Source organism: Micromonospora sonchi, from assembly GCF_014646235.1.
Lineage (GTDB): Bacteria > Actinomycetota > Actinomycetes > Mycobacteriales > Micromonosporaceae > Micromonospora > Micromonospora sonchi.
This window is the reverse complement of sequence record NZ_BMNB01000012.1, coordinates 56,603-169,600: the sequence shown is the minus strand read 5'-3', so window position 1 is coordinate 169,600 and position 112,998 is coordinate 56,603. Positions and strand designations below refer to the sequence as shown.

The following is a 112,998-nucleotide window of genomic DNA, read 5'->3' as shown; positions in this document are numbered from 1 at the left end:
TAAGAGGGGGCCCTTCCTCTACACGAGGCGTTAAAAGGGGGCCCTTCCTTTCAGCCAAGCTCGGTGGCGGTCAGTAGGGCGTGGATGTGTAGGTCGGCGGCGAGCGCGGGTGGGCAGTCGCCGACGATGGTGGAGGTGCCGACCGGCTCGGCGCCCCGGGCCGCGCAGATGTCGTAGAGGGCGCGCACCTGGGCGGCGGTCGCCACCCAGTCATCGACCACCAGCACCCGGTCGCCGGGGCCGAGGTGCCGGTCCCGCACGGCCAGGTCGACTCGCCGGCCACGGAAGTCGGGCGGGCTCTGCGCCCAGGTCAGGGGGCCGGTGGGCAGCCGTCCGTCGCCTGGCTTGTGTGCCGGGACGAAACCCACGCCGAGCGCCGTGGCGGCCAGTGGGCCGAGCAGGAAGCCGGTGACCGCGGGGGCGACGACGACGGTGGGCCGGGCCGAGCGGAACGGGGCGACCAGCGCCGGGCCCAGCGCGGCGAGCGTCACCGGATCCCGCCACCAGCCGGAGATGTCACTGACCAGGTGACTTGCGCCGGGATCGGGATCGACCCAGCGGAACAGTTCGACGAGGCGCTCTCTCAGCTCAGCGGCCATGGCACCTATCGTGCGCCAGGTCGCGCCAGGTGCCGGACCGGCCGGCCCACCTCGGATCGGATGATCGGCTTCACGTATCACCGCAATTACGGTCATATCGCCATGATCACGTTGACTTCCGAAGTGCTTCTCTCGTTATGGTCCGACCCGATTTGATCCGTTGATGAAAGGACGGGCCGGTGGCAGGTAGGCACTCCCGTACCCGCAGGCTGACGCCGACTGGTCTCGCGGCCAGTGCCGCGGTGGCCGTCGCCCTTGCCGTCGGGGGCACCGTCGGCGCCGTGCACCTGACCGCCGGCGCGGAGCCTGCCCGGCCGCCCGCAGTAGACCTTGGACCCAGCGTCGACCCGTACGACCCGGCGACCCCGAGCGGCAGCGCGTCGCCGAGTGCCAGCGCGTCGCCGAGCGCGACCGGCTCGCCGAGCGCCAGCGCGACGGCGGGTCCGGTGCCGTCGCGGACCGCGACGGCACCGTCGCGCAGCAAGCCGCGTACGCCCAGTCCGAAGCCGACGCCCAGCGCGAAGAAGACGACGGCTCGCCCGGTGGTCGAGACCGGCTCGTGCGGCGCCTCCTTCTACTGGCAGGGGCAGATGACCGCCAACGGCGAGACGTTCAACCCGGAGGAGTTGACGGCCGCCCACAAGACGCTGCCCTTCAACACCAGGGTGAAGGTGACCAACCCGGCCAACGGCAAGTCGGTCACGGTGCGGATCAACGACCGGGGCCCGTTCATCGAGGGACGCTGCCTGGACCTGTCCCGGGCCGCGTTCGCTCAGATCGCCTCGCTCGACCTCGGCCACATCACCGTTCGGTACGAAGTGCTCGGCTGAGCCGATGCCGAGCGGCGTTCGGGTTCTGGCCGCGGCCCTCGCGGCCAGAACCCGCTCGTCCGACGGGTCAGGGTCATTCTTTCCGTCCCGACCATCGGGCATGCTGTCGCATGTACGCACGCAAATCCTCCAGCCGGGCCGTGGCCCGCTGAGTCCCGGATCCCGCGCCGGCCTCGGCGCGGCCCTCGTCCTGCTCGCGATGGTCGCGGCGCTGGAGTGGGCGGACGGCCGGTCGGCGAACTACATCGCGTTGATGGTGGCGGCCCCGTTCCTGGCCGGGGCGCTGGCGTCCTGGCAGATCGTGCTGGGGGTCGGGGCCGTCGCGTCCTTCCTCGGGGCGGCCTTCGCGCTGGCCGAGCGGCCGGTCTCGGTCTCCGCCGCGGTGGCCTTGGCCGGCATCGTCCTGGGCACCGGCATCGCGGCGGCGGTGGCGGCAGTACGCGAGCGGCAGGCCGAGCAGATCGCCGAGCTGTCGAAGCTCGCGGCGGTCGCGCAGCAGGCGGTGCTGCGCCCGCTCGGTCCCCGGGTGGGCAGCCTCTCCGTGGCCGGGCGCTACATCTCCTCGACGGCCAAGGCGGAGATCGGCGGTGACCTGTACGAGGTGATCGACACCCCGTACGGAGTCCGCATGATCATCGGCGACGTGTGCGGCAAGGGACTGGGGGCGGTCCGGCTGGCCAGCATCGTGCTGGGCTCGTACCGGCACGTGGCGTACGAGCGGGCCGACCTGCGAGCCGTGGTGGCGGACCTGGACCGGGCGGTGGCCCGCAGCGTGGGCGACGAGGACTTCGTCACCGCGGCGCTGGTCGAGGAGCGGGGCGGCACCCTCACCATCGTCAACTGCGGACATCCGGCGCCGTTGCTGCTGCGTGGTGGCGAGGTGATCCCGATGGAGCCGCCGGCACCGGCACCGCCGTTGGGCTTCATGCCGGTGGTCCGGCCCAGGGTGGAGCGGCTGGAACCGGGCGACCGGCTGCTGCTGTTCACCGATGGGCTGGGCGAGGCGCGCCGGGACGGCGAATTCTTCCCCACCGCCGACCGGGCCTGGCGGCTGCTCGGGCACGGCACGGTCGCCGACGGCCTGGCCTCACTGGAGACCGCCCTGGTCGAGTGGGTGCACGGCCGGCTCGACGACGACATCGCGCTGGTCCTGATGGAGTACACGGGTTCGCCGAGCGGGGCGACCGCAGTGGTGCCGAGCTGGGAGGTCGGCGCGACCGAGGGCTGATCCACCGCCCGCAGGGGGTGGGGCCGCCGGGTGGCGGCCGTGCGCGAGGGGTCGGTAGCTGAGCCACAGGTGGGTGATCGCCGTCACTTCGGTGGGGTGGCTTGTCGCTTCCTACTTATGAGTAATAGAGTCGGGGTTACTGATCGGTAACACCTGTCCGGAAGCGGGGCCAGCCACATGACCCACTACAAGAGCAACCTTCGGGACCTCGAGTTCAACCTGTTCGAGGTGTTCGGGGCGGACCGGGCGTTCGGCCAGGAGCCGTACTCCGACCTCGACGTCGACACCGCGCGCAGCTTTCTCGCCGAGGTCGACCGCCTGGCCCGGGAGGACCTGGCCGCGAGCTACCAGGACAGCGATCGCAACCCACCGGTCTTCGACCCGGCCACGCACACCGCGCCGCTGCCGGAGTCGTTCAAGAAGTCGTACCGGGCGTTCATGGAGTCCGAGTTCTGGCGCCTGGACCTGCCCCCGGAGTTGGACGGCACCAACGCACCCCGCGCGCTGTGGTGGGCCCTCGCCGAGCTGGTCCTCGGCTCGAACGCCCCGGTCTGGATGTACGCCTCCGGCCCGTCCTTCGCGCACGTGCTGCACGTCGAGGGCACCGAGCAGCAGAAGAAGTGGGCCAAGCTGTTCATCGACAAGCAGTGGGGATCGACCATGGTCCTCACCGAGCCGGACGCCGGCTCGGACGTCGGCGCCGGCCGTGCCCGGGCCATCCCGCAGCCGGACGGCTCGTGGCACATCGAGGGCGTCAAGCGCTTCATCACCTCCGGTGAGCACGACCTGAGCGACAACATCGTCCACTACGTGCTGGCCCGTCCGGTCGGCGTGGAGGGCGTCGGCGGCCCGGGCACCAAGGGCCTGTCGCTGTTCGTCGTGCCGAAGTACCACTTCGACGAGAACACCGGCGAGTTGGGCGAGCGCAACGGTGTCTTCGCCACCAACGTCGAGCACAAGATGGGTCTGAAGGTCTCCAACACCTGCGAGCTGACCTTCGGCGAGCACGGCGTACCAGCCAAGGGCTGGCTGCTGGGCGAGAAGCACGACGGCATCCGGCAGATGTTCATGATCATCGAGTACGCCCGGATGATGGTCGGCACCAAGGCGATCGCCACCCTCTCCAGCGGGTACCTGAACGCCCTGGAGTACGCCAAGAACCGGGTGCAGGGTGCCGACCTGACCCGGTCGGCGGACAAGACCGCCCCCCGCGTCACCATCACCGCGCACCCGGACGTGCGGCGCTCGCTGCTGCTGCAGAAGTCGTACGCCGAGGGTCTGCGGGCCCTGGTCCTCTACACCGCCTCCTGGCAGGACCGGATCGCCATCGCCGAGGCGGCCGGCGACGAGCCGGCCATCAAGCTGGCCAAGCGGGTCAACGACCTGCTGCTTCCGCTGGTCAAGGGCGTCGGCTCGGAGCGGGCGTACGAGCTGCTCGGGCACGAGTCGCTACAGACCTTCGGTGGTTCCGGCTTCCTCCAGGACTACCCGGTGGAGCAGTACGTCCGGGACGCCAAGATCGACACCCTGTACGAGGGCACCACGGCGATCCAGAGCCTCGACCTGATCTTCCGGAAGATCGTCCGGGACAACGGCAAGGCCCTGATGACGGTGGCCGGTGAGATCCAGGAGTTCATCACCAGCGAGGCCGGCAACGGCCAGCTCAAGGAGGAGCGCCTGGCGCTCGGCAAGGCGCTCGCCGAGATCCAGACCATGCTCGGCGTGCTGACCGGCTGGCTGGGTGAGGCGCAGGGCAGCGACCCGCGCGCCCTGTACAAGGTCGGGCTGAGCAGCCGGCGATTCCTGCTGGCGATCGGTGACCTGGTCGTCGGCTGGCTGTTGCAGCGGCAGGCCGACGTGGCGTTGACGGCGCTGGCCGGCGAGGTCTCGGCCACGGACCAGGCGTTCTACACCGGGAAGGTGGCCGCGGCCCGGTTCTTCGCCCGCGAGGTGCTGCCCCGCATCGGCGCCGACCGACGGATCATCGAGGCTACCGACCTGGACGTCATGGACCTCCCGGAGGAGGCCTTCTGACGCTCGGGTGACTTGAGACCGACCAGTGTCGTTGCGGTGCGGCTGCCCGATTCTAGGGCAGCCGCACCCGTCTCAGGTGTTCGCCGCACGCCGACGCGGGTAACCCCGCGGCGGACGGGTAACCGTCGCGGACCAGTCAGATGCACGCCCAGAGCAACCGCACGGGGGAGTGCCGCGCACATGGGCATCGGTAGTGGAATCTTCCTGATCGCGATCGGCGCGATCCTGACCTTCGCCATCAGGGCAAACGTCTGGTGGGTCGACCTGCGCGCGGTCGGTTGGGTCTTCATCCTGGCCGGACTGGGCGTCCTGCTCACCACGCTCTGGTTCTGGCAGGACCGCCGCAAGCGGGCCCGGACACTGATCGTGGAGGAGAACCGGCTCTCGCATCCGACGGCCATGATGCCGCCACCTCCCGATCCGCCGCCGCCGACCGCACCACCGAGCTGAGGCGAGCCCACCGACCACCGCACGCGGCTGATTTCGACCTCAGCCACGTGCGGTGTGTCGCGTGCTGATCGGGGCCGTGCCCCGGCCCAGTTCCGCCCAGGGCCCCGCCAGCCGGTGCACGACCAGGTCGCTGGTGCGCAGTCCGCCCGGATCGGCGTTGAGAGGGTCGAGCAGCTCCGACAGGAGCGAGACGCCGGGATTGTGCGCGATGAGCAGCATGGTGGCCGTGCTTGATTCCACCCCACGCAGCAGCGTCAACAGCTCGTCCGGATGCGCTTCGTACGCCTGCTGCTCGTAGCGCACCACCGGCACCGGACCGGTCGGGCCGCCCTCCGGTGGCGAACCGGTCATGCCCATCTCCACCTCGTGCCAGGTCTGCCGGGTGCGCAACGCCGCCGAGCAGAGCACCACGTCCGGCAGCAGCCCGTGGCGGGCCAGCCAGGCGCCCGCCGCCCTGGCGTCGGCACGTCCCCGGGCGGCCAACGGGCGGTCCGCGTCGGGACCGTCCGGTGTGGGTGGTTCAGCCTTGGCGTGCCGGAGCAGCACGAGTGTGCGTTCGGCAACCGGGTTGTGCGTCATGTGCTCAGCTTGCCCGATTGGCGATATCCGTGCCGGGGTAAGTCCCTCGATGCCGCAACCGTCATCCATGGCCGCGGCGAAGTGATTGCCAGCGCGAGTTGCCGAGGAGACGACGAAATGGGTATCGGTGGCAGTATCTTCCTGATCGCGGTCGGTGCGATCTTCGCGTTCGCCGTGCAGGCGGACCTTGGTTGGCTCAATCTGAACGTCGTCGGCTGGGTGCTGATGCTCGCCGGGGTCGCCGGCCTGATCGTGACGCTGCACTTCTGGAACTCGCGTCGGCGTGCGGTGGTCGCCCCGGCCCCTGCCGAGCGGGTGGTCACCGAGCGCGCCGTGCCGGTCCAGAACGACCGGGTGGTGCAGGAGTACCGCGAGGTGCGCCGGCCCGGTCCGACGGTCTGACCTTCCTGTCGGCGGCAGTGGGACGTCCCACTGTCGCCGCTCTCGTCCGACCCCGGGACCACGCCTCAGGCGAACAGCGCGAAGTAGATGGCGATGTGGTGACAGATCGCCGCCACCAGGGTGCAGGCGTGGAAGAACTCGTGATGACCGAAGACGGTGGGCCACGGGTTCGGTCGGCGTAGCGCGTAGAAGACCGCGCCGACCGTGTAGATCCCGCCACCGACGATGAGCAGCACCAGCGCGGTGACCCCGCCCTGGTGGAGGATGTCCGGCAGCATCGCCACCGACACCCAGCCGAGGGCCAGGTAGAGCGGTGCGGAGACCCAGCGTGAGGCGTGCGGCCAGATCAGTTTGAGCGCCACCCCCGCCACGGCCCCACCCCAGACCACCGACAGCATGACCACTGACGCGGGGGTCTCCAGCAGCAGCACGCAGAACGGCGTGTACGTGCCGGCGATGAACAGGAAGATCATGGAGTGGTCCATCCGCCGCATGACCTGGAAGCCGCGTGTCGACCACACCCGACGGTGATAGAGGGCACTGGTGCCGAAGAGGCCGCAGACGGTCAGGCTGTAGACAGCGCAGACCATCAGGGGGGTCCAGCCGGGACGGGCGGCGGCGATCGAACAGAGCACGATGCCGCAGACCAGGGCGACGAAGAAGGCGTACGCGTGCAGCCAGCCGCGCATCCGAGGTTTCCCGATGTCGACCGGCTTGAGCCGGGGGCGTGCTGAGGTGGTCACAACCATCAGGTTACGGCAGCGTAGGTTACCTACGGGTAGTGGAACTGGTCACGCTTTTGGCCGGCGACCGCCGTCGACGTGAACACCGGTCCGGGATGATGGCGCAATGCGGATCCGACCGGTCGGCGCGCACGCCCTGCTGCTCGACTTCACCGCGAGCCCCGCCGAGCCGGCGCATCTCCGGTCGGCGGGCCTTGCGGCCGCGCCGCAGCCCGCCGCCGAGGTGGCCGCACTGGTGGAGGCGTGGCGGGCGGAACTCTGGCGTCGCCGGGACCGGGGTGATCTCGTCGCCACCGAGATCGTGCCGGCTGCCGCCACCGTGCTGCTGGACGGCGTACCGGATCCGGTGGCCACCGCCGACCGGATCGCCGGCTGGACACCACCGTCGCCCGCAACCACGGCCCCCGCCGACGCCGACCTGACCGAGGTGCCGGTGACGTACGACGGGGAAGACCTGCCCCGCGTGGCCGAACACTGGCGCACGGACGTGCCGGGCGTGCTGCGCCAGCTGCGACAGACCGAGTTCCGGGTGGCGTTCTGCGGCTTCGCGCCCGGCTTCGGCTACCTGACCGGCTTACCCGCCGAACTGGCCGTGCCCCGGTTGCCCACCCCCCGCACTCGGGTGCCGGCGGGCTCGGTCGCCCTGGCCGGCCCGTACGCCGGGATCTACCCCACCGCCTCCCCCGGCGGCTGGCTCCTGGTCGGCCGCACGGCGCTGACCCTGTTCAACCCACACGCCCACCCCCCGGCGCTCCTCACCCCCGGCCTCCGCGTCCGCCTGGCGGCGGCATGACGCGCCTGCGGGTGGTGCGAGCGGGAGTGTTGAGCACGGTGCAGGACCTGGGACGGGCGGGGTGGGCGCACCTCGGGGTGCCCCGCTCGGGGGCGCTCGACCCGGGGGCGCTGCGGCTGGCCAACCGCCTGGTCGGCAACCCGGAGTCGGCGGCCGGCCTGGAGATCACCCTGACCGGCTGCGACCTGCGGCCGACCCGGGCCACGACAGTGGCCGTGGTGGGCGCCGAGGCCGACGTGTGGGTGGGTGACCGCCCCGGCGACACCGGTCGGCCGCTCGCGGTGCCGGGCGGGACGATGCTGCGAATCGGTCCCGCCCGACGGGGTCTGCGTTGCTGGCTCGCGGTGGCCGGCGGGATCGCCGTCGACCCGGTGCTGGGCAGTCGGTCCACCGACACGCTGTCCGGGCTCGGGCCGGCACCGCTGCGCGACGGCGACCTGCTGCCGCTGGGTGCCCCGACCGCTCCGCCCGCGCCGGTGGACGTCACCGTGCCGGCCGCGCACCCGGCGCAACTGGACCTCGCCGTCCGGCTCGGCCCCCGACACGACTGGTTCACCCCGGCCGCGCTCGACCTGCTGTTCGGCACGGCGTACCAGGTGAGTCCGGTGAGCAACCGGGTCGGCGCGCGACTGACCGGTGCACCGCTGCCCCGCGCGGTGGCCGGGGAACTGCCCAGTGAGGGTCTCGTCCTCGGGGCGGTGCAGGTGCCGGCGGACGGTCAGCCGTTGATCTTCCTTGCCGATCACCCCGTGACCGGCGGGTATCCCGTCATCGCCGTGGTGGACGACGTGACACCGCTCGCGCAGGCCCGCCCAGGCACTACCGTCAGGTTCCATGGACCTCAACGCTGATCTCGGTGAGGGATTTGGTGCCTGGCGGCTCGGCGACGACGAGGCGCTGCTGGACCTGATCACCTCGGCCAACGTCGCCTGCGGCTTCCATGCCGGCGACCCGCCCACCATGCGCCGGGTCTGTGCCGCCGCCGCGCAGCGGCAGGTCGCCGTCGGTGCCCAGGTGGGCTACCGGGACCTCGCCGGCTTCGGCCGGCGGCACATCGCGTACGACTTCGCGGAACTGCGCGACGAGGTGCTCTACCAGCTCGGCGCGCTCAACGCGTTCTGCCGGGCGTACCGCACCCGGGTCCGCTACCTCAAGCCGCACGGCGCGCTCTACCACGCCGCCGCCCGGGACGAGGCGCAGGCGGCGGCGCTGGTCGCCGCGGTCTGCGACTACGACCCGGAACTGCCCGTGCTCTGCCCGTCCGGGTCCGTGCTGGCCCAGCTCGCCCAAGGGGCCGGACTGCGGGTGGTGGCCGAGGGCTTCGCCGACCGGAACTACCTGCCCAACGGGCAGCTGGTGCCCCGGTCCTCGCCCGACGCCCTGATCACCGATCCGCATCAGGTGGCCGGTCAGGCGGTACGCATGGCGACCGAGCGGAGCGTGATCGCCATCGACGGCACCGTCATCCCGTGCGCCGTGGAGTCCATCTGCCTGCACGGCGACACCCCCGGTGCGGTGGCCGCCGCGGAACTCGTCCGCGCCGCCCTCATCGACGCCAATACACCCCCCACCCCCTTCACCTGAAGTGCAAGGAAGGGCCCCTTATTAACGCCTGGTGTAGGTAAAGGGCCCCTTCCTAACACCGCGCAACAACGCGCAACACCGCGCGACGCCGGGCAGCGGCGCTCAGCCGGCGTCCAGGCCACGTAGGACGAGCGGGAGGCGGGCCGTGCCGTCGGCGACGACGCGTACCGGCACGCCCCAGTCCTGCCGCGTCAGGTGACAGGCCGCGTGCTCCACGTCGGCGTCGCAGGTCGCCGCCTGCGCGGTCACCTGCAGCACACCGCCGGGCACCGAGCCGTCGACCACCAGGCGGCGGGACAGTTCGGTGCCGGTACCCGCCCCCTCGACCAGCAGCTCCGGCGGCGACGCGGACACCACCAGGCGGGTCGACGGACCGTACGTCTCGTCCAGCTTCTGCCCGGGCGCCGGCGTGAAGACGACGTCCAGCACGACCTCGCCGGCGGCCAGGTCGGTCGGCTTGCGTTCGGTGCGGTGCCGAGGGCCGTCGACGGTCTGAGCCCCGGCCGCCGAGAGCGCGCCCGGCGCCAGCCGGGTGACCCGGTGTGCGGCGGACTCCACCACCAGCACCGCGCCGTCGGGGGTGAGCACCAGGTCGCTCGGTTCGCCGAGCCCGGCGGCCACGGTCGAGACCAGGTCGGTCGCCGGGTCGTAGCGGCGGACCGCGCCGTTGTACGTGTCCGCGATCAGCACCGAGCCGTCCGGCAGCGCGCAGACACCGAGCGGATGCTGCAACAACGCCTGCGCCGCCGGCCCGTCCACATGACCGAAGTCGAACAGGCCCTGGCCGACCACAGTACCCATGGTGCCGTTCTCGACGTACCGGATGGCGCTGGTCTCGCTGTCGGCGATCCAGAGTCGCGCGCCGTCGGCGGAGACGGACAGTCCGGACGGCTGGGCCAGCCATGCCTCGGTCAGCGGCCCGTCCCGCAACGCCTCGACGGTCGTGCCGGCGTACATCCCTGCGGTGCGCTTGATCGGGTCGAACCACCACAGCTGGTGGATGCCGGCCATCGCGACGATGACCTGGTCGTCGTACCAGGCGAGGTCCCAGGGGGAGGAGAGGTCGATCGAAAGCGCATCGTGCGGGTGGTCGTCGACCGTGGACCGCCACTGCCGCCCGGTGCCGGCGACGGTGACCACCTCGCCGGTGTTCAGGCGTACGCCCCGCAACAGATGGTTGACGGTGTCGGCGACCACCAGGTGGTAACCGGCGACTTCGGCGACGTGCGACGGGAGCAGGCACAGCCCCTGGGGCTCGGAGAAGGTGGCGGCGTCGGCCGCGCCGTCGGCCCGGCCCCGGCTGCCGGTGCCGATCGCGCGCACCACGGTCTCGCCGTCGTCGGCCAGCTCGACCACCCGGTGCCGGGCCGAGTCCGACACCAGCAGACCACCGTCGGGCAGGGTCACCGCCTTGCCGGGAAAGCGCAGGGTGGTCCGCGGCTCGGCCGGCGGGACGTACGGGCCGTCGCCTCGGTGCAGTGTGCCCTTGGCCTCGTGGGTGGCGATCAGGTCGTCGATGAGCCGGACCAGCCCTTCGGCGTGGCCCTCGCCGGCCATCGTGGCCACCACGTACCCCTCGGGATCGATCACCGCGAGGGTCGGCCAGGCGCGGGCCGCGTACTGCTGCCACATGTCCAGCTCGGGATCATCGAGTACGGGGTGCTGCACGCCGTACCGCTCGACGGCGGCGGCCAGGGCGTCCGGGTCCTTCTCGTGCTCGAACTTCGGCGAATGTACGCCGATCACCACGAGGACGTCGGCGTACTTCTCCTCGATCGGGCGTAGTTCGTCCAGCACGTGCAGGCAGTTGATACAGCAGAAGGTCCAGAAGTCCGCGATCGTGATCTTGCCACGAAGGTCGGCGAGCGTCAGCTGCTGCCCACCCGTGTTCAACCAGCCCCGGCCCCGAAGCTCGGGCGCCCGCACGCGTGCACTCATCAGCCCATCGTGCCCTACCAGCGGCATCGGCCGGTTCGGCGGGCGGGTGGGCCGGCACCCCCAGCCTGTTGATCGACTCCGTTTCGTAGGTATGGCGGTGTCTGATCGGTCGGGACACCGCCATTACGGCGAAACGGCGATCGGCGTTGAAAGCGGCGGGTTCACGGTTGTCCGTGAACCCGCCGTGAGCCTTTTGCGGATCAGCCGGTGGCGTCCTTCAGGCAGAGCACCGGCTCGGCCACCTTGCCGCGAAGTTCCACGACCGGCAGGGAGGGATCCGGGCACTTGTCCTTCGACGCGACCTTCGTCACCACGGTGAACGCCTCCGGCTCGCCGCAGTCGGCGACCACTGCGCTGTCGCCGGAACGCTTGACGCAGGAACCGACGGCCGGGTTGAAGGTGCCCGCCTCGTCGGAACCGCCGATCTTGCCGAGCAGTAACAGCAGGCCGAGCGGGATGGCGAGGATGAGCACCGCGGCCACCAGCACCGCGGCGAGCACCCGGCCGTTGCGTACCTTCGGCGCCGGAGCGTCCGGGGCCGGCTCGGCAACCGGCTTGAAGGCCTCGAAGCGGCCCTGATCCGGCTCGGTCGCGGGCGAACCCGGGGTCCACGGCGTGCCGGACTGCTGCGGCGCGAAGGCCGAGGTGTGGTCGGCCGGCTCAGGCCGCCCGGCCGAGCCGTAGGCCCCAGCACGCTCGGGCTGGCCGCCGAAGGAACCACCACCCGGGCCGCCGAAAGAATCAGCACCCGGACTGCCGAAGGGGTCACCACCGGGGCCGCCGAAGGAACCACCGCCCGGGCCGCCGAAGGGGTCACCACCGGGGCCGCCGAAGGAACCAGCACCCGGACCGCCGAAGGGGTCACCGCCCGAGCTGCCGAAACGGTCGCCGGACGGGGGGCCGAAGGGGTCGGCCGGCCGCTCCGGCTCGGCGTGCGGCTTGACACCGTTCATCGCTCGACTGGTCGGCGGCGCGTCGGCGAAGGCGGGCAGCCCCGGGAAGGCGGGTGCCGGGGCCGGCGAGGCAGGAGCGTTCGCAGCCGGGAAGGCGTCCGGAATGTCCCGGTCGCCGAGACGTGGATCCGGGCCCTGGTCGAACCGGGGCGAATCCCACTCCTGGGCCGACTCCGGTTGCTCGGGTTGGGCGGCCCGGCCGTACACCCGGGGCTGCGGCGGAGGCGTGCCCGCCGGCAGCGCCGCGTGGTCGGCCGGGGGCTCCACCCGGCTGGCCAGCGGCACCGACGCGCTCGCCGAGATGCCGCTGGCGTTCGTCGACGGCGGGGTCGCCCGGCCGGTGGACTCCGGAGAGGTGCGTGGCATCGGGATCGCCGGTGGCTGCGACTCGTCGTGCCGCGACTCGGGCTGCCCCCAGCTCATGCCACCGGCCGGCTGGTCGGTGGCCGGGAGCGGGCTCTGCCCGGCCTGGTCTGCCGGGAACACGGCCGGCGGGGCGTAGTCGGCGGGGGGCGTGGCGGCCAGGCTGGCGCCTGGCACCCGCTGCTCCTGGGGCGGCAGCGGCACCATGTTGGCCGGCGAGATGCCTGGGGTCGGCGCGGGCTGGTAGATCGGACCGCCGTCGGCCCGCCCCGCCTCGGACTGAGCGCCCGGCCGGGCCGCTTCGGGTTCTGCCGAGCCGGCGTTGCCCCACGCCTCGCCGGGTGCCCACGGCTGGACGTCGAGCGACGGCCGCTCGCCTGCGGTACGGGACGGCAGTGGCTCCTGCGAGGGGCTCCAGGACGGCGGCGGCCCGGAGTCGCCGGACCGCGTCGACCCGGTGGCGGGCTCGGCGGGCGTCCACGCTGCCGTCGGCGGGTTCTGCATCGGCGTCGACCACTGTGGACCCGGGTCGGCCCCGGCGCCGCTACCGGACCAGCCGGCCTGATCCGCCGGCTGTGGCGTGGCCCAGTCGGGCTGCGCCGGCCGGTCGCCGATCTGCCAGCCCTCGGCCGGCTGCTGGTCACCGGCCCATCCACCGTTGGTTGGCCCCGGTCGCTGTTCGGTGGCCCATCCCGGCTGCCCCTGCTGATCGGCCTGCCATCCGCCGGATCGGGCCGTCTCGTCCGGGGCCGGCCGGTGCGGTGCGGCGTTCGGTTGCGGCACCTGCGCCGTGGCCCGGGCCGCCGGCTCCGAGCGGACCGGTGCGGGCTGGTCGGTCTGGGCCCAGTCGGGCTTGGCCGGTTCGGGGGTGTTCGCGGCCGCGGCCCAGCCGGGCGTCTGCTGCTCGGCCTGGGGTGCGGGGGACCATTCCGGCTGGGTGCCGCCGGCCCAGGTCGCGGGCTGGCCGGACGGTGACTGGCCAGCCCAGCCCGACCCGGCCTGGCTCGGCGTCCATTCTGGTGGCTGGGTCGTGTCCGACGTGGTGGGCTCGGTCCGGGTCGGGTTGCTCTGACCGGACGCCCAGGCCGGTTGGTCCGGTGCGGAGGGTGGCCAGCGCTGGTCGGCCTGCTCACCCTGGGGCGCCCAGGACGGTTGGTTGCCGCCGGTCGTCTCCCAGGTGGCGGGGGCCGGTGACTCCGCCTGGCGGGTGGCTTGGGCGCTGCCCCACGGGTCGCCCTGCTGGTTGGCCCAGGTGGGCGTGGCTGCGTCGGACTGTGTGGGCGGTGCGGGAGCCCAGCCGAGGTCGGGGGCGCTCGTGCCATACCCGCTGTCCTGCTGAGCCGGTCCGCCGCCGCCCGGCGGCACCTCGTCCGGCTCTTGGCCGGGGCGGTGCGGGCCCTCGGACGTCATGCGTGCGCCTCCTCCATCACATGTTGGCCGCTGTCGCCGATGGTCTCGGTAGGGCAAGCCGGCTGTGCCGGCTCCCCGCACCGTATCCCGGTGGCCACCGGTGGGCCTCCGCGGAGCATCGATCGTCACTGTCCGTTGCCGGCTGGTGTCGAGATGCTTCTATCGTCTCGACCTGTCCCCGACTTGTGGACGACGACCGAGCCCCACCGTACCGGGCGCTGCGGCGGGACGGTATCCCGGTGTCAGCCGCTCGGTACGAACGCCGACGACCCGCCCGGTGGTCCGGGCGGGTCGTCGATCTGGAGGAGGCGAGCAAGGTCTGGTGGTGTCAGCGCATGTGACGCTGGGCGATGGCGAGGATCTCGTCGCGGACCGCGGGCGAACTGGCGGAGCGCAGGGCGCGCTCGATGGCGCGGGCACGGCGGTTGGCGTCGCGACGGTTCCGGATCCGCTCGATCATGCTCATGGTGGTCTCTCCTCCGGGCTATTCGGTTGTCGATCTGCCGATGCACCTATTGAACCGCAAACGCATGTCGATATCCAGCGATTGTTAGGTGAGCTTGGACACGAACCTAAGAATCTTAGGCCTGAATCATCGTTCAGCGGTGTTTTCTCGGCCAATGGCAACGGCCGGCGTGCCGGGCGTCAACCCGTTGGCACACCGGCCGTCGTCGTGCTGCGTCAGGTCCAGGCGAGCAGCGCCGCCTCCGGATCGGTGAGGAAGTCGCCCACGTCGCGCAGGAACTTCGAGCCCAGCTCGCCGTCGATGATCCGGTGGTCGAAGGAGAGCCCGAGGGTGGTGACCAGGCGCGGCTTGACCTTGCCCTTGTGGACCCAGGGCTGCTCGCGAACCGTCCCGAAGGCCAGGATCGCCGACTCGCCCGGAGGCAGGATCGGCGTGCCGGTATCCACCCCGAACACCCCGACGTTGGTGATGGTCAGAGTGCCGCCGGACATGTCGGCCGGCGAGGTCTTCCCGGCCTTGGCCGTCCGCACCAGATCGGTCAGCGCGTCGGCCAACTCGCGCAGGGTGAGCCGGCCGGCGTCCTTGACGTTCGGCACGATCAGGCCGCGCTCGGTGGCCGCCGCGATGCCCAGGTTGACGTACTCCTTGACGACGATCTCGTCGCCGGCCCAGGTCGAGTTGACCATCGGGTGCCGCTTGGCCGCCAGCAGCACCGCCTTGGCCACCAGCAGCAGCGGCGAGACCCGTACGTCGCGCCACTCCCGCCGGCCGCGCAGCCGGTCCAGGGCCTTCATCGCGCGCGTCACGTCCACGGTCAGGAACTCGGTGACGTGTGGCGCGGTGAACGCCGAGCGGGACATGTTCTCGGCGGTGAGCTTGCGTACCCCCTTGACCGGGACGCGCTGCTCGCGGTCGGCGCCGAAGTTCGCCGCCGACGGGCCCGTCGCAGTGACCGCCAGCGGCTCGGCCGCCGCCGGTGCCGAGGCCGCCCGCTGTACGTCCTCCCGGGTGATCGAGCCCAGCGGCCCGGACCCGGTCAGTGTGCGCAGGTCGACGCCGAGATCCTTGGCAAGCTTGCGCACCGGCGGCTTGGCCAGGACGGGACCACCGACCCGGGCGTCGCCGTTCACCGCCGGGGCGGGCGACACCGCGACGGCCGGAGCCGTGGCCGGTATGGCCTGGACCGGCACAACCGGAGCGAGGTCGGTCTGCACCGACGCGGGGGTGGCTCCCTTGCGGGGCCGGCGCTTGGCCGTGGTGGTCCGGGGGCCGTAGCCGACCAGGACCGCCGTGCGGCCACCCGGGGCGGGGCCGCCGATCAGGCCCGGCTCGACCGCCCCCTCCGCCGGCGCGACCTCGACGGCGGCCAGCGAGGCGGCCGAGGGGGCGGGCAGGTCGGCGGTTGACGACTCGACCGGCCCGGCGCCGGGATCGGTGTCGATCGCGATGATCGGGGTGCCGACCTCGACCGTGGTGCCTTCGGGATGGAAGATGGCCTGCACCTGGCCGGCCCACTTCGCCGGAATCTCCACGGCCGCCTTGGCCGTCTCCACCTCGACGATCGGCTGGTTCAGCTCGATCGTGTCGCCCACCTTGACCAGCCAGGCGAGGATCTCGCCCTCGGTCAGGCCCTCGCCCAGGTCGGGCAGGTTGAACCTCTTGATCCGGGACATGACGCTCACCAGCCGAAGGTGCGGTCGACGGCGTCGAGCACCCGGTCGAGGTCGGGCAGGTACTCCTCCTCCACCCGGGCGGCCGGGTAGGGCGTGTCGAAGCCGGTCACCCGCAGCACCGGCGACTCGAGGGAATAGAAGCACTCCTCGGTGATCCGGGCCGCGATCTCCGCGCCCAGGCCGACGTTGGAGGGTGCCTCGTGCACCACCACCGCGCGGCCGGTGCGCCGCACCGACTCGTACACGGCGCCGAGGTCCAGCGGGGAGAGCGTACGCAGGTCGATGACCTCCAGGTCGCGGCCGTCCTCGGCGGCGGCGGTCGCGGCGTCCAGACAGGTGCGGACCATCGGACCGTACGCCAGCAGGGTGGCGTCGGTGCCGGGCCGTGCGACGCGGGCGGCCTGCAGCGGGTACGCCTCGGCCAGCGGAGCGTCCAGGTCCACCTGCCCCTTCTCCCAGTAGCGCCGCTTCGGCTCCAGGAACACGATCGGGTCGTCCGAGGCGATGGCCTGCTGGATCATCACGTACGCGTCCTGCGGACTGGCGCAGGAGACCACCTTGAGCCCGGCGGTGTGCGCGAAGTACGCCTCGGGCGACTCCGAGTGGTGCTCCACCGCGCCGATGCCGCCGCCGAACGGGATCCGGATGACCATCGGGATGTTCAGCTTGCCGCGCGAGCGGTAGTGCATCTTCGCCACCTGCGACACGATCTGGTCGTACGCCGGGTAGACGAAGCCGTCGAACTGGATCTCGCAGACCGGCCGGTAGCCGCGGATGGCCAGGCCGACCGCGGTGCCGATGATGCCGGACTCGGCCAGCGGGGTGTCGATCACCCGCTGCTCGCCGAAGTCCTTCTGGAGGCCGTCGGTGATCCGGAAGACGCCGCCGAGTTTGCCGACGTCCTCGCCCATGATGACGACCTTCGGGTCGTTCTCCAGGGCCCTGCGCAGGCCGATGTTGAGGGCCTTGCCGAGGGTGAGCGTCTCCGTAGCCATCAGTGCGCGCTCCCCTCGAACGAGTCGAAGTACTTGTTGAACTGCGCGCGCTGCTCGTCCAGCAGCGGCGACCCGTTGGGGTAGACGTGGTCGAACATGGTGACCGGCTTTGGGTCCGGCATCGCCAGCACCCGTTCGCGCAGGTCGATCGCTTCCCGGCGGGCCTGCTCGTCGACGTCGGCGAAGAAGCCCTCGTCGGCGATCTTCGCCCGCTCCAGGAACGCCTTCATCCGGGCGATCGGGTCCTTGGCCTGCCACGCCTCGACCTCGCTGGCGATCCGGTAGCGGGTCGGGTCGTCGGAGGTGGTGTGGGCTCCCATCCGGTAGGTGTACGCCTCGATCAGGGTCGGACCCTGCCCGTTCCGGGCGTTGTCCAGCGCGTGCCGGGTGACCGCGTACGTGGCCAGCACGTCGTTGCCGTCCACCCGGATGCCGGGGAAGCCGAAGCCGGCGGCCCGCCGGTACAGCGGGACCCGGGTCTGCCGTTCCAGCGGTTCGGAAATGGCGTACTGGTTGTTCTGGCAGAAGAAGACCAGCGGGGCGTTGAACACGCTGGCCCAGACGAACGACTCGTTGACGTCGCCCTGGCTGGTGGCGCCGTCACCGAAGTAGGCGATGACCGCCTCGCCGTTCTCGCCACCGGTCCTACCGTCCATGGTGACGCCCATGGCGTACCCGGTCGCGTGCAGGGTCTGCGCCCCGATCACGATCGTGTACATGTTGAACTTGAACTCGTTCGGGTCCCAGCCGCCCTGGTCGACGCCGCGGAACAGGCCCAACGGCATGATCGGGTCGATGCCGCGGCAGTAGAGAACGCCGTGCTCCCGGTAGGTCGGGAAGGCCATGTCCTGCGCGCGCAGCGCCCGGCCGGAACCGACCTGCGCGGCCTCCTGGCCCAGCAGGCTGGCCCACAGGCCCAGTTCGCCCTGCCGTTGCAAGGCGGTGGCCTCGGCGTCCAACTTCCGGACGATTACCAGATCGCGGTAGAGGCCGCGGTACTCCTCGTCGGTGAAGTCGACGCGATACTCGGTGCCGTCCGGGCCGGTCACGCTGTCGATCCGCTCTCCGGCCGGGGTGAGCAACTGCACCAGCTCCGGGTCGCCGGTCACGGCCTTCCTGGATCGGGGTGCGGCTCGCCGGCCGCGGGTGCTGGCCCCGGGGTCGCCCTTTGCCATCCGTCTCTCCCTGTCGTGTCTGCGTCGGCACCGGGGGGTCACCCGGCCGCGCGACTCGTACGCCGGTCCCGGCTGGTGCCGGGATCGGTTCCTGGCGGCCGCGCCTGGCCCCGGTGGGGGTTGCCGCGCGGCGCGAGCCGGATTCATGGCCGAACCCGGTTCGGGAGCGCCGACGCCCAGTCGTGCCTGCCGCGTGGGTGCGCGGAGGTCGCGGCTGCGCTGCCGTCGTGGCCTCCATATTCGCATCAGCGGTGAGTCGTCCCACAGTCCGCCCGTCCCGCACCCCGGCACGGATCCGCTTCGTTACCTGAAATGCACGAGTGTCCAAAGCAACGCCGTGCGACCGAACAGGCGGTGTTCGTCACCATTCGGGTAGATACGCGTGTCGACACGCGGTGCGGGGTTGGCCTACCCAGAGTGACTGACTCAGGCTGTTCGCGCGGACTGACGAGCCAGCTGCGGCGGTCCACCGGGCCCGTAGCCGACGGTCCTGGCCAGGGGCGACGACGAGGAGCGAAGGTGTCCGAACCAGGTGAGGGTCCCGGGGTGGTGGGCCTCGGCCGGCACCGGGCACCCGGCGGCTACCGCCGGGTGGTGGGTGTGCACCGAGCCGCCCGTACCGCTGGCCCCACCCGGGGTTATCTGCTCACCGTGGCGCTGCTCGCCGGCACCGCCTCGATGCCGGTCCTTGCCGCCATCAGCACCGGTTCCGCGACGGTCGGCAGCACCGCGCTGCCGGACAGCAGTACGCCCTTCATCCCGACGCCCTCGATCGGCCCGGTGGTCATCCCGCCGCCGCCCAGCGGCGCTCCGACGGCCACCGGGTCGGCGCTGCCGTCGGCCGGACCGGTCGCCGCGCCCGTCGATCCGACGGTGGAAAAGGATCGGCCCGACCCGGTGCCCACCGTCACGTCGGTCGAACCACCGGTACGCCGACCGGAGCCACCCGCGATCTCCCCGGTGCCCTGGCCAGCCATTCCCACGCCGGAACCGTCGCCAGCGCCGCACCCGAGCCCGCCATCACCACCCGGCTCACCGTCGCCCGCGCCCGAGCCCACACCCGAGCCGAGCGCGTCCGTGGAGCCGAGTGCATCGGTGACGCCCAGCGCGTCCGTGGAGCCAAGTGCGTCGGGAGGGCCTGGGCCGCCGAAAGAGCCTGGGCCGTCGGGAGAGCCGAGCGCGCCCGCCGAGCCTGAACCGTCGTCGGAGCCGAGTGCGTCGTCGGAGCCGAGCGCGTCGGTGGAGCCGGGTGAGTCGGTCGGTCCGACCGGGCAGGTGTCCGGTCTTTTCCCGGTCGCGCTGTCCGGTTGAGCGGGGAAGGACCGTCAGTCGTCGTCGGCGAGGCGGTGGCGGTTGGCGTCGATCCAGGCATCGAGGGCGGCCGCATCGTCCGGATCGATGCCGTCGGCCATCAACTGGGCGACGGCGGCGGTCGCCGGGCTACGCCGCTCGCCCGTGGCGTAGAGCCGGGCGAACTCCGGCACCATCTCCTCGATCGCGGCGTCCGTCGAGGCCGCCGCCGGTGCGGACAACCCGCGTCGACGGGCGGCGTAACCGGCCCAGGCGCGTAGCACCCGGGGCAGCATCGCCGCGTCGTCCATGTCCAGCACGGCGCGACGGTGTACCCAGTCGAGCAGGAAGAGCCCGGCCACCGTCGGGCTCCACCGCAGCGGGTCGGCGTCCGGAAAGGTCGCCGCGTGGTCCAGCAGCAGACCCAGGCAGAAGTGCAGCGAGGCCAGCTCCGCGTCATCGACGATGGTGACCAGCCCGGCCCGGGCCGCCTCGGGAGAGGCCAGGAAACGCCGGATCTCCTCGCCCCGCTCGGCCTCCGGCAGCGGATCATCGGCTGGCGGAGGCGGTGCCGCCGCGGCGGGCAGAATCGCCAACCGGGCCCCGACCAGCGCGCGGTCCGTGGCCAGTGAACTCGCCCCGGGCAGTTGCCCCAACCGGTCGGTGACCGCCAGGTGCCGGCTCACCTCGCCCCGCACTCGGATCGGATCCTCCTCCCGGAACCAGGTCAGCTCGTCGGCCGCGCACAGCTTCCGGACCTGCTCCAGGATCACGTCGGCCGGCCCGCCGACGAAGACGTCCTTGGTGATGCCGATGTTGTGGTCGACCAGCGCCACCAGTGCGTGCTCCGGCCCGCCGGTGTCGTCGTCGTAGGCGAAGGTGGCCAGGTACGAGGTCTGGTCGCCGTAGACGTCGCCGTACGCCCAACTGCCGGTGAGGTGCACCCGGCCGAGCTGACCGGACCAGGCCGGTGCGCTGGCGCCGGGGCGTACCCGGTCCGCGCCGGTCGCGTCCGGCACCAGGGCCGCGAAGACCGCGCGGACGGTGGTCGCCGCCGCAGCCCGCCGGCGCGAGGTGGCCGCGAGGAAATTGGCGACGAATTCCCGCACCGCCGACTCCCGGTCCGTCTCGGCGATCTCGTACACACTGCCCAGCAGCGCTGCGCCGAGCATCTCCGCGTCGAGGGCCGAGTCGAGCTTGGTCACGTCGCGTGCGGCGTGCAGCACCGCCTCGTAGGGGGTTTGTGGCGTGGCCATGACCCCGACCCTACGCCGCTCACCGCCCGATCACGCGGTGAGCGGGCCGAGCCCGCTCGCGGGCGGCCGGCCTCACCGGTGGCGGGCGACCTCCAGGACGGTTCGCGCGTCGGCGTGCGCGGCGATCACCGCGCGCACCGGGGCGAGTACGGACTCGTCACCGACGGCGGCCACCGCCGCGGTCAACCGTGCCTGTGCCCGTTGCCCGGCACGCCGCGCGGCCCACCGGGCGATGGGACGGGTCAGCGCGGCCAGCAGCAGCCCCGCCAGCAGCCCACCGAGCAGCAGCAGGGTCGGCACCGGCACCTCGCCGACCATCGGGTGCCGCAGCTCGGGCAGGCCGAGGGCCCGCAGCGCGTAGCCGAGGAGCAACCAGCCCAGCCCGGCCACGGCGGCGAGGGTCACCAGCCACTGCACCCCGCCGACCAGTCGCCACCAGAACCGGGGTCGGTCCATGCCCAGGTCGGCACCGGCGACCGCGCGGTCCAGGGCGTCCGGCAGGTCGCCGAGACGGGACCGGGCCGCCATGGTCACCGCGTTCGGCCAGGCGCTCGGCAGGCCGGACCCGGCCCGCTCGGCCACCGTACGCAGGGCCAGCGCCATCGCGGACTTGTCGGCGGCGCTGGGCTCGGGCACCGAGGTCGCGGCGACCAGACTTTCCGCCGGGTCGGCCGGCGGACCGGAGAGGTGCAGCCGGCGCAGCGGATCGGGACGCAGCCGTCGCCAGAACCGGACCAGCGGCCAGCCGGTGGCCGAGGCGGCCCGATGCCGGTAGGCGTCTTCGACCGAGGCCGCCACCGTCGGCACCCCCGCCGCCGCGCTCAGCGCCCGGTTCAGCGTGCCGACGGCGGGATCGTCCGGGGCGAGCGCCGTCCCGGGTGCCCCGACCATCTCGTCCAGCGCGGCGACCACGCCGTCCACGTCCCCGGAGAGCCGGCGCAGCGCGGCCTGCCGCTCGGCGACGGTACGCTCCAGCGCCTCCCGCAGACCGTCCGGACCGTTCGGGTCCGCGACGGTGGTGGCCAGCAGCGGGACTCCGTCCAGCCCGTCGGCGTCGAGCAGCCGGCGCAGGTCGGCGAGGACCCGGGGTACGTCGGCCGGCGCCAGCCGGTCGGCCTGGTTGAGCACGACCAGGGTGACGTCGCGATGTCGGTGGAACTCCCGGAGGTAGTGGCGGTGCACCACCCGGTCGGCGTACTTCTGCGGGTCGACCACCCAGACCACGAGGTCCACCAGGCCGAGCAGTCGGTCCACCTCGAGCCGGTGCGAGTGCTGCACCGAGTCGAGGTCCGGCAGGTCGAGCAGGATCAGTCCGTGCAGCGCGAACTCGTCGTCGCCGTCCAGCACGCTCTCCCGGACGAACCGGTGCCGGGGCAGCACGCCGAGCCAGTCGAGCAACCGGCTGCCGCCGTCGAGCGGTCCCCAGACGCAGGCGTGGGCCACGCCGGTGGTGGGTCGGCGCACCCCGGCGGGCGACAGCTCCATCCGGGCCATCGCGTTGAACAGGCTCGACTTGCCGCTGCCGGTCGCGCCGGCCAGGGCCACGACGGTGTGGTCACGGGACAGCGCCAGCCGGGTCCCGGCCCGCTCGACCAGGGTGCGCGCCGGCACCAGCGCAGTGTCCGGCAGGTGCCCGTCGACGATGCCCAGGAACCGCTGCACCGCCTCCAGTCGGGCGGCCAGCTGATCGGCGTCCACCCGCCCGTCGGCCCGCAACGCCTCGCGCAGGCGTCCGCCCAGGCCGCTCACCGAATCTCCTCGCCGGGCACCGGAGCGGCGGAGCGCGGTGCCGATCTGGTCTGCTCGTTCACGGATGCTGCCGCCCCTCATCCGCCGGCGCCGCGCTGGCGAATCCGCTGTGCAGCCGGGCCGTCTCGACCCGGTCGGCCGCCCGGCGCAGCTCCGCCGCGGTCCGGGCGGCCGGTCGCGACTGCTCCGTCCGGGCCAGGTAGCGGGCGGCCTCGGCGTCCAGCAGGAACCGTACCCGCTTCAACAGGTCCTCCCGGGCCTTGCCGGCCAGCGTACGGACAGCCTGATCACCGAAGATCGCCTGAAGCACCGCCTGCCCGGCGACGGTGGTACCCGCGCCGGTGGCGACCTCCAACCCGGTCGGGATGAACGCGGTCGAGGCGAAGACCGCGATCATCACGACCAGCCCGGTGGCATTGACCGCGTACGCCGCCGTCCGGGCCACGAAGCGCCGGTCGCCGCCCTCGGCGTGGACCAGCTCCAGCACGCCACGTTGCCAGTCACGGATCAACCGCTCGACCCGTTCGGGCAGGTCGGGAGAGTGGTGGGCCAGGCCCGGTTCGAGCAGTGCGGCCCCGGCGGGGTGCGCCTTCCACCCGGTGTACGCGTGCTCGGCCGCCTCGGCCGCCACGCCGAGCAGCAGGATCGACAGCTGGGATTCGATCGCGTCGCGTAGCTGCACCGCCGGTGCCGGTCGCCGGCCGAACGCGGCCACCACCCGGTCGCGCAGCCGGCCGATCCGCGCCTCCAGCGTGCGGAGGAACTCGCTGGTGCCGATGAAATCCTGCCAGCGGGCGAGCACCTCGCCGCGGAGCATCCGGCCGTCGCGCAGCCCCTGCTCGACCGTCCGGTTCGCGGCCCGATACGCGGCTCGTACCCGGTCGTCCAAGGCGTCGGCGGCGGACACCTGCTCGTCGGCGGCCTCGGCCAGGCTCCGCACCGCGGGTTGCAGCGCGGCCAGGGCACCGCCCAGGGTCTGCCGCACCACCGCCGAGCGGGCGTCCGCGTCGGCGGCGAGCCGGGCGAACCAGTCCGCCAGCGGGGCGGTGACCCGGTCGGGCAGCAGGCCCTGCCCGTCGACCCAGGTCTCGGGTAGGACGAACAGCGGCGCCGAGCCGAGATCCTGCTCGGCGAGCATCTCGGCGAGGTGGGCGGCGACCTCGTCGGTGGCCTCCGCCGGCACCCGGTCGAGCACCAGGGCGATCGCCGCGCCGCGGGCCCGCGCGCCGTGCAGCAGCTCCCAGGGGACGGCGTCGGCGTAGCGGGCGGCGGTGGTCACGAAGAGCCAGAGGTCGGCGGCGGCGAGCAGTTGACCGGCCAGCGCGCGGTTGGCGTCGACCACCGAGTCGATGTCGGGGGCGTCCAGGAACGCCAGCCCGGGAGGCAGCGCCGGGGCGGTGACCAGGTGCAGGGTGCCCGGGTCCGCGCTGGGGTGGTTGGTACGGGTCAGACCGGGCAGCAGCTCGCCCCGGCGGAACCAGGGCGAGTCGGCCGGATTGCAGACCAGGACCGGGGACCGGGTGGTGGGTCGCAGCACTCCGACGGCGCTGACCCGGGCCTGCACCAGACTGTTGACCAGGGTCGACTTGCCGGCGCCGGTGGAACCGCCCACCACCACGAGCAGCGGCGCGTCGAGGCGGGAGAGCCGGGGCAGCAGGTAGTCGTCGAGCTGGTCGGCGAGGGCGGCGCCGATCCGCTCGGCCGGTTCGGCCGAGGGCAGGGCCAGCGAAAACCGTGCTGCCCCGATCGCGGCGCGCAGGCCGGTCAGGGCGTCGGGAAGGTGGTCGTCCCCAGTTGCGGGCCGGCCCCTCCCGGCGTCGGTGAAGCCGGTGCGGGCTGCGACGGCGGGCGCGCCGGAGAGGTGGGCGGGATCGCCGTTCGTCGTCACCGCTAAAGCGTGCCCGACCGACACAAGGTAAGACAACCAGTCCCTAGCGAGCGACAACTTGCGCCGATCCGACTCAACTTGATTTGACGATCGCGGCGGGCGTGGCACTATTGAGTCAAGTTCACTCAACTTGAGGTGGGGTCGCTGCGGGCGGCGCCCGCCGGACAGCGGCGACGGGCAGACCCGTCTGCTGCTCAACGTTACGAAGCGAGGAAGCGAAGATGGCACGTGCGGTCGGTATCGACCTCGGCACGACGAACTCCTGCGTCAGCGTTCTGGAGGGCGGTGAGCCCACCGTCATCGCCAACGCTGAGGGCTCGCGGACGACCCCGTCGATCGTCGCGTTCGCCCGCAACGGCGAGGTGCTCGTCGGCGAGGTCGCCAAGCGCCAGGCGGTGACGAACCCGGACCGGACGATCCGCTCGGTCAAGCGGGAGGTCGGCAGCAACTGGTCCGTCGACATCGACGGCAAGAAGTACACCTCGCAGGAGATCTCGGCCCGGACGCTGATGAAGCTGAAGCGCGACGCCGAGGCGTACCTGGGCGAGCAGATCACCGACGCGGTGATCACCGTCCCGGCCTACTTCAACGACGGCCAGCGCCAGGCCACCAAGGAGGCCGGTGAGATCGCCGGCTTCAACGTGCTGCGGATCGTGAACGAGCCGACCGCGGCCGCCCTGGCGTACGGGCTGGACAAGGGCTCCAAGGAGCAGACCGTCCTGGTCTTCGACCTCGGTGGCGGCACCTTCGACGTGTCGCTGCTCGAGCTGGCCGAGGGCGTCGTCGAGGTCAAGTCGACCAGCGGTGACAACCAGCTCGGCGGTGACGACTGGGACCAGCGCGTCATCGACCACCTGGTCAAGACCTTCCGCGGCGAGCACGGCATCGACCTCTCGCAGGACAAGATGGCGGTGCAGCGGCTCAAGGAGGCGGCCGAGAAGGCGAAGATCGAGCTGTCCGCCGCGACCACCACCAACATCAACCTGCCGTACATCACCGCCGGTGCCGCCGGCCCGCTGCACCTCGACGTGACGCTCAGCCGCGCCGAGTTCCAGCGGATGACGCAGGATCTGCTGGACCGCTGCAAGGTCCCGTTCGAGCAGGCCGTGAAGGACGCCGGGATCAAGATCTCCGACGTCGACCACGTCATCCTGGTCGGTGGCTCGACCCGGATGCCGGCCGTGACCGACCTGGTCAAGCAGCTCACCGGCAAGGAACCCAACAAGGGCGTCAACCCGGACGAGGTCGTCGCCGTCGGCGCCGCTCTCCAGGCCGGTGTGCTCAAGGGCGAGGTCAAGGACGTCCTGCTGCTCGACGTGACGCCGCTGAGCCTGGGCATCGAGACCAAGGGCGGCATCTTCACCAAGCTGATCGAGCGCAACACCACCATCCCGACCAAGCGGTCCGAGGTGTTCACCACCGCCGACGACAACCAGCCGTCGGTGCTCATCCAGGTCTTCCAGGGCGAGCGCGAGATCGCCGCGTACAACAAGAAGCTCGGCACCTTCGAGCTGACCGGTCTTCCGCCGGCGCCGCGCGGCGTGCCGCAGATCGAGGTCACCTTCGACATCGACGCCAACGGCATCGTCAACGTCCACGCCAAGGACCTGGGCACCGGCAAGGAACAGAAGATGACCATCACCGGCGGCTCCTCGCTGCCGAAGGATGACATCGAGCGGATGCGTCGGGACGCCGAGGAGCACGCGGAGGAGGACAAGCGCCGCCGCGACGAGGCGGAGAGCCGCAACGTGGCCGAGGCTCTGCAGTGGCAGACCGAGAAGTTCCTCGCCGAGAACGGGGACAAGCTCCCCGCCGAGAACCGCGAGAAGCTCAACGACGCCCTCGGCGAGCTACGTGGCGCGCTCGGTGGCAGCGACATCGATAAGATCAAGTCGGCGCACGAGCAGTTGGCGCAGGTCTCGCAGGAGGCGGGCTCGCTGCTCTACGCCCAGCAGGCCGAGCAGGCCCCGGCGGACGGTGCGGCCGGTGCGGGCGCGGCCGGCGGTGCCCAGGCCGGCGGCGGTACGCAGGCCGGCGGTGCCGACGACGTGGTCGACGCGGAGATCGTGGACGAGGACAAGAAGTGACGGTCCTGGTGGACTCGAACTCACAGGCAAGGGATGAGGTAGTCGAATGACGGAGAAGCCCCGAGCCGCTGACCCGGGTGACACCGGGTCGGCGCCGGGTGGTTCGGCGCCCGAGTCGACCCCCGGCGAGGCGCCGCGGGTTGTCATCCGCAACAACCGCAAGATCAACCAGACCAGCGAGCCGGACGGCGCGGCGGCCGACGCCGGCTCGGACGCCCCGGCGGAGGGTCTGGTCGAGGACGCCGAGGTCGTGGTCGACGCGATCGAGATGGAAACCACGGCGCTCAGCGACTCGGCGACCGACGGGCCGCCGGTGGTGGACTCTCCCGCAGATCCGGCGGAAGATCGGCCGGCCGGGGAATCCGGCGGGCTCGCCGCCGAGCTGGAGGCGCTCCGCGCCGAGCTGGAGGAGCGTACGCGCGACGTGCAGCGCGTGTCGGCCGAGTACGCCAACTACCGCAAGCGGGTCGAGCGCGACCGCAGCCTGGTCACCGAGCAGGCGACCGGCTCCGTGCTCGCCGCCCTGCTGCCGATCCTGGACGACCTGGACCGCGCCCGGGACCACGGCGACCTGGTCGGCCCGTTCGGCTCGGTGGCCGAGCAACTGATCACCGCGTTGGGCAAGTTCGGGCTGGCCCCGTTCGGTGAGCAGGGTGATCCGTTCGACCCGACGCGGCACGAGGCGGTGACCCACCAGACCTCGGCCGACGTCACCGAGCCGACCTGCGTGCAGGTGATGCGCCGCGGCTACCAGATCGGTGAGCGACTGCTGCGGCCCGCGCTGGTCGCGGTCGCCGATCCGGAATAGTGCACGACGGTGACCGGGCCGTCCCGACTGCCGAGCTTCGGCGGACGGGACGGCCCCGGCCCGGAGGCGGGGAGGAGGTGGACGGTTGAGTTCCAAGGACTGGATCGAGAAGGACTACTACGCGGTCCTGGGCGTGGCGAAGACCGCCCCCGCTGACGAGATCAAGAAGGCGTACCGGAAGCTGGCCCGCGAGTCGCACCCGGACCACAACCCCGGTGAGCCCGGGGCCGAGGAGCGTTTCAAGGTGGTCTCCGAGGCGTACGCGGTGCTCGGCGACGACGCCAAGCGCCGCGAGTACGACGAGATGCGTTCGCTGTTCGGCTCGGGTGCCTTCCGGCGTGGCGCCCGCCAGCCGGGCCAGCCTGGCGGTGTGCCGTTCGACGTGTCGGATCTGTTCGGTGCTGGCTCGTCCGGCGGTGGTCGGTTCGCCGGGGGTGGCATCTCGGACCTGTTCAGCTCGATCTTCTCCGGCGGCCCGGGAGGTGGGGGCGCACCCGGTCCGGCGCGTGGTCGCGACATCGAGACCGAGGTGGCGCTCGACTTCGACGACGCCGTCCAGGGAGTCACCCTGCCCCTGACGCTGCGGGCCCCCGGAGTCTGCGACACCTGTCACGGCAGCGGCGCCAAGCCGGGCACCCAGCCGCGGACCTGCCCGATCTGTCACGGCGCCGGAGTGACCACCCGAAATCAGGGGGCGTTCAGCTTCTCCGAGCCCTGCCGCAACTGTCAGGGCGTCGGCACGGTCGTCGACGAGAAGTGCCCGGAATGCCAGGGCACGGGTGGCGTCACCAAGACCCGTACGCTCAACGTCCGTTTTCCGGCCGGAGTGGCCGACGGGCAGCGGATCCGACTGGCCGGCCGGGGTGAGCCGGGCGAGCGCGGCGGCCCGGCGGGCGACCTGTTCGTGCACGTCAAGGTCCGGCCGGACGAGCTGTTCGGGCGCACCGGCGACGACCTCACCCTGACCGTCCCGATCACGTTCGCGGAGGCGGTGCTCGGCACCGACCTGCGGGTGCCGACCCTCGACGGCGCGGTCACCCTGCGGGTGCCGCCGGGCACGCCGAGCGGACGGATCCTGCGGGCCCGGGGCAAGGGCGTGGTGCGCCGGGACGGTCAGGCCGGTGACCTGCTCATCACGCTCGACGTGGTGGTGCCGGCGCAGCTGTCCGCCGAGGCCCGGACGGCCCTGGAGACCTTCGCCGCGCAGACCCCGCCGGCCGGGCGGGAACATCTCGACGCGCGGGTGCGTCGGTTTGGTTGATCGGTGAAGCGGTGCGGAGGTGAGTGGGATGACGGACGGGTTCGTCGGTTCGGATGACCCTGCCTACGAGGTCAAGGTGCTGATGATCTCGGTCGCGGCGCGGATGGCGGGGATGCATCCGCAGACGCTGCGCCAATACGACCGGCTCGGCCTGGTGCAGGCGGGTCGGGCGGCCGGAGGTGGGCGGCGGTACAGCGTTCGGGACGTGGTGCTGCTGCGCGAGGTGCAGCGGCTCAGCCAGGACGACGGGGTGAACCTCGCCGGGATCAAGCGGATCATCGGCCTGGAGCGGCTGTTGGAGCAGGCCCAGCAGCGGGTCGCCGAGATGGAGGCCGAACTGGAGGCGGCGTACCGCCGAGTGGCCGAACTCGAGTCGCTGGCTCGCTTCCCCGGCCGCGACCTGGTGCCGACCAACCAGACCTCCACCGCCCTGGTGGTTTGGCGTCCCCGCCGCAGCCCGGGTCGCTGACCTGCGCTTTTCGCCGGGTTCCGGTGGGGCGTGATGGTGGTGTGGCCCCACCGTGCCCGGCTCCGGGACCCACGTAACAGGGCGCGCAGGGCTGGGGGCGAGGCCGCGTCCTCACCTTGGCAACGTCGCGCAGGACACCGCAACTGGCGCCCTTCCGCGCAAGACACCGCAACTGGCGGCCTCAACCGGTCTGGATACCCCGACATGCCGCAGCCCGCGCCGCTCACCGGTCCGGATACCCCGATATGCCGTAACCTGCGCCGGCCTCACCGGTCCGGATACCCCGATATGCCGTAACCTGCGCGGCCATCACCTCTGATGAAGCGCTGCCACGCCTGGACCAGCGCAGCCTATTGCCGGTTTCCCTCAGCGGGATCAACCGGAGGGGTCATCAGCCCTGCTCGTCGCCCTCTGTGGGGCGGGGCGGGCGGTTGTGTCGCGCCCACTCGTCCACCTCGTCCGCGTCCCAGACCGTCGTACCGATCAGCCGGGCCAGCGGCTCAGGGAAGCCGGGTCGGCGAGTGATCTGGAGAACGCGCTGCCGCGACACGCCGAACAGAGCAGCCAGCTCGCCCGGTCCGTACAAGCGCGGTCGCTTCACGCCCTGACCGTACAGTGAGACCCTTTACGATTGCTACTTAGAGATTGACAAGGGCTTCGTGGGCGGGCGGTAGCTCGGGCTGGACATGGCCGACCTGACCCGCCTCGGTCCGGAGCCGCCCGACCCACTGGTGATGCATGTGCGTTTTCCTCGGCTGGGTCCGCAAGCCGACCCGGTGACCGCCTCCGATCGGGGGTGATCGCGGTCTGACCTGATCGCATTCCGGAAAAACCCGAGCGGGGAACGGGTTGGCTTCGTTAGCCTTCAGGAGTCAGGAGCAAACTATCTCAAACCGGACTCCGATCTGGCGGGAAGCATGACGGAAGCGGCGAAGAAGGTGGCCGAAGACGCGGAGCACCGGCTCGACAGCCTGGCTGAGGACGTTCGGCGGCGATTCGACCGGATTCTCAAGGGGCGCTTCTCCGACCAGGTCAAGGCCGGCAGGTTCAGCGACCAGGCCGGCAGGCTCGGCGACCGTGATCCCAGTGAGAGCGACCATGGGGGCCGGGGCGGCCGGGGCGGCCACGGGGTCGGGCAGGCGCGTACCGATCAGCATCGCCGGGAGCGGGGCGGATCGCGCTGATCGATCCGTTGATGACGTGCGGGCCGGGAGCCACGGGGGGTCCCGGCCCGTTCGCCGTCAACGACGGAATCCTCGTGCGGAACGTCTTCCTCCGTACCAAAATCTGGGACGCTCTCCGCTTGATCCACGCAGTTTCGGGGAAGTTGCTGCCTCACGGGCGCGCTGACACCGCAACTTCGCCGAAGTTGCGTGGATCAAGCGGGCCTGCGAGCCGGCGGGCAGTCGGGCCGGCGGGCAGTCGGGCCGGCGGGTTGAGGGCCGGGAACGGGCTAGAGGCGGCGGTTTTCGCGGACCAGGCCGCCCTCGCACCACTCGCGGTAGACGAACATCTCCGGCCGGGTCAGCAGCACCCGGCTGTTGTGCGCCCAGTTGCGCATCAGCTCGTCACCGTTGCGTTCGGCCTGATCGACCAGTTTGCGGAAGCGCCGCTTCGGATGGGCCCGGAAGTTCGTCCGGATCCCGTCGGCGGCGTAGATGTAGAGGCAGTGCAGGGCGAACCGGCGGGCCGGGCAGTTCGGGTCCATCGCCAACTCGAACAGCGTGCCGATCAGCCGATCGCCGGAGACCAACAGGTCCCAGTCCGGTGGCATGGAAGCCAACGGGACCGAATCGGGGTGGTACGCCCACGCGCGCAACTCCGCCGGGGTCGGATCGACGGGGTTGGCGAAGCCGTGGAACGTTGACTCCTGCACGCTCACCGGCCAACCTTCCGCTCTGCCCGCGGGGGAGTGGCCCTCCTCCGCGAACCCTGGCTGCTGGGGCGACACCGTAGCGCGGTACCGGTGAGTATGGGTAGCCCCTACGAGGAGCAATTCTCCGATCCGTTGGCGCGGCCGGGTCACCCGGACGGCCGACCGAGCAAAATCAGGCTGGTCCGGCGGCCGATGCCGTCCTGGTCTGCTGGATCGCCGCGCGTGCCCGCAGCCACCGCTTGAACCAGGTGAGGTCCGGCAGCCGGGCGAGCATCGGCCCGGCCACCACTGTGATCAGCACGTACGTCGCCGCGAGCGCGGCCAGCTCCGGGGTGACGCTGCCGGCGCCCACCGCGAGCCCGGCGATGACGATGGAGAACTCACCTCGGGGCACCAGGGCCAGGCCGGCCCGCCAGCGACCCGGTTCAGCGATGCCCACCCGCCGTGCCGCCAGGTACCCGGTCAGCGTCTTGGTCGCCATGGTGACCACCGCCAGCAGCAGCGCCGGCAGCAGCACCGGCGGGATGTGTCGCGGGTCGGTGGCCAGCCCGAAGAAGACGAAGAAGACGGCGGCGAACAAATCGCGCACCGGGGTCAGCAGTTCGGTGGCGTGGTGGGCCACCGGCCCGGAGAGCGCGATTCCGACCAGGAACGCGCCCACCGCAGCCGACACCTGGAGCTTCGCCGCGACCCCGGCCACGAGCAGGGTCAGGCCGAGCACCCCGAGCAGCAGCGATTCGGAGTTGTCGACGGACATGGCCCTCGAGATGAGCTTGCCGTAGCGGATGGCGACCACCAGCACGGTGACCACGGTCAGCACGGCGACTCCGAGGGCGACACCGCCCCGCACGAACCCGACCCCGGCTAGCAGCGCGGTCGCCAGCGGCAGGTAGAACGCCATCGCCAGGTCCTCGACCACCAGCACCGAGAGGATCACCGGCGTCTCCCGGTTGCCGAGCCGGCCCAGGTCGGCCAGGATCTTGGCGATCACCCCGGAAGAGGAGACCCAGGTGATCCCGGCGAGTACCACCGCGCCGACCCAGTTCCAGCCGAGCAGCAGGGCGAACGCCGCGCCCGGCAGCGCGTTGAGCACCGCGTCGATCGACCCGGCCAGGGCGGCCGACCGCAGGTTGCCGACCAACTCGACGGCTGAGTATTCGAGGCCGAGCATCAGCAGCAGCAGGATCACGCCGATTTCCGCACCGATGGCGAAGAACTCCTCGCTGGCGTGCAGTTCCAGGATGCCGCCGTGGCCGAGCGTGAGCCCCGCGAGCAGGTACAGCGGGATCGGTGACAGGCCGATCCGGCGACCGAGTCGGCCGAGCAGTCCGAGCAGGAACAGCAGCGCGCCGACCTGGATGAGCAGGCTCGTGAAGTCGTGCACCCCGGTCAGCCAGCCGGGTCGTCGTTGGCGAAGGTCGCGCTCGCCCCGTCCAGACCCTGCCGGTTGCCGACCACCACCACCACGTCGCCGGCCTTGAAGCGGAAGGCCGGTGCCGGCGAGACGATCACCTCATCGGCACGCAGGACGGCCACGATCGAGGCACCCGTACGGCTGCGTATCTGCGCGTCGCCCATTGGTCGGTCGACGTAGGCCGAGGAGGCGGGGATGACGATCTGCTCGGTGAGCAGCCCGGCGGCCTGCTCGCGCAGCCCGGAGAGTTGCCCGAGGATCAGCGACGCGCCGAGGAGGTCGGCCAACACCGTCGCCTCGTCGTCGGTGAGCGGAATGTCCGCAGCGCAGCCGTCCGGGTCGTCCGGGTCGTAGAGCACCAGGTTGCGTTGACCGCTGCGGTGGGAGACGACCCCCAACCGGCGGCCGGATTCCGTCATCATGTCGTGACGTACGCCGATTCCCGGCAGGGCCGTCTGTTCCACGCGTACTCGCACGGCCTCAGGCTACTTACACGTGGAGGCGCAATGGTTTCCCGCCGGGCTCGTCGGGTGGTCGCACTTGTTCTGGTGGCTGCCGTGTCGGGCTGTTCGATCGGGGACATCCGCCGGACCCCGCCCGCACCGCCGTCGGCCAGCGTCAAGCCTTCCGAATCGGCTGACCTGCCGCCGACCATCGATCCCGTCGCGGAGGTCCGCCGTCATCGACTCGCAGTCCCGCAGCGGTACGACCGGCCGCACGTGGAGTTCGTCGACGCCGAGCTGGGGTACGCCCTCTTCGCCGCCTGCGACGGCCAGCCGTCCGGCCCGGACTGCCCCGCGCTGCTCTGGTCGACCCGGGATGGCGGCCGGTCCTGGCAGCGGCTGCGCCACCCGAGGCCGATCGCCGACGAGCAGCAGATGTACACCGCGCCGGGCGTGCTGGCCCTGCTGGCGAAGCCGCATGGCTGGTGGACGTCCACCGACGGCGGCCGAAGCTTCCGACACAGCCCGAGCGAGGCCGATCCCCCGCAGTGGCAGGCCGCTCAGGGGCGGTTCCAGCTCGTCCAAGGCACGGGAAAGGTTGGCCGGTGGACCGGCACCAAACTGCGCCCGCTGCCCACCCAACCGCGGCTGCCCGCGCTGAACACGGTGCTCGAACTCGACGGGCGCAGCGTGTCGTCGGGTGGTACGGAGTTCGACGGACCGCTGGTGGCGGCCGGGGCGGGCGAGGACGGCCGGCCGTACGCGGCGATCTCCTGGAACGAGGGGAGGAGTTGGCAGGAGACCCCGGTGCCCGAGTTCGATGGCGAAGTGGGGGTGCTCCGGGTGAAGGCGGTGTCCGATGGGCTCTGGCTGGTCGGTGAGCGACCCGACCGGATCAGCTTCCCGGCGCTGTGGCGGCTTGCCGGCCAGTCCTGGCAGCGAGTACGAGCCGAGGGGCAGCCGGAGTCGGGACAGGCCGTTCCGCTGGGCGCCGGAGTGGTGGCGGTGATCAGCCCGCGCGGCGCGGGAGCGCTGGTCGGCGGCCGGTACGTCGATCTGCCCTGGCCGGTGACCGCCGAGCACCACCTACAGCTGTTGCCCGACGGCACCCTGGTGGCCAGTGGGCCGGAGAGCGTTCTGCTCGGCACCGGCCACTTCGGCGACCGCACCTGGGCGGCGGTGGTCATCGAGACCGACTGACACGACGAGTGGTGTAGGTCACAGCGGTAGGGTTGAGTGGAATAGGCTCAAGTCTGGTTCTGTCGGTACCAGTGGACACACCGAAGCAGGGGAGCCCATGAACACCGAACGTCTCACCACCAAGAGTCGCGAGACCATCACCGCTGCCGTAGCCCTGGCCAACCAGCGCGGGCACGCCACCGTGGAGCCGTGGCACCTGCTGCTGTCGCTGCTGGACACCGAAGGGTCGACCGCTGCCGGTCTGCTGCGCGCCGTCGGGGCCGACCCCGCCGAGCTGCGCCGGGCCGCCCAGCGCGCCATCGACGCGCTGCCCGCCGCCCGGGGCTCCAGCATCGCCGAGCCGACCTTGGCCCGCGAGTTCGTCAACGCCATCGGCGCCGCCGAGCAGATCGCCCGCCCGCTCGGCGACGAGTACACCTCGACCGAGCACCTGCTGGCCGGGCTGGCCCGGGTCGGCGGCGCCGTCTCCGGTGCGCTGAAGGCCGCGGGCGCCACCGAGGAGAATCTCGTCGCTGCCTTCCCGACGGTGCGCGGCGGAGACCGCCGGGTCACCACCGCCGACCCGGAGCAGACCTACCAGGCTCTGGCCAAGTACGGCGTCGACCTGACCGCGAGCGCCCGGGACGGCAAGATCGACCCGGTGATCGGCCGCGACTCCGAGATCCGCCGCGTGATCCAGGTGCTGTCCCGGCGTACCAAGAACAACCCGGTGCTGATCGGCGAGCCCGGCGTCGGCAAGACCGCCATCGTCGAAGGGCTGGCCCAGCGGATCGTCGCCGGTGACGTGCCCGAGTCGTTGCGCGACAAGAAGCTGGTTTCGCTCGACCTCGGCGCGATGGTGGCCGGCGCCCAGTACCGGGGCCAGTTCGAGGAGCGGCTCAAGTCCGTCCTGGAGGAGATCAAGAACTCCGACGGGCAGGTCATCACCTTCCTCGACGAGCTGCACACCGTCGTCGGCGCGGGCAAGGGCGAGGGCTCGATGGACGCCGGCAACATGCTCAAGCCGATGCTGGCCCGTGGTGAGCTGCGGATGGTCGGCGCGACCACGCTGGACGAGTACCGCGAACACATCGAGAAGGACCCGGCCCTGGAGCGCCGCTTCCAGCCGGTGCTGGTCGGCGAGCCCACCGTCGAGGACACCATCGGCATCCTGCGCGGGCTCAAGGAGCGCTACGAGGTGCACCACGGCGTACGCATCACCGACGCGGCCCTGGTCGCCGCCGCCGCTCTCTCCGACCGGTACATCACGGACCGGTTCCTGCCCGACAAGGCGATCGACCTGGTCGACGAGTCCGCGTCCCGGCTCCGGATGGAGATCGACTCCCGGCCGGTCGAGGTGGACGAAATCGAGCGGGCGGTGCGCCGGCTGGAGATCGAGGAGATGGCGCTGGCCAAGGAGCCGGACGCCGCCTCCGCCGAGCGCCTCGAACGGCTGCGCAAGGAGCTGGCCGACAAGCGTGAGCAGCTCACCGCGCTCTCCGAGCGCTGGCAGTTGGAGAAGAGCCACATCACCAAGCTCTCCACCGCCAAGGAGGAGCTGGAGCGGCTCGGCGGCGAGGCCGAGCGGGCCGAGCGCGACGGCGAGCTGGAGCGCGCCGCCGAGCTGCGGTACGGGCGCATCCCCGCGCTCAAGGCCGACCTGGCCAGGGCCGAGGAGGAACTGGCCCGGCTCCAGTCCGACGGCGCGATGCTCAAGGAGGAGGTCGGCGCCGACGACATCGCCGCCGTGGTCGCCGCCTGGACCGGCATCCCCGCCGGCCGGCTGCTTGAGGGGGAGACCGCCAAGTTGCTGCGGATGGAGGAGTCGCTGGGCGAGCGCGTGGTCGGCCAGACCGAGGCGGTCGGCGCGGTCGCCGACGCGGTCCGCCGCGCCCGGGCCGGCGTGGCCGACCCGGACCGACCCACCGGCAGCTTCCTCTTCCTCGGCCCGACCGGTGTCGGCAAGACCGAGCTGGCCAAGGCGCTCGCCGAGTTCCTCTTCGACGACGAGCGGGCGATGGTCCGCATCGACATGAGCGAGTACGGCGAGAAGCACTCGGTGGCCCGCCTGGTCGGTGCCCCGCCCGGCTACGTCGGGTACGAGGAGGGCGGCCAGCTCACCGAGGCGGTGCGCCGCCGGCCGTACTCGGTGATCCTGCTGGACGAGGTGGAGAAGGCCCACCCGGACGTCTTCGACCTCCTGCTCCAGGTGCTCGACGACGGCCGGCTCACCGACGGTCAGGGCCGCACGGTCGACTTCCGTAACGCGATCCTGATCCTCACCTCGAACCTCGGCTCGGGCGTGATCAGCGATCTGACGCTCGCCGAGGAGCAGCGCCGGGAGGGCGTCCTCGCGGTGGTCCGGTCGCACTTCAAGCCGGAGTTCCTCAACCGGCTCGACGACATCGTGGTCTTCGCCGCCCTCCGGGGCGACGACCTGCGGGCCATCGTGGACATTCAGCTGTCGCGGCTGCGGAACCGTCTTACGGACCGCCGGTTGACGCTGGACGTCACCGACGCCGCGGGCACCTGGCTCGCCGAGCACGGGTACGACCCGATCTACGGCGCCCGGCCGCTGCGCCGGCTGGTCCAGTCCGCGATCGGTGACCAGCTCGCCAAGGCCCTGCTCAGCGGCCAGATCCGCGACGGCGACACGGTGCGGGTCGAGCTCGCCGAGTCGAAGGACGGCCTGTCGGTGACCACCGGGTGACGGCCGCCGTGCTGCGCGCCCCGGCGGTCGGGGCCAGGATGGAAGCATGTTCGGGAGGGGAACGAAGAAGGACTCCGGGTTGGCGGCGGCCATCGCGCGACTCGCTGACGCCGAGACGGTCGCGTTCGGCCGGGTGGGACTCGCGGGGTCGCTGCTCCCGGAGACCGAGGCGTACCAGCGGGTGGCGGCGGCCATCGCCGAACAGCCCGACGAGGTACGCGAACAGCTCGACCGGCTGCTCTCAGCCAGTGCACCGGCGGGCCGGGTGTACGCCGCCACGCTGCTGGAGCGGCTCGACCCGGCGGCCGGCTGGGCGGCCTGGACCGCGCTGCGAGACGACCCGGCGGAGCTGTCGACCATGACCGGGTGCGTCATGGGCGCCACCACGGTGGGCGAGTACGCCGTGGAACGGCTCGCCGAAGCGTGATCCATTTGCCCGGTCGGCTCCGTATGATCGGCGCTGCCGACCCTCGCGCGTGGGCCGTACCGTCCGTGCCATGACCGTTACTGACGAGTCCCCCGGCGCCCTGCCCCCACTCCGACCACCTCGTCCCGCGACCGTCACCGTCGCCTTCTGGCTACAGCTCGCCGCGGCGGCGGTCCTACTCGGACTCGTCGTTCTGGTGGTCGTCGAGGCCGTCCAGTGGGACGCGGCGATCGACCGGGCCGCGCGGCGGGTGCCGGACGCCGACCCGAACGAGGTACGCGGGGAGCGCTGGAGCAGCATCGGCATGTCGGCCGTGCTGGGCGTACTGCTGTTGCTGCTCGCGCTCGCGATGGCGCTGACCGCGCAACCGGTACGCCGGGGCAGCAACGTCGCCCGGATCGTGGTTTTCGTGGCCGGCGGTGCCCATCTGCTGTTCTGCGTCGTGCCCTGCTGCTTCGGCGCGCTGCTGTTTCCGTTCGATCCCGGGGTGGGCCTCGCCGAGGAGCCCTACGCCGACGACCTGTCGCCGGAGGACGGCTTCTGGCAGGAGTCGGACTTCAGCAAGGCGCTGTACGGCGAGACGAACCCGTTCGGCGACGTGTTCTTTCCGCTGGCCGGTTTCAGCGCGGTGACGGTGCTGCTGCTCACCCTGGCCGTGGTGCTGCTGCTGACGGTTCCACCGGCGCACCGCTGGTTCGTGCCGGCGACCGAAGCGGCCGGCCCCCGGCCGCCGATCCCCGGGCACGACAGCCCTCACCTCGCCAGCTACCCCATTCCCCTCGGCTATCCCGTTGCGCCGGGCTACCCCGTTGGGCCGGGCTACCCCGTTGGGCCGGGCTATCCCGTTGGGCCGGGCTACCCGGTTCCGCCCGGTTATCCCGTTGGGCCGGGCTACCCGGTCGGGCCTGGCTATCCCGTTGGGCCGGGCTACCCGGTTGCGCCCGGTTATCCCGTTGGGCCGGGCTACCCGGTTGCGCCCGGTTATCCCGTCGGACCGGACTATTCGCTGCCCGGCTACCCCGGCCCTGGCTATGGAAGCTGCCCGGACCCCGCCGCGCACGGCGTGCCGAACCAGCCCACCCCGCCCACCCAGTCGCCGCCGTCCGCGTCGTCCGGATCCGCGCCGTCGGCTCCGCCTCCTGGCGAGGGCGCTCCTGGCGAGGGCGCTGCTGGTGAGGCCGCTTCCGGCGGCGGGTCGGACGGTGGTGATCAGCCCGGCGAACGTTGACGGAGGCCACACCGGTTGGCGAGCCGGACGGCAGGCACAGATCATGGGTTGACAGCTTCGCCGACATGCCACGGGAGGTGACCGGATGGACGGGGCGACAGTCCTGGTGGCCGCGCTCGGGGTCCTGGTCGGCCTGGTCGTCGTCGCGGCCCTCGTGGGCCGGTGGCGCAGGTCCGACAGCGCCTCCCGGAAGCGGCGCGGCGACGGGCCACCGGGCGACCCGCGCCGGATCGGCGTCGGCGACATCGTCGAGATCGGCGACGAGTCGTACCCGGTGCGCGGCTCGATCCGCCTGGTCGAGGGTGAGTGGCGCTGGGCCGAGCACCTGTTCGACGACCCGGGTGGCCGGCGGCGGCTCTCGGTGGCGGAGGACCCCGAGTTCGAGTTGGTGCTCTGGCACCCGGAGCCGGGCGTCGTCGGCACGCCCGGTGCCCCGGTCGTCGAGTTCGCCGGCCGGCGATACAGCTGGCACGAGTCCGGCCAGGCACGGTACACCGCCACCGGTGCCACCGGGCTCGCTCCGAACGGCACCATGCGCTACCACGACTACCGGGCACCGGGCGGTGCCCGGCTCACCTTCGAGGCGTATGGCGAGGCGGGCTGGACGGCGGCGTGGGGCGAACGGCTGGATCTCGCCGATGTGGCCGTCCACCCCCAGCGCCGAGCCGGCTGACCCCCGGCGTCGGCCGTCCGGCTGAGCCGAAACGGGCTCCGGAGCCGGCGACGCAGCGTCCGGCTGGCGTCGCGCCGTGCCGAAATGGCCTGGTACCGATACCGTGAAGCGCGTTCCAGGAAGGGAGAGAGATGGGCGATCCTCAGAGCACGCCGGCCCGGATTCGGCCGAGCGTGGTGACGATATCCACGTACCTGTTGTTGCTGTTCGCAATCTGTCAACTCATCGGCGTGATCATTTCGCTGGCTACCATCGGCACCGTTCGTAAGGTGACGGAGGAGGCGTACCGGGGCTCCACCACCGAGGGAATGGAGAACATCGCCGACCTCGTGGTGATCGTCGGGGTCGGCACCGCCATCTTCACGCTGGTGGTCTCGCTCGCGCTGTTCGGCTTGGGCCTGATGAACCTGCGCGGCAAGAACGGTGCGCGGATCGCCACCTGGATCGTCGGCGGCATCATGTGCTGCTGCGTCGGCTTCGGCGTGCTCAGCGGAGTGGCCGGCGGCATCAGCACACCGGGCGGAACCAGCGGCGACATGCCGAGTCAAGCGGAGGTCCAGCGTCAGCTCGAGGAGGCTCTGCCGTCCTGGGTCACCCCGGTCAGCACGCTGCTCGGCGTGATCAGCCTGATCTCGTTGCTGGCGGCGCTGATCCTGCTGGCGCTGCCGAAGGCCAACGAGTTCTTCCGCAAGCCGACCCAGCAGTGGGAGCCCCCGATGCCCGGTGGCAGCTACCCGGGTCAGCCCGGCTACCCGCCGGCGCCGGGCCAGCCGGGCTACCCACCGGCGCCGGGCTACCCCGGTACCTCGGGGCAGCCGGGCTACCCACCCACCTCCGGCCAGCCCGGCGAGCAGCCGCCACCCACCGACCGGCCCGGCTGATCGCCGGTGAGTTGACCGCGACTGCGACGGTCCCTCCGAGTAGGTTGCATCCGAACACGCCTACCGGAGGGATTCGTCGTGTCGTACCCCGAACAGGCACCCGCCCGGCGGCCGGGCGTGGTCGTGCTGGCCGTGGTGGTGCTGGCCGTGATGACGCTCGGCGCACTCGGGTACGCCGTGGCCGGCCTGAGCACCATCGGCGGCACCGTGGCCCGATTCCGTACGGCAGCCGCCGGCACCTCGGCCGACGCCGGCCAGATCGACGCGGTCGTCACCCTGCTGCGGGGCTCGGTCGTGCTGTCGGCGGTGCTGAGCCTGCTCGCGGGTCTTCTCCTCATCGGCCTGGCGCTCGGGCTGGCCGCCGGACGACCCGGCGCTCGGGTCGCCACCTGGGTGGTCGCCGGGCTCGGCCTGCTGCTCGGCTGTTGCGGGATCGTGGCCCTGGTCGTGCAACGCGCCGCGCCCCTGGACTTCGGCGACGATCGGGCCGCCGCCGAGCTGGTCAGCCTGATCGCCGACGCCCATCCGTCGTGGTGGATTCCGCTCACCGCGACCCTTTCGGTCGCCCAGGTGCTCGGTTACCTTGTGGTAGCCGCGCTGCTGGCGACCCCGTCGTCCAACGTCTGGTTCCGCCGGAGCCCGGCACCGCCGTCGGGTCATCAACCGCCGGCACCGCCCGCTTACCCGCCGTCGGGTCAGCATCCGCTGGCACCGCCTGGCTACCCGCCGATGGGTCAGCAACCGCCGCACCAGCCCTACCCGCCGCCCGGGGCGCCGCCGTCGTTCCCCTACCCGCCGAGGTGATGCAGGCCGTGACGCCCGATCCCATGACGCCCGACCCACCGTTCGGCGAGCGCTGGGCGTTGATCACCGGGGCGACCGCGGGCATCGGGGCGGCGTTCGCCGAGCGACTCGCCTCCGACGGTTGGCACCTGGTGCTCGTCGCCAGGGACGCGGGCCGGCTCGCCGCGCAGGCGGCCGAGTTGACCGGCCGGCACGGGGTCGAGACCGAGACGATCGCCGCCGATCTGTCCACCGACGACGGTTGCGCCCGGGTCGAGCGGCGACTGGGCGACGCGCCGCCCGTGGAACTGCTCGTCAACAACGCCGGCATCAGTTTGAACACCCCGTTCCTCCGCTCGTCGTCCGAAGACGAGGCCCGACTGCTCCGGCTCAACGTGCACGCGGTGCTGCGGCTGACCCTCGCCGCCCTGCGTACGATGACCGAGCGACGCAGCGGGGCAGTGATTAATGTCTCTTCCGTGGCGGGTTTTGGTGCGGTCATGCCGGGCTCGACGTACTCCGCCAGCAAGGCATGGGTCACCAACTTCAGCGAGTCGGTCGGCCAGTCCGCCCGCCCTTTCGGCGTACGCGTGATGGCGCTCTGTCCCGGCTACACCCGCACCGAGTTTCACCAGCGGGCCGGCATCGACATGTCGAAAACCCCGGAATGGATGTGGCTCAGCGCGCCGGCCGTGGTCGACGAAGCCCTGCGTGACCTGCGAAAAGGCAAGCTCGTCAGTGTCCCGTCCTGGAAGTACAAACTGGCCGTGGCGGGCCTGCGCCACGCCCCTCGCCGGCTGCTCGACCGGGTTGCCCGGGACACTCGGGGCCGGATCGGTCGCGATCACGGGTGATCTGCCCACGGGCTACGGGGTTGAGCCTCGATGTCACTCGATCCGATCCGGTGATCGACGTAGCGTAACGATACATCGCCACTCATCGGTCCCCCGAAGAGTTGACCCAGGTGGCCCGCACACGTGGCACACAGACTTCCGCAGTACCCTCTATCGCCATGGGGGACCACGACGACCTGCGTAAATTCATCTCTGACCTGGCTGTGGTCCATGGCCGGGTGGTGCTCTCCTCAGGGCAGGAGGCCGACTGGTACGTCGATCTGCGTCGCGTCACGCTCCATCACCGGGCGGCACCGTTGGTGGGCCAAGTGATGCGGGAGCTGACCGCCGACTGGTCGTACGACTCGGTGGGCGGCCTGACCCTGGGCGCCGACCCGATCGCCCTGGCGATGCTGCACGCCGCCGGGCGCCCGTTGGACGCCTTCGTGGTTCGGAAGGCGGGCAAGGCGCACGGGCTGCAACGACGGATCGAAGGCCCGGATGTGGCCGGTCGTCAGGTCCTGGCGGTGGAGGACACCTCCACCACGGGCGGAAGTGTGTTGACCGCCGTTGAGGCTCTTCGCGAGGCCGGAGCCGAGGTCGTGGGGGTGGCGGTTATCGTTGATCGTGGTGCCGGCGACGCGGTGCGAGCCGCCGGATTGCCCTATCGGGCGGCCTATACGTTGGCTGACCTCGGCCTTGTGGCGTAAAAGTCTGCCGATTCGGATCTGCCGATATGCAGGCAGATCGATGCTGCTGGTGGAAGGATGGAATACGTGGGAACTGCGTTGGCCGAAATGACCATGCCTCAGATCTCGCCGCTTGCCGGCGAGCCGATCGAACGTGCCGACGCCGAGCGATTGGCCGGGGTCCTCAAGGCCCTTGCCGACCCCGCTCGGCTGCGGCTGCTAAGCCTGATCCAGTCGGCGCCAGAGGGCGAGGCGTGCGTGTGTGACTTGACCGCGCCGCTTGGCCTCTCCCAGCCGACGGTCAGCCACCACCTGCGTATCCTCACCGAGGCCGGCTTGCTGGAGCGGGAGAAGCGCGGTGTGTGGGCCTACTACCGACTGGTCCCGAGTGCGATCGCCACGATCGCCGACCTGCTCACTCCGCCGCGCAAGCGGGCCACCAAGCGGGCTCGCTGAGTCTTGACCCGCTGGTGGCTGCCCGACCGGCAGCCACCAGCGGGGATGGGCATCAGCGGACGTGGGACGTTTCGTACGTCTCCTCGGTGAGTTCCCGGGCGGCCCGGCGAAGGCGGCGACGCTCGGCGATGACCATTGCCGTGACCACGGCGACGCCGAGCAGGAACAGCGCGCCGATGGCCAGGACGTTGTCGCCGGGTGCGTGCAGATCCCGCTCGTCGGACTGCCACGGCCAGAGCGCCCGCAGGCTGCCCAACAGGGCACCGGACATCACCGCGAGAGTCATCCGGCGGTGCTCCTCCAGCAGCCACTGGAGCAGCTTGACGAAGAGCGACAGACCGATCACCATGCCGGTGGCGAAGACCGCCAGGTAGCCGAAGTCGCGCTCGTTGAGCGCGGTGATCGTCGGCTCGTAGAGGCCGACCGTCAACAGCAGGAACGACCCGGAGACGCCGGGCATCACCAGGGCGCAGACCGCGACCGCCGCCGCCACCAGCACGATCAACGGGTGCGGCGTGAGGGTGGCCTGCGGCAGGCCGGTCAGCGCGAACGCGGCCACCGCGGCGATCGCCAGCGCGACGATCTCGACCCGCCGCCACGGCGCGCCGACCATCGAGATCGGCACCAGCACCGAGGCGAGCACCAGCCCGAGGAAGAGCCCCCGGGTCTGCTCCGGGTACCCGGTGAGCAGCGGTTCCAGCGCCTTCGCGGCGATCAACAGACCGGGCAGCATGCCGATCAGGAGCGGAACGACCACCGCCCAGTGCACCTGTCGCAACTGGTGACCCGTGCGCGTCCAGCCGCGCCCGCGCGGCACGTCGGAGGCCGCGTACCGGGCGGCGCTCACCACGTGGCCGGCGGACGAGATCACCCGCTCGTAGACGCCGGTGACCAGCGCGATGGTTCCGCCACTGATTCCCGGCACAGCCTCGGCAACGCCGATGGCCGCGCCGCGCAGCACGTGACCTACCCGTTCGCCCAATGCCATGAAGATTCCGCTCCGTACGTCGCTCGACCTGACCGTGTGGCGGTTGCCACGGCGGCCCAGGCTACCGGCGGCCACGGTGCAAGGAAGGGCCCCCTGTTAACGCGTGCGGTAGAGGAAGGGCCCCCTGTCAACAACAGGGGGTGAACACGGCGACCCGCCAGGCAGGGATCAGCGGTAGTCGTCCTCGTCGGCGGCGACCACCCGGGCCTGCTCCATCGCGTCCCAGTCGGCGACCTCCAGACCGCGGCTCGGCTCGTCCTCGACCTCGGTGGCGTCGACCACCCGGGCCTGCTCGACCGCGTCGGCCGGCTCGGCCTCCAGGTCACGTTCCTCCGGGCTGAGGTGGTCGCCGGGGGCGAAGTCCTCCTCGGGCTGGCCCATTCGGTCCCTCCGGGATGTCGGTGGACGGTACCCATCCACCGTACGGGCTGCGCCTGCGCCTCGCTGGGAAGCGGCGCCGGGCGAGGGTACGCCACCGGCGGACCCGAGTCGGTCGAATCGCCCCCACCCGGGCTGTCCCCGGTGCCAGGATGGCACCGTGGGATTCCTCATCCGGCTGGCGACGACCGCCGTCGCCCTGTGGATCACCACGCTGATCGTGCCCGGGGTGGAGGTGACCGGCCGGACCGGTTACCACACTGCGCTCACCCTGATCATCGTCGCGTTGATCTTCGGGGTGGTCAACGCAGTGCTCAAGCCGGTCATCAAGGTGGTGGGCTGTGTCTTCTACCTGCTGACGCTGGGCCTGTTCGCGCTGGTGGTCAACGCCCTGCTGTTCCTGTTGACCAACTGGATCGCCCGGGCGCTCGACCTTCCGTTCCACGTCGACGGTTTCTGGCCGGCCTTCTGGGGGGCGATCGTGATGGCGGTGGTCACCTGGCTGATCAGCGTGGTGGTACCGGATTCCACAGACCGGCGGTAGACCGGCGGTGAACCAGCCCGGTTGTGCCCGGCCGGTCCAGCTACGGGATACTGCCCGCGGAGGACAGCGCGGTCCGGCGCACCCGTGGAGACCAGACGGTCGCACGGCCGACCGCCCATGAAAATCGGGCGGCCGTTCGGCGACCCGTCCGAAGAGATCCAGGCGGCCGTATGGCCGGCGCAAGGAGAACAGCGGCCGCACGGCCGACAGCGGCAAGTAAGGAGCGTTCGACATGCCCATCGCTTCCCCTGAGGCTTACGCCGAGATGCTGGACCGCGCCAAGGCCGGCCGGTACGCGTACCCGGCGATCAACGTGACGTCCTCGCAGACGCTGAACGCGGCGCTCAAGGGCTTCGCCGACGCGGAGAGCGACGGCATCATCCAGGTCTCCACCGGTGGTGCGGAGTACCTCTCCGGCCCCTCCGTGAAGGACATGGTCACCGGCGCGGTGGCGTTCGCCGCATACGCCCACGAGGTGGCCAAGAAGTACCCGGTCAACATCGCGCTGCACACCGACCACTGCCCGAAGGACAAGCTGGACAAGTTCGTCCGGCCGCTCATGGCCATCTCGCAGGAGCGGGTCAAGAATGGTCAGGAGCCGCTGTTCCAGTCGCACATGTGGGACGGCTCGGCCGTGCCGGTGGCGGAGAACCTGGAGATCGCCGAGCAACTCCTCGTCGAGGCCGCCAAGGGCAAGATCGTCCTGGAGATCGAGGTCGGCGTGGTCGGCGGCGAGGAGGACGGCGTCGAGAACGCCATCAACGACAAGCTCTACACCACGGTCGAGGACGGCCTCGCCATGGTCGACGCGCTCGGCCTGGGTGAGAAGGGCCGCTACATGGCGGCGCTGACCTTCGGCAACGTGCACGGCGTCTACAAGCCGGGCAACGTGAAGCTCCGTCCGGAGATCCTGAACGAGATCCAGGAGGCGGTCGGCGCGAAGTACGGCAAGGAGAAGCCGCTCAGCCTGGTCTTCCACGGCGGCTCCGGCTCGCTGCTGTCCGAGATCCGCGAGGCGCTGGACTACGGCGTGGTGAAGATGAACATCGACACCGACACGCAGTACACCTTCTCCCGCCCGGTCGCCGACCACATGTTCCGCAACTACGACGGCGTACTCAAGGTCGACGGCGAGGTCGGCAACAAGAAGATGTACGACCCCCGGGTGTGGGGCAAGGCCGCCGAGGCCGGCATGGCCGCCCGCATCGTGGAGGCCTGCGAGCACCTGCGCTCCACCGGCACCACGATGACCAAGTGACGTATCGACGCTGAAAACACGCCGAGGCGGCCGGCCCCATCTGCTCGGGCCGGCCGCCTCGGCGTCACCGGGTCAGCAGGCGGACGGCCTCGTGGACGTCGTCGGTGAGGTGCACGGTGTCCGACAGGTCGCCGAGCGGTGAGGTGGTCAGCAGCGGGCGCAGCAGAGACTCCACCGGCAACTCGGTCTTCCAGTACCTGCGGTCCAGGAAGACGTACGCGCCGCTGACGCCGTCGGTGCCGTAGTAGGTCTTGGTGGCCGCCTGGAACACCTCCTGCACGGTGCCCGCCCGGCCGGGGGCGAAGACGATCCCGCCCCGCGCCAGTCGCAGGATGGTGTCCTCGCGGATGGCGTTCGAGAAGTACTTGGCGATCCGGCCGGCGAACAGGTTCGCCGGCTCGTGGCCGTAGAGCCAGGTGGGGATGGCCAACCCGCCGCAGCTGGCCCAGTCCAGATCGCCGTTGGTCAACGCGGCCGAGTCCGCCCGGTAGGCGGTGGCCGGTTCGCTGCCGTCGCCCGGCGGGGCGATCGTCCGGCCGAACACCTCCCTGACTTTCAGCGCGGCGGCCGTGTAGCGGTCGTGGTCGGCGAAGTCCGGCGCGGTGGCGAGCAGGTCGATGGCGGCGGTGAGTTCCTCCGCCGGCCGGGTCGACAGGTACGCGCCCAGGTTTGCGGCCTCCATCACCCCCGGTCCGCCGCCGGTGACCACCAGGCGGTGAGCCCTGGCCAGTTCCCGGCCGAGCACGGCGGCCATCCGGTACGGCGCACTGCCCCGTGGCACCGCGTGCCCACCCATCACACCGACCACCGACTGCGGTCCGTGGCTGCTGAGCCAGGCGCGGGTGGCGTCGGCCAGCGCGTTGTCCACGCCGTGGTCGTGCAACCGCTGGCCGAGGGCCTCCCGGACGTCGGGTAGCGCGCCGCCGTGGGCCCGGAAGTGCGCGTACACCCGGGTGTCGTACATCGCCTCGAAACCGCCCTCGGCGAAGCCGGCCGCCAACTCCTCCGGGGTGTAGAGGTGCGGCGGCTGGGTCGGGTACGGCAGCCCGGAGAACGGCGGCACCACGTTGGCGCCCCGCCGGACCAGGTCGGCACCGACCTGGCGGGAGGCGAACCGACAGCCGACGAAGAGGGTTCCGGCCACCTCGACGTCGGTGAAGTCGGGGACGGGGTCCAGATCGAGCGCAAGCCCCTGGATGGTCAGGCCGACCAGGCTGCCGGTCGCCAGCCGTCGGTCGAGCTCCGACCGGGTCTGGATCTCGTTGGTCCAGGTGTGCGGTTCGATGACGTCTGCGGGGGGTGGAGTCGGCATCGGCTCATCCTGCCCGCCCGGCTCAACCCTGCCGGTCGCGGCCTGACGACGCGGAGAACGGACGGGGACGTGACGGACCTCTCGGCCGTTGGGCCAACGGGCTTGCCGGACCCCCTCGCGCACCCCGGTGCGAAGCGGGTTGAATGAGGCGATGCAGAACCTGTTGCCTGAGCCGCCCGCCACGCTCCTGCCCGTCAACGAAGAGGCCGACGCCATCCTGGCAGCGGCCGAGCAGGACGGCGGTGACGAGGCGTTCGCCGCGGTTGCGGCGCGGTTCCCGACGTACAGCGCGGGCTGGGCCGCGCTGGCCGCCCGGGCCCTCGCCGAGGGCCAGGTCGTTCCGGCGTACGCGTACGCCCGCACCGGCTACCACCGGGGGCTGGATCAGCTGCGCCGCAGCGGCTGGAAGGGCCATGGCCCGGTGCCGTGGTCGCACGAGCCGAACCGTGGCTTTCTGCGCTGCCTGTACGTGCTCTCCCGGGCCGCCGACGAGATCGGCGAGGCGGACGAGGCCGCCCGCTGCGCACAGTTCCTCCGCGACTGCGATCCGGCCGCCGCCGACGCGCTGGCCAGCAACTGATCCACCGCACCCGCCGATCCAGGGGATTTCGTCGTCGTGAGAGATCGACTGATGGCGCTTCCCTGGATCGGCGGCTGTGGAAGGCGTCAGAGGCCTTCGGCCACCGCCGCGGCGATCTTGAGCCAGGCGTCCCGGGTGGCCGCGGAGAGCTGGGCGTAGCGGATCGGCTCTCCGGTGTCGATGAGCCGTTCGTACGGGGCCAGCAGCACCGCCCTGGTCCGCGCGGCGAAGTGCTCCTGGATCGCGGGCAGGTCGATCTCCTTGCGGGACGGCGGCATGGAGACCACGGTGACCGCCTGCCGGACCAGCCGTTGCCGCCCGCTCTGCTCCAGGTGGTCGAGCATGCGGGCGGCCGTCTCGGCCGAGTCGTTACGCGCCGACATGGTGACCACGAGTTGGTCGGTGGCGTCCATCGCGGCCTGCCAGTTCTGCGCGCGTACGTTGTTCCCGGTGTCCACGAAGATCAGCTTGTAGAACCGGCTGACGACCTCGCGGATCTCGCCGAAAGCGGCTGCGGTGAGCATCTCGCCGCCGGTGGCCGACTCGTCGGAGGCGAGCACGTCGAACATCCCCTCGCCCTGCGAGCGGACGTACTGCGACAGGTCGCCGACCCGCCCGTGCGCGCCGTGGAACTGGCCCAGGTCGCGCAGCAGGTCCCGCACCGTACGCGAGTGGAAGTCCTGCTGGGCGCGCATGCCGAGGGTGCCCTGGGTCTCGTTGTTGTCCCAGGCCAGCACGTACCCGCCGCGATTCTGCCCGAAGGTCATCGCCAGCAGCAGGATGGCGACGGTCTTGCCCGCCCCGCCCTTCGGGTTGACCACGGTCACCTGCCGTAGCCCGCCGAAGTTGCGGCGTACCGTCTCGATGTCCCGCTTGCGTTCCAACTCGTGCCGTCCCGGTGGGAGCTTCACCAGGCCCGTCTTGTTGACCACGGCGCGGACGCCCATCGTCGCGACCGGATCAGCCGGGCGCACCTGCCGCCGCCGGGCGAAGTCCTCGGCGGTCGGCGCGCCACCCACCTCCGGATTCCAGTTCTGCTCCGCGTACGCCGGCGGGACCCGGGACGCGGTCTCGGCCGGCTGGTACGGCTGGTGCGGCAGCGGGTGAGCCGCCGGCGGCGGTACGTGCTGCTGCTGCCAGGGCACCGGGTTCCAGGCCGGCTGCGGCGGGAACGGACCGGGCGGCACTGCCGGGTACACCGACTCGGCCGGGGGTGGCGCCGGCCCGGCGTACGGCGGAACGGCTGGCCCGCTCTCCGTGACCGGCGGCGGCACCGGGCCAGGGAACTGCGGCGTGACCGGGACGGCGGAACCACCCTGCTGCGGCACGGACGCCGTGCCGTAATGCGGTGCGGGTGGCATCCCGTGCTGCGGTGCGGGTGGCGGCGGGGTGGCCGCGGAAGGTGGGTCGTCGTCTCCCACCGGGTTGACCTGCGGAGGTGCCGGCGGGCCGGGGATGGGCTGCGGCACTGGCGGCAGCGCCTGGGCCGATGCGGCCCAGACGGGCCGCGGCGGGACCCCGGATCCCTCGCCGGCCTGGACCGGTGGGGCGACCTCGGGGGCGGGACGCTGCGGCGGCTGCGCCCACGGTGACTCTGTCTGCGGACGGGGCACCCGCGGTGGGCTGCCTGCCCGGTCGTGGATGTCCGCACCGGAGTCGGTCGGGGCGCCCGTCGTGCCACCCACGTCGGCGATGGCCGTCGATTCATCGTCGCCGGGCACCGTAGACAACGGGCCGGTCTCGGCCTGGTCGGGCGTCGGGGATGGGCCGGCGTCCGTCGGGGTGCTGTTCGGGCCTGTGGTGAGCGAGGTCGGCCGGTCGAGGGTGAACGGCTGGTTCAAATCGACCTGGGAGACTCCCGGCGGGTGACCGCCGGGCCGCGGAGCCCAGCCGGAGGCGGTCGGACCCCCGCTGGTCAGCGACGGATAGTCGGCCGGCGAGGGTGGTACGGCGGAGTGGCCGGGTGCCGGATGACCGGGGTGCGGCGTCGTCGGGTGCCCGGGATACGGCGGCGTGGCCGGGTGGCCGGGGGTCGGTGGAACGGCAGGTGGCACCGGCGGCGGGGCATCCCATGGCGGTGCCGCGAGGCCGTCGATCTGATCGGGTGGCCAGAGTGGTTCGATGTCCCGTTCCGGCACCCCCTGCTGGCCGGGTGCGTGCGCCCGGTCGGCGTTCTCGTCCACCACGGTTCCTCCCCATTCCTCCTGCCGAGGATAGGCCCACCGGCCGACCCGGGCCGTCGGTGTGGCTCGGCTCAGGTCGTCCAGACCGCCCAGGCGCCCGGCTCGGTCCACCAGGACCGCTTACGGGTCAACTGCCCCTCCACACCGTCGTCCAGGTAGGGCAGCGCGACATCGTCGCGGGGCAGGACCGACACGGCCCGGCCCCGGGTCCGGCGCACCTCCAGGCGTACCCGGCGGCGGCCCAGCCTCGACCGGGTGACCACCGGTACGGCCACCGCCACCTCGACCAGACCGTCGGTCGGGTCGGCCGTGGTGAGCAGGGCGACGTCGTCGAGCCGCGCGTACCCGCCCGCGTTGCCGATGGCGCAGGCCAGCAGCGGGTCGTCGCCGTTGGACAGCACCACGTCGTCCACCTCCACCCGGCCGCGCCAGTGCAGTGGGCGTCCGTCCTCGGCGGCGGCGCCGAGCAGCGCGCCGTCCAGCGTCACCGAGCCGCCGTCGTTGCGCAGGAGATCGAGCCGGCGGGGCGTGCCGTCGAGCACCGCGGCGGCCACCGCCGCCGGATCGCGAGGGAGGCCGAGCTGCGCGGCGAGATCGTGGTGCGCCGTGCTCCGCGCCGGATCGAGCGGCAGTACGCCGACCGGCGGCAGGTCCGGCACGGTCCGGTTGCCGGCCAGGTCGGCCGGTCGACGGCTGGGCGGTGGCGCGTACCGCCGGACCAGCCGGCGCAGCACGGCGCGCAACTGTGCGTCACCGGCGATCGCGACCACGAGCCTGGTCTTGGCATCCGGATCGGGCCAGGTGAGGCCGTCCGGCCTGGGCGGGCTGTCCAGCCGGGCCAGCACCTCGTCGATCTCGGCGTCCGATCGGGCCGTTACCGTCTCGACCCGTGCACCCCGGGCGGTCAAGGCATCCGCGCAGGCCAACACGGGTACGCGGGGAGTCTCGCAGTCCTCCCGGCCTTGGGCAGCGTCGGTCGCGCCGCCGCAGCAGGCCCCGTCGCTGCCGCACCCGGCTCCCGGAGCGTCCCGCTCCGAGCCCAGGGTGAGCAGCACCACGTCGTACACCGGTAAGGCTCCTCCTGCCTATCGGCGCGACCCCTGCCGGTCGTGCCGTCACTACTTGTTAACCTGACACCCCGGGCTCGCTGACCGGTCGCCATCTGGCGCCCGAGCCTTCTGGAGGCGAAAGAGATGCCAGCGATCGTGCTCCTCGGCGCTCAGTGGGGCGACGAAGGCAAGGGCAAGGTTACCGACCTGCTGGGTGAGCGGGTCGACTACGTGGTCCGCTACTCCGGTGGCAACAACGCCGGCCACACGGTTATCACCCCCGACGGCCAGAAGTACGCCCTGCACCTGATGCCGTCGGGCGCGCTCTCCCCGAACGCGGTGATCGTCATCGGCAACGGTGTGGTGGTCGACCCGAAGGTGCTGCTCACCGAGATCGACGGGCTGGCCGAGCGCGGGGTCGACGTGTCCCGGCTGCGCATCTCCGGGGACGCGCACCTGATCATGCCGCACCACCGGGCGCTGGACCGGGTGGTCGAGCGGTACCTCGGCAGCGCGCGGATCGGCACCACCGGCCGGGGCATCGGCCCGGCGTACGGCGACAAGGTCGCCCGGATGGGGATCCGGGTGCAGGACCTGCTCGACCCGGGCATCCTGCGCAAGAAGCTGGAACTCGCGCTGCGCGAGAAGAACCAGGTGCTGTTCAAGGTCTACAACCGCAAGGCCATCGACGTCGACGCCACCATCGAGGAATACCTGGCGTACGCGGAGCGGCTGCGGCCGTACATCGCGGAGACCCGGGTGATGCTCTGGGACGCGCTGGATCGCGGTGACACCGTGCTCCTGGAGGGCGCTCAGGCCACCATGCTCGACATGGACCACGGCACGTACCCCTTCGTCACCTCGTCGAACCCGACGGCGGGCGGGGCGTGTGTGGGGACGGGTATCCCGCCCACCGCCATCACGAAGGTGATCGCGGTGAGCAAGGCGTACACCACCCGGGTCGGCTCGGGTCCGTTCCCCACCGAGCTGTTCGACGACAACGGCCAGCACCTGCGCAAGGTCGGCCGGGAGTACGGCACCACGACCGGCCGGGAGCGCCGGTGCGGCTGGTTCGACGCGGTGGTGGCCCGGTACGCCTGCCGCCTCAACGGCGTCACCGACCTGGTGATCACGAAGCTGGACGTGCTCACCGGCCTGTCGAAGGTGCCGATCTGCGTGGGCTACGAGATCAACGGCAAGCGGGTCGACGAGATGCCGATGACCCAGACCGACTTCCACCACGCCACCCCGATCTACGAGGAGCACGACGGTTGGTGGGAGGACATCACCAAGGCCCGCACCGAGGCTGAGCTGCCCGAGAACGCAAGACGCTACCTCGCCCGCATCGAGGAACTCTGCGCCACCCAGGTCTCCGTGGTAGGCGTAGGCCCCGGCCGCGAAGAAAACGTAACCCGCCACCCCCTCCTCCCCTAGCCTCCCCCGCATCGCCGGCCGGTCGCCGGGGGCGGTGGAGTTATCCACAGGGGTGGGGGTGGTTATCCACAGGGGCTTTTGTCGATCTCCGTGGACCGGGACAGTCGGTCGACGTGGATGCATTGACGGTGGTGCGACGGGTGGCCGCCACCCAGGACGGGGTGGTCACTCTTGGGCAGGCGCGGACTGCCGGATTCAGCGTGCACGAGGTGCACCGCTTGTGTCGGGCGGGTCGGTGGCGCGCGGTGGCCAGAGGTGCTTACCTGGTCGATGCCGACCTGCACGATGGTGTTCCCCGCCGGGCGCAGATCAGGGCGGCGGTGGCATCCTTCGGGCCCTCGGCCGCTGCGGTGCTGTCAACGGCCGCCGAGTTGCATCGGCTGGCCGGGCCCGGCCCGACGGACGAGATCCATCTCTCGGTCCCGAGCTGCGCTGCGAAGTCGAACCGGCGAGATCATCCCCAGGTGACCCTGCATCAACTGGTCATCGATCCGCGGCATCTCGTGCAGGTCAACGGCGTTCCCGCCACCGGGCCCGTACGCACCGTCGCTGACCTGATTCTGCGGCTGGACCGCTACTCGGCCGTGTGCCTGCTCGACTCGGGGCTCAATCAGCGGCTCGTCGTGGCGGACGATCTGTCCGAGATCCAACGACTCATCCGAGGGCGGCGTGGTGCGGTGGCGGCCCGCAACCATCTGGCCGAGGCGGATGGTCGGGCGCAGTCTCCGCTCGAGACGCGTACCCGACTGTGCTGCGTCGACGGCAAGGTGCCACCCGACGTACTCCAGCTCGAGGTGCGTGACCACGACGGCTACCTGCTCGGTGTCGGTGACCTGGGTTGGCGTCGGCACCGGATCGTCGCGGAGGCCGACGGCCGGGACGTCCACAGCACCCCGGACGCCGTCTTCGCCGACCGCCGCAGGCAGAATCGCATGCTCAACGCGGGCTGGACGGTCCTCCGCTTCACCTGGGCGGACACCCTCCGCCCCGACTACATCCCGTGGACCGTCCGGCAAGCCATGCGCGCCGCCCAACGCGGTTGATCATGAGGTTGTTGTCACTCTGCCCGGCGTGTCTCGGCAATAACTTCATGATCAACGGAGCGGGGGAGGGGGTGGGTAGGATGCCGGGTTGTGCGCGTTCTGTTGCTGGGTGGTGGGGGGCGGGAGCATGCTCTCGCGCTGCGGCTCGTCGAGGATCCGTCCGTTGAGCAGCTGATCGCGGCTCCGGGAAACCCGGGGATCGCCGCGGTGGCGGAGCTGCGTGCGGTGGAGGCCGCCGATCCGGCCGCCGTCGCTGCGCTGGCGGTCGAGGAGCAGGCCGACCTGGTGGTGATCGGGCCGGAGGCACCGTTGGTCGCCGGAGTGGCCGACGCGGTACGCGCCAAGGGCATCGCGGTGTTCGGGCCGAGCGCCGAGGCGGCCCGGCTGGAGGGGTCCAAGGCGTTCGCCAAGGACGTGATGACCGCCGCCGGCGTACCCACCGCTCGCGCGCACGCCTGCACCGAAACCGAGGATGTCGGCCTGGCGCTCGACGAGTTCGGCCCGCCGTTCGTGGTCAAGAACGACGGCCTCGCCGCCGGCAAGGGCGTCGTCGTCACCGACGACAGGGCAGCCGCACTGGGGCACGCCCGTGAGTGCGGCCGGGTGGTCGTCGAGGAGTACCTCGCCGGCCCCGAGGTCTCGCTCTTCGTGGTGACCGACGGCGAGGCGGCGGTGCCGCTGCTGCCGGCACAGGACTTCAAGCGCGCCGGTGACGGCGACACCGGGCCGAACACCGGCGGCATGGGCGCGTACGCCCCGCTGCCCTGGGCGCCGCCCGGTCTGGTCGACGAGGTGATGCGCGATGTGGTGCACCCGACCCTGGCCGAGATGCGCCGCCGGGGGACGCCCTTCGCCGGCCTGCTCTACGTCGGGCTGGCGATCACCGCGGCCGGCCCTCGGGTGATCGAGTTCAACGCCCGCTTCGGCGACCCGGAAACCCAGGTGGTGCTGGCCCTGCTGGAGACGCCGCTGGCCGGGCTGCTGCACGCCGCGGCCACCGGCACGCTGGCCGAACACCCGCCGCTGCGCTGGCGTGACGGTGCCGCCGTGACCGTGGTGGTCGCCGCCGAGGGCTACCCGGCGAAGCCGCGTACCGGCGACGTGATCGCCGGCGCGGAGCGCCCGGGGGTCATCCACGCCGGCACCACCCGCCGGGACGCCGACGGTGCGCTGCTCTCCGCCGGCGGCCGGGTCCTCTGTGGTACGGCCACCGGCCCCGACCTGGCCGCTGCCCGCGACGCCGCCTACGACTTGGTACGCGGCATCGAGCTGGCCGGATCGCACCACCGCTCGGACATCGCCGCCGCCGCGATCGACGACCGGATCGCTGTTCCATAGGGGAACATCCAGCCGCGCGTGGAATGTCGGTGCGGCGGTAAGTAACTCCGGCCGCACCGACAAGTACGGGTGTGAGACCACCTGGAGAAGCTGTGCCGGACGCGCAGCAGAGCGCCGAGGACCGACAGCGGCTGACCGACATGTTCCGCCGACATGGTGACGCGGTCTTCGCGTACGCCAGTGATCGCCTCGGCAACGATGATGCGCAGGACCTCGTGGGCGAGGTTTTCGCGGTGGCTTGGCGGCGGCTGGCCACCATCCGGCACGGCGAGGAACGCCCGTGGCTGTTCGGGGTCGCCCGACGGCCGGTGTTTCCGCTGCTGGATGGGGCGAGCTCGTCTACGTGGTCGACGGTGAACATTTCAAGGATCCCGCCCAGACGTGTGGCTCCGTCGGCATGCTGGTGGTCCCGCTCGGCAACTGACCCGTACGCCCCCGGATAATCGGCCGCCCGTGGGAGGTCGGTCCTCCCCGGTGGCGGGCGGTCGTGGCTGCCCACAGCGGTATGGTCAACCCGCCCGGACCGCCGGAAACCAGCCGGTCGGCCACCATCAGGCGTTGACACCCCGTGTCACGATCATCGTGGCCCTAACCGGCCGCCGGCTACGGGAGGGAGGATTCGGTGACCGATTTCCTCGGCGCGGCGCTGAGCTTTCCCACCGTGCTGTTCAGCTTCCTGCTGGTGGTCGTCGTCGGCTACTGGCTGCTGGTGTTGACCGGCGTGCTGGACCTCGGCGACGACCTGGACGTCGACGGCGTACCGGGTGCGGTCCTGGCCGGCCTCGGCCTCGGTGGTGTGCCCAGCGCCGTCGTCTTCTCCCTGCTCGTCGCGGTGGCGTGGTTCGTCAGCCTCGCCGGCACGGCGCTGCTCGACGGTATCGGCTTCGGCTCCGGCACCCGGATCCTCGTCTCGATCGGTGTCCTGCTGGCCGCCGCAGCCTGCGCGTGGCTGGTGACCCGGCTGGTCGCGGTGCCACTGGGTCGGCTCTTCCCGGCGGAGACGGACGCGACCCGGCACGCCTTCGTCGGCCGATTGTGCGTGGTGCGCACCGGTACGGTCACCGCCGACTTCGGTCAGGCCGAGGTGACCGCCGCGGACGGTTCGTCGGCGGTGGTGCAGATCCGGCAGCCGGGCGACGAGAAGTTGACCTCCGGTAGCTCCGCGCTGATCTACGACTACGACACCGAGGGCGAGTTCTTCTGGGTGATGCCCGCCGGACCCGCCTTCGACCCCCTGAGACATGCCCCCAAGTAACCGCCTCTGGTGAGACGCGCCGTCCGCGGATCACCCCGACGTCAACCGGGACAGCCGGATCAACCCCCACCGCCGGCCTGTCCCACGCTGCCCCTCGAGACACCTCGAAAGGAGGATGCGCGGGCACCTGCGGCTCATCCGCCGGCCGTCACCGCCCGCGCGCCCAAGTCATGGATGTCATCACCACCGGAATCGGTGTACTCCTCGCCGTCGTCCTGCTCGTCGCGCTCGGCGTGGTGTTCATGGTCAGTCGGTTGTTCCGCAAGGTCGAGCAGGGCAAAGCGCTGATCATCTCCAAGATCCGGCGGGTCGACGTGACCTTCACCGGCGCGGTCGTGCTGCCCGTACTGCACAAGGCCGAGACCATGGACATCTCGGTCAAGACGATCGACATCGAACGGACCGGCAACGAGGGCCTGATCTGTCGGGACAACATCCGCGCCGACATCCGGATCACCTTCTTCGTCCGGGTCAACAAGACGATTGAGGACGTCGTCAAGGTGGCGCAGGCGATAGGCACCGCGCGGGCCAGCGACCGGGAGACGTTGCAGGAACTGTTCAACGCGAAGTTCTCCGAGGCGCTGAAGACGGTCGGTAAGCAACTCGACTTCGTCGACCTCTACACCAAGCGCGACGAGTTCCGGGACCAGATCATCCGGGTGATCGGCACCGACCTCAACGGCTACAGCCTGGAGGACGCGGCGATCGACTTCCTGGAGCAGACGCCGATGGCGCAACTCGACCCGGCCAACATCCTCGACGCCCAGGGCATCCGGAAGATCACCGAGCTGACCTCGCAGGAGAACGTCCGGACCAACGAGTTCCGGCGCAGCGAGGAGAAGGAGATCACCCGCCAGAACGTGGACGCCAAGGAGGCGATCCTGGAGCTGGAGCGGCGCCAGGCGGACGCCGAGGCCAAGCAGCGCCGGGAGATCGAGACCGTGCGGGCCCGCGAGGAAGCCGAGGTCACCCGGGTACGCGCCGAGGAGCGGCTGCGGGCCGAGACCGCGAACATCCGTACCGACGAGCAGTTGGGCGTCCAGCACGAGAACCGGGCCCGGGAGATCGCGGTCGCGGAGAAGAACCGCGAGCGGGTCATCGCCATCGAGACCGAGCGGATCGAGAAGGACCGCCTGCTCGAGGTGATCAGCCGGGAGCGGGAGACCGAGCTGAGCACGATTTCCAAGGACAAGGAGGTCGAGGCGGAGAAGCGGGCCATCGCCGAGGTCGTCCGGGAGCGGATCGCGGTGGAGAAGACCGTGGCCGAGCAAGAGGAGAACATCAAGCGGCTGCGGGTGGTCGAGGAGGCCGAGCGGACCCGCCAGGCGGTGGTGATCCAGGCCGAGGCCGAGGCGCAGGAGAACCTGGTCAAGGACATCAAGGCGGCGGAGGCGGCCGAGGCGGCGGCCAAGCACAAGGCCCGCGAGGAACTGGTGCTGGCCGAGGCCCGTCAGCAGGCCGCGGAGCTGGAGGCCCGGGCGAAGATCCGGCTGGCCGAGGGGATCCAGGCCGAGTCGGCGGCGGCCGGCCTGGCCGAGGTGCAGGTCCAGGAGCGCAGCGCCGAGGCGATCGAGAAGGTCGGTCGCGCGGAGGCCGCCGTGGAGCGGGAGAAGGCGATCGCCGCCGCCGACGCGGTGCGCGAGAAGCTGAAGGGCGAGGCCGAGGGCCTCACCGAGAAGGCCGCCGCGATGGCGGCGCTGGACGACGCGACCCGGGAGCACGAGGAGTACCGGCTGCGCCTGGAGTTGGAGAAGGAGGTCCGGCTGGCCGGGCTGGACACCCAGCGGCAGGTCGCCGAGGCACAGGCGGCGCTGGTGGCCACCGGCCTGGAGAAGGCGAACATCGACATCGTCGGTGGGGACAGCGTCTTCTTCGACCGGCTGCTCAGCTCGATCTCGTTCGGCAAGAGCGTGGACAGTTTCGTGGCCCACTCGGACGTGGCGAAGAACCTGGCCCAGCCGTGGCTGGACGGCAGCGCCAACTTCACCGAGGACCTCACCCGGATGGTCGGTTCGCTGCACAGCGCCGACGTGCAGAACCTCACCCTGTCGGCGTTCCTGATGCAGCAGATGCGTTCCGGCGGGGCCGACCAGGGCAAGCTCCAGGAGCTGCTGAAGGCCGCGCAGCGCCTGGGTGTGGCGGAGACCCCGGTCGCCGCCCTGACGGGCTCGCGGGAGCGCGCCGGTGAGTGACCCGACCGCCGGTCCGGTGGCCGCGGGGCGTACGCCCGGTGACGCCGGACCGGCGGACACCGCCGGGTCCCAGAGCGGTCGGCCGGGGCTGGACGACGGCAGCTACGAGGTGCTGCGCAAGCGGCTCGCCGCGCAGGCCACCGAGCTGGCCCGGCGGGCGGAGCGGCTCAACGCCCGCCGGCTGGAGGTCTTCGGCAGCACCCAGCTGCGGCTGCGCAGCACCGAGCGGATCCGCACCGAGCACAACTGCGTGCCCCGGGACATCGTCTCCGTCGGCGGGCTGATGCTCTTCGGCTACAACGTCTTCATCGGGCTGAAGCCGGAGACGAGCGTCGACGACGTCTTCTCGCTGCACCGGTTCGTCCACGAGCCCGGCAACGGGGCGGACGCGTTCCGGTTCGACGAGGCCGGCCACGACGAGCTGCCCGGCCTGCTGCGCCACCCACAGTTCGTCCGCGACTTCTCCGAGCTGTACCGCTACTACCGGCAGGCCCGGCTGCTGCAGCTGCGCCGGGTCGACGGCCGGCTGTTGGCGGTGTTCCAGACCGGGCCGCGCACCGAGGACATCCGGGTGCTGCGCTGGCAGGTCGGCGTCGACGGGGTGCCGGAGTACCTGGACAGCCGGGGCGAGCGGGATCACATCTTCCCGCCGAGCCACGACTTCGAGTGGATCGAGACCACCCGGGAGGACCACGTCCTCGGCCGGCATCCGCACATCTCCATCGACGGCGAGGTCTTCGTCGAGACGGTGGGCGGGACGCTGACCGTGAAGGTGGAGAACAACACCGAGGTCGGCGAGGGCATCTACAGCGAGCCGGTGGACGAGCCGTTGCAGAGCCTGGCCGACGCCGACGTGCACTGGGCCCGGGTGGGTCCGCTGATCCTGTTGCGGCTGCGGCCGTACAAGGAGACGCAGTGGCGACACCTGGTCTTCAACACGCTGAGCCGGGAGGTGATCCGGCTCGACGGCATCGGGGTCGCCTGCCAGCGGCTGCCCGATGACCACGGCATCATCTTCCCGGGCGGTTACCACCTGGCCACCGGCGTCACGCGTACCTTCGACACCGAGGTCGCCGACCTGGAGTTCGAGCGGGTGGTGCGGTCGCCGAACGGCGAGGACGTGCTCTACGTCTTCCACGCCCGGGCCGACGGGCGTTCGCTGCTGCTGCCGTACAACGCGATCCGCAAGGAGGTGGCCGCGCCGATCCCGTGCCACGGGTTCTCGCTCTTCGACGACGGCACACTGGTGGTGTTCCGGGCGGTCTCCGAGGAGCCCACCCGGGTCCACCCGATGCAGATCTGGCAGACGCCGTACGTCTCCGACGCGTACGCCGCCGGGCAGCCGGCCGGGACCGGGCCGCTGGAGCGGGTCGGCAACGCCGACCTGGTACGCGGCATCTCGGACACCCTCTCGGTGACCCGGATGGTCGACGGCACCGCCACCGCCGAGGTGTACGAGGCGCTGATCGCCGCCTGTGCCCGGATCGCCGACCACTACCACTGGCTCGGTGACGACGAACTCGGTGACCTGGCCACGCCGTTGGCTGGGCTGCGGCGCACCGCCACCACCGTGCTGGAGGAACACGAGAAGGTCCGTACGCTCACCGAGCGGGCGCGGGCCGAAGTGGACGCCAGCGCCGAGCAGATCGCCTCGTTGGCCCGTCGGGCCCGGGGCGAGGCGCCGCTGACCGCCGACGACTGGGTCGCCCAGCTCGGTGGCCTGCGCCGGGCACGCGGGCACCTGGAGACGTTGCGCGAGCTGCGCTACGTCGACCACGACCGGATCGACGAACTGGCCGGCCAGATGGACGAGGAACTGGCGGTGGCCGGCCGGCGGGCGGTGGAGTTCCTCCGCCGCGACGAGGCGCTCGCCGGCTACCAGCAGGACGTGGAGCGGCTCGCCGCGCGGTCCGCCGAGATCGCCACGGTGGCCGAGTCCGGCAGCGTCAGTGAGGAGCTTGCCGCCCGCACCGACGGCCTGCAGACCATCACCGAGGTGGTGGGCGGGCTGGACATCGCCGACGCGACCGTCCGCACCGGCATTCTGGGCCGGGTCGGCGAGGTGCTCGGCGCGGTCAACCGGGCCCGTGCCGTGCTCGACAAGCGGCGCCGCGAGCTGGCCGCCGCGGAGGGCCGAGCCGGCTTCGCCGCTGAGTTCGCCCTGCTCGGGCAGGCGGTGACCGGGGCGTTGGCGGCGGCGGACACCGCCGAGCGCTGCGACGAGCAGCTCGGCCGGCTGCTGCTGCGGGTGGAGGATCTGGAGTCCCGCTTCGGCGAGTTCGACGACTTCCTCGCCGAGCTGGCCACCCGGCGAACCGACATCTACGAGGCATTCTCCAGCCGCAAGCAGGCGCTGCTGGACGAGCGGGCCCGGCGGGCCGACCGGCTGGTCGCCTCGGCCGACCGGATCCTGGTCAGCGTGCAGCGGCGGGCCGGCACACTGGGCTCGCTGGACGAGATCAACACCTACTTCGCGGCCGACCCGATGGTGGGCAAGCTGCGTATGGTGGTCGAGGAGCTGCGTACGCTCGGCGACGCGGTGCGGGCCGAGGAGCTGGACGGCCGGGTGCGGGCCGCCCGCCAGGAGGCCGGGCGCGGCCTGCGCGACCGACTCGACCTGTACGCCGACGGCGGCGAGACGATCCGGCTGGGCCGGCACCGCTTCGCGGTCAACACCCAGCCGATCGACGTGGCCGTGGTGCCGCACGATGGCCGGATGGCGGTCGCCGTGACCGGCACCGACTACCGCTCCCCGGTTTGTGACGAGGAGTTCCAGCAGACCCGACGGTTCTGGGACCAACTGCTGGTCTCCGAGTCGGCGCAGGTGTACCGGGCGGAGCACCTGGCCACCACGATCCTGGCCGCCGCCGAGGCGGGCCGCGACGGCCTCACCCTGGACGCGCTGCACGCTGCGGCGGTGAACGGCGACGGGCTGCGGGAGCTGGTCCGGCGGGTCGCCGAGACCCGCTACGACGAGGGGTACGAGCGCGGCGTGCACGACCACGACGCGGCCGAGATCCTGCGGGTGCTGCTGCGCCTGCACACCGGCGCGGGGCTGCTGCGCTACCCGCCGACCGACCGGGCCGCCGCCCAGCTCTTCTGGCGGTACGGCACCGACGAGCCGACCGGCGCGGCCTGGACCGCCCGGGCCGCCTCGCTGGCCCGGGCCCGGCAGCGGTTCGGCCGCCCGGACGGCGAGGACGCCGCCGACCGGCTCTGCGGCCAACTGGCCGAGGCGATCGGCGACTTCCTGCACGCCGCCGGCCTGCCGTTGCCGGCCGGCGGGACCGGCCTGGCCGGCGAGTACCTGTTCGAGGAGCTGTCCGCACCTCCGGTGCGGTTCGTCACCGGAGGCGGGGCGCGGGTCCTGCTCGACCGGTTCCGGCGGGCGCTCGGCGGTCCGCAGTCGCGGTCCTCCCGGGAGTTCGACGACGACCTGCGGGCGCTCGGCGCCGACCTGGCCGGCCGGTATCAGCTGGTGGCGGCGTGGCTGACCGCGTTCCTCGCCACCGACGACGGCGACCTGTCCGGGTACGACCTGCCGGAGGCGATCGCCGTCGAGCTGTGCGGCCCCGAGCTGCCCCGCCGGGACAGCGCGGCCACCATGACGGAGACGGTCGGCGGGCTGCTCGGCGCGCACCCACGCATCGAGGGCTCCACGCTGGGCGTACGGCTGGACGAGACGCTGGCCCGTACCCGCGCGTTCCGCACCGAGGTGGTGCCCGCGTACCGGGACTACCAGCGGCGACGCAACACGCTGGTGGACGCCGAGCGGGACCGGCTGCGGCTGGCGGAGTACCGACCAAAGGTGATGAACGCCTTCGTCCGCAACCGGCTGCTCGACGAGGTGTACCTGCCGCTGATCGGCGACAATCTGGCCCGGCAGCTCGGCGCGACCGGGGACGACAAGCGGGTCGACCAGTCCGGCCTGCTGCTGCTCATCTCGCCGCCCGGCTACGGCAAGACCACCCTGATGGAGTACGTGGCCAGCCGGCTCGGCTTGGTCTTCGTCAAGGTCAACGGCCCGGCCCTGGGTTCGAAGGTCACCTCGCTGGACCCGGCCGAGGCGCCCGACGCCACCGCCCGGCAGGAGGTGGAGAAGATCTCCTTCGCCCTGGAGTTGGGCAACAACGTGCTGCTCTACCTGGACGACATCCAGCACACCAACCCGGAACTGTTGCAGAAGTTCATCTCGCTCTGCGACGGGCAGCGCCGGATGGAGGGCGTCTGGGACGGCCGCACCCGCACCTACGACCTGCGCGGCAAACGCTTCGCGGTGTGCATGGCCGGTAACCCGTACACCGAGTCGGGGCGGCGGTTCCGGATCCCCGACATGCTCGCCAACCGGGCCGACGTGTGGAACCTCGGCGACGTGCTCTCCGGCCGGGAGGAGGTCTTCGCGCTCAGCTACATCGAGAACGCGCTGATCGCCAACCCGGTGCTGGCGCCGCTGTCCGGGCGGGACCGCGCCGACCTGGAGCTGCTGGTCCGGATGGCGCGCGGCGACGACTCCGTGCGGCCCGACCAGCTGTCCCACCCGTACCCGCCGGTGGAGCTGGAGCAGATCGTCTCGGTTCTGCGCAAGCTGCTGCGGGTGCAGCAGGTGGTGCTCACCAACAACCAGGCGTACATCGCCTCGGCGGCGCAGTCCGACGCCGCGCGCACCGAGCCGCCGTTCCAGCTCCAGGGGTCGTACCGCAACATGAACAAGCTGGCCGAGCGGGTCGTCCCCGTGCTCACCGACGACGAGCTGGAAGCGGTGATCGACGACCACTACCTGGGCGAGGCGCAGACCCTGGCGTCCGGCGCCGAGGCGAACCTGCTCAAGCTCGCCGAGCTGCGCGGCCGACTCACCCCCGACCAGGCCCGCCGCTGGGCCGAGGTGAAGGACGCCTACCAGCGCTCCAAGGCCCTCGGCGGTGCCGGCGACGACCCGGTGGACCGTGCCGTCGGCGCCCTCGGCCTGCTCGCCGACCGCGTCAGCACCGTAGCCGCCGCCATCGGCCGCACCGCCGAGCGGTAAGGGTGTAAGGAGGGGCCCCTTCTTAACGCCTCGTGCATAGGAAGGGCCCCTTTTTAACATAGGAAAGGGCCCCTTCTAATTAACGTTTGCTTCGCGCGTACGCGGCCGCGACGCCGAACGCGGCGGTCATGATCGCGCCGACGGCGGCCATGCCGGCCGTGGCCGTGCCTTCGGCCTCGCTACATCCGCCTAGGAAGGCCAGCAACACCACGGCCAGGAGCGCCACGACGGCGCTGACGTAGGTGGCGCGGATCAAATACAGCCTCTCCCGAGCGTCGTCGCGCCCGCTCTCCTCGGCTCTGCGCTTCGCCGCAGCCATCTGGGTCAGCCCTCCCCGATCCCGCCCGCCGCCGGTGTTGCCCGACAACGTTGGTAGGTCTCATTACACAGAGATCTATGGGAAGAAGCCAATGGGAAAGCTCGGATGAGATTCCCATGATAATTTTAATATTCCGCCTGAAAGGGACGCATTGTCGGCTGTGCGACCGACAATGCCTGGTCAGTGCTGGTACTGGGGTGGCGACGAGCGTGGCTCGGGAGTGGCGCTCGTGAGCGGGCAGTCGGAGGTGGCGGTGCTCAGCCGTAGTAGCGACGCAGTTCGCGGGTGAGCGTCTTCCCTGTGGCGTTGCGGGGCAGGCACTTGACGAAGACGACGTCGCGGGGCGTCGAACGCGGCGCCGCCCACGGCATCGACGTGCAGGTGGTGTCCGGTAGATCGGGCAACCCCGTACCCCGCGACTCCTGTTTTAGGAGGTTAGGACGACCGCTGCCGGCCGTCGCGGCGGGGAGGAACCTGGGCCGAGGTGCCGGCCCGTGCGGTCCGCCCGGGCGTCGAGGGTACGCCGGACCGACTGGCCATTCTCGCTCTGCTGGCCGAGCTGCCGCCACCTCGGCATGCGGTCAGGGCTTGCGCTGCCCCCGACTTCCTTGCCGATCTTGGCGCATCTGGAGGGGCCCGGCCGGCGGGTCACCGGCCGGGCCTCCCGATCAGGACCTGCGTGTTCTATAGCGGGAGAGGAAGAACATGAGCGCGCCGAGGGCGACCATGCCAATTCCCGTGCCGGTCAGGACCGGGAGTTGGCTGCTACCGGTTACCGGCAGGATTTTGTGCTTGCCGTGAGGGTGACCAGGCGGGCCAGGCGGGCCAGATGGGCCGGCCGGCCCTGGGGCACCGGGACTACCAGGCGGGCCAGACGGGCCGGCCGGCCCTGGGGCGCCGGGGCTGCCTGGGGCGCCGGGGCTGCCTGGGACGCCGGGGCTGCCCGGGACACCGGGGCTGCCCGGGACACCGGGGCTACCGGACGGGCCGGGCGGGCCAGATGGGCCGGGCGGGCCAGTTGGGCCGGGCGGGCCGGACGGCCCAGGAGGCGCAGCGCACACGGGTGCGGTAATGACGTTGGTGTCGAGGGTGACGGCGGCGGTTCGAGCCAACGCGCGACCTTGGAGAGTCGCGCCCGTGGCCATCGTGATGGACGCCTGGGCCATGATGGTGCCCACGAAGGTGGTGCCCGTGCCGAGTGTCGCCGAACTGCCGATCTTCCAGAACACGTTGCAGGCCGAAGCGCCGTTGATGAGGACGACGCTGCTGTTCGACGCTGTGGTGAGCGCGGAGTCGACCTGGAAGATGAACACAGCCTGTGGGTCGCCCTGGGCGTTGAGCGTCAACGCCCCGGTCAGCTGCGCGGCCCCGATCCGGTAGACCCCGGGGTTGAGGGTGTTGCCGCCGAGTTCTGCGGGAAGGTTGGTGAACGGGGTCCGGCCGGCGGCGTCATTGAAGGCCGTGGTCAGGTCGCTCTGGGCCTGTAGAGCGACTGCGTCGCCGAGGTGGATTTCGCCGCCGATGGTTGCCGTCGCGAAGCCCGACGCAGTGTTTCCTGGGTACCTCCCGAGGCTCTGGCCCAGGAAGCTCGGGCCGGTGTTGGTGGGCTCAGCACCGGCCAGTACGGAAAAGTTGCCGGCCGTCCCCAGGCCCACCGGCGCTTCCTGCGCGTTGGCCGCGCTCACGTTGAGGAACAGCAAGGTGGCGACCACGGCGGCAACTGCGGAAGCCGCGAGCGCCGGCAGGGCCGTTCGCCGAAGGCGATGATTGGGCTTAACTGTCACAGAACATCCTCCGTGGGTACTACACCTGAGGCGGGTTCGCGTGTAGCGTTTTGCCCGAAGAGGTGTAGATGGGACATAACGATGCGGATGTCACCACACCACACGGAGCCTGCCTAAGCGGACAAAATAGGATAATCCGCAACCATTCACGATCGGAGCCGGACTGGGGAGCGCCGCACCGCCACCCGGGCGTCGACGGGTCAGCCGTAGTAGCGAAGTAGCTCGCGGGTGAGTACCTTGCCGGTGGCGTTGCGTGGCAGGTACTTGACGAAGACCACGTCGCGGGGCACGGAGAAGCGGGCGAGATAGTGCCGGACGTACTCGCGGACCGCCTCGGCGTCGAGGGTCTCGCCGGGATGGAGCCCCAGGAAGGCGGCGAGGCGCTGGCCGTACTCGGCGTCGGGTACGCCGATGACGGCGGCCTCGCGTACCTGGGGGAGTTGGGCGAGCAACTGTTCCACCTCGGAGGGGAAGACGTTCTCCCCGCCGGAGACGATCATGTCGTCGGCCCGACCGTCCACGAAGAGCAGGCCGTCGGAGTCGACCCGCCCCAGGTCGCCGGTGTCGAGCAGGCCGTCGTGGCGTTCCCGGTCGCTACCCGAGGTGTAGCCCTCGAAGAGCATCTCGTTGCCGACGAAGATCCGGCCCACCCGCCCAGCGGGAACCGGCTCGCCAGCGTCGTCGAGAATCGCCAACCGGGTGCCGTGCGGTGGTCGGCCGGCGGCGGTGGAGGCGGTGCGCAGGTCGGCGGGGGTGGCGATGGAGGCCCAGGACGCCTCGGTCGAGCCGTACAGGTTGTAGAGCACGTCGCCATAGGTGTCCATGAAGGCCGACGGCAGCCCGCCGGGCAGCGCGGAACCGCTCACGGCCACCACCTTCAGCGGCGGCCGGGGATTCGGTGCCGGTGCCTCCATCAGCCGTTGCAGCATCACCGGCACCGCGAACAGTGCCTGGCAGCGGTGTCGCACCAGGGCGTCCAGGGTGGCGGCGGGGTCGAAGCGTCGGTGCAGCACGATGGTGGCGCGCAGCGCGAAGCAGACCTGGAGGGCCGCGTACCCCCAGGTGTGAAAGACCGGCGCGGCGATCATGACCCGGTCCCGGACGTGCAGTGGGATCCGGTCGATGATGGAGACCAGCGGGCCGAAACCGGCCGGGGTGGGGCGACGCGCGCCCTTCGGCGTCCCGGTGGTGCCGGAGGTGAGCACGATGATCCGGCCGTCCCGCTCGGGCGGGTGCAGCTCACCGGGGAGGGCGGTGCCGATCAACTCCTCCCGGGCCCGCTCGTCGAGGCGGTGCAGCTCGGCCGGGAGCCCGAGTGTCCGTTCGGTGAACTCGTCGTCGTGCACCAGCACCCGCAGCCGCTGCTCCTCGGCCACGGTGGCCAGCTGTGCCGGGGAGAGACCGGTGTTGACCAGCACGGTGTCCGCGCCGAGCAGGGTGGCGGCGACGACGGTTTCGATGAGGCCCGGGTGGTTGCGGCAGAGCACGGCGATCCGGTCGCCGGTCTGGACGCCCAACCCGGCGCGCAGGGCGCGGGCGAGCCGTTCGGAGCGGTCCAGCAGCTCGGCGTACGTCAGCTCCGCGCCCTGCTCATCGATGATCGCCACCCGGCCGGGGTCCCGGGCCGCCGCCTGACGAAGCTCACCGGCGAGGCTCCACCCCCACTTTCGCAGGGCGCTGAGCTGGGAGGCGACGCGGATCGGGCGGCCGGGTGCGAGCAGGCCACGGCGGGTCAGCGTGGCGACGATGAACGGCAGGTCCATACCCGCGTACCTCCTTCGAGCGCCGGGGCACGATGGATCGTCGGGTCAGCGGATCTGCATCCCGGAGATTGCCCGCGAGATGACCAGGCGCTGGATCTCCGATGTGCCCTCGAAGATGGTGTAGATCTTGGCGTCGCGATACCACCGTTCGACCGGATGGTCACGCAGGAAGCCCGCGCCGCCGAGCAGTTGGACGGCCTTCTCGGTGACCGATACGGCCACCTCGCCGGCCTTGAGCTTGGACATCGAACCCTCACCGGCCGTGAACGGCCGGTTGTTGCGGCCCATCCAGGAGGCCCGCCAGACCAGCAGTCGGGCGGCGTCGATCTCCATCTTCATGTCCGCGAGAGCGAAGGCGACCGCCTGGTTGGTGATGATCGGCCGATCGAACTGGACGCGTTCCTTCGCGTAGTCCAGGGCGTACTCGTAGGCGGCCCGGGCCACGCCGAGCGCCTGCGCGCCGACGGTGGGCCGGGACAGTTCGAAGGTACGCATCGCGGCCTGTCCGGAGGCGCGCTGCCCGGACCGGGCGCGGGCCAGACGTTCGTCCAGCGCCTCCTTGCCGCCGAGCAGGCACCGCCCGGGCACCCGTACGTCGTCGAGGAAGACGTCCGCCGTGTGCGACGCCCGCAGCCCCAGCTTGCGCAGCTTGCGGGTGGCGCTGAGCCCGGCGGTGCCCGGCGGTACGACGAAGGCCGCCTGCCCCCGCGACCCCAGCTCCGGCTCGACCGAGGCGATCACCACGTGCACTCCGGCGATCCCGCCGTTGGTGGCGTACGCCTTCTGCCCGCGCAGCACCCACTCGTCGGTCGCCTCGTCGTAACGGGCCCGGGTGCGCATCGCGCCGACGTCCGAGCCGGCCTCCGGTTCCGACGAGCAGAACGCGGCGACGGTCGGCGAGTCGACGTCGCCGAAACACTGCGGCACCCACTCGACGAGCTGGTCGGGGGTGCCGGTGCCGTAGATGGCGGCTACCGCGAGGGAGGTGCCGAAGATGCTCAGGCCGATGCCGGCGTCACCCCAGAACAGCTCCTCGCTGGCGATCGGCAGCGACAGCCCGGTGGGATCGGCCCAGCAGGTGGCGAGGAACTCGAAGCCGTACAACCCGACCTTCGCCGCCTCCTGGATGATCGGCCAGGGGGTCTCCTCGCGGGCGTCCCACTCGGCCGCGGCCGGGCGCACGACCTCGCTGGCGAAGCCGTGCACCCAGTCGCGCAGATCCCGCTGTTCCTCGTTCAGGTCGAGCGAGAACTCCACCATTTCAGGCCTTGGGGATGTCGAAGAGGTTGGCGATGTTGGCGGCCAGGCCCAGGTCGCCCTTTGCCTTGAGCTTGCCGGTCATGAACATCATGACCGGGTTGGCGCCACCGGAGACGACCTTCAGGAACTCCACCGGGCCCAGGATCAGGCTCAGCCGCGGCTCGTGCTGCGGGTTCTCGTTGACCGTGCAGGTGCCGTCGGCGACGACCACTTCGTAGGTGTCGGTGCCGCCGTCGGGGCCGCCGGTGATGTTCCAGTGGATGACCGCGTTGGTCGAGCCGGCCCGGTCGGCCCGGAACAGCTGCGGCATCCGCCCGAAGACCTCACCGAGGATCTTGCCGCGCAGCTCACCGGACATCACCTCGGCGAGCTTGCTATCCGGGGTGTTCTTGACGAGCTGGGCGAACTCCTTCGGGCCGACGTTGGCGAAGCTGGCCGGATCGAAGTCAGTCATGGGGATCCACCTCTCGGACAATGGCTACTCATGCGTAACCCTACGGACGGGTAGGTATGCTCGCAAGGTGGCCAGCACGCCCGCCTTCAGACGTTTGCCCCGAGCCGTACGCGAACAGCAGATGCTCGACGCCGCCGTGCGGATCTTCTCCCGGCACGGCTATCACGGTGCCAGCATGGACGAGATCGCCGAGAAGGCCGGCATCTCCAAGCCCATGGTGTACGCGTACCTGGGCTCCAAGGAGGAACTCTTCGTCGCCTGCCTGCACCGGGAGGGCACCCGGATGATGGAGGCCATCGCCCAGGCGGCCGTTCCCGACCTGCCCGCCGACGAACGACTCTGGCGCGGGCTGCGGGCGTTCTTCGGCTTCGTCGGGGCGCACCGGGACGGCTGGGCGGTGCTCTACCGGCAGGCCAGGGGCGAGCCGCCGGTCGCCGGTGAGGTGGCCGCGATGCGGGCGAGGATGGTCGAGGTGGTCGCCGGCATGCTCGACCACGCGCTGCGCGCCGAGGGGCGCGAGGTGGCCGAGACCGAGCTGGAGGTCGTCGCGTACGCCCTGGTCGGCGCGACCGAGTCACTGGCCGACTGGCTGGCCGACCACCCGGAAGCCGACCCGGAAACGACCGCCACCCGGATGATGAACGCCGCCTGGCTCGGCGCCGCCCAACTGCTACGCGGCACCACCTGGCACCCGCCCGCGACGTAAGGAAGGGCCCCTTATTAACGCCTCCGGTAGAGGAGGGCCCCTTCTTAACAACTGCCGACAACGGCTGCACAACTGCCGGCACCGAGCGTGCTCGCCGCCGGCCGTACGCCCAGCGGGCCGTCTCCACGATCACGGTGACGCTGAGCGCCAGGCCGAGCCCAAGTAACAGCCCGCGCAGCGGATCCTGCTCGAAGGCGAGCCCGCCCAAATAACCGACCAGCGCCGAGTAGACACCCCAGGTGCCGGCGGCCAGCACGTCGAACGCCAGGAACCGCGACCGGGGGAACCGCGTCGCCCCCATGGTCATGGTGACAGCGGTCCGACCACCCGGTATGTACCGCGCCACGGTCAGGATCAGGCCTCCGCGTACGGCGATGCCCCGGCTGGCCCAGGCATATGCCGTACGCCGCCGCCCACGTTCCGGTAGTCGCGCGAGCAGGCGTCCGCCGCCGCGCCGGCCGATGGCGTACGAAATGTGGTCGCCGACCAGAGCGCCGGCCGCCGCCACGACGATCACCGCCCACAGCGCCGGTTGTCCGGTCGCCGCGAAGACCCCGGCGGTGATGACCGCGGTCTCACTGGGCACCACGGGGAAGAAACCGTCGATCACCGCGATCGAAAAGAGCGCCAGGTAGACCCAGGGCGAGGACATCGTCTGGTGGAGCAGGTCGAGCACCAATTCCATGATCCCGATGCTGGCCCCGGCGCGGCTTCCGGCCCTCGGCCGATCGTCATTTCCGCCCCACTACCTAAGTTGTGGCCAGCCCTGAGTCCGACTCCGGGCCAACCCCGAGAAGACCGGCCCGGCCGCCCGGAGGTGTCCCCCCTCTGGCCGTCGGAGACAGATGGACCGGCCGGGCCGCCGCTAGCCTGCAACGATGGCCATCGTCGAAGTCCGGGCACTTCTTCGGCGGTGCGCGCTGCCACTGCTGGCCGTACTGGTATCGGCCGGGGTCTGGATGTCCGCCACCGGCGCGGCCGGAGTGCCCTCACCGCTGCCCCCGGCGGTGGTCCTCGCCGTTGCCGTCGCCTCCGGGTATGCCGTGCTGGTGGCGCGGGTACGCCGATGGCCGCTGTTCGCTGCGGCTGCCGTCGGTTGGCTGGTGCTGGCCGCCTGGCCGGTCCCGGCGGCGGCGTCCCTCCTGGCCGGACTACGGCTGCGCGGCCGTCGCCGGACCGTCGCCTACCTGGCCGGGGCGGTGCTGGTCACGGCCGTCGGGGTGCTGGTGGGGGTGGCGGCCGGCGGGGAGCGGCGACTGACCATGGCCACGCCGGGTAACGTGCTCGCGCTCTTCGCCTGGCTGGTGCTGCTGCCGCTGGTGATCGGGCTCTGGACGCGGGCCAGGCGGGACACCGTTGGCGCGTTGCGCGACCGGGCCGAGCGGCTGGAACGTGAACAGGTGGCCCGCGCGGAGCAGGCCCGCGCCGAGGAACGGGCCCGGATCGCCCGGGAGATGCACGACGTGGTCGCCCACCGGGTGTCGCTGATGGTGGTGCACGCAGGGGCGTTGGAGGTGACGTCCGCCGACTCGGCGACGGTGGAGGCCGCGTCGCTGATCCGGTCAACCGGTCGACAGGCCCTCACCGACCTGCGCGAGGTACTCGGCGTGCTGCGTGGGCCGGCGGGGACCGTACCGCCGCCCGGGTTGTCGGAGGTGGATGTCCTGATCCAGGAGTCGCGCACCGCCGGTCTGCGGGTCGAACGGCGTGACGAGGGCCCCTGCCGGCCCCTGCCGGCCACGGTCGGACGGACGGTGCACCGGGTGGTACGGGAGGCGTTGACGAACGTGCGAAAGCACGCACCCGACGCGGAGACGACGGTCAGCCTGCGGTATCTCTCCGGCGGGGTCGAGGTCGGGGTGCGCAACGGGCCGGCAATCGGCGGGACGGCTCTGCCCGGTGCGGGGTTGGGCCTGATCGGTCTACGGGAACGCGTGGAACTGCTCGGCGGGCGGCTCACGGCCGGGCCGTACGACAGGGGTTTCCTGGTCCGGGCGCTGATTCCGATAGAGGAGCCGGAGTGATCCGGGTGTTGATCGTCGACGATGAGCAGTTGGTCCGGTCCGGCCTGCGGTTGATCCTCGATGCGGCCGGCGACATCACGGTGGTCGGCGAGGCGGCGGACGGCGGTGCGGCGCGAGCCGAGGTCCGGCGGCTCCGACCGGACGTGGTCCTGTTGGATGTCCGCATGCCGAGCGTGGACGCCTCGCCGCCGCGCCGCACATCGTCGCCACAGGCGCAAAGGTGATCATGCTGACGACATTCGACCGGGACGAGTACGTGCATCAGGCCCTGCGTGCCGGCGCGGTCGGCTTCCTGCTCAAGGACACCGCACCGGGCGACCTGGCCGCCGCAGTGCGCGCCGTGGCTGGCGGTGACGCCATGCTTGCACCCACCGTGACCCGGCGCTTGATCGACTCCTTTGCGGAACGCGGCCCGGCCCGACGCGAGACGGCCCGGCGTCAGCTTCGGTGCCTGACCGCACGGGAGCTGGAGATCGTACGCGCGGTGGAACGAGGGCTCGCGAACGCCCAGATCGCTCGTCAACTGGTGATGAGCGAGGCCACCGTGAAAGGGCACGTGAGCCGGGCGATGACGAAGGTCGGCGCCGGGAACCGCGTGCAGTTGGCGATCCTGGTCCACGATGCCGAGCTGCCGTGACTCCATGCTCAGGGCACCAGGTGTTAAAAAGGGGCCCTTTCTCTACACCAGGCGTTAATAAGGGGCCCTTCCTTCTCCTCGGCTGTGGGGCCGTGGGAGGTGAGCAGCACGGGGGCGGCGAGCGCCTCGGCGACGGCCTGCGGCCAGTCGGTGGGTGGGGCGTCGTCGTAGAGCGGGCGGGCACGCAGCAGCCGGGCGGTGAGCGCGGCCTGCCGGTCGAGGTCGCCGGGTGGGCCCGGGAGCAGCCCGTCCAGGTTGTCGTAGCGGCGGCAGAGACGCAGGTCGAGGCCGCGATCGGCGAGATCCAGGTGGGTCAGCGCCAGGCCGTCGACCCCGCCGGCGACCGCCAGGGCGTACGCGTGGGCGACCGCGTCGAAGTGGCCGAACCGGAAGCGGCCCTGCCACGGGTTCGTCGGGTTGTGCGGGTCGGCCAGCGGCAGCGCCGGGTCTTCGGTGACCAGCGGGCCCGGCCCGTGCCGGGTGGTGACCGTGCGCAGTACCCCGATCCGGGTAGCCGTTCCGGCGAGCCCGGCCTCGGCCAGCAGGGACTCCGCGTTGGCGAAGGTGGTGGTGCTCCACGTTGTGTACGGGTGGAAGCCGTGCCACTCGTCGAGCAGCACCCCCTGCGCGCCCTCGAACACGCACGACCCGGACCGCAGCGCCCCGGCCAGCCAGGACCGGTCGACGATGGCCACCCGCTGCGCGAAGGCGCGGTATGCCGGCAGGCAGTCGGCGACCGGCGGGGCGTCCAGCGGGCCGAGTTCGGCGGTGAGCCGGTCCCGCAACGCGGTCAACCGGCGGCGTAGCAGTTCGGGACGGTGGCAGTCCGCCACCCGAGGGGCCTCGGCGGGGTGGGCGAGACCGTACGCGACGGCCTCGCCCACCCCCAGCCCGCAGGAGCCGTGCCGGTCGGCCCCACGGGCCAGCTCCCGCGCCCGGTTGGCGGCCTGGTGGTACGGGGTGGCCAGCAGCGCCTCCCCGTCCACGGTCAGCCGGTCGAGCGCGTCGGGCACCCCGACGGTGGCGAGGTGGTCGGCCTCGACGGCCAGCGCCAGCGGGTCCACCACCACGTGCCGGGACAGGTGCGTGCGTACGTCGGGACGGAACGTGCCGGCGCCGAACTGCGCGAACGTGTGGTGCCGGCCGTCGCGCAGGACGACGTTGTGCGCCGCCTGCGCGCCCCCGTTGAACCGGACCACCGTGTGCACCGGCCGGGTCGCGCAGAGCCAGTCCACGACCGTGCCCTTCCCGGCGTCGCCGTACCCGAGGTCGACCACGATCGCGTGCTCCCCGCGCCCGCCGCCGGCCGGTGCGACCGCCCGCCGTCCGCCGTCCGCCGCCGCGCGGCTTGCCGCCGCCCGATCCGCTGCCGCGCGACCCGCCGGCGCCCACGCCTGGACAGCGGTCACAGCCGGATCACTCCACCGCCGGTGCCGCGGTTGGCGGGTAGTTCCGCCATCTCGGCCCGCCGCGATCCGCTGAGGCGTACCAGCGCCTTGGACACGGTGCCGGTGGCCGTCGACCCGGCCCGGTCGAGGTCCCGCAGGCCCGCGTCGAGATCGATGGCCTCCTCGCCGAGGCCGACGGTGAGGGCGATGGTCTCGCAGACCGCGTCGAGGTCGTCCAGTTCCAGGGTGTTCTGGCCGAGCAGGCCGCGCCAGAAGTCGAGCACCTTGCGGTTGCCCGCGTAGTGGCTACCGGCGGGAAGGAGGTAGTACGTGTCCCAGCGGCGGGTCACCTCGTCGACGATCTGCCGCAGCGGCAGGTCCTCGCGCGGGCCGCCGCCGATCAGCCGGGCCACCTCGGCGGCCTTCACCTTCGGGTACGCCAACTCGTCGCCGATGACGAAGAGGTAGCCGCGCCGACCCCGTTTCTCCCAGCGGTCAGTGGCCGTGTGTCGGGCCATGAAGTAGAGCGCCAACTCGTACGACTCCCGCATCTGGCCGCCACCGCCGCCCTCCAGGACGATCCGGCCGAGGTCGTCGTCCATCCGGTTGTCGGACTCGAACTGCCCCACCTGCAACGGCACCCGGTCGCAGGTGGCGTCGCCGATCGCGCCGAACATGATCTGTGGGTCGCGGGCGTACCCCTGGCGCAGCAGCATCCCGAGCAGCTGCGGCAGCTTGGTTTGGAGGGTGCGGGGCACCTGCCCCATCGAGCCGGTGACGTCGAAGAGGACGGCGATCGGGGTCGACTGCGGGTGCTCGGCCGAGTAACGGCTCTCCCGCAGCACGTCGCGCGGGTCCAGCGCCGGGTGCACCTTCCGCGCGCCGCTGTCGCTGTACGAGAACGCGCTGGTGCCGGTGGCCCGGCGGTAGCGGTCGGCGGCGTCGTACACGTCGGTGGACCACATTCCACTGCCCATGGCAGCCTCCCTAGGGGTTGAGGGTGAAGGGTCGGAAGGTGCGCGGCCCGTAGAGGCGGTGCAGCACCTCGTCGAGTTCGCCGAGCAGTCGCCAGGCGTCGTCGGGGCGGGCGCGCAGGACGCGTTGCCGGCAGCCCCGGGCGAAGGTGAGCAGTTCGCGTGGGGCCCGGCGGCCCATCAGCCAGGTCATGCAGCGGGCGGCCATGGCGATGTCGGTGCCCGGCCCGCCGGGGCGGCGGTCGGTGACCTCGGCCGGGTACCACTCCTGATAGCCGGGGACCAGGGCCGGCACGATGCCGTCCGGGTCGGTCGAGAAGCACCAGTCGACCAGCACCACGCCGTGGGCGTCCGGCTCGATCAGCACGTGCGGGGGCAGCACCGCGCCGTGCACCACGCCGGCCCGGTGGGCCAGGCCGAGCGCGACCAGCAGCCGCCGCCACATCCAGGCCACGTCCCGGGCGTCCAGCCCGTCCGGGTACGACCGCCGCACCTCGACCAGGCTGTGCAGGCCGGGGGCGGTGGCGAGCACGATGATCCGTCGCTCGGCTCCGGTGGCGGCGTCCCGGTGGGCGAAGCTGTCCACCAGTCGGGGCACGTACGGCAGCCAGCGCGGGTCGCCCCGCTCGGCGAGTCGGCGCAGCGCGCGCTCCTCGCGGTCCATCAGGTCGTTGTCGCGTGGGTCGCGGGGCAGCTTGAGCAGCCGGTCGGCGCCGACGTCGTACAGGTCGGCGAGGTCACCGGAGTGCGCCGGCCGGCCGCACCGGTAGCCGCGCAGCACCGTCTCCCGGCGGGCCCGCCAGCGGGTGGTGACCCGGACGAAGGCCTCGGTGGCTTCGGCGCGGACGCCCGGGCCGACCCGACCGAGCCGGTCGGGATGCAGGACCGCGACCAGCTCGCGGTAGCGGCGGTCCGGCTCGTCGAGGCCGAACAGCTCGTCGTCGTCGCGGGCGGCGGCGACCAGCCGGATCGCCTCGTCGGTCCTCATCGTGCCGTCTCCTCCCGAGCGGGGCGCAGCAGCGCCGGATGCAGCAGTCGGGCGTCGCCGGCGCGGTACAGCCGGGCGCGCGGGCCGCCCCGGGTGCCACCGCGTTCGGTGCTGGCTCCCGTGCTCTCCACGAACCCCGGCACGGAGAGCACCTTGCGGTGGAAGTTGCCGGCGTGCAGCGAGTGCCCCCAGACCGTCTCGTAGACGCCGCGCAGGTCGCCGATGGTGAACTCGGGCGGGAGGAAGCGCGTGGCCAGCGGGGTGTATTCCAGCTTGGCGCGGGCCCGCTCCAGCCCGTCGTCGACGATCCGGCGGTGGTCGAAGGCGAGCTGCCGGCTGGCCAACTCGGCGACCGGCACCCAGGCCGCCTCCTCGGCATCGGTGCCGGCCGCCGGGTCGGGCAGGTCGGGCGCGAAGGCAAGGTGGGCGACGGAGACGATCCGCATCCGAGGATCACGGTCGGGCGCGCCGTAGCTGGCCAACTGTTCCATGTGGACGCGTAGCAGCCGCTCGCCGCCGAGGCCGGTCTCTTCGGCCAGCTCCCGACGGGCGGCGGCGGCCAGGTCCTCGTCGGGTCGGACGAAGCCGCCCGGCAGCGCCCAGTGGCCCACGTACGGCTGGGCGCCGCGACGGATCAGCAGCAGGTGCAGGGCGCCGTCGCGGATGGTCAGGGCGACCACGTCGGCGGTGACCGCCACGGCCGGGAAGGCGTTCGGGTCGTACGCGGCGAGGAAGTCCTGCTCGTTCATCGGTATTCACTCTCACTTTGAGAACAACTCGAACTGAGAACAACTTAGCGCGAAAGAGAGGGCCGGGCAAGTGCCCGACCCTCTCGTCGACGCCGACTCCTCAGCGGACGGTGCCCACCAGATGCGGGCGACCACCTCCGTCGTGCAGCGCGAAGTCCCAGCCGGGACCGTCGGGTGCGGCGCTGAACGCGACCGTGCCGGGCAACGGCACCGGCAGCTTGAACGCCACGTCCACCGTGTACGCCTCGGGCAGCCGGTTCTCCAGGGCGGCCAGGCAGCGGGCCTTGCTCCACATGCCGTGCGCGATCGGCCGGGGGAAGCCGAGCAGCCGCGCGCCCAGCCGCGATGTGTGGATCGGGTTGTGGTCGCCGGAGACCTGCGCGTACTCTCGGCCCACCCTGGGCGTCACCCGCCAGATGGCGATCGCGGCCGGCGGCGCGGGCCGCTCATCCCGGTCGCGCCGGGCACCCTCGCCGGGCGTGCGCTGCCGGCCGAGGTACGTCGAGACACCGCGCCACACCTCCACCCCGTCGACCGACCCGACCAGTACGACGTCCACCTGCCGGCCCCGGTCGTGTGGGCGCAGGTTCTCCGCCCAGGTGGTGAAGTCCAGCCGGTCGGTGACGGTGACCGGCCGGTGCACGGTGATCCGGTTGCCGACGTGCACCACCCCGGCCAGCGGGATCGGGAACTCCGGTGCGGTGATCAACCGAAGGGCCAGCGGAAAGCCCATGACGTGCGGGAAGGCCGCGGGCAGCCGGTCGGTGAGCCGGAACCCGCACACCCGGTCGTAGTCGGCCAACCGTTGCGGGTCCACGGTGACCCCACCGACGGTCAGCTCCACCGCCGGCACCCCGTCGCCGCGCCGGCCGCCGAGCCCCGGTATCGCGCCCAGCAGCGCCCGCCGGTACAGCGGACCGGCCGCCGGCAGCCCCGGCAGCTCGACCCGGTCCCGGGTCGCCGGTCCGCCGGCCGTGTCCCCGTCGGCCGCCGCCCCGACCTGCCCCACCGTGCTGGTCTCCGGCGTGCCGGGTTGGTCGGCTGCCGCCCCGGACTGTCCGCTCGTCGGTTGGTGGGCGGGCCGGTCGTCGGCCACGGCTCCGACCAGGTCGGACAGGTCGCGGGTCGGCTCGGCCCGCCCACCGTCGCCCGCCGGATCCGCCCGCGCGGCGGCCAGCATCTCCCGCGTGAGAATCTCCGTCGGCCCGTCGATCAGCTCGCCGACCGACAGTTCGTCGGCCGGCTCCTCGTCGCCACGTCTGCGCCGGACCATCACGCCCCCAGCAGGCTCTGGCCGCAGACGCGGACCACGTTGCCGCTGAGCGCCCCGGACGCCGGCCAGGCCAGCCAGCCGATGGTCTCGGCCACGTCCACCGGCAGCCCGCCCTGGGAGAGGCTGTTCATCCGGCGGCCCGCCTCGCGCAGCATCAGCGGGATCCGGGCGGTCAACCGGGTCTCGATGAAGCCGGGCGCGACGGCGTTGACGCTGATCTGCCGCTCGCGCAGCGCGGGGGCGAGCGAATCGACCAGCCCGATCACGCCGGCCTTGCTGGTGGCGTAGTTGGTCTGGCCCCGGTTGCCGGCGATCCCGGCGATCGAGGAGACCCCGACGATCCGGCCGCCGGCCGGGATCAGCTCCCGCTCGAGCAGCAGGTCGTTGATCCGCTCCTGGCTGGACAGGTTCACGTCGATGACCTGGTCCCACCGGTCGGCGTCCATCCGGCCGAGGGTCTTGTCCCGGGTGATGCCGGCGTTGTGCACCACCGCGTCCACCCGCCCGTGCCGGCTGGCCACGTGTTCGGCGAGCCGGGCCGGTGCGTCGGTGGCGGTCAGGTCGAGCTGCACGGCGGTGCCGCCGATCTCGTTGGCCACCGCGGCCAGCTCGTCCCCGGCGGCCGGGACGTCCAACGCCAGCACGATCGCGCCGTCGCGGGCCAGCACCCGGGCCAGCGCCGCGCCGATGCCCCGGGCCGCGCCGGTGACCAGCACGACCTGCCCGTCCAGCGGGCGGTCCCAGTCGGCCGGCGCGGCCGCCCGGCCGGCGCCGACCCGGACCACCTGACCCGAGACGTACGCGGATCGGCCGGAGAGCAGGAACCGGAGGGTCGACTCCAGGCTGGTCCAGGTGCCCTCGTCGGCTTCCTTCGTGACCTGGACCAACTGGGCGGTGATGCCCCGGCCGAACTCCTTGCCGATGCTGCGGGTCAGCCCTTCCAGGGCCCGCTGGGCGGTCGCCTCGCGCGGCGTGCCGCACTCGGTCGGCGGGGTGCCGAGCACGATCACCCGGCCGCTGGGCTGCACCGCCCGAGCCTGTGGGTGGAAGAAGTCGTAGAGCTGGCGCAGGCCGGTCGAGTCGGTGATGCCGGTGGCGTCGTAGACGAGGGCGGCGCTGGCCGGCGTACGGCCGGTCGCCGGGTCGGGCACGGCGGTGACCGGATCGCGCAGGGCGAGCCCGGCGGCGGCCAGGATCCTGCCGACCGGCTCGGCGAGGCGCGCACCGGAGGCCGCGCCGAGCAGCACCGGCCCGGGGAGGATCGGCTCGCCGGAAGCGTGCCGGCGCAGTCGCGGCGGATCGGGCAACCCGAGGCGCTTGACCAGCGCCCGACCGGGGCCCGACTGGACGAAGCTCGCGTACCTGTCGGTCATAGGCGTAGCCTACTGGTGAGTAAGGTGCGGGCAACACTTTCGAGGAGGCGAATCGTGCAGAACGTTCGACGGGTCGCGGTGATCGGCGGCAATCGCATCCCCTTCGCCCGCTCCAACTCGCGCTACGCCAGCGCCTCCAACTCCGACCTGCTCGGCGCCGCCCTGGACGGGCTGATCGCCCGGTTCGGCCTGGCTGGGCAGCAGGTGGGCGAGGTGGTCGCCGGTGCGGTGCTGAAGCACTCGAAGGACTTCAACCTCACCCGTGAGGTGGTGCTCGGCTCCAAGCTCGACCCGCGCACCCCGGCGTACGACATCCAGCAGGCCTGCGGCACCGGCCTGGAGGCGGCCATCCTGGTGGCCAACAAGATCGCCCTCGGGCAGATCGAGGTGGGCGTCGCCGGTGGCGTCGACACCACCTCCGACGCCCCGCTCGCGGTCAACGAGGAACTGCGCCGCACCCTGCTCAAGCTCAACTCCGCCCGCACCCTCGGTGAGCGGCTGAAGATCGCCGCGAAGCTGCGCCCGGCCCAGCCGTTCAAGCCGGAGATCCCGCGCAACGCCGAGCCGCGTACCGGGCTGTCCATGGGCGAGCACGCCGCCCGGACGGCGCTGCGCTGGAACGTCGACCGGCAGGCGCAGGACGAGTTCGCGCTGCGCTCGCACCAGCGGCTCGCCGCCGCGTACGACAAGGGGTTCTTCGACGACCTGATGACCCCCTACCTGGGGCTGACCCGCGATGCGAACCTCCGCGCCGACACCACGCTGGAGAAGCTCGGTGCGCTGCGGCCGGTCTTCGGCACCAAGGGCCCGGACACCGACCGGGCCACCATGACCGCCGGCAACTCCTCGCCGCTGACCGACGGCGCCTCCACCGTGCTGCTGGCCAGCGAAGAGTGGGCGCGCGAGCATCAACTGCCGGTGCTGGCCTGGTTCTCCTGGTCGGAGACGGCCGCGGTGGACTTCGTGCACGGTGACGAGGGGCTGCTGATGGCGCCCGCGTACGCGGTGCCCCGGCTGCTCGCCCGCGCCGGGTTGACCCTTCAGGACTTCGACTACTACGAGATCCACGAGGCGTTCGCCGCGCAGGTGCTGGCGACCCTGGCCGCCTGGGAGTCGCCGGAGTTCTGCAAGGACCGGCTCGGCCTGGACGCCCCGCTGGGCGCGATCGACACCGACAAGCTCAACGTCAACGGCTCCTCGCTGGCCGCCGGGCACCCGTTCGCCGCCACCGGCGGCCGGATCGTGGCCACCCTGGCCAAGCTGCTCGCCGCCAAGGGCAGCGGTCGCGGGCTCATCTCCATCTGCGCCGCCGGTGGTCAGGGCGTGACCGCGATCCTGGAACGCTGACCTCCCCTTTCAGGGACAAAAGTGCACTAACGCTCACATTCGCGTATTGACCTTCCCATCCTGAAGGAACTGATTGTCCTTCAGAGGGGGGTTTGTGATGAAACATGCGCGATGGCTGGTTGCCCTGCTCTCGGGCGCCGCGCTCGCCGTCGTTCCCGGTGTCGCCCCGACCGGCGCGACACCGACCAGCGCGGCGCGGCTCGCCGCGCCGGCCGACGACGTCGCCCCACAGTCGGGCGAGGGCGAGCAGGAACCGCTCCGAGCCGCACTCCCAACCAACGCAGCCAAGTCGGGTGGCCAGCGCCTCTGCCGGCCCGGCACACCCCCGGACGCCCCACAGACCACCGTCTTCTACGGCGGGAACCGGCTGTTCGGTCCCGCCCAGTTGCCGTACGCGTCACCGGTCGGCCCGCTGCTCGCCGGTTACCAACGGTTCGGTGCCCAGACCGAGAACCAGTGGGTGCAGAACTACACCGTGCCCGGAGATCCGACCCGACTGCTCTTCCCGCCGGAGAGCGGCTTCGTGCTCGGCCCGGACGGCAGGGCGGTCAAGCAGCGGCAGACCCTGCTGCCCGGCTACCGCCTCGACCGCTTCGGCTTCACCGGTGGCGCCTTCCTCGCCCCGCTCGGCACCCCGTTCGGCGCGCGCTCGCTGGCGCCGCAGAGCCTGAACACCCCACCGACGCCGCCGGCCACCACGCCACCCGCGCCACTGGCCAACTACCACACGTACTGCGTACTCAAGCCGTTCGACGTGGACTCCGGGTCGATCGCACCCTGGTTCGCGCAGCCCGGCCTGGGCACCCAGTTCCAGCTCAACCCGGCGTACGTGCCGAAGGCTGGGGCGAACCTGACCGTGCAGTGGCTGCTCGACCACAAGTTCATCGTCGAGGAGTACCTGGGCGGCCCCTGCCCGACCACGACGACGCGCGCGGTGCCACGCCAGGGCGACACCGCGCCCCAAGCGTGCTGACCGGCCGGCAATCTTGGACGTTTTCGGCCCCCACAGGGCCTTCCGGTGTCAAGATCCGGCGGAGGCGGCGGGCGACCGCCGCCCGTACCCTCGCTCTTGCGGAGGTGACGGAGTGAATCGGCAGGAGGTACGGGACGCCCTGCTCGCCGCCGGGCTGTCGCCGGACGCCTTCGAGCTGGAAGGGGTGCACGAGCACGTGCCCGTGCCGCCCGACTTCTGGTTCCTGCGGCGCGGCCCCGACGGCTGGGAGATCGGCCCCTACGAACGCGGCCATTACGAGGTACGCCAGGTCTTCGCCACCGAGCCGGCCGCGTGCGCCGGCCTCTGGACCGCCCTCACCGGCCGCCCCGCCCCACCCTGAGCAGGTTCCCCTGGCGTGCGACACGTTGGTCGCACGGCATGGCGCAGAAAGCGAAGAGCGCCACCCGGTCCGGGTGGCGCTCTTCGATGTCTTAACCCCAGCGGTTTGGCCTGCCGACACGCGACTACCAGGGACCGTCCTGGGGTCTTCGCGTTCTAGAGTACCCGACCGTGACCCCCGACAACAGCACAACCGACCTTGCTCCGCTGTTGCTACGCAGGATGGGCCTGCCACGGATGAGGGCATACGTTGCCCAGTGTGGGGGTGACGCGGACGCCGGGCTTGTTCTCTACCGGTGGAACGCTGCCGCGAGCGGGGCCTTCTGGAAACTCTCAGCCACCTGGAGGTCGTCCTACGGAACGTTCTCGCCGAGCAGTTGGCGGCCCGCCATGCTGCGGCAGGCCGTGCTGGGACCTGGCTGGATGATCCTGCCGATGAACTCGACCAACGAGCCAGGGCTGACATCCGCGAAGCGCGGCGGAGAGTGGTCGCCAAGGGAAAGCAACCGGCTGATGGCCAGACGATATCCGAACTTTCGTTCGGATTCTGGCGATTTCTGCTTGCCCGTCGCTACAACACCGTGCTGTGGCCGGATCTGGCGGGCGGTTTTCCGTACGCCCCTGATCGGGCAAGGACCACGGTCGACGGACCGTTCACCCGCCTCCATTTGTTCCGCAATCGGCTCGCTCATCATGAGCGAATCTGGACCGAGCCGTTGACCGAGCGGTACGGGGACATTCTCAACCTCCTGCGCTACGTCGACCCGAGAATTGCCCAATGGGTCGGCCAGGAGTGCCGGGTTCCACTCCTGCTCAGCTCCTGCCCTGTTGCGCGTCCTCGCCCTTGAGCGGGAGTCGTCACTGCCGGTGAGGGGCGGTCGGGGGCCGGCTGGCGGGTGCCGGACAATGGGCGCGTGACGATGATCCCCAACGTGCTCGCCCACCGGTACGCCTCGCCCGAACTGGTCGCCCTCTGGTCACCCGAGGAGAAGATCCGGCTGGAGCGACAGCTCTGGCTCGCCGTACTCCGAGCCCAGCGGGACCTCGGCGTGCCGGTGCCGGACGGGGTGGTCGAGGCGTACGAGCGGGTGTTGGACGACGTCGACCTGGACTCGATCGCGGCGCGGGAGCGGGTGACGCGCCACGACGTGAAGGCGCGCATCGAGGAGTTCAGCGCGTTGGCCGGGCACGAGCACGTGCACAAGGGGATGACCTCGCGGGACCTCACCGAGAACGTGGAGCAGCTCCAGGTGCGCCGGTCGCTGGAGCTGATCCGGGACCGGGTGGTGGCGACGCTGGCCCGGCTTGCCTGGCACGCCCACGAGTACGCCGACGTGGTGATGGCCGGCCGGTCGCACAACGTCGCGGCGCAGGCCACCACGCTGGGCAAGCGCTTCGCGTCGGCGGCGGAGGAGCTGATCATCGCGTACGAGCGGCTGGAGGACCTGATCGCCTGGTACCCGCTGCGGGGGATCAAGGGCCCGGTCGGCACCGCTGCCGACCAGCTCGACCTCTTCGACGGCGACGCCGAGAAGGTGGCCGAGTTGGAGCGCCGGGTCGCCGAGCACCTCGGCTTCAACCGGGTGCTGGACAGCGTCGGGCAGGTCTATCCGCGTTCGATCGATCTGGCTGTGATCGCCGCGCTGGCGCAGGTGGCCGCCGCGCCCTCGTCGCTGGCGACCACGATCCGGCTGATGGTCGGCCAGGAACTGGCCACCGAGGGTTTCAAGCCGGGCCAGGTCGGCTCCAGCGCGATGCCGCACAAGATGAACACCCGCTCGTCGGAGCGGGTCAACGGCTTCGCGGTGATCATCCGGGGGTACCTGTCGATGGTCGGCGAGCTGGCTGGCGACCAGTGGAACGAGGGGGACGTCTCCTGCTCGGTGGTGCGTCGGGTCGCCCTGCCCGACGCCTTCTTCGCCGCCGACGGGCTGTTCCAGACGTTCCTCACCGTGCTGGACGAGTTCGGCGCGTACCCCGCCGTGATCAACCGGGAGCTGGAGCGTTTCCTGCCCTTCCTGGCCACCACCAAGATCCTCGTCGCGGCCGTGCGCCGAGGCGTCGGCCGGGAGACCGCGCACGAGGCCATCAAGGAACACGCCGTCGCCGTGGCCCTGGCCATGCGTGAGCAGGGCAGCCCCGACAACGACCTCTTCGACCGCCTCGCCGCCGACCCTCGCCTCGCCCTGACCCGAGCCGAGATCGACGCCCTCGTCGCTGACCGCGCCGCCTTCACCGGCGCCACCCCCGCCCAGATTCAGGCGGTGACCGCCCGCATCACCAAAATCGTCCAATCCCACCCCACCGCCGCCACCTACACCCCACCCCCCATCCTCTGACCCACCCCTGGGGTCAGGGGTTGCGGGTGGGGGTTTCGGCGGAGGTGCCGAGGGTGGGGGCGCTGGGTGGCTCGGCGAGCTTGCCGGGAGACTCCGTGAAGGCGGGGTCCTGGGCGGTTTCCGCGGCGACCAGGGGCTGGTCGGGGGGCATGACCTCGGGGGCCTTGGGCACCACGATCACGGCGGTGCCGTAGGCGCAGATCTCCATCCACATCTCGCCGCAGTCGCGGCTGTCGAACCGCATCCCCACCACGGCGTTCGCGCCGAGCCGCTGGGCCTCCTCGCCGAGCCGGGCCACCGAGTCGGTACGCCATCGGGTGAGGTTGTCCGACGCCATCGGGTCGTACGCGCCGCCGCGCAGGTTCTTCACGCCCTCGCGGTACGGGTTGCGGGTTCTGGCCATCGAGGAGACCACTTCGCCGAGGATCTGGCGGATCTCGTAGCCGGGAAGTTGATCCGTCGTCACGACCAGCACGTTTTAGATGCTCGCAGCCCTCGTCGCGACCCAACGTGAACCTTGTTCACCTGATCGGATGCTGAAAAACAGCGCGGCGCGGACGGCGGGCGCGCAGCCCACCATCCGCGCCGCCACGGGCGCTAACCGTCAGACACCGGCCACCGAGGTGATCCAGGCCTGGTTGTACGCGACGCTGCCGTAGTTGTTGCCGTCGATCCGCGTGCTCCGGATCGCCTGTCCGCCGTAGGGCCCGGTGAGGTGTTTCCCGACTGCTCCGGCAACGAACCCGCATCAAGACGGCAACGAACCCGTATCGGTGCGAACGGGCACGTGCGGGTAGGATCAGGGACTGCCCGCACCGCGTGCGGCCGGTGCGATATCTGCCAGGTAGGCTGGCTGCGCTCGCCCGTTGTGGGTCGGCACCCAACTGCGTACACAGTCAGGAGTGCCCAGTGCCTCGCGTCGTCGTCGACGTCATGCTCAAGCCCGAGATCCTCGATCCGCAGGGCCAGGCCGTCGCAAACGCGCTGCCCCGGCTCGGCGTCAACGACGTCGCCTCGGTACGGATCGGCAGGCGGATCGAGATCGACTTCACCGGTGAACCGGACCTGGACCGGGCCCGGGAAATCGCCGACAAACTGCTCGCCAACCCGGTCATCGAGGACTTCACCGTCCGCCTGGTCGAGACCGACGAGCCCGCGGACGCCCGCTCGTGACCGCGCGGGTCGGTGTGGTGACGTTCCCCGGCTCGCTCGACGACGGGGACGCGGCCCGGGCCGTCCGGATCGCCGGCGGGGAGCCGGTCCGGCTCTGGCACGGCGACCCGCAGTTGCACGGGGTGGACGCCGTCGTCCTGCCCGGCGGCTTCTCCTACGGTGACTACCTGCGCTGCGGAGCCATCGCCCGGTTCGCCCCGGTGATGGAGACGATCGTGGACGCCGCCGCCGGTGGTCTGCCGGTGCTCGGCATCTGCAACGGCTTCCAGATCCTCTGTGAGGCCCACCTGCTGCCCGGCGCCCTCACCCGCAACCAGCACCTGCACTTCCGCAACCGCGACCAGCTCCTGCGGATCGAGTCGACCGACACCGCCTGGACCAACACCTTCCAGCCGGAACAAAGGGTGCTGATTCCGGTCAAGAACGGCGAGGGTTGCTACGTCGCCGACACCGCGACGCTGGACGAGCTCGAGGCCGAGGGCCGGGTGGTGGCCCGGTACGTCGGCGGCAACCCCAACGGATCGCAGCGGGACATCGCCGCGATCACCAACCCCGCCGGCAACGTGGTGGGCATCATGCCGCACCCCGAGCACGCGGTGGAGGCGCTCACCGGCCCCTCCCTCGACGGCCTGGGCTTCTTCACCTCCGTGCTCAAGCACCTGGTGGGGGCACCGGCGTGACCGCCCACGTCGGGATCATCGGTCGGCTCACCCGCCCGTGCGGCGGCGAGCGCAACGAGGAGAGGTCATGACCACGCATCCGGACCCGGTACGGGAGAGCCCGGAGGCATTCCCGGTCGCGCCGGCGCAGCCGAGCCCGGCCGCCACCGCGCCCCTGGCCGCCCCGGCCCGGCACGCCACCGCGCGGGCGGCCACCGACTGGACCGACGGGGTGGACACCGTGCCGCGCGCCGAGGGCACCCCGGAGGAACTCCAGCCGTACGCCGAGCTGGGGCTCCTGGAGGACGAGTACGACCGCATCCGGCAATTCCTGGGACGGCGGCCGACCCAGTCCGAGCTGGCGATGTACTCGATCATGTGGAGCGAGCACTGCTCCTACAAGTCCAGCAAGGTGCACCTGCGCCAGTTCGGCGAGAAGGCCCCGCCGAGCGACCGGCTGCTGGCCGGCATCGGCGAGAACGCGGGCGTCGTCCGCGTCTCCGACGAGCTGGCGGTCACCTTCAAGGTCGAGTCGCACAACCACCCGAGCTTCGTCGAGCCGTACCAGGGCGCGGCGACCGGCGTCGGCGGCATCGTGCGGGACATCCTCGCCATGGGCGCCCGCCCGGTGGCCGTGATGGACCCGCTGCGCTTCGGCGCCGCCGACCACCCCGACACCGCCCGGGTGCTACCCGGCGTGGTGGCCGGCGTCGCCGGGTACGGCAACTGCCTCGGCCTGCCCAACATCGGCGGCGAGGTGGTCTTCGACCCCTGCTACCAGGGCAACCCGCTGGTCAACGCGCTCTGCCTCGGCGTCCTGCCGGTGAGCCGGCTGCAGAACAAGGCCGCCGTCGGCCCGGGCAACGTCGTGGTGCTGATGGGCGCCAAGACCGGGCGGGACGGCATCGGCGGCGTGTCGGTGCTGGCCAGCGCCACCTTCACCGAGGGCAGCGAGCAGCGCCGCCCGTCGGTGCAGGTCGGCGACCCGTTCATCGAGAAACTGCTGATCGAAGCGTGCCTGGAGCTGTACGACGCCCAGCTCGTCGCCGGCATCCAGGACCTCGGCGGGGCCGGGCTGACCTGCGCGCTCACCGAGACCGCCGCGGCGGCCGGCACCGGCATGCGGGTCTGGCTGGAGCGGGTGCCGCTGCGCGAGCCGTCGATGGAGCCGCACGAGATCCTCGCCAGCGAGTCGCAGGAGCGGATGCTCCTGGTCGTCGAGCCGGACAAGCTCGACGCGGTGCTCAAGATCTGCGAGAAGTGGGGCGTGCTGGGCACCGCCATCGGCGAGGTCACCCCACCGCAGCCGGACGGCCAGCCCGGCCGACTGCTGATCACCTGGCGGGACCACCTGGTGGTGGACGTGCCGCCGGGTTCGCTGGTGGACGACGGGCCGGTCTACGCCCGCCCGATGCGTGAGCCGGCCGACCTGATCCTGCTCCAGGCGGACCGGGCCGAGACGCTGCCCCGGCCGGCCGACCCGGACGCGCTGCGCGAGACCGTGCTGCGCATGATCGCGTCGCCCAACCTGTGCGACAAGACCTGGGTCACCGAGCAGTTCGACCGCTACGTGCTGGGCAACACCGTGCTCGCCCAGCCGGAGGACTCCGGCGTGATCCGGATCGACGAGCGGACCGGCCTGGGCGTGGCGCTCTCGGTCGACGGCAACGGCCGGTACGCCCGCCTCGACCCGTACCACGGCGCCCAGCTGGCGCTGGCCGAGGCCTACCGGAACGTGGCGGTGACCGGCGCGACGCCGATCGCGGTCACCGACTGCCTGAACTTCGGCTCGCCGGAGGACCCGGGCGTGATGTGGCAGTTCGCCGAGGCCGTACGCGGTCTGGCCGACGGCTGCGCCGAGCTGGGCATCCCGGTCACCGGCGGCAACGTCAGCTTCTACAACCAGACCGGTGCCGCGGCGATCCACCCGACGCCGGTGGTCGGCGTGCTCGGCGTGCTGGAGAACGTGGCCGATCGGGTGGCGATGGGCTTCGTCCCGCGACCCGGCGGCGACCACGACCAGCTCTTCCTGCTCGGCGAGACGCATGTGGAGCTCTCCGGCTCGGAGTGGGCCTGGGTGACCCACCAGCATCTCGGTGGCGTACCCCCGCAGGTCAACCTGGCGCGGGAGAAGCAGCTCGCCGGGCTGTTGGCCGACGCTGCCCGGGTGGGTCACCTCAGCTCCGCACACGACCTCTCCGACGGTGGGCTCGCGCAGAGCCTGGTGGAGTCCTGCCTGCGGCGTGGCGTCGGTGCGCGGGTCGCGGTGCCGGAGCGGTTCGAGGGCGGCTCGATGCCGTTCGTCTTCCTGTTCAGCGAGTCCGCCGGCCGCGTGCTGGTCTCGGTGCCGCGCGGCCACGAGAAGGCGTTCACCGCCCTCTGCGGCGAGCACGGCGTGCCGTGGGAGCTGATCGGGGTGACCGACCCGGCGGGCGGCGCGCTCGAGGTGCACGGCCAGTTCCGGATCCGCCTGGACGAGCTGAGGGAGGCGCACACCGCCACCCTGCCGAGTCTGTTCGGCGGCGTGCAGACGTTCGGGGTGACCGCCCCGGAGGCCGGCGGATCGCCGGCGGACGAGCCGGCGGCTGCCCCGGCCGATCCCGCAAGCGAGGGTGACACCGGCACCGGCACTGAGGGTGAGACCGAGGCCGACACCGGCATCGAGGTCGCCCGGCAGCCCGATGCCACCGAGCAACCTCCCGCCTCCGACGAGCGCTGAGGCGTCTGGTCGCGGCCGGTCACGCCCAGCCCGGATCCGGGGCCCGATTCGACGGGGGCCCGGCGGGAGCGGCGGAACTCGGTCGGGTCTTTGCGGTGGTGGTGGACGTCGACTCGTTCACCACCACCATCAAGGTGGCGAGATGCGAGTGCACCCGTTCCCGCAGGAGGGTGCCGGTCCTCACTTCGGCCGCCTGACCGCGCGCCGGCCGCCGGTCAGCCCGCGTCGTGATGGCTGACCGGCGGCGGGGCTGCTGCCTCAGTCGTCCAGCCAGTCGAGCCGACGATCGCCGCGGTCGGACGGGGGTCCATCCGGTCGGCCGCGACCGGCCTGGGCCGGGTCACCGTAGTGGCTGTTGTCGTAGCCGCCGCGCTGCTGCGGAGGCTCCTGGCCGTAACCGCCCTGGCCGTAGCCACCGCCCTGCTGGTAGGCGTCGTCGTAGCCGCCGCGCTGCTGCGGAGGCTCCTGGCCGTAGCCACTCCCCTGGCCGTAGCCGCCCTGGCCGGCGTAGCGGTTCGTCTCGTCGTAGCCGGCGTTGTCGTAACCACCGCGCTGCTGGGCGGGCTCCTGGCCGTAGCCGCCCCCCGAGGCGCCGTAGCCACCGGCTGGCTCGCTCTGGCCGTAGCCACCACCGGCCGGCTCGCCCGGCCCGTAGCCAGCACGGGTGGGATCGCCCTGGCCGTAGCCAGCCGACTCATAGCCGCGGGTCTGGTCGCCCGACCCGTAGCCGGCGGGCTCACCGGGCCCGTAGGCGCGGGTCCCGTCGCCCTGGCCATAGCCCCCGCCGGCCTCACCACGCCCGTAGCCGCCAGTGGCCTCACCGCGCCCGTAACCGCCGGTGGGTTCGGCCTGGCCGTAGCCCTGGCCCGCCCCCGGCTCGTACATTCCCGTGGCATACGGGTCGGCGGGGGCCGGGTACTGGGTCTGGTCGCCGGTGTAGCGGCCGGTCGGTTCGTCGTACCGCTCGCCGTACCCGCCACCCCCAGCCGGCGGATAGTCGGCACTGCCCGCCGGGGGGTAGTCGGCACTGCCCGCCGGCGGGTAGTCGGCGCCGCCACTGTGGGCGCCGTAGGCGGGGCCGCCGTAACCGCTACCGGACGAGGGGCTGTTGCCATAGCCGCTGCCCGAGGAGGGCGCGTTGCCGTAGCCCGGTGCGCCGTAGCCGCCGGGCTCCTCGCCGTAGCCGCCGCCGGACCAGCCGCCCCCCTGTCCGGGGCCGCCCGGTGCGCCGTACGACTGGGGGGGAAGGCCGTAGGGATCCGGCGGGACGTCGTCGACGACCGGCTGGTGCATCATCGTCGGAGCGTTGCTCAACCCGGCGCCGCCGACCATGGTCGGGTCCGGTGCCGAGCCGACCCGGTTCACCACCCGGGTCTGGTCGTCAGCCCCGGCGAACGAGCCGCGGGACGCCGGTACGGCGCCGGCCGGCGCGCCCGCCGGGTCGTCACCGTCGGCCTCGGCCTCCTCGTTCTCCTTGCGCTTCATCCAGAGCAGCACGATCGTGCCGACGCCGACGGCCACGAAGAGCCCGCCCAGCAGGATCAGCAACCAGTTGCCGAAGCCGCCACCGGAGTCCTCGTTGCCGGCCGGGGCCTGGGCGACGGCGCTCTCGCCCGGGGTCTCCTCCTCCTCGGCGAACTCGTCCTCGAACGGATCCTCGGTGGGTGGGGCCGATTCGGTCGCCGTCGGGGTGGGGGTCGGGCTGGCCGAGGCCCCGATCGGCAGGGTGATCCGCCGCCCGGTGATGCTCTGCCCGGCGTTGGCGGTGAAGTTCACGACGGCCGTCTGACTCTCGGCGCTCGCGCCGAGGTCGATCCGGCCCGGCGCGATCGGCCGGTCCCGGCTTCCGCTGAAGCGGAAGTTGCCGTTGCCGTCGCTGCGAGTCTCGTACTGCTTGCCGGCACTGTCCTTGAGTAGGACCAGCGCGTTCGGCACGCCCTCGCTCGCCTGGTTCACCACCTTGCCGGAAATCGACCTGACCGTCTGCGGCGCCTGCGTCGTCGGCGCCGCTGTTGGCGGAGCCTGCTCCCCCCGGACGGTGAGCTGGAGGTTGGCGGTCGCCGGGTCGGAGCTGTCCGGCTGCACCTGGACGGTGACGCCGGTGGAGGCGTTCCGGGCGTTGTCGTTGGCCCGCAGCGTCAACAGCTGAGTTCTCGGCAGCGGCCCGTTCAGCTGGATGCTTCCGCAGCCGCGCGCGCAGCTCACGCCGGGCGGCAGACCGGTCACATTGATCTCGGCGCTGGTGTCGCCCTCGCCTGGGGTGACCTGCACGGTCACCGTGGCGTCGCTGCCCGCGTTGACGGTCACCGAGCCCGGAACGACGTTGACGGTGGCGGCATGAGCAGGTGTGGCGGGGACGGTGAGCAGGGCACCGACAATCAGCGCCACGACCACACCGGCCCGCTTCTGCCAGGCTCGTCGGTGTGTTGACACGTCCACCGCCTTCCGGACTGATCTCCCCTGACCGGTGGGTGCCGGGCCGGGGAATATCACGATACGAATACGCCGTCGGCAACTATGCCTTGTCGGGGCGGATCCGCGCGACCCAGGGGCAACGTGATAGGCGGCGCGCTCACGCCGTATCGTCCCGTCGTGTCCTCTCCGTGTAGTAAGTCCGCAGCGGTCGCGACGGCGGTGGCGGCGCTCGATGAAGGGCGCACGCCCGAACGGTCGGTGCTCCGCGAGGCGGTCAGGGTGCTGTTGAACGTCCTTGCGGCCCGCACCCCCGGCCGATCGGTGGAGGTGCGTGTCCCACCTTACGGTGCAGTTCAGTGCGTTCCGGGGCCGCGACACACCCGTGGTACGCCGGCGAACACGGTGGAGATGGATCCGGAAACCTGGCTCAGGTTGGCCACCGGGCGACTCGACTGGACCCGGGCGGTCACAGAGGGTCGCGTACGGGCGAGCGGGGCGCGGGCGGATCTGTCCGCGCATCTGCCGCTCGAACTGGGATGAGACCCCTCTCCGATGACGGAGAGCCCCGAAATCGTGACTGTGTGTGTCGACGCGAGTTCGCGTACACTGTCTCGCGACGACAGTGTGGTCCCCGGCCGTGCGGTGCGGAGCAGTCCTCGTGCTACCCGCCAGGCCAGTCCAGACCAGCAAGAGGGAGCGGCAGGTGCCCCGAGGCGACGGCCGGCTGAGCCACGACCTTGATCCCCAACGACCCGGCCCCCAGGACGCGTGTGGTGTCTTCGGCGTCTGGGCACCCGGAGAAGAGGTCGCCAACCTGACCTACTTCGGGCTGTACGCGTTGCAGCACCGAGGGCAGGAGGCGGCCGGCATAGCGGTCAGCGACGGCTCGGGCGTGGTGGTCTACAAGGATCTTGGCCTGGTGGCTCAGGTCTTCGACGAGCCGACGCTGGCGAGCCTGCGCGGGCACGTCGCGATCGGGCACACCCGCTACTCGACGACGGGCGGCTCGACCTGGGAGAATGCCCAGCCGACCATCCGCGCCACCAGTTCCGGCATCACCATCGCGCTGGCCCACAACGGCAACCTGGTCAACACCGCAGAGCTCCAGGGCGAGGCGACCGAGCGCGGCCTGCGCGCGGACGGCTCGACCAACGACACCTCGCTGGTCACCATGCTGCTGGCCAGTCGACCGGATCTCTCCGTCGAGGCCGCCGCGCTGGAGGTGCTGCCGCGACTGCGGGGTGCGTTCAGCTTCGTCTTCATGGACGAGACCACCCTCTACGCGGCGCGCGACGCGCACGGGGTACGCCCGCTGGTGCTCGGCCGGCTGGAACGGGGCTGGGTGGTGGCCAGCGAGACGGCGGCGCTGGACATCGTGGGTGCCAGCGTGGTCCGCGAGGTCGAGCCCGGCGAGCTGATCGCGATCGACGCCGAGGGCCTGCGGTCGGTCCGATTCGCGGCCCCGGAGCCCAAGGGCTGCCTCTTCGAGTACGTCTACATCGCCCGCCCGGACGCCACCATCGCGGGCCGTAACGTGCATGCGGCCCGGGTGCAGATCGGTCGCCAGTTGGCCAAGGAGCACCCGGTCGAGGCCGACCTGGTCATTCCGGTGCCCGAGTCCGGCACGCCGGCCGCGATCGGCTACGCCGAGGAGTCCGGCATCATCTACGGTGCCGGCCTGGTGAAGAATCCGTACGTCGGGCGGACCTTCATCCAGCCGTCGCAGACCCTGCGTCAGCTGGGGATCCGGCTCAAGCTCAACCCGTTGCGCCAGAACGTGCGCGGCAAGCGCCTGGTCGTGGTCGACGACTCCATCGTCCGGGGCAACACCCAGCGCGCGATCGTGCGGATGCTCCGCGAGGCCGGTGCGGTGGAGGTGCACGTACGCATCTCCTCACCGCCGGTCTCCTGGCCCTGCTTCTACGGCATCGACTTCGCCACCCGCGCCGAACTGCTCGCCAACGGCCTCGACAACGACGGCATCCGGCGTTCCATCGGTGCGGACACGCTCGGCTACGTCTCGCTGCCCGGTCTGATCGTGGCGACCGAGCAGCCGAAGACCCGGCTGTGCCGGGCGTGTTTCGATGGGGAGTACCCGATCGAGCTGCCCGTCGACAACCTGATCGGCAAGCACGTGCTCGAAGGGATCGGGCGCCGGGTCGCGCACGGTGCGGCCGGCGGCACCGACCTCGGCGAGCAGATCGTCCCTCCGGTTGTCGCCGGGCCTGGCGACGACGACTTCAGCCCGAGCACCGACCTGAGAATGTCGGCGACCACACACCGCCCATAGCATCGCCCGGTTGTGGTGTCCTCCCGTCGACACGGCAGCCGAGAACCAAAGGGGAGAACCGTGACGCACGTGTCCGAGCGCAGCGGCGCAGGAAGCAGCCCGACCGGCGCAGGTGGCGATCGTCAGCCCTGGAAGGCCGGCGCCGGCCGCGCAACTCGCAAACGCTCGGTCTCGTACGCGGACGCCGGCGTGTCGATCGAGGCGGGTGACCGCGCGGTCGAGCTGCTGAAGTCCAAGGTGAAGCAGACCCGCCGACCGGAGGTGATGGGCGACCTCGGTGGCTTCGCCGGCCTGTTCCGGCTCGACACCACGAAGTACAAGAACCCGATCCTGGCCTCCTCCACCGACGGCGTCGGCACCAAGCTGGTGATCGCTCAGCAGATGGACATCCACGACACGGTCGGTATCGACCTGGTCGCGATGGTCGTCGACGACCTCGTCGCCTGCGGCGCCGAGCCGCTGTTCCTGCTGGACTACATCGCCACCGGCGAGGTCGTGCCGGAGAAGGTCGCCGAGATCGGTGCCGGGATCGCCGACGGCTGCCGGTACGCCGGCTGCGCGCTGCTCGGCGGGGAGACCGCCGAGCACCCGGGTGTGCTGCGCCCCGACGAGTACGACATCTCCGCCACCGGCGTCGGCGTGGTGGAGGAGAGCGACATCCTCAGTCCGGAACGGGTTGAGGTGGGTGACGTGGTGATCGCCATGCGCTCGTCCGGTCTGCACTCGAACGGCTACTCCCTGGTCCGGCATGTGCTGCTCGGCGCCGGGCGGATGCGGCTGGACGTGGTGATCGAGGACTTCGGCCGGCAGCGCACCCTCGGCGAGGAACTGCTCACCCCCACCAAGATCTACGCGCAGGACTGCCTCAAACTGATCGCCGAGGCCGAGGTGCGGGCGTTCGCCCACGTCACCGGCGGCGGCATCCCCGGCAACCTGGTGCGGGTGCTGCCCGAGCACGTGGACGCGGTGGTCAACCGCTCCACCTGGAGGCCGCAGCCGGTCTTCGACCTGATCCAGTCCAAGGGCCGGATCGAGGACCAGGCGATGGAGGCGACCTTCAACATGGGTGTCGGGATGTTCGCGGTCGTCTCGGCGGAGGACGCCGACCGCGCCCTGGCGACGCTGACCGGTCGTGGGGTGGACGCCTGGCAGGTCGGCGAGATCATCGAGGGCACCGGTGAGGTGCGGATGGTCGGCCAGCACACCCGCGGGTGACGACGCTGGGGTGATTGTCCAACCCGCTGAACAGGGCTTCACCCGAGTGGCCGTGGCAGCCTAGCCTGAAGGGCACCCTTGAAGCTGTGGGGTGCGCCCGCGGCGGGGGTGCGCCCGGCAGCCGTCAACCGTTACAAAGGAGGGCGATGGCTGCGCGGGGACGGTCGTTGCGCGGGATGCGGGGCCTGGCCACCGTCCCGTCGTACGTCGTGATGCAGCCGACCACCCTCTGCAATCTCGACTGTGCGTACTGCTACCTGCCGTTCCGCGCCCAGGACCGGCGGATGCCGGTCCAGGTGGCCGAGGCGGTGGCCGGCTCGGTGCACCGGTGGGCCGCCTCGGGGCGGTTCTCGGTGGTCTGGCACGGCGGCGAACCGTTGGCGGCCGGGCGTGCGCACCTCGCCGCGCTGATGGCGCCGTTCGGTCCGGTGGAACACCACGTTCAGACCAACGCGACGCTGATCGACGACGCGTGGTGCGAGTTCTTCGTGGCGCACCGGATGCGGGTGAGTGTGAGCGTGGACGGGCCCCGGGAGCGCAACGCCGATCGGGTGACCCGGTCCGGCCGGCCCGCGTACGACCGGATCGTCCGCGGCGTGGCGGCGCTGCGGCGGCACGGGGTGCCGTTCTCGGCGCTCGCCGTGGTGAACGACCCGTCGCCGGGACGCGCGACGGAACTCTACGAGTACTGCCTGGAGCTCGGCTGCGAAGTGCTCGGCGTCAACATCGAGGAGACCGAGGGTGTCAACACCCGGGACAACTCGCACGATGCCGCAGCGGTCACCGGCTTCTGGGCCGAGTTGGTCGCGGCCTGGCGGCGGGACCCTCGGATCCACCTACGGGAGATCGAGTGGTCCCTGCGGTACGCCGCGGCGGTGCTGGACGGCAGGGCTGACGACCTGCTACCCAACCAGCTCGACCCGATTCCGACGGTGGCGTACGACGGCTCGGTGGTGGTGCTCTCGCCCGAGCTGGCCGGTTTCACGGATCCGCGTTACGGCGACTTCACCAGCGGGAACGTGCTCACCACTCCGTTGGACGCCATCCTCGCCGACGCGGCGCGTACGCCCTGGGTCGGCGAGTTCGTGACCGGCGTGGAGGCGTGCCGCTCGTCGTGCCCGTACTTCGGGTTCTGTGGCGGTGGCCACGCGGCCAACCGCTACTTCGAGCTGGGGCGGTTTGCCGCCACGGAGACCGAACACTGCCGTAACAGCAAGATCCGCCTACTGGAGGGAGTGTTGGAGCATGCCCGAGAGCATCAGTCACCGGGAGCCTGAGCGTACGGGAGGCGGATCGGACCAGGTCACCGACCGGGTCCGTGCGGCCGCCGCCGGGCTCACCGCACTGCTCCATGAGGCCGAGGTCGCGCGCCAGGAACGGGCGGAGGTGGTGGGCGGCGACGGCGCGAGCGCGGTCTGCGCCTGGAACCACTTCGAGAACATCCCGACGTTCTACAACTGGAACAACCGGCCCCGTTGACCTGCCAGAACCAGGAGCCTGCCACGTCGGAGCATCGCACCGGGCGTGGCAGGCCCTTGGATCGTCGGATGGTACGCCGCCGCAGAGCGGGCACATACAGGAGCACGCGGAGTTACCGCGTGCTCAGATGTGACCGGGGGTCAGCGGGTTGGACGGACCCACTTGTCCGGGTCGTCCTCGGCGTGGTCCTCGTCATCGTCGACGTACTCGTTGTAGTCGTCGTCGAAGTTGCGGTTCGACTTGCCGCTGCCGCCGAGTTCTCGCTGCAAGGCGGCGAGGTCGGTGTTCGGGGAGTGGTACTTCAACTCCCGCGCCACCTTTGTCTGCTTGGCCTTAGCACGGCCGCGCCCCATGGCTCGACCCCCTCGCACAGAATGCGGGGCAGCCCGAAGGCGGGCCCCGATGACGTCAGGCATCTCTCGTGGCTCTTACGGTACATGGGGATGCCACCGTTCGGCACCTCGGGTTACCGTCGACCGCTGCCGCGAGTTGCGTTCTTACCGGTCGTCACCCAGTGTACCTGGTAAGGGGCGAGGCCGGGAACGGTCGTGACACCGGGACAAATCGTGCGAAAGCGCCGCGCATTCTCATTTTATTCGGCTGAGGCGCCGAGGGCGGACGTAATCGTCCGCCCTCGGCGGTCACTGGCAGGGGCCGATCGCTGGCGGCCGTCGTCAGCGCAGGTGGATCGTGCGCAGCCGGCCGATCTCGGCCATCCGCCGCTCGGCCAGCCGGTCGGCGGCCACCCCCGGCGGGACGCCGTCGGCCTCGGCGAGCCGGAGGATCTCCCGGGTCGTGTCGTAGATCCGGGTCGCCCGCAGCTTGGCCCGCTCGAAGTCGAAACCCTCGATCTCGTCCGCGACCTGGATCACGCCACCGGCGTTCACCACGTAGTCCGGCGCGTAGAGGATGCCCCGGTCGGCGAGCAGCTTCTCGACGCCCGGGTGGGCGAGCTGGTTGTTGGCCGACCCGGCGACCACCTTCGCGCGCAGCGCCGCCACCGTGTCGTCGTTCAGCGAGCCGCCGAGGGCGCACGGAGCGTACACGTCGATGTCGGTGGCCACCAACGCGGCAGCGTCCTCGACCAGCGTCACCTGCGGGTGGGTGGCGCGGGCCCACTCCAGGGCCCGCGGGTTCACGTCGGCGGCGACCACCTCGGCGCCGTCGTCGAGCAGGTGGCCGAGGAGGTGCCTGCCGACCTTGCCCAGGCCGGCCACCCCGACCCGCCTGCCATTCAGGGTCGGTACGCCCCAGGTGAGCTCGACCGCTGCCCGCATGCCCTGGAACACGCCCCACGCGGTGAGGACCGAGGAGTCACCCGCGCCACCGTGCTCGACGCTGCGACCGGTGACGTACCGGGTCTCGCGGGCGATCACGTCCATGTCCGGCACGTAGGTGCCGACATCGCAGGCGGTGTAGTACCGGCCGCCCAGCGACTGCACGAAGCGGCCGTAGGCGCGCAGCAGCGCCTCGCTCTTGACCTGCTCCGGGTCGCCCCAGATGACCGCCTTGCCGCCGCCCAGGTCCAGGCCCGCGAGGGCGTTCTTGTACGCCATGCCGCGGGACAGATCGAGCACGTCGGCGAGGGCGGCCTCCTCGCTGGCGTACGGGTAGAAGCGGGTGCCGCCGAGCGCGGGGCCCAGCGCGGTGGAGTAGATACCGATGATCGCCTTCAGGCCGGTCTGCTTGTCCTGGCAGAACACGACCTGCTCGTGACCCGTGGTCTCGAGGTCGTCCGTGGTGGCGAATACGCCCATGACTGGCTCCTGTCGGCGGGCGTCCTTGTGGGACGCGGACCTGGTGTGCGTCGGCGGGGATGTTGCCGGTGCTGCGAGCCTAGTATCGGCCGGCCCCGTTTCGCTTCCCGCCGGCAGCGCTGTCCCGCCCTGCGGGCCTGGCGCTGCGTACTTCCGACTGCGCGGGGTCCGGCAGTGCTTGTCGGCTGTCCATTGATGACGCCGAGCGACGCTCGGCTTGTGGTTCGTGAAAGGATCGCGCCGTGCCGTCGCTCTTCGCCTCATACCTGCGCGTGTACGAGCCGCTGACCGCGTTCGATCGGGATCGTCAGTCGTACTGGCGGCACTACGTCGAGCAAGGGCGGGCGGTAGCGCCCGTGGAGGGCCCCGGGCGGCAACGCAGCTCAGTGATCGAGGCGCTCGGCGCCGGCTGGACCCGGTTGCCCGATCTGCCGGACGAGGCGTACGTGCTGGAGACGGACGAGAGCCTGCTGGTGTGCCCGTGGAGCCTGCGTATCCGGGTGGCCGAGGCCGCGTTGAGCGCGCGGGACGGAGTGCCACCGGTGCTGGCCGACGCGTTCGTTCCGCCGGTGCTGGCCGGGCAGGCGAAGGCGGTGGTGGAGGACTGGCGCAGCGGGGCTCGGGTGCTGGAGCACGGTGTGCCGCGGGTGCACGAGCAGATCGCGACCTGGGGCGTACCGCTGCGTTGGTTCGTGTTGTTCGAGCCGCAGGAGCGGCACCACGTCACCGCGCCCGACCGGCGTTCGTTGCGCTTCCGGACGGAGATCTCCAAGGCTCGGCGCCGTTCGTCCCGGGCCTTGGCCGTGTTGCGCAAGTCGGTCGGCGAGGCACCGATCACCGAGGCGGTCGAGGAGGCCGCCCGGTGGCTGGAGGAGTTCCACCCGCGTTCCGTGGTCGAGTTGGACTACGGCGGGCTGGTCGACCTGCTCTCGGACGAGACGCTCGCCGCCGACGACTCGCCGGAACTGGTCGCGGCGGGGCTCGCCGGGCTGGCCCGGGGCGAGGCGGAGGAGGCGTCCGCCGCCTACGACAAGCTGGTGGCCCGCTGGCGTGCCGTGCAACTTCTGGAACGCTGCAACTGACGGGCCTCCGTGTGCGGTCCGGCGGTCGTTCGGTCCCGGGCACGATGAACGTTGCTGGACGCGGTACTGGCCCTCTTTTGTCCCCATTCCGACCCTCAACATGAAGAGGCTTCGTAGTTGACGCATCACGAACCGTGATCATGAGTCCGAATAAGGTAGGCTCTGGGGTGTAAAAGTAGTATAAATCGGGCATGGTTCATCCGTCCGTCTAGGGACGTTCGGCCGTTCGGCCCATGTCGGACATCGGGGACTAGCCGGACCATGGGAGACGCGTCGGCCGGCGGGACCCCGGCCGATGTCTATACACGTGGAGGAGTGACCGATGGCATCGCGAACGCACGAACCAGAGCCGCTACTCACACCGGCCGAGGTGGCGTCGATGTTCCGTGTCGACCCGAAGACGGTGACCCGTTGGGCGAAGGCTGGCAAGCTCAGCGCCATCCGAACCCTCGGCGGCCATCGTCGCTACCGGGAGTCCGAGGTCAGGGCGCTGCTGCAGGGGCAGATCCCGCAGCAGCGCCAAGGCGACTGACGGCTGGCACATAGCAGGCTTCTCGGAGGGCGGCGGATCACCATCCGTCGCCCTTCGTCATGCCCTGCGCGCGAGGGCTCGCCGGTAGTCGGCGCCCTGCTGCCGAGCTCTCTTACTCGGGCAGCTCGATGCGGATCCCCACCGTGCCGCCCTCGCCCCGGCGCAGTCGGCTACCGAGCAGCGTCAGTCGGCCGAGGACCCGGTACTTCTGCTTGATCAGCCCACGGATCCGGATGGTCGCCCCCGGGTCGTAGAGGCTTGCCCGGGCCGGCACCGCTTCGCCGTGCGGTCGGCCGCGTACGTCGCACGGCGCGACGGTGACCTCCCCGCTGCGCCGGATCCGCTTCACCTTGCCGGCGTCGGCCGCCGACCACACCGCCAGGGCGTCGCCGTCGCGGACCGCCCAGACCGGGGTCGGCACCGCCCGACCGTCCTTGCGGAAGGTCGTGAGGAGGAGGTATTTCTCCGCCGCGAGGTCCTCCAACGTGGTCACCCGCCCAGGATACGGGCGCGATCGCTTACGGGCAGCCAGATAGCGTGGCGAGTGTGACGGGAGAACCACGGATCGGTGACGCCTACGGGGAACTGCTGCGCGACGCGTTGGCCGTGGCCACCGGGGTCGGTCCCCGGCCACTGGCCGGCGGGCGGCTGCCCCGCCCGGTCATCGAGGTCATCGAGCGCGACGACGGGTTGATCAACGGCGTGCCGGCCGCGCACTATCTCGACGGGCCGCAGGACTGGCAACCGCACGACCACCGGGCGGTGGACCGGGTACGCGGTGACACGCTGGACATCGGCGTCGGTGCCGGGCGGATCGCGTTGCTGCTGCAGGCGCGCGGCGTACCGGTCACCGGGCTGGACGTCTCCCCCGGGGCGCTTCAGGTGTGCCGCCGTCGGGGCGTACGCGACCTCGTGCACGGCACGGTCGACGCGCACGCTGCGAGCGGGCGGCGGTACGACACCTTCCTGCTGCTCGGCAACAACCTCGGCCTGATCGAGGGCCGGGAACGGGCGCCGGCCTTCCTCGCCGCCCTGGCCGCGATGGCCCGCCCCGGCGCACAGGTGATCGCGCAGGGCACCGATCCGTACGGTACGCGCGACCCCGTACACACCGGTTACCACGAGGACAACCGCCGGCGGGGCCGCCTCGGCGGCCAGCTGCGACTGCGGCTGCGCTACCGCGAACTGGGTACGCCGTGGTTCGACTACCTGGTCTGCTCGCCGGACGAACTGGCCGAACTGGTCAGCGGCTCCGAGTGGCGACTGGCTGAGGTGGACGACCGGGACGCCCCGTACTACCTCGCCACGCTCCGGCTGTCCGCCTGACCCGCCACACGCCGGCAGACGTTAAAAGGGGCCCCTTGCTATACCGGAGGCGTTAACAAGGGGCCCCTCCTTACATCTCAGAGCTGAACGGTGGGGGGGAGCTGTTCCGGGGGAAGGCCGCCGTCGCCGTCGACGATCTCGTCGGGCTGGCCGTCCTCGTCGAGGTCGACCATCGTGACGTCCACCTTGCCGTCGCCGTCGGTGTCGAACTGGAACAGGTCGGCCTTGCCGTCGCCGTCGGTGTCCACCACCCACACGTCGGTGCGGCCGTCGTTGTTGGTGTCGGCACGTAGCAGCTCGACACGCTCGTCGCCGCGCGTCTCGACGGTCTCCTCGGTGCCCGCTCCGCCGGTGGTCTCCGGTGCCTGGCTCATCTGCTCGTCCTTCCCTCGGTTGTCGGCGATCATTACCCGGCCCCGCCCGCCCCCACGCATGTGGCCGTGGCCGGCGCTGCATAGGGTCGCACCATGACTGAGCGGAGCGTACGGGCTGGCTCCGGCGTGGCGGCGATCCCGCGCGCCGGCGACGTCAGCGAGCCGGAAATCGTCACCGAGCGGTGGTGGCGCCATGACTGAGCGGTTCGTCGTGGTCGGGGCCGGCACGATGGGTCTCGGTATCGCGTACGTGGCAGCTAACGCAGGCCACCTGGTGGAACTGGTCGAGGTGGACCGGGCGCGCGGCGACGCGGCCATGGAGCGGCTCGCGCAGCTGTGGGACCGGGCCGTGCATCGTGGCAGGCTGAGCGCCGAGCAGGCCACGGCCGACCGGAAGCGCGTCGCCCTACGGGCCGGGCTCGCCGAGGTGACGCAGGCACCGGACGTGATCGTGGAGGCCGTGCCGGAACGGCTGGACCTGAAGCGGGCGGTGCTGGCCGAGGCGGAGACGCTGCGGCCGGCGTTGCTCGGGAGCAACACCTCCAGCATCCCGATCGCCGACCTCGCCGAAGGGTTGACGCGGCCGGAGCGCTTCTGCGGGCTGCACTTCTTCAACCCGGTCTGGGCCATGGCGCTGCTGGAGGTCGTGGTCGGCCCGGCCACCGCCGGCGAGACCACCGACGCGGCCGTCACGCTCGCCCGCCGGCTGGGCAAGGACCCCGTCGTGGTACGCGACATGCCCGGCTTCGCCACGTCGCGACTCGGGGTGACCCTCGGGTTGGAGGCGATCCGGATGGTCGCCGACGGGGTGGCCAGCCCGGCCGACATCGACAAGGCGATGGTGCTCGGCTACCGATACCCGGTCGGGCCGCTGGAGCTGACCGATCTGGTCGGACTGGACGTGCGCCTCGACATCGCCCGTACGCTCCAGGCCGCGTACGGGGACCGGTTCGCCCCGCCGCCGCTGCTGGTGGAGATGGTCGCCGCGGGCCGGCTGGGCAAGAAGTCCGGCCAGGGCTTCTACCACTGGGCCGACGGTGTCCGTGCCGGCGGCACCGAGCTGCCCGGGCCGGAGGCGGCCCGATGAGCGGGGGCCTGCGGGTCGAGGAACGCCCGGACCGGCTGGTGGTCACCCTGGACCGACCGGAGAAGCGCAACGCCATCGACGCCGACCTCGTCGCCGCGCTGCACGAGGTCTGCGCCGAGTTGGAGGCCCGCCCCCGGTTGCTGCTGCTGACCGGGGGAACCGATGGGATCTTCGCCGGTGGGGCCGACATCGGCCAGTTGCGCGAGCGGGGACGGCTGGACGCGCTCGCCGCGATCAACGCGGCCGCCTTCGCCCGGATCCGGGCCCTGCCGATGCCGACCGTGGCGGCCGTCGACGGACCGGCGCTGGGCGGCGGGGCCGAGCTGGCGTACGCCTGTGATCTGCGGGTGTGCACCGAGCGCGCGGTCTTCGGGCAGCCCGAGGTGCGGCTGGGCATCCTGGCCGGTGCCGGTGCGACCCACCGGTTGCCGGCGCTGATCGGCGAGGCCCGGGCCAAGGAACTGCTGTTCACCGGGCGGCGGATGGACGCCGCGGAGGCGCTGCGGATCGGTCTGGTGAACAGGGTGGTGCCGGCACCGGAGGCGCTGCTACCGGCGGCCCACGAGCTGATCGACGAGATGGCCGAGGGCTCGCCGCTGGCGGTGCGGTTGACCAAGCTCGCCGTCGACGCCCCGCCCGCCGCTCATCCGCAACTGGATCTGGTCAGCCAGGCGGTGCTCTTCGAGGACGAGGAGAAGCGTCGCCGGATGACGGAGTTCCTGGACCGGCGGCGCGGGCGCTGAGATGGCCGGAGACCACGACGGCCGCACCGGATCCGGTGCGGCCGTCGTGCTGTCAGCGGGCTGCGGGTCAGCGCCGGGCCAGTGCCGCCAGCGGTACGTCGGCGTCCGCGAGCGCCCGGACCACCGCGGCGGACTCGCCGAAGCCGATGATCAGAACGGCGTCCGCGCCGAACTCCTTGATCTGCCTGGCACCGTCGCTGAAGTCGATCGGCGGGGCCGCGGCGCCCTCTCCGGGCTCGTAGCTGAGCAACTGCACCCTCTCGCCACCGAAACCGGCCCGCTCCAACTCGGATCGGACGACGTCCTGCAGGCCCTCGCCGTAGGAGTCCTCACGGGCCACGATCGCGATCTTGTGCGGCCCGTCCCGAAGGATGACGTCGGCCAGCGCCCGGCCCTGGAGGCTGTCCGGCGGTGCGGTGCGGAAGTAGAGGCCCCGGTCGTCCACGCTGGTCAGGCTCGCCGCGGTGTTCGACGGGGAGAACAGGATTCGTCCTTCCTTGACCACGTCCTCCAGCACGGCGGCGGTGATCCCGGAGCCGCCGGCACCGATGATCACCTGTACCCCTTCGTCGAGGTGGCGGGCCACAGTCGCCTTGGCGACCGTGGGGTTGGTGCCGTCGTCGCCGTCGAACCAGACCACGTCTTTGCCGAGCACCCCACCGGCGTCGTTGAGATCCTTGATCGCCAGCGCCGTTCCGGCGGCCATCGGCGGGTAGGCCAGCGCCAGGTCGCCCGTCCTGGGCAGCAGCCCGCCGAGGACGAGTGGCCCGTCGCCACCACTGGTCGAGCGGTCCACCTTCGGCGGCGACTTGGTGCTCGCCGCCGACTCGTCACCGGCGCCGACGAACTCCGCCTTGACGTCGTTGAGCCGCTCTCCGTCGAAGTGCAGAGTCGCGTAGCTGGCGGTGGCCGGCTCGCCGGCGTCGGTGAAACCCGCCCGGGTGATCGCGATGCCGCGGTACTCGATGTCCGCACCGTCGCGGGCCAGCCGCAGGCACTCGGCCGGGCTGCCGCAGCGGGTCCCCTTGTTGGTGACGCCGATGATCTGCTTCGCGATGGCCGCCGGCTCGGTGGTGCCGACCACCTCCGCCGCGAGGGCGCTGATCACCACCGCGTCGTACGCCTCCGCGGCGTAGAGGAAGCCGTCCAGCTTCGGATCCACGGAGAGTAGCCGCTTCTTGAAGTCCTCCGACAGCGGTGTGAAGGGCGTGGTGCCCTTCATACCGTCCACCAGGTTGGCGCGGTCTCCCAGCTCCTCAGGATACGAGTTGGACATGTTGCCGTCGGTGCCGTAGAGGCGCACCTGGTGGGTGGCCACCTCCTCGGGCTGGTCGTCTCCGCAGGCGCTGGTGGCCAGCAGGAGCACTGCGCAGCCGGCCAGAACAGCCGTCCGCGGGCGGCGTGACATGTGCATCGTCGTCCTTCCTCCGGCGAAGGTCCGTTGCGCAGATTAACGCGCCGGGCCGGTCAGTGGGACGATGGCGGCCCGCCTATCCGCAGGTCACCTCCCGACACATACGGAGAGTGGTCACAGCTCGGTTCTTGACCGAGACCCCTACCGTGCTGTGGGTGACCGACTCGCCACAGCAGACGCACGACGACGCCGCCGCCATCCTCCGCTCGGCGCTCGACGGGGATTCCGAGGCCGTGGCGGGGACCTTCGATGCGGTGGTCGACCGGGCCGGTCTTGCCGGGGTGTACGACGTGGCGTGGTGTCTGGCCGCGACGATGGTCGGCGATCCGGTTCCGCCGGGCGCCTGCGCGCTCGACTTTCCCGGAATTGACCAGGCCGGGTACGACGCCCGGTGGGTGGCCCGCTTCGTCAGCGCGTACGCCAACTCCGACCTCGACACGGCCGAGGCGCTGTTCGGCGCGGCGGCGGCCGACGGGCTGCTGCCGGAGTGCCTGCTCACCCTCGCCGGTTCGACCGTGGCCACGCTCCGCCACCGGATCGGCTGACCATCGCCCGGTGTGACCAGCGCCGGCTCTCGGCGACCTCACGTCAGTCGTCGGCCACGATGGCGGCGAAGCGGGACAAGAGCTCGTGCCAGCCTGCGGTCAACGCCTCCCGGTAGCCCTCCGCAGCCTCGCCATGCCGGTCGAAGTGCCGATGCGTGACTTCGACCAGGGTGCTGGCACCTTCGGGAGTGAAGAGCACCTCGACCTCGCTGGCCCGCGCCGGGTCGGGCACCGGCGCGCGGTCCGCACCGATCTGCCAGGTGAAGACCAGGCGGCGGGGCGGGTCCCAGGTGAGTACGCGACCCCAGTCGTTGCGGAACCCGTAGGGGCCGATCTCGTAGAGCATGCCGCCGGCCCGGGGCTGCATCCCCAGCTCGGCCAGCACGCCGGGCCCGGACCAGGTGTATTCCGTAACCCACCAGTCGGCAAGCTTTCCGGTGAACGCCGAGTAGGCCCGTTCGGCGGAGGTGGGAACCAGCAGGGTGCTGCGAAGCGCGAACCGGTCGTGGGCCTGCCTGATGTCGGTCGCATCGGCCATCCCGTGTCCCATAGGCCCGGACCATACCGGCTGATGCCCGGATGCGCAGCTCTCGTGAAGCCCGCTCAGCCCGCCGGCGTCCGGCCATGGTGGTCGTGACAGGTTCCTTGCGCCGCAAGGTACTATGTGTCGCGTGGAACATCAGGCCGGACTTGCCACTGCCCTGCGCCGGGGGACGCTGGAGTTCTGCGTCCTGGCGCTGCTCAGCGACGGCGAGCGCTACGGCGTGGAGCTGGTGCGCGAACTCGGTGCCGAGATCGCGCTGACGACCAGCGAGGGCACGCTCTATCCCCTGCTGTCCCGGCTGCGCCGGGTCGGCTGGGTCACCACGTCCTGGCGGGAATCCCCAGCCGGGCCGCCGCGCCGCTACTACTCGCTCACCCCCGAGGGCGCAACCGCGCTCGATCACTTCCGATCCGAATGGACGACCTTCCGCGACGCTGTCGACCGCGTCGTCGGAACGGATCGCCGATCCTAGATGGAGTATCAATGACTTCGATCGACTCCCTCGTCGACAGCTACCTCGGGGCAGTCGCCCAGGCCGGCGCGGATCTGTCCCCGCAGCGTCGAGAGGACCTGCTGGCCGACCTGCGCGAGCACATTACGACGGCCCGGGCGGAGCTGGATCCGGAGACCGAGGCCGGTGTCCGGACGATCCTCGACCGACTCGGTGACCCAGCGAGCATCGCCGCCGAGGCCAGACAGGACGAGCCGTCACAGCCCGCATCGATGCCCGCGACGAACAGCCATGTTCCGCAACGTCGATCCAGCTCCCGGGTATGGATCGCGGTCTTGGCGGTGCTGGGTGCAGTCCTGGTCGCGTGCTGCATCGCCGGAGTTCTCGGGTGGTTGTTGTTCACAAACAGCGCGGGCGAGGTAAGTGTCGAGGAGCCGCTGCCTGTTTCGTCACCGGCCCAACCGAGCCAGACCGGCTGAGGCGCTCGAAAGGCCGGGGCCGACAACTGTGCCGGAGGATGTGGTATGTCGCACGGCCGTACCAACCATGCCTGTACACGGGCGTCCACCCTTGCTGGCGCGCGGGGTTGGCGGGTAGTGCCTGCCAACACCCGCAGCATCACCGTCGCGAAGAGGCTGGCATGACGAGACGGGTCTGGAAAGCAAAACGCCAACCGGCGTCTCCGCTGGTCGGCGTTGCTGTAGCCCGGCGAAAGGCTAGGTGGCCAGGGGCGGGGTCGAACCGCCGACCTTCCGATTTTCAGTCGGACGCTCGTGCCAACTGAGCTACCTGGCCGTGTTGCTCGGTTCATGCTACCCGGACGACGGGATGGCCGCCGTGTGGGTCACACTCCCCGAAACGCGGAACGCCGCGCATGGTGCGCGGCGTCGGCGCTTGCGGTCCTGACGGGACTTGAACCCGCGACCTCCGCCTTGACAGGGCGGCGAGCACTCCGACTGCTCCACAGGACCTAGCTGTTGTTGCATCCGACCGAAGTCGGACCGTGCCCCCAACGGGATTCGAACCCGTGCTACCGCCTTGAAAGGGCGGCGTCCTGGGCCGCTAGACGATGAGGGCGGCCCCGCCATCATTGCACACTCGCAACGTTGTGCGGACTTGCTCCCATCCGGCCCCGCCGGAGGCTTGGAAAGCATACGTGATGCCCCACCTGACGACCAAACCGGTATGGCCGTAGCCACAACGGCTCGAATAACCGCAGGTCAGGAGGGTGTCAGCGGAGGGCGGCGATGCCGTGGTCGCGTTTGAGGGCAGCGATCACCCCGTTACAGGCGGCGAGGGTGGCGGCTCGGTCGCCGCCGCCGTCGTGCAGTAACACGACGGCGCCGGGCCTGGCGGAGCGTTTCACCCGCTTCTTGATCGTGGCGGCGGTCGGCTTGGCCCAGTCCTTCGGGTCGACCGTCCAGTGCAGCGACCGCATGCCGAGCTCCCGCGCGACCTTGACCACCTCGGCGGTCCACCGGCCGCCGGGTTGCCGGTAGAACGGCACCTCCGCGTCGGGTACCGCCCGCCGGATCTCCTTGTTCGTGCGGACCAGGTCGGCCCGAATCTCGGCGACCGGCCGCCGAGCCAGGTCGAGGTCGTGACGCCAGCTGTGATTGCAGAGCTGGTGCCCCTCCCGGACGATCCGGCGGACCAGTTCAGGGTGCTTGCGGACCTGCGTACCCACCACGCAGAAGGTGGCGGTGACCTTGGCCTTCTTCAAACGGTCCAGCACCTTGGGCGTCCAGACCGGGTCCGGGCCGTCGTCGAAGGTGAGGGCCGCCTCCGGCACCCCGGTGGTGCGGACCAGGCCGGCCGGCAGTTTGGCGGGCAGCGGCCGCAGGGGCGGCTTGGGTGGCTTGGGTGGCTTGCTGCGGGTCGGCGCCGGTGCCGGCTCCGCCTGCGGTGGCAGGGCGGCCGAGGGGGGTGGGCTGGGCGGGCTGTCGGTTTCGGGCGAGCTTGCGCCGCCGCAGCCGGACATCAGCAGGACGGCCAGGCCGGTGGCGCAGGCGAGCAGAGCACGAGGACGCATCGTTCGCTCCCGAGGGGTGCCGGGTCACGCGGACCCCCGACGCTAGTTCACCCGATTTCGAGGCATCAACGACGGGTCAGGAGGCGGGAACTTTCCGTACCTCGACGGCTGCTTTGGGAAGTATCAGGAGGCGGTCGCCTGGTCCAGCGAGTCGCGTACGGCGACGGCGAGCGAGAGCGCCTCGGTCAGGTCGACCGGGCGGATCACCCCGGCGGGCAGGGTGTCGGCCTGCCAACCCGGCCCACCGGCGAGCACCAGGAGCGGGCGGCGCGGCGCGGTGAGCAGGGCGGTGAGCTGGGCCGCGTCGGCGGTGAACCGGCTGTGCGACCAGAGCACCACGGCGGCCGGACCGGTCCGGCCGACCGCGTCGAGCAGGGCGGTCACCGGCATCCGGGCACCGAGCATCCGATGGTTGACGCCGGCCTCGGCGAGGGCGGCGGCCAGCGCCTCCAGCGGCAGGCTGTGCTGTTCCTCATCGGCGCAGGAGAGCAGGATGCGGGGCGGCCCGGTGGGGACCGGAGGGCCCGCCACGACGGCGGCGAGCGCCGCCGAGACGCACCGGGAGAGCAGGTGCTCGACCTCGATCAACGCGGCGGTCGCGGCGTGCCGCTCACCGATGCCGACGAGCACCGGGCGGAGCAGGAGGTCCCAGGTCCGGACGACTCCGTCGGTGGCGATGGCCCGGGTGATCGTCTCGCTGATCGCCGCGGCGTCCAGCCGCATCGCGGCGCGGGCCAGACCGCGTGCCGCCGGACCGGCGCGGCCGACCGGGACGGCCGTGCCGCCGCCGTCCCGGACGCCCGACCTGGCCCGGGTGGTGGTGCCATCGGGGACCGTGTCGGGTGCCTGCCGAGCCCAGCGGGCCGCCTCGGCCGGGCTGACCCCTCCGGCGGTGAGGCGACGCATGATGTCCAGCCGGACCAGGTCGGCCGGGGTGTAGCGCCGGTGGTGTCCCGGGACGTGCTGGCTGGGCCCGAGACCGTACCGCTGATGCCAGGTGCGCAGCGTGGTCACCGCCACGCCCAGCCGACGGGCCGTCGCCCCGGCGCTCAACGCCTCATCGGCCACCCGGCCGCTCCGACGAGTCGCCGGCGGGAGTCCCGGCGGATTCCGAGGAGCGCAGCAACCTGTCCAGCACGCCACCCAGCCAGGGCGCGTACGCGTCCGGATCTCGGGCGAGTTCGGCGGCCAGCGCCGCCGGGTCGACCCAGCGCAGCTCGGCGATTTCCGCCGGGTCGGGGCGCAGCGGAGTGTCCGGCCGGAACTCGCCCCGCAGGACGTGGTCGTACTCCACCTCGACCCGTCCGGTGGCCGGGTCCTCGGCGCGGTACATGTAGGTTCCGATCTCGGTCAGCGGTACGGGGCCGGCGCCCAGTTCCTCCGACATCCGGCGGTTGGCGGCCGCGATCGGGGTTTGACCAGGCTGCGGGTGACCGCAGCAGGAGTTGGCCCAGCGCAGCGGGAAGCGGGTCTTGATCGCGGCGCGGCGCTGGATCAGCACCCGGCCGTCCGGCGCGACCAGCAGCACGGAGAAGGCGCGATGCAGCTGACCCGGCGACCGGTGGGCGGCGGCGACGGTGGTCTCGCCGACCGGCCGACCCGCGTCGTCGACCAGTTCGACCAGGTGACCCTCCCGGGACATTGGCATCGGTGCCGTCCTCCGTTCGTGATGTCGGTGCTCTGCTGTGTTGACCTGCTGACGCTCACGGGTCATGTCCCCGTCACCCGTCCGGCGGCGAGCTTGCCGGAGATGAGGACCATCGGAACGCCGACGCCGGGCTGGGTGCCCGAGCCGACGAAGACCACGTTGGACAATGACCGGTGGAGGTTCGACGGCCGGAACGGGCCGGTCTGGAAGAACGTGTGCGCCGAGGCGAAGGGGGTGCCGGCGGCCATGCCCTGCTCGGCCCAGTCGGCCGGGGTGACCACCCGGAGCAGTTCGACGCCCGCGCCGAAGCCGACGTAGCCGCGCTGCTCAAGGGTGGCGACGAGCCGGTCGGTGTAGCGGTTGGTGAGGTCGCCACCGCGCCAGTCGAGCGGTGCCCGGTCGAGGTTCGGCACCGGCGCGAGCACGTAGTAGGTGTGCCGGCCGGCGGGCGCCACCGCCGGGTCCGTGCGGCTCGGGTTGGTGACCAGCAGGGACGGTTCCGTCATCAGGTGGCCGTGCCGGATCACCTCGTCGAACGTGCCCTTCCACGCCCGCCCGAAGTGGATGTTGTGGTGGGCGATCCGGCCGTACCCCTGGGTCGAGCCGACGTGCAGGACGACGCAGGACGGCGAGTAGGTCAGCCGGCGCGGGCGGGACGGCGGGAGCAGGTCGCGGTAGGCCACCGGCAGGTCGGGGTTGAGTACAACCACGTCCGCCCGGACGAACTCGCCGTCGGCGGTCAGCACGCCGGTGGCCCGGCCGTTCGCGGTCGCCACCCGGGTCACCGTGGTGCCGTACCGGATCTGCACGCCGTGCTTCTCGGCGGCGCCGGCCAGGCCCCGGGAGACCGCGTGGATGCCGCCGCGCGGGAAGTAGACGCCGGCCACCGAGTCGAGGTACGCGATCACCGCGTAGATGGCCAGCGCGTCGTGCGGCGCGAGGCCGGCGTACATGGCCTGGAAGGAGAAGATCCGCCGGGTACGCGGGTCCCGGAAGAATTGGTCGATCTTGGTTTGGAGGCGTCGGAAGGCCCCGTTGGCCACCAGCCTGAGCAGGTTGGCGGTGAGCAGGTCGGTGGGTGCGTCGAGGTTGCGCTCGATGAAGTCGGCCCGCTCCAGCCGCCACAGCTCGCGGGCGAAGTCCACGAACCGGAGGTAGCCGTCGGCCTCGCGTGGCCCGCAGACCCGGGAGATCTCCGCCGCCATCCGGGTCGTGTCGGTGAGTACGTCGAGTGTGGATCCGTCCGGGTAGTAGGCCCGGTAGGCGGGGTCGAGCGGGATCAGGTCGAGCCAGTCGGTCAGCTCCTCGCCGACCGCGCCGAGCGCCTCGGCGATCAGGTCGGGCATGGTGAGCACGGTCGGGCCGGTGTCGAACTCGTAGCCGTCGACGCTGAGTCGGCCGGCCCGCCCGCCCGGCACCGGCTCGCGTTCCAGCACGGTCACCTGCCGCCCGCTGCCGGCCAGGTGCAGCGCGCAGGCCAGGCCGCCGAGGCCGGCACCCACGACCACCACCCGGTCGGTACGTCCGTCAACGGTTCGCATCGGCGACCCCCGTCATGCCGACCGCCGGGTGGCGGCGGTCGCGAGGCCGACGAGCGCGGTACGCGCGGTCTCGTCGACGGCGACGGTGTCGAGCGCCGACAACGCGTCCTCGATCCGCTCGTCGATCATCCGCTCGATCCGGTCGACCGCACCGGTGTCGACCACCACCTCGGCCAGCCGCGCGATCTCCGGCTCGTCGGCGCGGGGGCCGGTGCCGTCCAGCGCCCGGCGCTGGGCCGGGGTGGCCAACTGCCGGGCCAGTATGAGCAGGGCGGTCGGTTTGCCGGTGCGCAGGTCGTCGCCGGCCGGCTTACCGGTCGTGCAGGGGTCGCCGTAGACGCCGAGCAGGTCGTCGCAGAGTTGGAACGCCTCGCCGACGGAGCGGCCGTAGCGGTTGTACGCGGTGATCAGTGCGGGATCGCCGGCACCCGCCAGGCTGGCGCCGAACAGCAACGGGCGCAGGACGGTGTAACTGGCGGTCTTGTAGCGGGCCACCCGGAGCGCCCGGTCCACCGACCAGTTGGTCGGATCGGTCTCGCCGAGGATGTCGAGGTACTGCCCGGCGACCGTCTCCACCCGCATCCTGTCGTAGCCGCGCCGGACCTCGAGCAGTTGGGGCGCCGGGAGCGCCGTGCGGGCCAGCAGTTGGTCGGCCCAGACGATGCAGAGGTCGCCGATCAGCACCGCGACCGCCTCGCCGAAGCGTTCGGAGTCTCCGTTGCGCCCGTCGGCCGCATGTCGGGCGGCCACCGCCACGTGCGCCGTGGGTCGGCCCCGCCGAGTGGTGGATGCGTCCATCACGTCGTCGTGGACCAGCGCGAAGGTGTGCAGCAGTTCCAACGCGGCCAGGGCGGGCAGCACCGGTTCGACCGGTTGGTCGCCGCCGAGCACACCGCGCCATCCCCAGTAGGCGAAGGTCGGGCGGACCCGCTTGCCGCCACCGAGGACGTAGTCGCGCGCCGTGGCGGCGAACTCACCCATGGCTGCGTCGATTTCGCCCAGCGCGCCGACCTCGGCGGCGAGGAACTCGGCCAGGATCCGGTCGACCGCCACGATGATGTCGCGGGTGTATGCGGCCAGTGCGGCCTGGATCGGATCCTCTCCATCGACCGACTGTTCAGGCACCACATGGAGCAGGTTACCCGTTGGTCCGTCGTTGGCCATGGGGCTGAGCGTACCCTAAAGTCCAAGATGCGTCGATCGATGCGTCGATTTAGAGGAGGGGCCGTGGACCTGGATCTCGCCGCCGCCTACCGCAGGTGCCGTGAGCTGCACAGACGTCATGGCCGCACCTACTATCTCGCCACCCGACTGCTGCCCGCATGGAAACGACGCCATGTGCACGCTTTATATGGATTCACCCGGTACGCCGATGAGATCGTCGATCAGACCGAGGCCCTGCCGCCGGTCGAGCGCGCCGCCCAGCTCGACCACTGGGGCGGGCGGTTCGTCGCCGGGCTGCACGGCGAGCGGGTCGACGACCCGCTGCTGCCGGCGGTGCTGCACACCATCGCCGTCTTCGATCTGGACCGGGAGGACTTCGCCGCGTTCCTCAAGAGCATGGCGATGGACCTGACCGTGACGTCGTACCGCAGCTATGGCCAACTGCTGGACTACATGGAGGGATCGGCGGCGGTCATCGGCACCATGATGCTGCCCATCCTGGGCAGCTCCGACCCGTCGGCCGCCCGGGAGCCGGCCCGCCAGCTCGGCTTCGCGTTCCAGCTCACGAACTTCATCCGGGACGTGGCCGAGGACCTGGGGCGGGGGCGGACGTACCTGCCGGAGGAGGATCTCGCCGCGTTCGGGGTGACCCCGGACGACCTGGCGGGCTGCCGGGCCGTCGGCCGGGCCACCGAACCGGTGCGTGCGCTGATCCGGTACGAGGTGGGCCGGGCCCGAGCGCACTACGCCGCCGCGGCACCCGGGGTGACCCTGCTCGACGCCGGCTCACAGGCCTGCATCCGCACCGCGTACGCGCTCTACGGCGGGATTCTCGACGAGGTGGCCGCCCAGGGCTACGACGTGTTCGTCCGGCGGGCCACCGTGCCGCAGCGACACCGGGTGGC

The 112,998-nt window shown here is 71.5% G+C and carries 104 protein-coding genes, 3 tRNA genes and 4 pseudogenes (1 of these 111 running past the window's edge); 60 read left to right on the top strand and 51 right to left on the bottom strand.

The window, feature by feature from the left end; genetic code table 11:
* Positions 1 to 50 precede the first annotated feature (50 nt).
* A complete protein-coding gene (locus IEY61_RS15270; RefSeq protein ID WP_189044699.1) occupies positions 51 to 599 on the bottom strand; it encodes a phosphoribosyltransferase in 549 nt (182 codons plus the stop codon).
* A gap of 179 nt (positions 600 to 778) precedes the next feature.
* On the opposite strand from IEY61_RS15270, the gene IEY61_RS15265 reads away from it, so the two are divergent.
* From IEY61_RS15265 to IEY61_RS15250, 4 genes are all read left to right on the top strand, one after another.
* Positions 779 to 1,429, top strand: a complete 651-nt coding sequence (locus tag IEY61_RS15265) for a septal ring lytic transglycosylase RlpA family protein (protein WP_189044697.1) — start codon at positions 779 to 781, stop codon at positions 1,427 to 1,429.
* A gap of 100 nt (positions 1,430 to 1,529) precedes the next feature.
* On the top strand, positions 1,530 to 2,657 hold the full coding sequence (locus tag IEY61_RS15260; RefSeq protein WP_189044694.1) for a PP2C family protein-serine/threonine phosphatase: 1,128 nt from the start codon (positions 1,530 to 1,532) through the stop codon (positions 2,655 to 2,657).
* A gap of 177 nt (positions 2,658 to 2,834) precedes the next feature.
* Positions 2,835 to 4,691 carry an acyl-CoA dehydrogenase gene (locus IEY61_RS15255; RefSeq protein WP_189044692.1) on the top strand — a complete coding sequence of 619 codons (1,857 nt, stop codon included), beginning with the start codon at positions 2,835 to 2,837 and terminating at the stop codon, positions 4,689 to 4,691.
* 180 nt (positions 4,692 to 4,871) lie between these two features.
* Entirely contained in the window at positions 4,872 to 5,141 is a 270-nt protein-coding gene (locus tag IEY61_RS15250; RefSeq protein ID WP_013730795.1) for a DUF6458 family protein, read from the top strand.
* 39 nt (positions 5,142 to 5,180) lie between these two features.
* Here the strand turns inward: IEY61_RS15250 and IEY61_RS15245 are convergent, their stop codons facing one another.
* Positions 5,181 to 5,720, bottom strand: coding sequence for a SixA phosphatase family protein (locus IEY61_RS15245; RefSeq protein ID WP_189044690.1), 540 nt, complete (start codon positions 5,718 to 5,720; stop codon positions 5,181 to 5,183).
* A gap of 117 nt (positions 5,721 to 5,837) precedes the next feature.
* Here IEY61_RS15245 and IEY61_RS15240 point away from each other — a divergent pair, with 117 nt between their 5' ends.
* The gene (locus IEY61_RS15240; RefSeq protein ID WP_189044688.1) at positions 5,838 to 6,122 is read left to right on the top strand and encodes a DUF6458 family protein; all 285 of its coding nucleotides are present in this window, start codon (positions 5,838 to 5,840) and stop codon (positions 6,120 to 6,122) included.
* Between the two features lie 65 nt (positions 6,123 to 6,187).
* On the opposite strand, the gene trhA is transcribed toward IEY61_RS15240, so the two are convergent.
* Complete coding sequence (trhA, locus tag IEY61_RS15235; protein WP_189044686.1) at positions 6,188 to 6,865, bottom strand: PAQR family membrane homeostasis protein TrhA; 678 nt, start codon at positions 6,863 to 6,865, stop codon at positions 6,188 to 6,190.
* A 106-nt stretch (positions 6,866 to 6,971) separates the two neighbouring features.
* On the opposite strand from trhA, the gene IEY61_RS15230 reads away from it, so the two are divergent.
* The 3 genes from IEY61_RS15230 to IEY61_RS15220 are packed head-to-tail and all read left to right on the top strand — an operon-like array spanning position 6,972 to position 9,242.
* Positions 6,972 to 7,658: a 5-oxoprolinase subunit B family protein gene (locus tag IEY61_RS15230; RefSeq protein WP_189044684.1), complete on the top strand. Its 687-nt coding sequence runs from the start codon at positions 6,972 to 6,974 to the stop codon at positions 7,656 to 7,658.
* Positions 7,655 to 8,509: a 5-oxoprolinase subunit C family protein gene (locus IEY61_RS15225; protein WP_189044682.1), complete on the top strand. Its 855-nt coding sequence runs from the start codon at positions 7,655 to 7,657 to the stop codon at positions 8,507 to 8,509. Before IEY61_RS15230 ends, IEY61_RS15225 begins: the two co-directional genes overlap by 4 nt.
* Complete coding sequence (locus IEY61_RS15220; protein WP_189044679.1) at positions 8,493 to 9,242, top strand: LamB/YcsF family protein; 750 nt, start codon at positions 8,493 to 8,495, stop codon at positions 9,240 to 9,242. The genes IEY61_RS15225 and IEY61_RS15220 overlap by 17 nt, the downstream gene beginning before the upstream one ends.
* A 102-nt stretch (positions 9,243 to 9,344) precedes the next feature.
* Here the strand turns inward: IEY61_RS15220 and IEY61_RS15215 are convergent, their stop codons facing one another.
* The 10 genes from IEY61_RS15215 to IEY61_RS15170 form a co-directional block, all read right to left on the bottom strand.
* Positions 9,345 to 11,180: an NHL domain-containing thioredoxin family protein gene (locus IEY61_RS15215; protein ID WP_189044677.1), complete on the bottom strand. Its 1,836-nt coding sequence runs from the start codon at positions 11,178 to 11,180 to the stop codon at positions 9,345 to 9,347.
* Positions 11,181 to 11,380: 200 nt separating this feature from the next.
* Positions 11,381 to 13,906 (bottom strand): LppU/SCO3897 family protein, encoded by a 2,526-nt coding sequence (locus IEY61_RS15210; RefSeq protein ID WP_189044675.1) that lies wholly within the window; start codon positions 13,904 to 13,906, stop codon positions 11,381 to 11,383.
* A 328-nt stretch (positions 13,907 to 14,234) separates the two neighbouring features.
* Complete coding sequence (locus IEY61_RS15205; RefSeq protein WP_189044673.1) at positions 14,235 to 14,372, bottom strand: hypothetical protein; 138 nt, start codon at positions 14,370 to 14,372, stop codon at positions 14,235 to 14,237.
* A gap of 215 nt (positions 14,373 to 14,587) precedes the next feature.
* Positions 14,588 to 16,045 carry a dihydrolipoamide acetyltransferase family protein gene (locus IEY61_RS15200; RefSeq protein ID WP_189044793.1) on the bottom strand — a complete coding sequence of 486 codons (1,458 nt, stop codon included), beginning with the start codon at positions 16,043 to 16,045 and terminating at the stop codon, positions 14,588 to 14,590.
* A gap of 5 nt (positions 16,046 to 16,050) precedes the next feature.
* A complete protein-coding gene (locus tag IEY61_RS15195) occupies positions 16,051 to 17,040 on the bottom strand; it encodes an alpha-ketoacid dehydrogenase subunit beta (protein ID WP_189044670.1) in 990 nt (329 codons plus the stop codon).
* The gene (gene pdhA, locus IEY61_RS15190) at positions 17,040 to 18,215 is read right to left on the bottom strand and encodes a pyruvate dehydrogenase (acetyl-transferring) E1 component subunit alpha (RefSeq protein WP_189044668.1); all 1,176 of its coding nucleotides are present in this window, start codon (positions 18,213 to 18,215) and stop codon (positions 17,040 to 17,042) included. The genes IEY61_RS15195 and pdhA overlap by 1 nt, the downstream gene beginning before the upstream one ends.
* 638 nt (positions 18,216 to 18,853) lie before the next feature.
* Positions 18,854 to 19,192 carry a hypothetical protein gene (locus IEY61_RS15185; RefSeq protein ID WP_373293161.1) on the bottom strand — a complete coding sequence of 113 codons (339 nt, stop codon included), beginning with the start codon at positions 19,190 to 19,192 and terminating at the stop codon, positions 18,854 to 18,856.
* A gap of 348 nt (positions 19,193 to 19,540) precedes the next feature.
* The gene (locus tag IEY61_RS15180) at positions 19,541 to 20,761 is read right to left on the bottom strand and encodes a hypothetical protein (RefSeq protein WP_189044664.1); all 1,221 of its coding nucleotides are present in this window, start codon (positions 20,759 to 20,761) and stop codon (positions 19,541 to 19,543) included.
* Positions 20,762 to 20,833: 72 nt separating this feature from the next.
* Positions 20,834 to 22,510 carry a GTPase gene (locus tag IEY61_RS15175; protein WP_229705919.1) on the bottom strand — a complete coding sequence of 559 codons (1,677 nt, stop codon included), beginning with the start codon at positions 22,508 to 22,510 and terminating at the stop codon, positions 20,834 to 20,836.
* A 58-nt stretch (positions 22,511 to 22,568) separates the two neighbouring features.
* On the bottom strand, positions 22,569 to 24,398 hold the full coding sequence (locus IEY61_RS15170; protein ID WP_189044660.1) for a GTPase domain-containing protein: 1,830 nt from the start codon (positions 24,396 to 24,398) through the stop codon (positions 22,569 to 22,571).
* Between the two features lie 221 nt (positions 24,399 to 24,619).
* Here IEY61_RS15170 and dnaK point away from each other — a divergent pair, with 221 nt between their 5' ends.
* The 4 genes from dnaK (at position 24,620) to IEY61_RS15150 (ending at position 29,023) form a co-directional block, all read left to right on the top strand.
* Entirely contained in the window at positions 24,620 to 26,485 is a 1,866-nt protein-coding gene (gene dnaK / locus IEY61_RS15165) for a molecular chaperone DnaK (RefSeq protein ID WP_189044658.1), read from the top strand.
* 46 nt (positions 26,486 to 26,531) lie between these two features.
* The gene (grpE, locus tag IEY61_RS15160) at positions 26,532 to 27,293 is read left to right on the top strand and encodes a nucleotide exchange factor GrpE (RefSeq protein WP_189044656.1); all 762 of its coding nucleotides are present in this window, start codon (positions 26,532 to 26,534) and stop codon (positions 27,291 to 27,293) included.
* An 85-nt stretch (positions 27,294 to 27,378) separates the two neighbouring features.
* Positions 27,379 to 28,554, top strand: a complete 1,176-nt coding sequence (gene dnaJ, locus IEY61_RS15155) for a molecular chaperone DnaJ (RefSeq protein ID WP_189044654.1) — start codon at positions 27,379 to 27,381, stop codon at positions 28,552 to 28,554.
* A gap of 28 nt (positions 28,555 to 28,582) precedes the next feature.
* Positions 28,583 to 29,023, top strand: a complete 441-nt coding sequence (locus tag IEY61_RS15150) for a heat shock protein transcriptional repressor HspR (RefSeq protein ID WP_189044652.1) — start codon at positions 28,583 to 28,585, stop codon at positions 29,021 to 29,023.
* Positions 29,024 to 29,414: 391 nt separating this feature from the next.
* Here IEY61_RS15150 and IEY61_RS15145 read toward each other — a convergent pair whose 3' ends face one another.
* Positions 29,415 to 29,624, bottom strand: a complete 210-nt coding sequence (locus IEY61_RS15145) for a helix-turn-helix transcriptional regulator (protein ID WP_189044650.1) — start codon at positions 29,622 to 29,624, stop codon at positions 29,415 to 29,417.
* A gap of 316 nt (positions 29,625 to 29,940) precedes the next feature.
* Here IEY61_RS15145 and IEY61_RS15140 point away from each other — a divergent pair, with 316 nt between their 5' ends.
* Complete coding sequence (locus IEY61_RS15140) at positions 29,941 to 30,207, top strand: hypothetical protein (protein WP_189044648.1); 267 nt, start codon at positions 29,941 to 29,943, stop codon at positions 30,205 to 30,207.
* A gap of 269 nt (positions 30,208 to 30,476) precedes the next feature.
* Here the strand turns inward: IEY61_RS15140 and IEY61_RS15135 are convergent, their stop codons facing one another.
* The 3 genes from IEY61_RS15135 to IEY61_RS15125 all read right to left on the bottom strand — a co-directional run bounded on the left by IEY61_RS15135 (position 30,477) and on the right by IEY61_RS15125 (position 32,789).
* Positions 30,477 to 30,905, bottom strand: coding sequence for a hypothetical protein (locus IEY61_RS15135; RefSeq protein ID WP_189044646.1), 429 nt, complete (start codon positions 30,903 to 30,905; stop codon positions 30,477 to 30,479).
* A gap of 166 nt (positions 30,906 to 31,071) precedes the next feature.
* On the bottom strand, positions 31,072 to 32,283 hold the full coding sequence (locus IEY61_RS15130) for a cation:proton antiporter (protein ID WP_189044644.1): 1,212 nt from the start codon (positions 32,281 to 32,283) through the stop codon (positions 31,072 to 31,074).
* 5 nt (positions 32,284 to 32,288) lie between these two features.
* Positions 32,289 to 32,789 carry a cation:proton antiporter regulatory subunit gene (locus IEY61_RS15125; RefSeq protein WP_189044641.1) on the bottom strand — a complete coding sequence of 167 codons (501 nt, stop codon included), beginning with the start codon at positions 32,787 to 32,789 and terminating at the stop codon, positions 32,289 to 32,291.
* Between the two features lie 72 nt (positions 32,790 to 32,861).
* Here IEY61_RS15125 and IEY61_RS15120 point away from each other — a divergent pair, with 72 nt between their 5' ends.
* The 10 genes from IEY61_RS15120 to IEY61_RS15075 all read left to right on the top strand — a co-directional run bounded on the left by IEY61_RS15120 (position 32,862) and on the right by IEY61_RS15075 (position 42,615).
* Positions 32,862 to 33,956 (top strand): beta propeller repeat protein, encoded by a 1,095-nt coding sequence (locus IEY61_RS15120; RefSeq protein WP_189044639.1) that lies wholly within the window; start codon positions 32,862 to 32,864, stop codon positions 33,954 to 33,956.
* Between the two features lie 97 nt (positions 33,957 to 34,053).
* Entirely contained in the window at positions 34,054 to 36,645 is a 2,592-nt protein-coding gene (gene clpB, locus IEY61_RS15115) for an ATP-dependent chaperone ClpB (RefSeq protein ID WP_189044637.1), read from the top strand.
* Between the two features lie 46 nt (positions 36,646 to 36,691).
* Entirely contained in the window at positions 36,692 to 37,072 is a 381-nt protein-coding gene (locus IEY61_RS15110) for a hypothetical protein (protein WP_189044635.1), read from the top strand.
* A gap of 70 nt (positions 37,073 to 37,142) precedes the next feature.
* Positions 37,143 to 38,300 (top strand): hypothetical protein, encoded by a 1,158-nt coding sequence (locus IEY61_RS31210; RefSeq protein WP_229705918.1) that lies wholly within the window; start codon positions 37,143 to 37,145, stop codon positions 38,298 to 38,300.
* An 85-nt stretch (positions 38,301 to 38,385) separates the two neighbouring features.
* The gene (locus tag IEY61_RS15100; RefSeq protein ID WP_189044633.1) at positions 38,386 to 38,973 is read left to right on the top strand and encodes a DUF4178 domain-containing protein; all 588 of its coding nucleotides are present in this window, start codon (positions 38,386 to 38,388) and stop codon (positions 38,971 to 38,973) included.
* A gap of 131 nt (positions 38,974 to 39,104) precedes the next feature.
* Positions 39,105 to 39,854 carry a hypothetical protein gene (locus IEY61_RS15095; RefSeq protein WP_229705917.1) on the top strand — a complete coding sequence of 250 codons (750 nt, stop codon included), beginning with the start codon at positions 39,105 to 39,107 and terminating at the stop codon, positions 39,852 to 39,854.
* A 78-nt stretch (positions 39,855 to 39,932) separates the two neighbouring features.
* Positions 39,933 to 40,658 carry a hypothetical protein gene (locus IEY61_RS15090; RefSeq protein ID WP_189044631.1) on the top strand — a complete coding sequence of 242 codons (726 nt, stop codon included), beginning with the start codon at positions 39,933 to 39,935 and terminating at the stop codon, positions 40,656 to 40,658.
* Positions 40,659 to 40,681: 23 nt separating this feature from the next.
* Positions 40,682 to 41,491, top strand: a complete 810-nt coding sequence (locus IEY61_RS15085; protein WP_189044789.1) for an SDR family NAD(P)-dependent oxidoreductase — start codon at positions 40,682 to 40,684, stop codon at positions 41,489 to 41,491.
* 158 nt (positions 41,492 to 41,649) lie between these two features.
* Positions 41,650 to 42,180: an orotate phosphoribosyltransferase gene (locus IEY61_RS15080; protein WP_189044629.1), complete on the top strand. Its 531-nt coding sequence runs from the start codon at positions 41,650 to 41,652 to the stop codon at positions 42,178 to 42,180.
* 57 nt (positions 42,181 to 42,237) lie between these two features.
* Positions 42,238 to 42,615 (top strand): ArsR/SmtB family transcription factor, encoded by a 378-nt coding sequence (locus tag IEY61_RS15075; RefSeq protein ID WP_111244082.1) that lies wholly within the window; start codon positions 42,238 to 42,240, stop codon positions 42,613 to 42,615.
* 52 nt (positions 42,616 to 42,667) lie between these two features.
* On the opposite strand, the gene IEY61_RS15070 is transcribed toward IEY61_RS15075, so the two are convergent.
* Positions 42,668 to 43,603, bottom strand: a complete 936-nt coding sequence (locus IEY61_RS15070; protein ID WP_189044626.1) for a DUF368 domain-containing protein — start codon at positions 43,601 to 43,603, stop codon at positions 42,668 to 42,670.
* 168 nt (positions 43,604 to 43,771) lie between these two features.
* The gene (locus tag IEY61_RS15065; protein ID WP_189044624.1) at positions 43,772 to 43,984 is read right to left on the bottom strand and encodes a hypothetical protein; all 213 of its coding nucleotides are present in this window, start codon (positions 43,982 to 43,984) and stop codon (positions 43,772 to 43,774) included.
* Between the two features lie 157 nt (positions 43,985 to 44,141).
* On the opposite strand from IEY61_RS15065, the gene IEY61_RS15060 reads away from it, so the two are divergent.
* Together IEY61_RS15060 and fbaA are read left to right on the top strand one after the other, a co-directional pair.
* Entirely contained in the window at positions 44,142 to 44,525 is a 384-nt protein-coding gene (locus IEY61_RS15060; protein WP_189044622.1) for a phage holin family protein, read from the top strand.
* Between the two features lie 232 nt (positions 44,526 to 44,757).
* The gene (fbaA, locus tag IEY61_RS15055; RefSeq protein WP_189044620.1) at positions 44,758 to 45,783 is read left to right on the top strand and encodes a class II fructose-bisphosphate aldolase; all 1,026 of its coding nucleotides are present in this window, start codon (positions 44,758 to 44,760) and stop codon (positions 45,781 to 45,783) included.
* A 64-nt stretch (positions 45,784 to 45,847) separates the two neighbouring features.
* Here the strand turns inward: fbaA and IEY61_RS15050 are convergent, their stop codons facing one another.
* A complete protein-coding gene (locus IEY61_RS15050; RefSeq protein WP_189044617.1) occupies positions 45,848 to 47,095 on the bottom strand; it encodes an LOG family protein in 1,248 nt (415 codons plus the stop codon).
* Positions 47,096 to 47,246: 151 nt separating this feature from the next.
* Between IEY61_RS15050 and IEY61_RS15045 the strand changes: the two genes are divergently transcribed.
* Positions 47,247 to 47,675: a DUF3151 domain-containing protein gene (locus IEY61_RS15045; protein WP_189044615.1), complete on the top strand. Its 429-nt coding sequence runs from the start codon at positions 47,247 to 47,249 to the stop codon at positions 47,673 to 47,675.
* 86 nt (positions 47,676 to 47,761) lie between these two features.
* Here IEY61_RS15045 and IEY61_RS15040 read toward each other — a convergent pair whose 3' ends face one another.
* The gene (locus tag IEY61_RS15040) at positions 47,762 to 49,861 is read right to left on the bottom strand and encodes a MinD/ParA family ATP-binding protein (RefSeq protein ID WP_189044613.1); all 2,100 of its coding nucleotides are present in this window, start codon (positions 49,859 to 49,861) and stop codon (positions 47,762 to 47,764) included.
* A gap of 68 nt (positions 49,862 to 49,929) precedes the next feature.
* Complete coding sequence (locus IEY61_RS15035) at positions 49,930 to 50,925, bottom strand: diacylglycerol kinase family protein (RefSeq protein WP_189044611.1); 996 nt, start codon at positions 50,923 to 50,925, stop codon at positions 49,930 to 49,932.
* A gap of 126 nt (positions 50,926 to 51,051) precedes the next feature.
* Between IEY61_RS15035 and IEY61_RS15030 the strand changes: the two genes are divergently transcribed.
* The 8 genes and pseudogenes from IEY61_RS15030 to IEY61_RS15000 all read left to right on the top strand — a co-directional run bounded on the left by IEY61_RS15030 (position 51,052) and on the right by IEY61_RS15000 (position 63,192).
* Complete coding sequence (locus tag IEY61_RS15030) at positions 51,052 to 52,341, top strand: adenylosuccinate synthase (RefSeq protein WP_189044608.1); 1,290 nt, start codon at positions 51,052 to 51,054, stop codon at positions 52,339 to 52,341.
* A gap of 113 nt (positions 52,342 to 52,454) precedes the next feature.
* Entirely contained in the window at positions 52,455 to 53,384 is a 930-nt protein-coding gene (locus IEY61_RS15025; protein ID WP_189044606.1) for a type IV toxin-antitoxin system AbiEi family antitoxin domain-containing protein, read from the top strand.
* Positions 53,385 to 53,474: 90 nt separating this feature from the next.
* Positions 53,475 to 54,722: a phosphoribosylamine--glycine ligase gene (gene purD, locus IEY61_RS15020; RefSeq protein WP_189044603.1), complete on the top strand. Its 1,248-nt coding sequence runs from the start codon at positions 53,475 to 53,477 to the stop codon at positions 54,720 to 54,722.
* Positions 54,723 to 54,862: 140 nt separating this feature from the next.
* Positions 54,863 to 54,967: pseudogene (locus IEY61_RS31205) on the top strand (sigma factor); the annotation flags it as partial.
* Between the two features lie 35 nt (positions 54,968 to 55,002).
* Entirely contained in the window at positions 55,003 to 55,146 is a 144-nt protein-coding gene (locus IEY61_RS31200; RefSeq protein ID WP_229705935.1) for a hypothetical protein, read from the top strand.
* Positions 55,147 to 55,344: 198 nt separating this feature from the next.
* Positions 55,345 to 55,977 carry an OB-fold-containig protein gene (locus IEY61_RS15010; RefSeq protein ID WP_189044599.1) on the top strand — a complete coding sequence of 211 codons (633 nt, stop codon included), beginning with the start codon at positions 55,345 to 55,347 and terminating at the stop codon, positions 55,975 to 55,977.
* 170 nt (positions 55,978 to 56,147) lie between these two features.
* Entirely contained in the window at positions 56,148 to 58,169 is a 2,022-nt protein-coding gene (locus IEY61_RS15005) for a flotillin family protein (protein WP_189044597.1), read from the top strand.
* Positions 58,162 to 63,192, top strand: coding sequence for a DNA repair ATPase (locus IEY61_RS15000; RefSeq protein ID WP_229705916.1), 5,031 nt, complete (start codon positions 58,162 to 58,164; stop codon positions 63,190 to 63,192). Before IEY61_RS15005 ends, IEY61_RS15000 begins: the two co-directional genes overlap by 8 nt.
* Before the next feature lie 79 nt (positions 63,193 to 63,271).
* Here the strand turns inward: IEY61_RS15000 and IEY61_RS14995 are convergent, their stop codons facing one another.
* The 6 genes from IEY61_RS14995 to IEY61_RS14970 form a co-directional block, all read right to left on the bottom strand.
* Positions 63,272 to 63,511: a hypothetical protein gene (locus IEY61_RS14995; RefSeq protein ID WP_189044595.1), complete on the bottom strand. Its 240-nt coding sequence runs from the start codon at positions 63,509 to 63,511 to the stop codon at positions 63,272 to 63,274.
* Positions 63,512 to 63,768: 257 nt separating this feature from the next.
* Positions 63,769 to 63,915: a hypothetical protein gene (locus IEY61_RS14990; RefSeq protein ID WP_189044593.1), complete on the bottom strand. Its 147-nt coding sequence runs from the start codon at positions 63,913 to 63,915 to the stop codon at positions 63,769 to 63,771.
* A 264-nt stretch (positions 63,916 to 64,179) separates the two neighbouring features.
* Entirely contained in the window at positions 64,180 to 65,295 is a 1,116-nt protein-coding gene (locus IEY61_RS14985; protein ID WP_189044591.1) for an ice-binding family protein, read from the bottom strand.
* Positions 65,296 to 65,495: 200 nt separating this feature from the next.
* Positions 65,496 to 67,058, bottom strand: a complete 1,563-nt coding sequence (locus IEY61_RS14980; protein ID WP_189044589.1) for an AMP-binding protein — start codon at positions 67,056 to 67,058, stop codon at positions 65,496 to 65,498.
* Positions 67,059 to 67,103: 45 nt separating this feature from the next.
* Positions 67,104 to 68,318, bottom strand: coding sequence for an acyl-CoA dehydrogenase family protein (locus IEY61_RS14975; protein WP_189044586.1), 1,215 nt, complete (start codon positions 68,316 to 68,318; stop codon positions 67,104 to 67,106).
* Position 68,319: 1 nt separating this feature from the next.
* A complete protein-coding gene (locus tag IEY61_RS14970; RefSeq protein ID WP_189044584.1) occupies positions 68,320 to 68,772 on the bottom strand; it encodes an SCP2 sterol-binding domain-containing protein in 453 nt (150 codons plus the stop codon).
* Positions 68,773 to 68,839: 67 nt separating this feature from the next.
* On the opposite strand from IEY61_RS14970, the gene IEY61_RS14965 reads away from it, so the two are divergent.
* Complete coding sequence (locus IEY61_RS14965; RefSeq protein WP_189044582.1) at positions 68,840 to 69,478, top strand: TetR/AcrR family transcriptional regulator; 639 nt, start codon at positions 68,840 to 68,842, stop codon at positions 69,476 to 69,478.
* An 82-nt stretch (positions 69,479 to 69,560) separates the two neighbouring features.
* Here IEY61_RS14965 and IEY61_RS14960 read toward each other — a convergent pair.
* Positions 69,561 to 70,163: pseudogene (locus IEY61_RS14960) on the bottom strand (DedA family protein); the annotation flags it as partial.
* Positions 70,164 to 70,356: 193 nt separating this feature from the next.
* Here IEY61_RS14960 and IEY61_RS14955 point away from each other — a divergent pair.
* Both IEY61_RS14955 and IEY61_RS14950 read left to right on the top strand, forming a co-directional pair.
* On the top strand, positions 70,357 to 71,502 hold the full coding sequence (locus IEY61_RS14955; RefSeq protein WP_189044580.1) for a sensor histidine kinase: 1,146 nt from the start codon (positions 70,357 to 70,359) through the stop codon (positions 71,500 to 71,502).
* Positions 71,499 to 72,139: pseudogene (locus IEY61_RS14950) on the top strand (response regulator). Before IEY61_RS14955 ends, IEY61_RS14950 begins: the two are co-directional and overlap by 4 nt.
* 23 nt (positions 72,140 to 72,162) lie before the next feature.
* On the opposite strand, the gene IEY61_RS14945 reads toward IEY61_RS14950, so the two are convergent.
* From IEY61_RS14945 to IEY61_RS14920, 6 genes are all read right to left on the bottom strand, one after another.
* The gene (locus tag IEY61_RS14945) at positions 72,163 to 73,419 is read right to left on the bottom strand and encodes an adenylosuccinate synthetase (protein WP_189044785.1); all 1,257 of its coding nucleotides are present in this window, start codon (positions 73,417 to 73,419) and stop codon (positions 72,163 to 72,165) included.
* Positions 73,420 to 73,544: 125 nt separating this feature from the next.
* Positions 73,545 to 74,504 (bottom strand): hypothetical protein, encoded by a 960-nt coding sequence (locus IEY61_RS14940; RefSeq protein WP_189044578.1) that lies wholly within the window; start codon positions 74,502 to 74,504, stop codon positions 73,545 to 73,547.
* Between the two features lie 10 nt (positions 74,505 to 74,514).
* Positions 74,515 to 75,489 carry a serine/threonine protein kinase gene (locus IEY61_RS14935; protein ID WP_189044576.1) on the bottom strand — a complete coding sequence of 325 codons (975 nt, stop codon included), beginning with the start codon at positions 75,487 to 75,489 and terminating at the stop codon, positions 74,515 to 74,517.
* Positions 75,486 to 76,238: an NUDIX hydrolase gene (locus IEY61_RS14930; RefSeq protein WP_189044574.1), complete on the bottom strand. Its 753-nt coding sequence runs from the start codon at positions 76,236 to 76,238 to the stop codon at positions 75,486 to 75,488. Before IEY61_RS14930 ends, IEY61_RS14935 begins: the two co-directional genes overlap by 4 nt.
* Positions 76,239 to 76,338: 100 nt before the next feature.
* A complete protein-coding gene (locus tag IEY61_RS14925) occupies positions 76,339 to 77,418 on the bottom strand; it encodes a MaoC/PaaZ C-terminal domain-containing protein (RefSeq protein WP_189044783.1) in 1,080 nt (359 codons plus the stop codon).
* Between the two features lie 92 nt (positions 77,419 to 77,510).
* Positions 77,511 to 78,884, bottom strand: a complete 1,374-nt coding sequence (locus IEY61_RS14920; RefSeq protein ID WP_189044572.1) for a 3-oxoacyl-ACP reductase — start codon at positions 78,882 to 78,884, stop codon at positions 77,511 to 77,513.
* Between the two features lie 54 nt (positions 78,885 to 78,938).
* Here IEY61_RS14920 and IEY61_RS14915 point away from each other — a divergent pair, with 54 nt between their 5' ends.
* The 5 genes from IEY61_RS14915 to purB all read left to right on the top strand — a co-directional run bounded on the left by IEY61_RS14915 (position 78,939) and on the right by purB (position 83,903).
* Positions 78,939 to 80,231 carry an acetyl-CoA C-acetyltransferase gene (locus IEY61_RS14915; RefSeq protein WP_189044570.1) on the top strand — a complete coding sequence of 431 codons (1,293 nt, stop codon included), beginning with the start codon at positions 78,939 to 78,941 and terminating at the stop codon, positions 80,229 to 80,231.
* A gap of 97 nt (positions 80,232 to 80,328) precedes the next feature.
* Positions 80,329 to 81,204 carry a TNT domain-containing protein gene (locus tag IEY61_RS14910; protein ID WP_189044567.1) on the top strand — a complete coding sequence of 292 codons (876 nt, stop codon included), beginning with the start codon at positions 80,329 to 80,331 and terminating at the stop codon, positions 81,202 to 81,204.
* A gap of 112 nt (positions 81,205 to 81,316) precedes the next feature.
* Positions 81,317 to 81,565 (top strand): hypothetical protein, encoded by a 249-nt coding sequence (locus IEY61_RS14905; protein ID WP_189044808.1) that lies wholly within the window; start codon positions 81,317 to 81,319, stop codon positions 81,563 to 81,565.
* 295 nt (positions 81,566 to 81,860) lie between these two features.
* Positions 81,861 to 82,412, top strand: coding sequence for a hypothetical protein (locus IEY61_RS14900; RefSeq protein WP_189044565.1), 552 nt, complete (start codon positions 81,861 to 81,863; stop codon positions 82,410 to 82,412).
* A gap of 66 nt (positions 82,413 to 82,478) precedes the next feature.
* Positions 82,479 to 83,903: an adenylosuccinate lyase gene (gene purB, locus IEY61_RS14895; protein ID WP_189044562.1), complete on the top strand. Its 1,425-nt coding sequence runs from the start codon at positions 82,479 to 82,481 to the stop codon at positions 83,901 to 83,903.
* Positions 83,904 to 83,916: 13 nt separating this feature from the next.
* On the opposite strand, the pseudogene IEY61_RS14890 reads toward purB, so the two are convergent.
* A pseudogene (locus IEY61_RS14890) lies at positions 83,917 to 84,483 on the bottom strand (YbjQ family protein).
* On the opposite strand from IEY61_RS14890, the gene IEY61_RS31805 reads away from it, so the two are divergent.
* The 4 genes from IEY61_RS31805 (at position 84,437) to purL (ending at position 88,454) form a co-directional block, all read left to right on the top strand.
* Positions 84,437 to 84,562 (top strand): hypothetical protein, encoded by a 126-nt coding sequence (locus IEY61_RS31805; RefSeq protein ID WP_268240648.1) that lies wholly within the window; start codon positions 84,437 to 84,439, stop codon positions 84,560 to 84,562. The pseudogene IEY61_RS14890 and the gene IEY61_RS31805 overlap by 47 nt on opposite strands.
* 250 nt (positions 84,563 to 84,812) lie before the next feature.
* Positions 84,813 to 85,076, top strand: coding sequence for a phosphoribosylformylglycinamidine synthase subunit PurS (gene purS / locus IEY61_RS14885; RefSeq protein ID WP_189044558.1), 264 nt, complete (start codon positions 84,813 to 84,815; stop codon positions 85,074 to 85,076).
* Positions 85,073 to 85,756, top strand: a complete 684-nt coding sequence (gene purQ, locus IEY61_RS14880; protein ID WP_189044556.1) for a phosphoribosylformylglycinamidine synthase subunit PurQ — start codon at positions 85,073 to 85,075, stop codon at positions 85,754 to 85,756. The genes purS and purQ overlap by 4 nt, the downstream gene beginning before the upstream one ends.
* A 67-nt stretch (positions 85,757 to 85,823) precedes the next feature.
* A complete protein-coding gene (gene purL, locus IEY61_RS14875) occupies positions 85,824 to 88,454 on the top strand; it encodes a phosphoribosylformylglycinamidine synthase subunit PurL (protein WP_229705915.1) in 2,631 nt (876 codons plus the stop codon).
* Positions 88,455 to 88,712: 258 nt separating this feature from the next.
* On the opposite strand, the gene IEY61_RS14870 is transcribed toward purL, so the two are convergent.
* A complete protein-coding gene (locus IEY61_RS14870) occupies positions 88,713 to 90,887 on the bottom strand; it encodes a carboxypeptidase-like regulatory domain-containing protein (RefSeq protein WP_189044555.1) in 2,175 nt (724 codons plus the stop codon).
* Between the two features lie 159 nt (positions 90,888 to 91,046).
* On the opposite strand from IEY61_RS14870, the gene IEY61_RS14865 reads away from it, so the two are divergent.
* From IEY61_RS14865 to amcA, 5 genes are all read left to right on the top strand, one after another.
* Entirely contained in the window at positions 91,047 to 91,409 is a 363-nt protein-coding gene (locus IEY61_RS14865; RefSeq protein ID WP_229705914.1) for a sterol carrier family protein, read from the top strand.
* Between the two features lie 163 nt (positions 91,410 to 91,572).
* Complete coding sequence (gene purF / locus IEY61_RS14860; protein ID WP_189044551.1) at positions 91,573 to 93,159, top strand: amidophosphoribosyltransferase; 1,587 nt, start codon at positions 91,573 to 91,575, stop codon at positions 93,157 to 93,159.
* 60 nt (positions 93,160 to 93,219) lie between these two features.
* Positions 93,220 to 94,374: a phosphoribosylformylglycinamidine cyclo-ligase gene (purM, locus tag IEY61_RS14855; protein WP_189044549.1), complete on the top strand. Its 1,155-nt coding sequence runs from the start codon at positions 93,220 to 93,222 to the stop codon at positions 94,372 to 94,374.
* Between the two features lie 176 nt (positions 94,375 to 94,550).
* On the top strand, positions 94,551 to 95,651 hold the full coding sequence (gene amcB, locus IEY61_RS14850; RefSeq protein ID WP_308424574.1) for a cyclophane-forming radical SAM peptide maturase AmcB: 1,101 nt from the start codon (positions 94,551 to 94,553) through the stop codon (positions 95,649 to 95,651).
* Complete coding sequence (gene amcA, locus IEY61_RS14845; protein WP_189044545.1) at positions 95,620 to 95,853, top strand: multiple cyclophane-containing RiPP AmcA; 234 nt, start codon at positions 95,620 to 95,622, stop codon at positions 95,851 to 95,853. Before amcB ends, amcA begins: the two co-directional genes overlap by 32 nt.
* Positions 95,854 to 95,993: 140 nt before the next feature.
* Here the strand turns inward: amcA and IEY61_RS14840 are convergent, their stop codons facing one another.
* Entirely contained in the window at positions 95,994 to 96,206 is a 213-nt protein-coding gene (locus IEY61_RS14840) for a DUF3073 domain-containing protein (RefSeq protein WP_189044543.1), read from the bottom strand.
* A 321-nt stretch (positions 96,207 to 96,527) separates the two neighbouring features.
* Positions 96,528 to 97,610 carry a Glu/Leu/Phe/Val family dehydrogenase gene (locus IEY61_RS14835; protein ID WP_189044541.1) on the bottom strand — a complete coding sequence of 361 codons (1,083 nt, stop codon included), beginning with the start codon at positions 97,608 to 97,610 and terminating at the stop codon, positions 96,528 to 96,530.
* Between the two features lie 242 nt (positions 97,611 to 97,852).
* On the opposite strand from IEY61_RS14835, the gene IEY61_RS14830 reads away from it, so the two are divergent.
* On the top strand, positions 97,853 to 98,692 hold the full coding sequence (locus IEY61_RS14830; RefSeq protein WP_189044539.1) for a DUF8083 family protein: 840 nt from the start codon (positions 97,853 to 97,855) through the stop codon (positions 98,690 to 98,692).
* A 322-nt stretch (positions 98,693 to 99,014) separates the two neighbouring features.
* Positions 99,015 to 99,224 carry a BldC family transcriptional regulator gene (locus IEY61_RS14825; protein WP_007073996.1) on the top strand — a complete coding sequence of 70 codons (210 nt, stop codon included), beginning with the start codon at positions 99,015 to 99,017 and terminating at the stop codon, positions 99,222 to 99,224.
* Between the two features lie 112 nt (positions 99,225 to 99,336).
* On the opposite strand, the gene IEY61_RS14820 is transcribed toward IEY61_RS14825, so the two are convergent.
* Positions 99,337 to 99,717, bottom strand: coding sequence for a PPOX class F420-dependent oxidoreductase (locus IEY61_RS14820; RefSeq protein WP_189044537.1), 381 nt, complete (start codon positions 99,715 to 99,717; stop codon positions 99,337 to 99,339).
* A gap of 53 nt (positions 99,718 to 99,770) precedes the next feature.
* On the opposite strand from IEY61_RS14820, the gene IEY61_RS14815 reads away from it, so the two are divergent.
* Positions 99,771 to 100,550 (top strand): class I SAM-dependent methyltransferase, encoded by a 780-nt coding sequence (locus tag IEY61_RS14815; RefSeq protein ID WP_189044535.1) that lies wholly within the window; start codon positions 99,771 to 99,773, stop codon positions 100,548 to 100,550.
* Positions 100,551 to 100,627: 77 nt separating this feature from the next.
* On the opposite strand, the gene IEY61_RS14810 is transcribed toward IEY61_RS14815, so the two are convergent.
* A complete protein-coding gene (locus IEY61_RS14810; protein ID WP_189044533.1) occupies positions 100,628 to 100,924 on the bottom strand; it encodes a hypothetical protein in 297 nt (98 codons plus the stop codon).
* 193 nt (positions 100,925 to 101,117) lie between these two features.
* Between IEY61_RS14810 and IEY61_RS14805 the strand changes: the two genes are divergently transcribed.
* Both IEY61_RS14805 and IEY61_RS14800 read left to right on the top strand, forming a co-directional pair.
* Positions 101,118 to 102,011, top strand: coding sequence for a 3-hydroxyacyl-CoA dehydrogenase family protein (locus IEY61_RS14805; RefSeq protein ID WP_189044531.1), 894 nt, complete (start codon positions 101,118 to 101,120; stop codon positions 102,009 to 102,011).
* Positions 102,008 to 102,754, top strand: coding sequence for an enoyl-CoA hydratase/isomerase family protein (locus tag IEY61_RS14800; RefSeq protein WP_189044529.1), 747 nt, complete (start codon positions 102,008 to 102,010; stop codon positions 102,752 to 102,754). The genes IEY61_RS14805 and IEY61_RS14800 overlap by 4 nt, the downstream gene beginning before the upstream one ends.
* A gap of 67 nt (positions 102,755 to 102,821) precedes the next feature.
* Here IEY61_RS14800 and IEY61_RS14795 read toward each other — a convergent pair whose 3' ends face one another.
* Positions 102,822 to 104,168 (bottom strand): ABC transporter substrate-binding protein, encoded by a 1,347-nt coding sequence (locus IEY61_RS14795; RefSeq protein WP_189044527.1) that lies wholly within the window; start codon positions 104,166 to 104,168, stop codon positions 102,822 to 102,824.
* Positions 104,169 to 104,323: 155 nt separating this feature from the next.
* On the opposite strand from IEY61_RS14795, the gene IEY61_RS14790 reads away from it, so the two are divergent.
* On the top strand, positions 104,324 to 104,713 hold the full coding sequence (locus tag IEY61_RS14790) for a hypothetical protein (RefSeq protein WP_189044525.1): 390 nt from the start codon (positions 104,324 to 104,326) through the stop codon (positions 104,711 to 104,713).
* 43 nt (positions 104,714 to 104,756) lie between these two features.
* Here IEY61_RS14790 and IEY61_RS14785 read toward each other — a convergent pair whose 3' ends face one another.
* A complete protein-coding gene (locus IEY61_RS14785) occupies positions 104,757 to 105,263 on the bottom strand; it encodes an SRPBCC family protein (protein WP_189044523.1) in 507 nt (168 codons plus the stop codon).
* Positions 105,264 to 105,384: 121 nt separating this feature from the next.
* Between IEY61_RS14785 and IEY61_RS14780 the strand changes: the two genes are divergently transcribed.
* Positions 105,385 to 105,729, top strand: a complete 345-nt coding sequence (locus tag IEY61_RS14780) for a PadR family transcriptional regulator (RefSeq protein ID WP_229705913.1) — start codon at positions 105,385 to 105,387, stop codon at positions 105,727 to 105,729.
* Positions 105,730 to 105,740: 11 nt separating this feature from the next.
* The gene (locus tag IEY61_RS14775) at positions 105,741 to 106,187 is read left to right on the top strand and encodes a DUF1700 domain-containing protein (protein WP_189044519.1); all 447 of its coding nucleotides are present in this window, start codon (positions 105,741 to 105,743) and stop codon (positions 106,185 to 106,187) included.
* A gap of 242 nt (positions 106,188 to 106,429) precedes the next feature.
* Here the strand turns inward: IEY61_RS14775 and IEY61_RS14770 are convergent.
* The 8 genes from IEY61_RS14770 to IEY61_RS14735 form a co-directional block, all read right to left on the bottom strand.
* Positions 106,430 to 106,503, bottom strand: a tRNA-Phe gene (locus tag IEY61_RS14770).
* Between the two features lie 102 nt (positions 106,504 to 106,605).
* Positions 106,606 to 106,679 (bottom strand) — tRNA-Asp (locus tag IEY61_RS14765).
* Positions 106,680 to 106,712: 33 nt separating this feature from the next.
* Positions 106,713 to 106,785, bottom strand: a tRNA-Glu gene (locus IEY61_RS14760).
* Positions 106,786 to 106,939: 154 nt separating this feature from the next.
* Entirely contained in the window at positions 106,940 to 107,740 is an 801-nt protein-coding gene (locus tag IEY61_RS14755; RefSeq protein ID WP_189044517.1) for a polysaccharide deacetylase family protein, read from the bottom strand.
* A gap of 123 nt (positions 107,741 to 107,863) precedes the next feature.
* Positions 107,864 to 108,808 (bottom strand): MerR family transcriptional regulator, encoded by a 945-nt coding sequence (locus IEY61_RS14750; RefSeq protein WP_189044515.1) that lies wholly within the window; start codon positions 108,806 to 108,808, stop codon positions 107,864 to 107,866.
* Positions 108,798 to 109,382: an isopentenyl-diphosphate Delta-isomerase gene (gene idi, locus IEY61_RS14745; RefSeq protein ID WP_189044781.1), complete on the bottom strand. Its 585-nt coding sequence runs from the start codon at positions 109,380 to 109,382 to the stop codon at positions 108,798 to 108,800. The genes IEY61_RS14750 and idi overlap by 11 nt, the downstream gene beginning before the upstream one ends.
* Before the next feature lie 68 nt (positions 109,383 to 109,450).
* The gene (gene crtI, locus IEY61_RS14740; RefSeq protein ID WP_189044513.1) at positions 109,451 to 110,929 is read right to left on the bottom strand and encodes a phytoene desaturase family protein; all 1,479 of its coding nucleotides are present in this window, start codon (positions 110,927 to 110,929) and stop codon (positions 109,451 to 109,453) included.
* A 12-nt stretch (positions 110,930 to 110,941) separates the two neighbouring features.
* Positions 110,942 to 112,093 carry a polyprenyl synthetase family protein gene (locus tag IEY61_RS14735; protein ID WP_189044511.1) on the bottom strand — a complete coding sequence of 384 codons (1,152 nt, stop codon included), beginning with the start codon at positions 112,091 to 112,093 and terminating at the stop codon, positions 110,942 to 110,944.
* A gap of 63 nt (positions 112,094 to 112,156) precedes the next feature.
* Between IEY61_RS14735 and IEY61_RS14730 the strand changes: the two genes are divergently transcribed.
* Positions 112,157 to 112,998 carry the 5' portion of a phytoene/squalene synthase family protein gene (locus IEY61_RS14730; RefSeq protein ID WP_189044509.1) on the top strand. 103 nt of this gene lie beyond the right edge of the window, so 842 of the gene's 945 nt are visible here — the first part of the coding sequence; the start codon lies at positions 112,157 to 112,159; its stop codon lies off the right edge, out of view.

Excerpts from the sequence above, each read along its gene's own strand:
- IEY61_RS15270 (WP_189044699.1), bottom strand. The coding sequence starts at position 599 with ATGGCCGCTGAGCTGAGAGAGCGCCTCGTCGAACTGTTCCGCTGGGTC.
- IEY61_RS15260 (WP_189044694.1), top strand. The coding sequence starts at position 1,530 with ATGCTGTCGCATGTACGCACGCAAATCCTCCAGCCGGGCCGTGGCCCG.
- IEY61_RS15255 (WP_189044692.1), top strand. The coding sequence starts at position 2,835 with ATGACCCACTACAAGAGCAACCTTCGGGACCTCGAGTTCAACCTGTTC.
- IEY61_RS15250 (WP_013730795.1), top strand. The coding sequence starts at position 4,872 with ATGGGCATCGGTAGTGGAATCTTCCTGATCGCGATCGGCGCGATCCTG.
- IEY61_RS15245 (WP_189044690.1), bottom strand. The coding sequence starts at position 5,720 with ATGACGCACAACCCGGTTGCCGAACGCACACTCGTGCTGCTCCGGCAC.
- IEY61_RS15240 (WP_189044688.1), top strand. The coding sequence starts at position 5,838 with ATGGGTATCGGTGGCAGTATCTTCCTGATCGCGGTCGGTGCGATCTTC.
- IEY61_RS15230 (WP_189044684.1), top strand. The coding sequence starts at position 6,972 with ATGCGGATCCGACCGGTCGGCGCGCACGCCCTGCTGCTCGACTTCACC.
- IEY61_RS15225 (WP_189044682.1), top strand. The coding sequence starts at position 7,655 with ATGACGCGCCTGCGGGTGGTGCGAGCGGGAGTGTTGAGCACGGTGCAG.
- IEY61_RS15220 (WP_189044679.1), top strand. The coding sequence starts at position 8,493 with ATGGACCTCAACGCTGATCTCGGTGAGGGATTTGGTGCCTGGCGGCTC.
- IEY61_RS15215 (WP_189044677.1), bottom strand. The coding sequence starts at position 11,180 with ATGAGTGCACGCGTGCGGGCGCCCGAGCTTCGGGGCCGGGGCTGGTTG.
- IEY61_RS15210 (WP_189044675.1), bottom strand. The coding sequence starts at position 13,906 with ATGACGTCCGAGGGCCCGCACCGCCCCGGCCAAGAGCCGGACGAGGTG.
- IEY61_RS15205 (WP_189044673.1), bottom strand. The coding sequence starts at position 14,372 with ATGAGCATGATCGAGCGGATCCGGAACCGTCGCGACGCCAACCGCCGT.
- IEY61_RS15200 (WP_189044793.1), bottom strand. The coding sequence starts at position 16,045 with ATGTCCCGGATCAAGAGGTTCAACCTGCCCGACCTGGGCGAGGGCCTG.
- IEY61_RS15195 (WP_189044670.1), bottom strand. The coding sequence starts at position 17,040 with ATGGCTACGGAGACGCTCACCCTCGGCAAGGCCCTCAACATCGGCCTG.
- pdhA (WP_189044668.1), bottom strand. The coding sequence starts at position 18,215 with ATGGCAAAGGGCGACCCCGGGGCCAGCACCCGCGGCCGGCGAGCCGCA.
- IEY61_RS15185 (WP_373293161.1), bottom strand. The coding sequence starts at position 19,192 with ATGGCTGGCCAGGGCACCGGGGAGATCGCGGGTGGCTCCGGTCGGCGT.
- IEY61_RS15180 (WP_189044664.1), bottom strand. The coding sequence starts at position 20,761 with ATGGCCACGCCACAAACCCCCTACGAGGCGGTGCTGCACGCCGCACGC.
- dnaK (WP_189044658.1), top strand. The coding sequence starts at position 24,620 with ATGGCACGTGCGGTCGGTATCGACCTCGGCACGACGAACTCCTGCGTC.
- grpE (WP_189044656.1), top strand. The coding sequence starts at position 26,532 with ATGACGGAGAAGCCCCGAGCCGCTGACCCGGGTGACACCGGGTCGGCG.
- IEY61_RS15150 (WP_189044652.1), top strand. The coding sequence starts at position 28,583 with ATGACGGACGGGTTCGTCGGTTCGGATGACCCTGCCTACGAGGTCAAG.
- IEY61_RS15140 (WP_189044648.1), top strand. The coding sequence starts at position 29,941 with ATGACGGAAGCGGCGAAGAAGGTGGCCGAAGACGCGGAGCACCGGCTC.
- clpB (WP_189044637.1), top strand. The coding sequence starts at position 34,054 with ATGAACACCGAACGTCTCACCACCAAGAGTCGCGAGACCATCACCGCT.
- IEY61_RS15110 (WP_189044635.1), top strand. The coding sequence starts at position 36,692 with ATGTTCGGGAGGGGAACGAAGAAGGACTCCGGGTTGGCGGCGGCCATC.
- IEY61_RS31210 (WP_229705918.1), top strand. The coding sequence starts at position 37,143 with ATGACCGTTACTGACGAGTCCCCCGGCGCCCTGCCCCCACTCCGACCA.
- IEY61_RS15100 (WP_189044633.1), top strand. The coding sequence starts at position 38,386 with ATGGACGGGGCGACAGTCCTGGTGGCCGCGCTCGGGGTCCTGGTCGGC.
- IEY61_RS15095 (WP_229705917.1), top strand. The coding sequence starts at position 39,105 with ATGGGCGATCCTCAGAGCACGCCGGCCCGGATTCGGCCGAGCGTGGTG.
- IEY61_RS15085 (WP_189044789.1), top strand. The coding sequence starts at position 40,682 with ATGACGCCCGACCCACCGTTCGGCGAGCGCTGGGCGTTGATCACCGGG.
- IEY61_RS15080 (WP_189044629.1), top strand. The coding sequence starts at position 41,650 with ATGGGGGACCACGACGACCTGCGTAAATTCATCTCTGACCTGGCTGTG.
- IEY61_RS15075 (WP_111244082.1), top strand. The coding sequence starts at position 42,238 with ATGGAATACGTGGGAACTGCGTTGGCCGAAATGACCATGCCTCAGATC.
- IEY61_RS15070 (WP_189044626.1), bottom strand. The coding sequence starts at position 43,603 with ATGGCATTGGGCGAACGGGTAGGTCACGTGCTGCGCGGCGCGGCCATC.
- IEY61_RS15065 (WP_189044624.1), bottom strand. The coding sequence starts at position 43,984 with ATGGGCCAGCCCGAGGAGGACTTCGCCCCCGGCGACCACCTCAGCCCG.
- fbaA (WP_189044620.1), top strand. The coding sequence starts at position 44,758 with ATGCCCATCGCTTCCCCTGAGGCTTACGCCGAGATGCTGGACCGCGCC.
- IEY61_RS15050 (WP_189044617.1), bottom strand. The coding sequence starts at position 47,095 with ATGCCGACTCCACCCCCCGCAGACGTCATCGAACCGCACACCTGGACC.
- IEY61_RS15045 (WP_189044615.1), top strand. The coding sequence starts at position 47,247 with ATGCAGAACCTGTTGCCTGAGCCGCCCGCCACGCTCCTGCCCGTCAAC.
- IEY61_RS15030 (WP_189044608.1), top strand. The coding sequence starts at position 51,052 with ATGCCAGCGATCGTGCTCCTCGGCGCTCAGTGGGGCGACGAAGGCAAG.
- IEY61_RS15005 (WP_189044597.1), top strand. The coding sequence starts at position 56,148 with ATGGATGTCATCACCACCGGAATCGGTGTACTCCTCGCCGTCGTCCTG.
- IEY61_RS14995 (WP_189044595.1), bottom strand. The coding sequence starts at position 63,511 with ATGGCTGCGGCGAAGCGCAGAGCCGAGGAGAGCGGGCGCGACGACGCT.
- IEY61_RS14980 (WP_189044589.1), bottom strand. The coding sequence starts at position 67,058 with ATGGACCTGCCGTTCATCGTCGCCACGCTGACCCGCCGTGGCCTGCTC.
- IEY61_RS14975 (WP_189044586.1), bottom strand. The coding sequence starts at position 68,318 with ATGGTGGAGTTCTCGCTCGACCTGAACGAGGAACAGCGGGATCTGCGC.
- IEY61_RS14970 (WP_189044584.1), bottom strand. The coding sequence starts at position 68,772 with ATGACTGACTTCGATCCGGCCAGCTTCGCCAACGTCGGCCCGAAGGAG.
- IEY61_RS14955 (WP_189044580.1), top strand. The coding sequence starts at position 70,357 with ATGGCCATCGTCGAAGTCCGGGCACTTCTTCGGCGGTGCGCGCTGCCA.
- IEY61_RS14940 (WP_189044578.1), bottom strand. The coding sequence starts at position 74,504 with ATGGGCAGTGGAATGTGGTCCACCGACGTGTACGACGCCGCCGACCGC.
- IEY61_RS14935 (WP_189044576.1), bottom strand. The coding sequence starts at position 75,489 with ATGAGGACCGACGAGGCGATCCGGCTGGTCGCCGCCGCCCGCGACGAC.
- IEY61_RS14930 (WP_189044574.1), bottom strand. The coding sequence starts at position 76,238 with ATGAACGAGCAGGACTTCCTCGCCGCGTACGACCCGAACGCCTTCCCG.
- IEY61_RS14925 (WP_189044783.1), bottom strand. The coding sequence starts at position 77,418 with ATGCTGGCCGCCGCGCGGGCGGATCCGGCGGGCGACGGTGGGCGGGCC.
- IEY61_RS14920 (WP_189044572.1), bottom strand. The coding sequence starts at position 78,884 with ATGACCGACAGGTACGCGAGCTTCGTCCAGTCGGGCCCCGGTCGGGCG.
- IEY61_RS14910 (WP_189044567.1), top strand. The coding sequence starts at position 80,329 with ATGAAACATGCGCGATGGCTGGTTGCCCTGCTCTCGGGCGCCGCGCTC.
- IEY61_RS31805 (WP_268240648.1), top strand. The coding sequence starts at position 84,437 with ATGCTGAAAAACAGCGCGGCGCGGACGGCGGGCGCGCAGCCCACCATC.
- purL (WP_229705915.1), top strand. The coding sequence starts at position 85,824 with ATGACCACGCATCCGGACCCGGTACGGGAGAGCCCGGAGGCATTCCCG.
- amcB (WP_308424574.1), top strand. The coding sequence starts at position 94,551 with ATGCGGGGCCTGGCCACCGTCCCGTCGTACGTCGTGATGCAGCCGACC.
- amcA (WP_189044545.1), top strand. The coding sequence starts at position 95,620 with ATGCCCGAGAGCATCAGTCACCGGGAGCCTGAGCGTACGGGAGGCGGA.
- IEY61_RS14840 (WP_189044543.1), bottom strand. The coding sequence starts at position 96,206 with ATGGGGCGCGGCCGTGCTAAGGCCAAGCAGACAAAGGTGGCGCGGGAG.
- IEY61_RS14835 (WP_189044541.1), bottom strand. The coding sequence starts at position 97,610 with ATGGGCGTATTCGCCACCACGGACGACCTCGAGACCACGGGTCACGAG.
- IEY61_RS14825 (WP_007073996.1), top strand. The coding sequence starts at position 99,015 with ATGGCATCGCGAACGCACGAACCAGAGCCGCTACTCACACCGGCCGAG.
- IEY61_RS14810 (WP_189044533.1), bottom strand. The coding sequence starts at position 100,924 with ATGAGCCAGGCACCGGAGACCACCGGCGGAGCGGGCACCGAGGAGACC.
- IEY61_RS14805 (WP_189044531.1), top strand. The coding sequence starts at position 101,118 with ATGACTGAGCGGTTCGTCGTGGTCGGGGCCGGCACGATGGGTCTCGGT.
- IEY61_RS14800 (WP_189044529.1), top strand. The coding sequence starts at position 102,008 with ATGAGCGGGGGCCTGCGGGTCGAGGAACGCCCGGACCGGCTGGTGGTC.
- IEY61_RS14795 (WP_189044527.1), bottom strand. The coding sequence starts at position 104,168 with ATGCACATGTCACGCCGCCCGCGGACGGCTGTTCTGGCCGGCTGCGCA.
- IEY61_RS14785 (WP_189044523.1), bottom strand. The coding sequence starts at position 105,263 with ATGGGACACGGGATGGCCGATGCGACCGACATCAGGCAGGCCCACGAC.
- IEY61_RS14775 (WP_189044519.1), top strand. The coding sequence starts at position 105,741 with ATGACTTCGATCGACTCCCTCGTCGACAGCTACCTCGGGGCAGTCGCC.
- IEY61_RS14755 (WP_189044517.1), bottom strand. The coding sequence starts at position 107,740 with ATGCGTCCTCGTGCTCTGCTCGCCTGCGCCACCGGCCTGGCCGTCCTG.
- idi (WP_189044781.1), bottom strand. The coding sequence starts at position 109,382 with ATGTCCCGGGAGGGTCACCTGGTCGAACTGGTCGACGACGCGGGTCGG.
- crtI (WP_189044513.1), bottom strand. The coding sequence starts at position 110,929 with ATGCGAACCGTTGACGGACGTACCGACCGGGTGGTGGTCGTGGGTGCC.
- IEY61_RS14735 (WP_189044511.1), bottom strand. The coding sequence starts at position 112,093 with ATGGCCAACGACGGACCAACGGGTAACCTGCTCCATGTGGTGCCTGAA.